The organism is Actinokineospora cianjurensis, from assembly GCF_003663795.1.
Lineage (GTDB): Bacteria > Actinomycetota > Actinomycetes > Mycobacteriales > Pseudonocardiaceae > Actinokineospora > Actinokineospora terrae.
Map to the genome: position 1 here is coordinate 230,687 of NZ_RCDD01000001.1, position 115,343 is coordinate 346,029.

Annotated in this window: 99 protein-coding genes, 1 tRNA gene and 1 riboswitch (1 of these 101 cut by a window edge); of the genes, 52 read left to right on the forward strand and 48 right to left on the reverse strand. The window is 71.4% G+C overall.

All coding sequences use genetic code 11. The features are described 5' to 3' along the window. On the forward strand, positions 1-3,855 hold the 3' portion of the coding sequence (locus CLV68_RS01065; RefSeq protein ID WP_121388773.1) for a Pls/PosA family non-ribosomal peptide synthetase. It extends 18 nt beyond the left edge of the window; the window shows 3,855 of its 3,873 coding nt (coding positions 19-3,873); its start codon lies off the left edge, out of view; it ends in the stop codon at positions 3,853-3,855. A 43-nt stretch (positions 3,856-3,898) separates the two neighbouring features. Beyond that, positions 3,899-5,257, forward strand: a complete 1,359-nt coding sequence (locus CLV68_RS01070; RefSeq protein ID WP_121388774.1) for a M1 family metallopeptidase — start codon at positions 3,899-3,901, stop codon at positions 5,255-5,257. Between the two features lie 282 nt (positions 5,258-5,539). On the opposite strand, the gene CLV68_RS01075 is transcribed toward CLV68_RS01070, so the two are convergent. Beyond that, positions 5,540-6,382, reverse strand: a complete 843-nt coding sequence (locus CLV68_RS01075; RefSeq protein WP_121390873.1) for an AAA family ATPase — start codon at positions 6,380-6,382, stop codon at positions 5,540-5,542. A gap of 95 nt (positions 6,383-6,477) precedes the next feature. Between CLV68_RS01075 and CLV68_RS01080 the strand changes: the two genes are divergently transcribed. The 6 genes from CLV68_RS01080 (at position 6,478) to CLV68_RS01100 (ending at position 8,893) form a co-directional block, all read left to right on the forward strand. Further along, the gene (locus tag CLV68_RS01080) at positions 6,478-6,699 is read left to right on the forward strand and encodes a PspC domain-containing protein (RefSeq protein ID WP_121388775.1); all 222 of its coding nucleotides are present in this window, start codon (positions 6,478-6,480) and stop codon (positions 6,697-6,699) included. A 17-nt stretch (positions 6,700-6,716) separates the two neighbouring features. Next, positions 6,717-7,016 carry a hypothetical protein gene (locus tag CLV68_RS01085; RefSeq protein ID WP_121388776.1) on the forward strand — a complete coding sequence of 100 codons (300 nt, stop codon included), beginning with the start codon at positions 6,717-6,719 and terminating at the stop codon, positions 7,014-7,016. A 109-nt stretch (positions 7,017-7,125) separates the two neighbouring features. Continuing rightward, the gene (locus CLV68_RS33610) at positions 7,126-7,263 is read left to right on the forward strand and encodes a hypothetical protein (RefSeq protein ID WP_170224020.1); all 138 of its coding nucleotides are present in this window, start codon (positions 7,126-7,128) and stop codon (positions 7,261-7,263) included. A gap of 90 nt (positions 7,264-7,353) precedes the next feature. Next, positions 7,354-7,671, forward strand: a complete 318-nt coding sequence (locus CLV68_RS01090; protein ID WP_092779460.1) for a protease inhibitor I42 family protein — start codon at positions 7,354-7,356, stop codon at positions 7,669-7,671. A 134-nt stretch (positions 7,672-7,805) separates the two neighbouring features. After that, positions 7,806-8,411, forward strand: coding sequence for an RNA polymerase sigma factor (locus tag CLV68_RS01095; RefSeq protein WP_177215620.1), 606 nt, complete (start codon positions 7,806-7,808; stop codon positions 8,409-8,411). A gap of 5 nt (positions 8,412-8,416) precedes the next feature. Next, positions 8,417-8,893 carry a carboxypeptidase regulatory-like domain-containing protein gene (locus CLV68_RS01100; RefSeq protein WP_121388777.1) on the forward strand — a complete coding sequence of 159 codons (477 nt, stop codon included), beginning with the start codon at positions 8,417-8,419 and terminating at the stop codon, positions 8,891-8,893. Here the strand turns inward: CLV68_RS01100 and CLV68_RS01105 are convergent. The 3 genes from CLV68_RS01105 to CLV68_RS01115 form a co-directional block, all read right to left on the reverse strand. Further along, the gene (locus CLV68_RS01105) at positions 8,871-11,084 is read right to left on the reverse strand and encodes a HelD family protein (protein WP_121390874.1); all 2,214 of its coding nucleotides are present in this window, start codon (positions 11,082-11,084) and stop codon (positions 8,871-8,873) included. The two genes, CLV68_RS01100 and CLV68_RS01105, sit on opposite strands and share 23 nt — an antisense overlap. A 221-nt stretch (positions 11,085-11,305) precedes the next feature. After that, positions 11,306-12,931 carry a chaperonin GroEL gene (gene groL / locus CLV68_RS01110; RefSeq protein ID WP_092779458.1) on the reverse strand — a complete coding sequence of 542 codons (1,626 nt, stop codon included), beginning with the start codon at positions 12,929-12,931 and terminating at the stop codon, positions 11,306-11,308. Between the two features lie 170 nt (positions 12,932-13,101). Then, a complete protein-coding gene (locus tag CLV68_RS01115) occupies positions 13,102-14,331 on the reverse strand; it encodes a serine/threonine-protein kinase (RefSeq protein ID WP_121388778.1) in 1,230 nt (409 codons plus the stop codon). Between the two features lie 62 nt (positions 14,332-14,393). Between CLV68_RS01115 and moeA the strand changes: the two genes are divergently transcribed. The 4 genes from moeA to CLV68_RS01135 all read left to right on the forward strand — a co-directional run bounded on the left by moeA (position 14,394) and on the right by CLV68_RS01135 (position 19,874). Next, positions 14,394-15,617: a molybdopterin molybdotransferase MoeA gene (moeA, locus tag CLV68_RS01120; protein WP_425454836.1), complete on the forward strand. Its 1,224-nt coding sequence runs from the start codon at positions 14,394-14,396 to the stop codon at positions 15,615-15,617. Positions 15,618-15,873: 256 nt separating this feature from the next. Beyond that, positions 15,874-16,587, forward strand: coding sequence for a phosphatidylserine decarboxylase (locus CLV68_RS01125; RefSeq protein WP_121388779.1), 714 nt, complete (start codon positions 15,874-15,876; stop codon positions 16,585-16,587). Positions 16,588-16,590: 3 nt separating this feature from the next. Then, the gene (gene pssA / locus CLV68_RS01130; RefSeq protein WP_121388780.1) at positions 16,591-17,580 is read left to right on the forward strand and encodes a CDP-diacylglycerol--serine O-phosphatidyltransferase; all 990 of its coding nucleotides are present in this window, start codon (positions 16,591-16,593) and stop codon (positions 17,578-17,580) included. Positions 17,581-17,636: 56 nt separating this feature from the next. Then, complete coding sequence (locus CLV68_RS01135; protein ID WP_121388781.1) at positions 17,637-19,874, forward strand: AAA family ATPase; 2,238 nt, start codon at positions 17,637-17,639, stop codon at positions 19,872-19,874. Between the two features lie 271 nt (positions 19,875-20,145). On the opposite strand, the gene CLV68_RS01140 is transcribed toward CLV68_RS01135, so the two are convergent. Together CLV68_RS01140 and CLV68_RS01145 are read right to left on the reverse strand one after the other, a co-directional pair. Then, entirely contained in the window at positions 20,146-20,784 is a 639-nt protein-coding gene (locus tag CLV68_RS01140) for a LytR C-terminal domain-containing protein (RefSeq protein ID WP_121388782.1), read from the reverse strand. Then, the gene (locus CLV68_RS01145) at positions 20,781-21,086 is read right to left on the reverse strand and encodes a DUF3263 domain-containing protein (protein WP_092779997.1); all 306 of its coding nucleotides are present in this window, start codon (positions 21,084-21,086) and stop codon (positions 20,781-20,783) included. The genes CLV68_RS01140 and CLV68_RS01145 overlap by 4 nt, the downstream gene beginning before the upstream one ends. A 192-nt stretch (positions 21,087-21,278) precedes the next feature. On the opposite strand from CLV68_RS01145, the gene CLV68_RS01150 reads away from it, so the two are divergent. Then, on the forward strand, positions 21,279-21,851 hold the full coding sequence (locus CLV68_RS01150) for a peptide deformylase (RefSeq protein ID WP_121388783.1): 573 nt from the start codon (positions 21,279-21,281) through the stop codon (positions 21,849-21,851). A gap of 39 nt (positions 21,852-21,890) precedes the next feature. Then, positions 21,891-22,493 (forward strand): LysE family translocator, encoded by a 603-nt coding sequence (locus CLV68_RS01155; protein WP_121388784.1) that lies wholly within the window; start codon positions 21,891-21,893, stop codon positions 22,491-22,493. Between the two features lie 43 nt (positions 22,494-22,536). Here CLV68_RS01155 and CLV68_RS01160 read toward each other — a convergent pair whose 3' ends face one another. Next, complete coding sequence (locus CLV68_RS01160; RefSeq protein ID WP_121388785.1) at positions 22,537-23,142, reverse strand: hypothetical protein; 606 nt, start codon at positions 23,140-23,142, stop codon at positions 22,537-22,539. 319 nt (positions 23,143-23,461) lie between these two features. Between CLV68_RS01160 and thiC the strand changes: the two genes are divergently transcribed. Together thiC and thiD are read left to right on the forward strand one after the other, a co-directional pair. Then, positions 23,462-25,114, forward strand: coding sequence for a phosphomethylpyrimidine synthase ThiC (gene thiC, locus CLV68_RS01165; protein ID WP_121388786.1), 1,653 nt, complete (start codon positions 23,462-23,464; stop codon positions 25,112-25,114). After that, complete coding sequence (gene thiD, locus CLV68_RS01170; protein WP_121388787.1) at positions 25,111-25,944, forward strand: bifunctional hydroxymethylpyrimidine kinase/phosphomethylpyrimidine kinase; 834 nt, start codon at positions 25,111-25,113, stop codon at positions 25,942-25,944. The genes thiC and thiD overlap by 4 nt, the downstream gene beginning before the upstream one ends. Positions 25,945-25,983: 39 nt before the next feature. Here the strand turns inward: thiD and CLV68_RS01175 are convergent, their stop codons facing one another. The 4 genes from CLV68_RS01175 to thiO all read right to left on the reverse strand — a co-directional run bounded on the left by CLV68_RS01175 (position 25,984) and on the right by thiO (position 28,978). Continuing rightward, positions 25,984-26,421, reverse strand: a complete 438-nt coding sequence (locus tag CLV68_RS01175; protein ID WP_121388788.1) for a MarR family winged helix-turn-helix transcriptional regulator — start codon at positions 26,419-26,421, stop codon at positions 25,984-25,986. A 406-nt stretch (positions 26,422-26,827) separates the two neighbouring features. After that, positions 26,828-27,583: a thiazole synthase gene (thiG, locus tag CLV68_RS01180; protein WP_121390876.1), complete on the reverse strand. Its 756-nt coding sequence runs from the start codon at positions 27,581-27,583 to the stop codon at positions 26,828-26,830. Positions 27,584-27,585: 2 nt separating this feature from the next. Continuing rightward, on the reverse strand, positions 27,586-27,786 hold the full coding sequence (thiS, locus tag CLV68_RS01185) for a sulfur carrier protein ThiS (RefSeq protein ID WP_121390877.1): 201 nt from the start codon (positions 27,784-27,786) through the stop codon (positions 27,586-27,588). Between the two features lie 76 nt (positions 27,787-27,862). Beyond that, positions 27,863-28,978: a glycine oxidase ThiO gene (gene thiO, locus CLV68_RS01190; RefSeq protein ID WP_121388789.1), complete on the reverse strand. Its 1,116-nt coding sequence runs from the start codon at positions 28,976-28,978 to the stop codon at positions 27,863-27,865. Next, a riboswitch (TPP riboswitch) is annotated at positions 28,972-29,079 on the reverse strand. Its footprint overlaps the gene before it by 7 nt. Before the next feature lie 32 nt (positions 29,080-29,111). Between thiO and thiE the strand changes: the two genes are divergently transcribed. Both thiE and CLV68_RS01200 read left to right on the forward strand, forming a co-directional pair. Continuing rightward, the gene (gene thiE / locus CLV68_RS01195) at positions 29,112-29,783 is read left to right on the forward strand and encodes a thiamine phosphate synthase (protein WP_121388790.1); all 672 of its coding nucleotides are present in this window, start codon (positions 29,112-29,114) and stop codon (positions 29,781-29,783) included. 75 nt (positions 29,784-29,858) lie between these two features. After that, positions 29,859-30,806 (forward strand): threonine ammonia-lyase, encoded by a 948-nt coding sequence (locus CLV68_RS01200; protein WP_121388791.1) that lies wholly within the window; start codon positions 29,859-29,861, stop codon positions 30,804-30,806. A 25-nt stretch (positions 30,807-30,831) separates the two neighbouring features. Here CLV68_RS01200 and CLV68_RS01205 read toward each other — a convergent pair whose 3' ends face one another. Together CLV68_RS01205 and CLV68_RS01210 are read right to left on the reverse strand one after the other, a co-directional pair. After that, positions 30,832-32,280, reverse strand: a complete 1,449-nt coding sequence (locus CLV68_RS01205; RefSeq protein ID WP_281274623.1) for an MFS transporter — start codon at positions 32,278-32,280, stop codon at positions 30,832-30,834. 1 nt (position 32,281) lies between these two features. Then, positions 32,282-33,037, reverse strand: a complete 756-nt coding sequence (locus CLV68_RS01210; RefSeq protein ID WP_092779426.1) for a GntR family transcriptional regulator — start codon at positions 33,035-33,037, stop codon at positions 32,282-32,284. 546 nt (positions 33,038-33,583) lie between these two features. Between CLV68_RS01210 and CLV68_RS01215 the strand changes: the two genes are divergently transcribed. Together CLV68_RS01215 and CLV68_RS01220 are read left to right on the forward strand one after the other, a co-directional pair. Further along, positions 33,584-34,114, forward strand: a complete 531-nt coding sequence (locus tag CLV68_RS01215; RefSeq protein ID WP_121388792.1) for a winged helix-turn-helix transcriptional regulator — start codon at positions 33,584-33,586, stop codon at positions 34,112-34,114. Beyond that, positions 34,111-35,007, forward strand: coding sequence for an N-acetylglucosamine kinase (locus CLV68_RS01220; RefSeq protein ID WP_121388793.1), 897 nt, complete (start codon positions 34,111-34,113; stop codon positions 35,005-35,007). Before CLV68_RS01215 ends, CLV68_RS01220 begins: the two co-directional genes overlap by 4 nt. Positions 35,008-35,624: 617 nt before the next feature. Here CLV68_RS01220 and CLV68_RS01225 read toward each other — a convergent pair. Further along, positions 35,625-36,275 carry a DUF3159 domain-containing protein gene (locus CLV68_RS01225; RefSeq protein ID WP_121388794.1) on the reverse strand — a complete coding sequence of 217 codons (651 nt, stop codon included), beginning with the start codon at positions 36,273-36,275 and terminating at the stop codon, positions 35,625-35,627. A gap of 176 nt (positions 36,276-36,451) precedes the next feature. Between CLV68_RS01225 and CLV68_RS01230 the strand changes: the two genes are divergently transcribed. Continuing rightward, positions 36,452-37,237 carry an SGNH/GDSL hydrolase family protein gene (locus CLV68_RS01230; protein WP_121388795.1) on the forward strand — a complete coding sequence of 262 codons (786 nt, stop codon included), beginning with the start codon at positions 36,452-36,454 and terminating at the stop codon, positions 37,235-37,237. Positions 37,238-37,424: 187 nt separating this feature from the next. Here the strand turns inward: CLV68_RS01230 and CLV68_RS01235 are convergent, their stop codons facing one another. The 21 genes from CLV68_RS01235 to CLV68_RS01335 form a co-directional block, all read right to left on the reverse strand. Next, positions 37,425-40,148 (reverse strand): AfsR/SARP family transcriptional regulator, encoded by a 2,724-nt coding sequence (locus CLV68_RS01235; RefSeq protein ID WP_170224022.1) that lies wholly within the window; start codon positions 40,146-40,148, stop codon positions 37,425-37,427. A gap of 471 nt (positions 40,149-40,619) precedes the next feature. Beyond that, on the reverse strand, positions 40,620-41,531 hold the full coding sequence (gene thpD / locus CLV68_RS01240; RefSeq protein ID WP_121388797.1) for an ectoine hydroxylase: 912 nt from the start codon (positions 41,529-41,531) through the stop codon (positions 40,620-40,622). Then, a complete protein-coding gene (locus CLV68_RS01245) occupies positions 41,531-41,929 on the reverse strand; it encodes an ectoine synthase (RefSeq protein WP_121388798.1) in 399 nt (132 codons plus the stop codon). The genes thpD and CLV68_RS01245 overlap by 1 nt, the downstream gene beginning before the upstream one ends. An 18-nt stretch (positions 41,930-41,947) precedes the next feature. Beyond that, positions 41,948-43,204, reverse strand: a complete 1,257-nt coding sequence (gene ectB, locus CLV68_RS01250; protein WP_121388799.1) for a diaminobutyrate--2-oxoglutarate transaminase — start codon at positions 43,202-43,204, stop codon at positions 41,948-41,950. A 46-nt stretch (positions 43,205-43,250) separates the two neighbouring features. After that, positions 43,251-43,769: a diaminobutyrate acetyltransferase gene (ectA, locus tag CLV68_RS01255; protein WP_121388800.1), complete on the reverse strand. Its 519-nt coding sequence runs from the start codon at positions 43,767-43,769 to the stop codon at positions 43,251-43,253. Between the two features lie 140 nt (positions 43,770-43,909). Next, positions 43,910-44,953 carry an L-glyceraldehyde 3-phosphate reductase gene (gene mgrA / locus CLV68_RS01260; protein ID WP_121388801.1) on the reverse strand — a complete coding sequence of 348 codons (1,044 nt, stop codon included), beginning with the start codon at positions 44,951-44,953 and terminating at the stop codon, positions 43,910-43,912. A gap of 85 nt (positions 44,954-45,038) precedes the next feature. Further along, positions 45,039-45,626: a hypothetical protein gene (locus CLV68_RS01265; protein WP_121388802.1), complete on the reverse strand. Its 588-nt coding sequence runs from the start codon at positions 45,624-45,626 to the stop codon at positions 45,039-45,041. 61 nt (positions 45,627-45,687) lie between these two features. Continuing rightward, entirely contained in the window at positions 45,688-46,479 is a 792-nt protein-coding gene (locus CLV68_RS01270; protein ID WP_121390879.1) for a PIG-L family deacetylase, read from the reverse strand. 58 nt (positions 46,480-46,537) lie between these two features. After that, positions 46,538-47,806 carry a lysine N(6)-hydroxylase/L-ornithine N(5)-oxygenase family protein gene (locus CLV68_RS01275; protein WP_211346498.1) on the reverse strand — a complete coding sequence of 423 codons (1,269 nt, stop codon included), beginning with the start codon at positions 47,804-47,806 and terminating at the stop codon, positions 46,538-46,540. A gap of 126 nt (positions 47,807-47,932) precedes the next feature. Beyond that, positions 47,933-48,790: a hypothetical protein gene (locus tag CLV68_RS01280; RefSeq protein WP_121388804.1), complete on the reverse strand. Its 858-nt coding sequence runs from the start codon at positions 48,788-48,790 to the stop codon at positions 47,933-47,935. 65 nt (positions 48,791-48,855) lie between these two features. Beyond that, entirely contained in the window at positions 48,856-49,803 is a 948-nt protein-coding gene (locus tag CLV68_RS01285) for a methionyl-tRNA formyltransferase (protein WP_121388805.1), read from the reverse strand. A 27-nt stretch (positions 49,804-49,830) separates the two neighbouring features. After that, a complete protein-coding gene (locus tag CLV68_RS01290) occupies positions 49,831-50,373 on the reverse strand; it encodes a hypothetical protein (RefSeq protein WP_121388806.1) in 543 nt (180 codons plus the stop codon). 183 nt (positions 50,374-50,556) lie between these two features. After that, positions 50,557-52,836 carry a transglutaminase-like domain-containing protein gene (locus CLV68_RS01295; protein WP_121388807.1) on the reverse strand — a complete coding sequence of 760 codons (2,280 nt, stop codon included), beginning with the start codon at positions 52,834-52,836 and terminating at the stop codon, positions 50,557-50,559. Further along, positions 52,833-54,017 (reverse strand): DUF58 domain-containing protein, encoded by a 1,185-nt coding sequence (locus tag CLV68_RS01300; protein WP_121388808.1) that lies wholly within the window; start codon positions 54,015-54,017, stop codon positions 52,833-52,835. The genes CLV68_RS01295 and CLV68_RS01300 overlap by 4 nt, the downstream gene beginning before the upstream one ends. A gap of 3 nt (positions 54,018-54,020) precedes the next feature. After that, positions 54,021-54,986 carry an AAA family ATPase gene (locus CLV68_RS01305; RefSeq protein ID WP_092779390.1) on the reverse strand — a complete coding sequence of 322 codons (966 nt, stop codon included), beginning with the start codon at positions 54,984-54,986 and terminating at the stop codon, positions 54,021-54,023. Positions 54,987-55,038: 52 nt separating this feature from the next. After that, on the reverse strand, positions 55,039-61,239 hold the full coding sequence (locus CLV68_RS01310; protein ID WP_246009618.1) for an Ig-like domain-containing protein: 6,201 nt from the start codon (positions 61,237-61,239) through the stop codon (positions 55,039-55,041). A 77-nt stretch (positions 61,240-61,316) separates the two neighbouring features. Then, positions 61,317-62,780: a serine/threonine-protein kinase gene (locus tag CLV68_RS01315; protein ID WP_170224023.1), complete on the reverse strand. Its 1,464-nt coding sequence runs from the start codon at positions 62,778-62,780 to the stop codon at positions 61,317-61,319. Next, the gene (locus tag CLV68_RS01320; RefSeq protein WP_121388810.1) at positions 62,777-64,219 is read right to left on the reverse strand and encodes an FHA domain-containing protein; all 1,443 of its coding nucleotides are present in this window, start codon (positions 64,217-64,219) and stop codon (positions 62,777-62,779) included. The genes CLV68_RS01315 and CLV68_RS01320 overlap by 4 nt, the downstream gene beginning before the upstream one ends. Continuing rightward, positions 64,220-64,948 (reverse strand): PP2C family protein-serine/threonine phosphatase, encoded by a 729-nt coding sequence (locus CLV68_RS01325; RefSeq protein ID WP_246009619.1) that lies wholly within the window; start codon positions 64,946-64,948, stop codon positions 64,220-64,222. A 142-nt stretch (positions 64,949-65,090) separates the two neighbouring features. Next, positions 65,091-65,564, reverse strand: a complete 474-nt coding sequence (locus CLV68_RS01330) for a DUF4265 domain-containing protein (RefSeq protein WP_170224024.1) — start codon at positions 65,562-65,564, stop codon at positions 65,091-65,093. Between the two features lie 841 nt (positions 65,565-66,405). Beyond that, positions 66,406-66,481, reverse strand: a tRNA-Thr gene (locus tag CLV68_RS01335). 106 nt (positions 66,482-66,587) lie between these two features. Here CLV68_RS01335 and CLV68_RS01340 point away from each other — a divergent pair. The 11 genes from CLV68_RS01340 (at position 66,588) to CLV68_RS01390 (ending at position 79,840) form a co-directional block, all read left to right on the forward strand. Beyond that, positions 66,588-68,030: a threonine/serine exporter family protein gene (locus CLV68_RS01340; protein WP_121388813.1), complete on the forward strand. Its 1,443-nt coding sequence runs from the start codon at positions 66,588-66,590 to the stop codon at positions 68,028-68,030. A gap of 118 nt (positions 68,031-68,148) precedes the next feature. Further along, positions 68,149-69,579 (forward strand): alpha,alpha-trehalose-phosphate synthase (UDP-forming), encoded by a 1,431-nt coding sequence (locus CLV68_RS01345; RefSeq protein WP_121388814.1) that lies wholly within the window; start codon positions 68,149-68,151, stop codon positions 69,577-69,579. Between the two features lie 35 nt (positions 69,580-69,614). Continuing rightward, positions 69,615-72,143 (forward strand): trehalose-phosphatase, encoded by a 2,529-nt coding sequence (otsB, locus tag CLV68_RS01350; RefSeq protein WP_121388815.1) that lies wholly within the window; start codon positions 69,615-69,617, stop codon positions 72,141-72,143. Positions 72,144-72,330: 187 nt separating this feature from the next. After that, positions 72,331-72,747 carry a PE domain-containing protein gene (locus CLV68_RS01355; RefSeq protein WP_170224025.1) on the forward strand — a complete coding sequence of 139 codons (417 nt, stop codon included), beginning with the start codon at positions 72,331-72,333 and terminating at the stop codon, positions 72,745-72,747. A 1-nt stretch (position 72,748) separates the two neighbouring features. Continuing rightward, positions 72,749-73,321, forward strand: a complete 573-nt coding sequence (locus CLV68_RS01360) for a DUF3558 domain-containing protein (RefSeq protein ID WP_281274624.1) — start codon at positions 72,749-72,751, stop codon at positions 73,319-73,321. A 4-nt stretch (positions 73,322-73,325) separates the two neighbouring features. Then, a complete protein-coding gene (locus CLV68_RS01365; protein WP_121388818.1) occupies positions 73,326-74,552 on the forward strand; it encodes a PPE domain-containing protein in 1,227 nt (408 codons plus the stop codon). 3 nt (positions 74,553-74,555) lie between these two features. Further along, positions 74,556-75,284 (forward strand): ESX secretion-associated protein EspG, encoded by a 729-nt coding sequence (locus CLV68_RS01370; protein WP_121388819.1) that lies wholly within the window; start codon positions 74,556-74,558, stop codon positions 75,282-75,284. A gap of 105 nt (positions 75,285-75,389) precedes the next feature. Beyond that, positions 75,390-76,481, forward strand: a complete 1,092-nt coding sequence (locus CLV68_RS01375) for a hypothetical protein (RefSeq protein WP_121388820.1) — start codon at positions 75,390-75,392, stop codon at positions 76,479-76,481. Next, positions 76,478-77,638, forward strand: a complete 1,161-nt coding sequence (locus tag CLV68_RS01380; protein ID WP_121388821.1) for a toxic anion resistance protein — start codon at positions 76,478-76,480, stop codon at positions 77,636-77,638. Before CLV68_RS01375 ends, CLV68_RS01380 begins: the two co-directional genes overlap by 4 nt. Beyond that, positions 77,635-79,248 (forward strand): VWA domain-containing protein, encoded by a 1,614-nt coding sequence (locus CLV68_RS01385; protein WP_121388822.1) that lies wholly within the window; start codon positions 77,635-77,637, stop codon positions 79,246-79,248. Before CLV68_RS01380 ends, CLV68_RS01385 begins: the two co-directional genes overlap by 4 nt. Continuing rightward, positions 79,235-79,840 (forward strand): hypothetical protein, encoded by a 606-nt coding sequence (locus CLV68_RS01390; protein WP_121388823.1) that lies wholly within the window; start codon positions 79,235-79,237, stop codon positions 79,838-79,840. The genes CLV68_RS01385 and CLV68_RS01390 overlap by 14 nt, the downstream gene beginning before the upstream one ends. 6 nt (positions 79,841-79,846) lie before the next feature. Here the strand turns inward: CLV68_RS01390 and radA are convergent, their stop codons facing one another. Both radA and CLV68_RS33615 read right to left on the reverse strand, forming a co-directional pair. Further along, a complete protein-coding gene (gene radA / locus CLV68_RS01395) occupies positions 79,847-81,205 on the reverse strand; it encodes a DNA repair protein RadA (RefSeq protein WP_121388824.1) in 1,359 nt (452 codons plus the stop codon). Between the two features lie 49 nt (positions 81,206-81,254). After that, positions 81,255-81,974, reverse strand: a complete 720-nt coding sequence (locus CLV68_RS33615; protein ID WP_170224027.1) for a copper chaperone PCu(A)C domain-containing protein — start codon at positions 81,972-81,974, stop codon at positions 81,255-81,257. Positions 81,975-82,304: 330 nt separating this feature from the next. Here CLV68_RS33615 and CLV68_RS01405 point away from each other — a divergent pair, with 330 nt between their 5' ends. The 9 genes from CLV68_RS01405 to CLV68_RS01445 all read left to right on the forward strand — a co-directional run bounded on the left by CLV68_RS01405 (position 82,305) and on the right by CLV68_RS01445 (position 90,422). Beyond that, positions 82,305-82,796, forward strand: coding sequence for a CarD family transcriptional regulator (locus CLV68_RS01405; protein WP_018682461.1), 492 nt, complete (start codon positions 82,305-82,307; stop codon positions 82,794-82,796). 71 nt (positions 82,797-82,867) lie between these two features. Beyond that, a complete protein-coding gene (gene ispD, locus CLV68_RS01410) occupies positions 82,868-83,602 on the forward strand; it encodes a 2-C-methyl-D-erythritol 4-phosphate cytidylyltransferase (RefSeq protein WP_121388825.1) in 735 nt (244 codons plus the stop codon). Then, positions 83,599-84,084, forward strand: coding sequence for a 2-C-methyl-D-erythritol 2,4-cyclodiphosphate synthase (gene ispF, locus CLV68_RS01415; protein ID WP_121388826.1), 486 nt, complete (start codon positions 83,599-83,601; stop codon positions 84,082-84,084). Before ispD ends, ispF begins: the two co-directional genes overlap by 4 nt. A 34-nt stretch (positions 84,085-84,118) precedes the next feature. Continuing rightward, a complete protein-coding gene (locus tag CLV68_RS01420) occupies positions 84,119-84,511 on the forward strand; it encodes a PPOX class F420-dependent oxidoreductase (RefSeq protein WP_121388827.1) in 393 nt (130 codons plus the stop codon). Between the two features lie 11 nt (positions 84,512-84,522). Beyond that, complete coding sequence (locus CLV68_RS01425) at positions 84,523-85,224, forward strand: HAD family hydrolase (protein ID WP_246009620.1); 702 nt, start codon at positions 84,523-84,525, stop codon at positions 85,222-85,224. 126 nt (positions 85,225-85,350) lie between these two features. Further along, the gene (cysS, locus tag CLV68_RS01430) at positions 85,351-86,742 is read left to right on the forward strand and encodes a cysteine--tRNA ligase (protein ID WP_121388829.1); all 1,392 of its coding nucleotides are present in this window, start codon (positions 85,351-85,353) and stop codon (positions 86,740-86,742) included. A gap of 1 nt (position 86,743) precedes the next feature. Next, a complete protein-coding gene (gene rlmB, locus CLV68_RS01435) occupies positions 86,744-87,697 on the forward strand; it encodes a 23S rRNA (guanosine(2251)-2'-O)-methyltransferase RlmB (RefSeq protein WP_121388830.1) in 954 nt (317 codons plus the stop codon). A gap of 207 nt (positions 87,698-87,904) precedes the next feature. After that, positions 87,905-89,134 carry a DUF445 domain-containing protein gene (locus CLV68_RS01440; protein ID WP_121388831.1) on the forward strand — a complete coding sequence of 410 codons (1,230 nt, stop codon included), beginning with the start codon at positions 87,905-87,907 and terminating at the stop codon, positions 89,132-89,134. Between the two features lie 52 nt (positions 89,135-89,186). After that, a complete protein-coding gene (locus CLV68_RS01445; RefSeq protein ID WP_121388832.1) occupies positions 89,187-90,422 on the forward strand; it encodes a DUF445 family protein in 1,236 nt (411 codons plus the stop codon). A 77-nt stretch (positions 90,423-90,499) separates the two neighbouring features. Here CLV68_RS01445 and CLV68_RS01450 read toward each other — a convergent pair whose 3' ends face one another. From CLV68_RS01450 to CLV68_RS01460, 3 genes are read right to left on the reverse strand one after another with little or no spacing between them, the layout of a single operon-like run. Beyond that, on the reverse strand, positions 90,500-91,345 hold the full coding sequence (locus tag CLV68_RS01450; protein ID WP_121388833.1) for a metal ABC transporter permease: 846 nt from the start codon (positions 91,343-91,345) through the stop codon (positions 90,500-90,502). Further along, complete coding sequence (locus CLV68_RS01455; protein ID WP_121388834.1) at positions 91,345-92,184, reverse strand: metal ABC transporter ATP-binding protein; 840 nt, start codon at positions 92,182-92,184, stop codon at positions 91,345-91,347. Before CLV68_RS01455 ends, CLV68_RS01450 begins: the two co-directional genes overlap by 1 nt. Beyond that, positions 92,181-93,164: a metal ABC transporter solute-binding protein, Zn/Mn family gene (locus tag CLV68_RS01460; protein ID WP_121388835.1), complete on the reverse strand. Its 984-nt coding sequence runs from the start codon at positions 93,162-93,164 to the stop codon at positions 92,181-92,183. The genes CLV68_RS01455 and CLV68_RS01460 overlap by 4 nt, the downstream gene beginning before the upstream one ends. Positions 93,165-93,357: 193 nt before the next feature. Between CLV68_RS01460 and CLV68_RS01465 the strand changes: the two genes are divergently transcribed. Further along, positions 93,358-94,458: a LacI family DNA-binding transcriptional regulator gene (locus CLV68_RS01465; protein WP_121388836.1), complete on the forward strand. Its 1,101-nt coding sequence runs from the start codon at positions 93,358-93,360 to the stop codon at positions 94,456-94,458. A 170-nt stretch (positions 94,459-94,628) separates the two neighbouring features. Here the strand turns inward: CLV68_RS01465 and CLV68_RS35565 are convergent, their stop codons facing one another. Beyond that, a complete protein-coding gene (locus CLV68_RS35565; protein ID WP_121388837.1) occupies positions 94,629-95,312 on the reverse strand; it encodes a hypothetical protein in 684 nt (227 codons plus the stop codon). 173 nt (positions 95,313-95,485) lie between these two features. Here CLV68_RS35565 and CLV68_RS01475 point away from each other — a divergent pair, with 173 nt between their 5' ends. Genes CLV68_RS01475 through CLV68_RS01485 form a run of 3 tightly spaced genes read left to right on the forward strand, consistent with a single transcriptional unit; the run spans position 95,486 to position 97,389 of the window. Beyond that, complete coding sequence (locus tag CLV68_RS01475; protein WP_121388838.1) at positions 95,486-95,977, forward strand: beta-class carbonic anhydrase; 492 nt, start codon at positions 95,486-95,488, stop codon at positions 95,975-95,977. A 14-nt stretch (positions 95,978-95,991) separates the two neighbouring features. Beyond that, positions 95,992-96,861: an HhH-GPD family protein gene (locus CLV68_RS01480; protein WP_170224028.1), complete on the forward strand. Its 870-nt coding sequence runs from the start codon at positions 95,992-95,994 to the stop codon at positions 96,859-96,861. A 21-nt stretch (positions 96,862-96,882) separates the two neighbouring features. Continuing rightward, entirely contained in the window at positions 96,883-97,389 is a 507-nt protein-coding gene (locus CLV68_RS01485) for a 2'-5' RNA ligase family protein (protein ID WP_121388839.1), read from the forward strand. Here the strand turns inward: CLV68_RS01485 and CLV68_RS01490 are convergent. Next, positions 97,303-98,136: an alpha/beta fold hydrolase gene (locus tag CLV68_RS01490; protein ID WP_121388840.1), complete on the reverse strand. Its 834-nt coding sequence runs from the start codon at positions 98,134-98,136 to the stop codon at positions 97,303-97,305. The genes CLV68_RS01485 and CLV68_RS01490 overlap by 87 nt on opposite strands. Before the next feature lie 83 nt (positions 98,137-98,219). On the opposite strand from CLV68_RS01490, the gene CLV68_RS01495 reads away from it, so the two are divergent. From CLV68_RS01495 to CLV68_RS35935, 4 genes are all read left to right on the forward strand, one after another. Beyond that, positions 98,220-99,653, forward strand: coding sequence for a M1 family metallopeptidase (locus CLV68_RS01495; protein ID WP_246009621.1), 1,434 nt, complete (start codon positions 98,220-98,222; stop codon positions 99,651-99,653). A 9-nt stretch (positions 99,654-99,662) separates the two neighbouring features. Continuing rightward, positions 99,663-99,980, forward strand: a complete 318-nt coding sequence (locus CLV68_RS01500; RefSeq protein ID WP_121388841.1) for an antibiotic biosynthesis monooxygenase family protein — start codon at positions 99,663-99,665, stop codon at positions 99,978-99,980. Positions 99,981-100,060: 80 nt separating this feature from the next. Beyond that, complete coding sequence (locus CLV68_RS01505; RefSeq protein WP_121390883.1) at positions 100,061-100,783, forward strand: SIR2 family NAD-dependent protein deacylase; 723 nt, start codon at positions 100,061-100,063, stop codon at positions 100,781-100,783. A 475-nt stretch (positions 100,784-101,258) separates the two neighbouring features. Next, positions 101,259-101,672: a transposase family protein gene (locus CLV68_RS35935; protein ID WP_170224029.1), complete on the forward strand. Its 414-nt coding sequence runs from the start codon at positions 101,259-101,261 to the stop codon at positions 101,670-101,672. Positions 101,673-101,771: 99 nt separating this feature from the next. On the opposite strand, the gene CLV68_RS01515 is transcribed toward CLV68_RS35935, so the two are convergent. Together CLV68_RS01515 and CLV68_RS01520 are read right to left on the reverse strand one after the other, a co-directional pair. Beyond that, positions 101,772-102,569: an ABC transporter permease gene (locus CLV68_RS01515; RefSeq protein WP_121388843.1), complete on the reverse strand. Its 798-nt coding sequence runs from the start codon at positions 102,567-102,569 to the stop codon at positions 101,772-101,774. Further along, positions 102,566-103,534 (reverse strand): ATP-binding cassette domain-containing protein, encoded by a 969-nt coding sequence (locus tag CLV68_RS01520; protein WP_121388844.1) that lies wholly within the window; start codon positions 103,532-103,534, stop codon positions 102,566-102,568. Before CLV68_RS01520 ends, CLV68_RS01515 begins: the two co-directional genes overlap by 4 nt. Before the next feature lie 115 nt (positions 103,535-103,649). Here CLV68_RS01520 and CLV68_RS01525 point away from each other — a divergent pair, with 115 nt between their 5' ends. Continuing rightward, a complete protein-coding gene (locus CLV68_RS01525; RefSeq protein ID WP_170224030.1) occupies positions 103,650-104,669 on the forward strand; it encodes an endonuclease/exonuclease/phosphatase family protein in 1,020 nt (339 codons plus the stop codon). Between the two features lie 51 nt (positions 104,670-104,720). Here the strand turns inward: CLV68_RS01525 and CLV68_RS01530 are convergent, their stop codons facing one another. After that, positions 104,721-107,903: an AfsR/SARP family transcriptional regulator gene (locus CLV68_RS01530; RefSeq protein WP_170224031.1), complete on the reverse strand. Its 3,183-nt coding sequence runs from the start codon at positions 107,901-107,903 to the stop codon at positions 104,721-104,723. A gap of 175 nt (positions 107,904-108,078) precedes the next feature. Beyond that, a complete protein-coding gene (locus CLV68_RS01535) occupies positions 108,079-110,628 on the reverse strand; it encodes an ATP-dependent Clp protease ATP-binding subunit (protein WP_121388847.1) in 2,550 nt (849 codons plus the stop codon). A gap of 375 nt (positions 110,629-111,003) precedes the next feature. Here CLV68_RS01535 and CLV68_RS01540 point away from each other — a divergent pair, with 375 nt between their 5' ends. Next, positions 111,004-111,837: a (2Fe-2S)-binding protein gene (locus CLV68_RS01540; protein WP_121388848.1), complete on the forward strand. Its 834-nt coding sequence runs from the start codon at positions 111,004-111,006 to the stop codon at positions 111,835-111,837. Positions 111,838-111,996: 159 nt separating this feature from the next. Here CLV68_RS01540 and CLV68_RS01545 read toward each other — a convergent pair whose 3' ends face one another. Beyond that, on the reverse strand, positions 111,997-112,338 hold the full coding sequence (locus tag CLV68_RS01545) for a histone-like nucleoid-structuring protein Lsr2 (protein ID WP_092779316.1): 342 nt from the start codon (positions 112,336-112,338) through the stop codon (positions 111,997-111,999). 181 nt (positions 112,339-112,519) lie between these two features. Further along, positions 112,520-113,974: a lysine--tRNA ligase gene (gene lysS, locus CLV68_RS01550; RefSeq protein WP_121390884.1), complete on the reverse strand. Its 1,455-nt coding sequence runs from the start codon at positions 113,972-113,974 to the stop codon at positions 112,520-112,522. Between the two features lie 127 nt (positions 113,975-114,101). Between lysS and CLV68_RS01555 the strand changes: the two genes are divergently transcribed. Next, a complete protein-coding gene (locus CLV68_RS01555; protein WP_121388849.1) occupies positions 114,102-114,842 on the forward strand; it encodes a class I SAM-dependent methyltransferase in 741 nt (246 codons plus the stop codon). The last annotated feature ends 501 nt before the right edge of the window (positions 114,843-115,343 follow it).

A 115,343-nucleotide genomic window follows, 5' to 3' on the forward strand; every position in this document is an offset into this window, starting at 1 on the left:
CCGGCTTCCCTGTTCACCGCCCTCGACCCACTCGCCGACGCCGCGGCGCTGGGGCTCGCCGTGTTCCGCGCGGGTCCCGAGAGCGCCCCCCGCACCCTCGTCGACGTCCTCCACGCTTCCGCCGCGCGTCACCCCGACGCGGACGCCATCGACGATGGCACCACCGTGCTCTCTTACCGCGCTCTGCTCGGTGAGATCGATGCCCTGGTAGTGGCCCTTAACTCGGCCGGTGTCGGCCGAGGTGACCGCGTCGGCATCCGGGTCCCGTCCGGCACCGCCGACCTCTACGTTTCGATCCTGGCCGTGTTGACGGCAGGCGCCGCCTACGTCCCGGTCGACTTCGACGACCCGACCGAGCGCGCCGACCTGGTGTTCGGCGAGGCAACCGCTTGCGCGGTGATCGGCGAGCACCGCGCCATCACCACGCTGGCCACCTCGCACGGCGTTCCCGGCATGCCCACGCCCGAGGACGACGCGTGGATCATCTTCACCTCGGGGTCCACCGGTAAGCCCAAGGGCGTCGCGGTGAGCCACCGCAGCGCCGCCGCGTTCGTGGACGCCGAGGCCGACCTGTTCCTGGCCGAGGAGCCCATCAACGCCGACGACCGGGTGCTGGCGGGCCTGTCGGTCGCCTTCGACGCCTCCTGCGAGGAGATGTGGCTGGCCTGGCGCAACGGCGCCTGCCTGGTCACCGCGCCGCGCGCGCTGGTGCGCACCGGTGTCGACCTGGGTCCGTGGCTGGTGGAGCGGGCCATCACCGTCGTGTCGACCGTGCCGACGCTGGCCGCGCTGTGGCCTGCCGACGCCCTCGACGACGTGCGGCTGCTGATCTTCGGCGGCGAGGCGTGCCCGCCTGAGCTGGCCGAGCGGCTCGCTGTCGAGGGCCGCGAGGTGTGGAACACCTACGGCCCGACCGAGGCCACCGTGGTGGCCTGCGGCGCCAGGATGACCGGCGAGGGGCCGGTGCGCATCGGCCTGCCGCTCGACGGCTGGGAACTGGCCGTCGTCGACGAGGCGGGCGAGCTGGTGCCGATGGGCACCACCGGCCAGCTGGTGATCGGTGGCGCGGGCCTCGCCCGCTACCTGGACCCGGTCAAGGACGCCGAGAAGTTCGCGCCGCTGCCCGCGCTGTCGTGGGACCGCGCCTACCGCAGTGGCGACATGGTCAAGGCCGAGCCCGAGGGTTTGCTGTTCCTCGGCCGTGCGGACGAGCAGATCAAGCTCGGCGGTAGGCGTATCGAGCTCGGTGAGGTCGACGCCGCTCTACAAGCCCTGCCGTACGTCGCGGGTGCCGCGGCCGCCGTTCGCACTACCGCGGCCGGTAACCAGCTCCTGGTGGGCTACGTAGTGGCCAGCGAGGGCTTCGACGCCGACGCGGCGGTCGAGCGACTCCGGGCCGAGCTGCCCGCCGCGCTGGTCCCGCTGATCGCCGAGGTCGACACGCTGCCGACCCGCACGTCCGGCAAGGTCGACCGCAACGCGCTGCCGTGGCCGCTGGACCTCGACACCTCCGACGTGGACACAGCCGCGCTGACCGACACCCAGCGGTGGCTGGTCGGCCTGTGGCGCGACCTGCTCGGGGTGGCGGTGAGCAGCCCGAAGGCCGACTTCTTCGCCAACGGCGGCGGCAGCCTCTCCGCAGCCCAGCTGGTCTCGAAGATCCGCGAGGTGCACCCGAGCATCGCCGTCGCCGACCTGTACCAGCACCCGACGCTGGGCAAGCTCGCCGACCACATCGACGCGGCCGTCGCCAGCACCCAGATCGACCGGGTAGTGCTGCCGACGCCGGTTCGCGCCCAGGTCATCCAGGTCCTGTTGACCCTGCCGATGCTGACGGTCGTCGGCGCCAGGTGGGTCGTCGCCCTCGCTGCCGTGAACAACATCTTGGGCTTCTCGTGGAGCCCTCACGTGTCGTGGTGGTTGGTGCTCGCGGGCTGGCTCGTGTTCCTGAGCCCCTGGGGCCGCATGGCGCTGGCCGCCGGGACCGCTCGTCTGCTGCTGCGAGGTGTGCAGCCGGGCTCTTACCCGCGCGGTGGCAGTGTCCACCTGCGCCTCTGGGCTGCTGAGCGGTTCGTGGACCTCACGGGTGCCGCGGGCCTGCAAGGCGCCCCCTGGATGACCCACTACGCGCGGGCTCTTGGCGCGCGGATCGGCGATGAGGTCGACCTGCACTCGCTGCCCCCGGTGACGGGCATGCTCCGGCTCGGCCGGGGCGCGGCTGTGGAGCCTGAGGTGGACCTGTCCGGCCACTGGCTCGACGGCGACGTCCTGCACATCGGCTCGGTCCGGGTCGACGCGCACGCCACGGTCGGCGCGCGCAGCACCCTGTTCCCCGGTGCTCGGGTCGGCAAGCGGGCCGAGGTCGCGCCGGGCTCTGGCGTCAAGGGCGCCGTCCCGGCCGGTCAGCGCTGGTCCGGCTCCCCCGCGACGCGCACCGGCAAGGCCAGCGTGAAGGGGTCTCGTCCCGCGCGCCGTAGGCGCTGGGTCGGCATCTACGCGGCCACCTCGTTCGTGCTGAGCGTGCTGCCCATCGCGGCAGCGCTACCCGCGCTGTTCATCCTCATCGCTTTCCTCGACGGCACGACCACTCTCGGCGAGGCCACGGTCCAGGCACTGGTTGCCGTACCCGCGGCGACGCTGGCGTGGATGGGCTCGTACGCACTGCTGATCCTGGTTTTCGTCCGGCTGCTGTCCATCGGCATGCGGGCCGGGCGGCACGCCGTGCACAGCCGCGTCGCGTGGCAGGCGTGGGCGACCGAGCGGCTGATGGAGCTGGCCAGGTCGGCGCTGTTCCCGATGTACGCGAGCCTGCTCACCCCGGTGTGGCTGCGGGCGCTCGGCATGAAGGTCGGCAAGGGGGTCGAGGCGTCCACGGTGCTGGCGCTGCCGAGCATGACGACCGTCGGCGACGGCGCGTTCCTCGCCGACGACACCATGATCGGCTCGTACGAGCTCGGTGGCGGCTGGCTGCGCATCGGCGAGGCGAGCGTCGGCAAGCGCGCGTTCCTCGGCAACTCCGGCATGACCGCTCCCGGCCGCGCCGTCCCCAAGCGGGGCTTGGTCGGCGTGCTGTCCTCAACGCCGAAGAAGGCCAAGGCCGGTTCCTCTTACCTCGGTATGCCGCCGATCAAGCTGCCGCGCACGGTTGAGGATGCCGACGAGAGCAAGACGTTCAACCCGCCGCGCCGTCTTGTGGTGGCTCGCGCATTGGTCGAGGTGTGTCGCGTTGTACCGGTGATGGCCTCGGCGGCGTTGCTGGTCCTGGTGGCGGCAACCCTTACCTACGCCGGTTTCTGGCTAGGACTGGCTCTTAGCGGTGTCGTGCTCTTCGGCGCCGGTATCGCCGCGTGCCTCGTCGCCGTGATGGCGAAGTGGGCACTGGTGGGCAAGTTCCGCACTGTGGACCACCCACTGTGGAGCTCGTTCGTGTGGCGCAACGAGTTGGCCGACACCTTCGTCGAGATGCTGGGCGTGCCCTGGTTCGCGACCTGGGCGCACGGCTCGCCGCTGCTGTCGGTCTGGTTGCGCGGCCTCGGCGCGCGGATCGGCAAGGGCGCGTGGGTCGAGACCTACTGGCTGCCCGAGGCCGACCTCGTCAGCGTCGGCGACGGCGCCACGGTCAACCGCGGCTGCGTGCTGCAGACGCACCTGTTCCACGACCGCGTCATGCGGATGGCCCCGGTGACCGTGGGCGAGGGCGGCACGCTCGGCCCGCACGGCATCGTGCTGCCCGGCGCGTCGATCGGCGTCCGCACCACCGTCGGCCCGGCGTCGCTGGTCATGCGGGGTGAGTCGGTCCCGGACGGCAGCCGCTGGCTGGGCAACCCGATCGCCGCGTGGCCGGGCAAGCGCTGACCGGCCCCTGACCGAGGCCCGGGACGTCATGTTGAATGTGGGTATGAGCGCCAAGGCTGACCCGGCTCGCGCCGGGCAGCCCGGCGCGAGCACGTCGCTGGACGCCTACCTGCCCAACCACGGCAACGGCGGCTACCAGGTGACGCACTACGACCTCGACCTGGTCTACCGGGTCGGACCGGGCAGGCTGGAAGGCCGCGCGCGGATCACCGCGGTGGCGACGCAGGCGCTGTCGAGGTTCAGCCTCGACTTCTCCGGTCTGCGGAGCACCAAGGTGACCATCAACGGCAAGCCGGTGCGGCACGCCCAACGCGGCAGGAAGCTGTACATCACGCCGAACCGCTCCTTACCGGACGGCGGCAGGTTCACCGTCGAGGTCCGGTACATGGGTTCACCGGCGCCGATCCCCAGTCACTGGGGCGAGATCGGGTGGGACTACCTGGACGACGGCGTGATCGTCGCCAGCCAGCCGATAGGCGCACCGTCGTGGTTCCCGTGCAACGACCACCCCAGCAGCAAGGCGACGTACCGGATCGCCGTCTCGGTAGCATCGCCGTACCTGGTTGTCGCTACCGGTGTCCTGGAGTCCAAGCAGTCCGCGGCGAGCACGACGACGTGGGAGTTCCGCCTGTCCCAGCCGACACCGACCTACCTGGTCAGTGTCCAAATCGGACGCTACGCGGAGTCCTCCTTCGCCACCGTGCCGATGATGCACGCCGCCGTCCCGGCCCGCCTCGCCGTGCCGTTCGAGCACGACTTCGGGCGCCAGCCGCGGATGCTGGTCGAGTTCGAGCGGATGTTCGGGCCCTACCCGTTCGAGCAGTACGGGGTGGTGGTGGTCGACGCCGAGTTGGACGCGCCGATCGAGGCGCAGTCGCTGTCGATCTTCGGCAGCAACCACGTCGACGGGGTGCGCGGCAGCGAGCGGTTGGTGGCGCACGAGTTGGCGCACCAGTGGTTCGGCAACAGCCTGACCGTGGCCGAGTGGCGCTACATCTGGCTCAACGAGGGCTTCGCGAACTACGCCGAGTGGCTGTGGTCGGAGGTGTCCGGCGGCGCCGCAGCGGACGTCCACGCGATGCGGGCGTGGCGGCAACTGTCCGAGCTACCGCAAGACCTGCGCATCGGCGACCCCGGCACGCGGCACCTCTTCGACGACCGCGTGTACCTGCGCGGCGCGGTCACGCTGCACGCGCTGCGCTTGCGCCTGGGTGACGACGCGTTCTTCGCGCTGCTGCGGGTGTGGACCTCGGCGCACCGGCACGGCAACGTGACCACCGCCGAGTTCACCGCGCTCGCCCAGCGGCACACGCCGTGGCCGTTGACCGAGCTTTTCGCGAACTGGCTGAACTCGCCGATCCTGCCCGCTTTCCCACGCCGAACGCCTGGCGCGGACCGGTAAGTGTGACCGGCCCGCGCCAGGTGTGCCTACCGCTGCCGCGCGGCTAGTGAGGCCGGGCGCGGAAAGGCACCGAATCGGCGTTCGGGAAAACCGGAGGGGCCCGTCAGGGCCGCGACTCGGGACACGCGTCAGCGCCACCACACGCCGACTCGCGCCTCGGGGCGCTCACCGCGAACGGTGACCTCCGGCAGGTTTCCCAAGACCATGATGCACCCGCGACACGCCTGCTGACGAGCGATTTTCCCGTGTCGCACGCCCGGCGGCAGCGATCACGCGCAGTGATCAGCCCGCCAGCAGCGCGTCCAGCCCGGCGGCGACCACGCGGTCGACGTCCTCCCGGTACTTCAAGACAGCACCGAGGGTCAGGGCGGCGGTAGCGACGTCGACTGATTCGCGTCGCAATGCGGTAAGAGCCGCTGCCCAGTCAATCGTCTCCGCCACTCCTGGCGGCTTCAACAACTCCATCTCCCGCAGTCGCCGGACAGCGTTGACGACCTGGATCGCCAACCGTTCGCCGACTTCCGGCAGTCGCTTTCGCAGAATTGCGAGTTCGCGATCCAGCGACGGGTGATCCAGCCAGTGGTAGAGGCAACGCCGCTTAAGAGCGTCGTGCACTTCCCGCGTCCGGTTGGACGTCAGCACCACCAGCGGCGGTACTGCGGCACGGATCTCGCCCAGTTCGGGCACTGTCACGGCGTTCTCGCTCAGGATCTCCAGCAGGAACGCCTCGAACTCGTCGTCAGCGCGGTCGATCTCGTCGATCAGCAGCACACACGGGGACTCCAGCGCCCGTAGCAACGGCCGGGCCAAGAGGAATCGCCTGCTGTAGAGGGATTCCACCGACGAACCTGCTCTTAGCTCAAGCAGCTGTCGCGGGAAGTCCCACTCATAGAGGGCTTGCGTGGCGTCGATGCCTTCGTAGCACTGGAGCCGCACCAGTTCGACATCCAGCGCTGAGGCCAACGCCGACGCTAGGGCTGTCTTGCCGGTACCCGGCTCACCCTCGCAGAAGAGGGGCCTGCCCATCCGCACGGCGAGGTAAGCCGCCGTGGAGAGGCCCTCATCGGCCAGGTACCCGACCCGGTCAAGAGCGCTGGCCATGTCCTCCGGCGTAAGGACCCGCATGCGGGTCACCCTAGCCCGACCCGGAAGCGACCCCTAGTCCGGAACCCGGGTCCTTCCCCGATGGCAGGACGCCGTTGACCAGCCACTCTTGAGCCATGACGAACGAGACGCACACCAAGGTCCAGGGCCACGTCCGCAAGTTCCGCCGCAGCCGGTCCGACCGGATGGTGGCAGGCGTGTGCGGCGGCATCGCCAGGGCGATGGGGGTGGACGCCCCGATCGTGCGGATCGGGCTGGTCGCGGCCACCCTGCTCGGCTTCGGCACCGGCGCGGTCATCTACCTGGCCTGCTGGATCCTGCTCCCCGAGGACGACTGACCGGCTAGTGTCACCCGGTGGCTGACCAGCGGATCGGGACCGCGCGCGTCCTCGTGCTGATCGCCTCGGCCGCGGTGTTCGCCGCAGGCGGGGTGGTCTGCTTCCTGGTCCTGCTGTTCGGGCCCACGATCAAGGACGGCGACCCGGTCGCGGGCACCGTCGCGTACACGGCGCTCAGCCTGGCCACCGCGGGGGGCGCGGTGGCCATCGCGGTGCGGGCCGCGACCACCAAGAGGGTGGTGTTGGGCGGCTGCGGCACGCTGCTGGTGGGAACGCTGGTGGCCGCGGGGGCGATGGTGCTGTTGGTGACCGGGTGAGTGACAAAAACGTGTCACGGCACAAACTGGCCAACAAGCGTTTGTATCCGCGGGCGCCGCGGGGGCTCTTGTAGGTGTCTGAGTAGAACTACTCGCCACCGGAGCCACCATGAGCCAGCACCTCACCACGCGGGGCACCCCGTGGCGGCTGGCGGCCCTGGCGGCCCGGCAACCGGCTACCGCGTTCTCCCGGCGAGGACATGGCCACCCCAGCGCGCCGGGTCGCACCGACCTGGCGCAGGCGTGACCACGGCGACGACCGGCGGTCGGATGGGTGCAGGGGACCCGTCCGGCCGCCGGGCCGCGCTCGCGGACGGGAGCGGAGGGGGAGCACGTCGTGGCGCTGGTGCAGCTGTCCGCTCAGGACGCCGAGCGGCCGACCGAGTTGCACCGGGGGGATACCGTCGAGTTGCGACTCCCGGAGTCCGCGACCACCGGCTACCGGTGGCGCTGGTGGCTTCCCGAGGCACTGCGCATGATCGCCGACGAGCACGTCCCGGCGACGGTCGGCGCTGGTGCGCCGGGTGCCGCGGGCGAGCGGCGGTTGGCCTTCGACGTCACGACGACCGGTCAGCACGAACTCCGGGCCGAACTGGCCAGACCGTGGGAAGGGCAGGCGCGGCAGGCGTTGACATTCGTCCTGCACGCGCAGTAGTGACACTGATGGAGTACAGCTTCACCCGAACGAGTGAGTCAGGATGGGCCGGGACGCACCGACCTGACATCGGACGATGTAGCCAGTGCCACCAGGATGCACAACCCCGGCAGACGGAGAATGGGGTGGGAGCGGTGACCGAGCTCCACGCGACGAGGACGAACCCGCCGTGGGAGGGCCTAGAGGGGACCGAGCGGCACGCGGCGTGTGTGATCGCCGCGCGCGAGGGCCACAGAGGGGCGCTCGACGTCCTCGTGGCCGAGCTGACCCCGCTGGTGTGGCACATCGCCAGGGGCGCCGGGCTGGACCGCTCAGCGGCCGAGGACGTCGCGCAGACCGTGTGGCTGGCGCTGCTGCGCCACGTCGACTCGATCGCCGAACCGAGGGCCGTGGTCGGCTGGCTGATCACCACGACCCGCCGCGAGGCCAAGCGCACCCGCCAGCGCTCGGCCACCCAGGTCGAGCTGCTGCCCGAGGTCGCCGAGCACGTGCCGAGCACGGAGCCGATGCCGGAGGCCGAGGCGCTGCGGACCGAGCGCGACCGGCAGCTGTGGTCGGCGTTCCACCGGCTCGACCAGCGCTGCCAGGAACTGCTCCGGCTCACCGTGCTGGCGGGCCGGGCCGAGTACAAGGTGGTCGCCGAGGTGCTGCGGATGCCGCACGGGAGCATCGGCCCGACCAGGGGGCGTTGCCTCACCGCACTGCGTTCGCTGTACGACAATGGGGATGGTGGCAGATGAGGACCATGGACGACTACGAGATGGACCCTGCCGAGCAGGAGTTCTGGCTGGCCCAGGTGGCCAGGATCGTCGACGAGCTCGACCCGGTCCCCGCGGGGCTGGTCGAGCGCGCGCAGTTCGCCATCGACCTCGAGGACATCGACGCCGAGGTGGAGCTGGAGGCGGCGCGCTGGGCCGACCAGCGCCCGTTGGCCGGTGTCCGCGGCGGCGCCCCCGGCACGATCACCTTCTTCGTCGGCGACCTGACCGTCATGGTCAACGTGACCAGGACCGGCGAGAAGCAGCGCATCGACGGCTGGTTGGTGCCCGCGGGTGAGCACGGGGTCGAGGTCAGGGTCGCCGACCACGGCTCCAAGACAACGACCGCCGACGAGGGCGGCCGGTTCGTGCTCACCGAGATCCCGCGGGGCACCACGCAGATCCTGGTCCGCATGAACGGCGGCAAGCCCAGGACCGTGGTCACGCCGACTGTCGAGCTCTGAGCCCGCCGAGCGCGGCGGGCAGTTCGACCGCGCTGACCACGCCGACCCACTGGGTCGCCCTGGTCAGGGCCACGTAGAGGTCGTTGAGCCCGCGCTCGGACTCGGCGACGACGGTGGCGGGCTCGACCACGAGCACGCCGTCGAACTCCAGGCCCTTGGACTGCCGGACGGTCAGGACGACGACCCGGCTCTCCAGCTCCGGCCGCTCCCCCACCGCCGCGTCGGGCACCCGCGCTAGTACTGCCTGGCCGATGTCTTCCACCAGGCAAGCGGGCACGAGTACGGCCACCGTGCCGAGGTGGTCCTGTGCGGCCAAGTCCGCGACCGTCTCCGGTAGCTCCGCCTCCGTCACCTGCCGCGCCCACGGCTCGACGCCCGTCTCACGGACCGAGCTCGGTGGGGTCAACCCCGTCCCCAGCTCCGCGAGCACGTTCGCCGCTACCGCCATGATCTCGGCGGGTGTGCGGTAGTTGACCGTCAGCTCTGTCAGGCGCCAGCGGTCCTCGACGTACGGGGCGAGGATGCCCGCCCAGGTGTCGGTACCGGCTAGATCACCGGTCTGGGCCACATCGCCGACGAGGGTCATCGAGCGCGTGGGGCAGCGGCGCATGAGGACCCGCCAGGCCATGGCGGACAGCTCCTGCGCCTCGTCCACGATCACGTGCCCGAAGGTCCAGGACCGGTCGGCGGCGGCGCGCTCGGCGGCCGTGCGGTGGTCCTCGTCGTCGTGGCGCTCAGCGAGCCGTCCGGCGTCGATGAGGTCGTAGGCGGTCAGGATGTCCGGGTCGGCGTCGTCTTCCATCTGGAGGATGTCCAGGACGCCCTGCGCGTAGTCCTGCTCGTCGCGCTGGCGGCGCCGCGCGGCTGCCTGCTCGGCGCGGTCGTCGACGCCGAGCAGTTCGGCGGCCTCGTCGAGCAGCGGGGCGTCTGCGGCGGTCCAGCCGAGCCGGGGCGACCGCAGCAACAGGGCGCGGTCAGCCTCGTCGAGGTCCGGTAGGGCCGTCTCAAGGCGTTCTGCGGACGCGTAGAGGTCGGCCAGGAACTCCTGGGGGGTCAACTGCGGCCACAGGCTCTCGATGGCGTCCTGCACGGCGTCGTCCGCCGCCAGCTCGCGGCGGATGTCGGCCATGTCGGCCTCGTCGAGGAACTCCGCGCCGAGGCGGTTCGCCTCCTGCCGGGCGAGGGCGGCCACGATCGCCTCGGCGAAGACGGGCCTGCCTTCGTTGTGCGTGCGGCGGTTTCCCCTAGCCCTACCGCGCGCGGCAGTGATGGTGGCGATGTCGAGCACCATCTCCTCGCGCTCGACAACGAGCACCATCGGGTCCAACGGCACCTCTTGCCGGTCTGCCACCGCGCGGCGCAGTGCGGCGACCATGTCGATGCCGCCCTTGATCTCGGCGGCACGGGCAGGCTCGGGGCGGTGGCCGCGCTCACCGGGGTAGAGATCGCCAACGGTCTGCAGCAGCACACCTGTCTCCCCCAGGGACGGGAGGACCTGCCCGATGTACTTGAGGAATGTCGCGTTAGGACCAACGATCAGCACGCCGCGCCGGGACAACTGCTGGCGGTATGTGTAAAGCAGGTACGCAGCCCGGTGCAGCGCCACCGCCGTCTTACCCGTGCCGGGACCGCCTTGGACTACCAGGACGCCGTTCAGACCGGACCGGATGATCTCGTCTTGCTCTGCCTGGATGGTCTCGACGATGTCGGACATGCGACCGGTCCTGGTCGCGTTGAGCGCGGAGAGCAGAGCGGCCTCGCCGACCAAGCCGCCGGTGGCGGCGTCCTGGCCGTCGGCCAGGTCGAGCACCTCGTCGTCGATGCCGGTGACCCGGCGCCGGGAGGTGCGGATGTGGCGGCGCCTGCGCACCCCGTCCGGGGAGGCCGCGGTGGCCAGGTAGAACGGCCTGCTCGCGGGCGCGCGCCAATCCATCAGCAGCGGTTCGTAGTCGCCTTCGGAGTCGAACAGGCCAATGCGGCCGATGTAGCTGCGGGTGCCGTCGGCGAAATCGAGCCTGCCGAAGCACAGCCCGTTCTCCGCGGCGCCGTAGTGCGCCAACTGCTCGCTGTAATGCGAGGTCGCGGCGTCCCGCTGGGTCATCGCCTGCGGGTTGCTGCTGCTCTCCCGCAGGGTCCTGGCCAGCCGGGAGTCGGTGTCGGCCCGGAGTCCGTCGAGGTGCGCGTAGAGCATGCTGACGTATTCCTGCTCCACGTCGATCTCGGTTGACAATCGTCCTCCAATTGCCCTATAATGCCACTAGCCGCAATTCTGTCGGCATTCTCCGGCGCCAATTCCGCTAATGTAGCGCATTCTTTCGCGTCCTGTCGCGGCCAGTCGGCGGTAAACGCACGAAGGCCCGGCCCCACGAGGGGGCCGGGCCTTTGTTCAGCGTGCGCCGAGCGGGGGCTGGATCAGAAGTCCATGCCACCGGTCGGGTCGCCGCCACCGGCCGGGGCACCGGCCTTCTCCGGCTTGTCGGCGACGACAGCCTCGGTGGTGAGGAACAGCGCGGCGATCGACGCGGCGTTCTGCAGCGCCGAGCGGGTCACCTTGGTCGGGTCCGGCACGCCAGCGGCGAGCAGGTCCTCGTAGACACCGGTCGCGGCGTTGAGGCCGTGGCCCTGCGGCAGGCCCTTGACCTTCTCCACCACGACGCCACCCTCGAGACCGGCGTTGATCGCGATCTGCTTGAGCGGCGCCTCGACGGCGACCTTGACGATGTTGGCACCAGTGGCCTCGTCGCCCTCGAGCTTCAGACCGGCGAACGCGGCCTCGGCGGCCTGCAGCAGGGCCACGCCGCCACCGGCGACGATGCCCTCCTCCACGGCGGCCTTGGCGTTGCGCACCGCGTCCTCGATGCGGTGCTTGCGCTCCTTGAGCTCGACCTCGGTGGCGGCACCGGCCTTGATGACGGCCACGCCGCCCGCGAGCTTCGCCAGGCGCTCCTGGAGCTTCTCGCGGTCGTAGTCGGAGTCCGACTTCTCGATCTCGGCGCGGATCTGGTTCACCCGGCCCTGAATCTGCTCGGCGTCACCAGCGCCCTCGACCACGGTGGTCTCGTCCTTGGTGACGACGACCTTGCGGGCCTTGCCGAGCAGCTCGATGCCCGCGTTCTCCAGCTTGAGGCCGACGTCCTCGCTGATGACCTGGCCACCGGTGAGGATGGCGATGTCCTGCAGGATCGCCTTGCGGCGGTCGCCGAAGCCGGGGGCCTTGACCGCGACCGACTTGAAGGTGCCGCGGATCTTGTTGACGACCAGGGTCGCCAGCGCCTCGCCCTCGACGTCCTCGGAGATGATCAGCAGCGGCTTGCCGGACTGCATGACCTTCTCCAGCAGCGGGAGCAGGTCCTTGACCGAGGAGATCTTGGAGCCGAACAGCAGGATGTACGGGTCCTCGAGGACCGCTTCCTGGCGCTCGGGGTCGGTCACGAAGTAACCGGAGATGTAGCCCTTGTCGAAGCGCATTCCCTCGGTGAGCTCGAGCTCCATGCCGAGGGCGTTGCTCTCCTCGACGGTGATGACGCCTTCCTTGCCCACCTTGTCGAGCGCCTCGGCGATCAGCTCGCCGATGGTGGTGTCGCCAGCGGAGATGGACGCGGTTGCCGCGATCTGCTCCTTGGTCTCGACCTCCTTGGCGGACTTGTGCAGCTGCTCGATGACCGCCTCGACGGCCTGCTCGATGCCGCGCTTGAGCGACAGCGGGTCGGCGCCTGCGGCGACGTTGCGCAGCCCCTCGCGCACGAGCGCCTGGGCGAGCACGGTTGCGGTGGTGGTGCCGTCACCGGCGACGTCGTCGGTCTTCTTCGCGACCTCCTTGACCAGCTCGGCCCCGATCTTCTCCCACGGGTCCTCGAGCTCGATCTCCTTCGCGATCGACACGCCGTCGTTGGTGATCGTCGGCGCGCCCCACTTCTTCTCGAGCACGACGTTGCGGCCCCTCGGGCCGAGCGTCACCTTGACGGCGTCGGCGAGGGTGTTCAGTCCGCGCTCGAGACCGCGACGCGCTTCCTCGTCAAACGCGATCAACTTGGCCATTGCGGTGTGGTCCTCCATCGGATGGATACACGTAGCGCGGCCAGGCTCGGTGCCCGCGACGGACGACCGGCGTGAACGCCAGCCTCACCGTCCCGACCTTCTGGCACTCGGCGACCCCGAGTGCTAGTTCGTGTTTAGCACTCGGGGCACGCGAGTGCAAGAAATGCAGCTCACGGGGGTGGCACGATCGTGATCGTCGGCAGCGGTCGGCGCGAGGTCGTCGTCGGCGGTGAACTGGGCCTGCCGGTGCCCCCCGGGCCGACCTGGATCGGCGGCGAGGTCGGGCCGGGGCCGGTACCGGGCTCGTCGCCGGGACCGCCGGTGAGCAGCAGGATCGCGGTGATGATGGCCCCGATCGCGACGACGCCGACGATCACCGGGGCGAGCCAGCGGGTGCCGCTCTTCTTCTCGTCGAACGCGGTGGTCCGCACTGGCGCGGGGGGCCGCAAGCGGACCGGTTCCGGCTGGATGGGGGGCGGCGACTGGTACTGCGGACGCAACTGCTCGATGGGAGCTACCAGCGTCTGGTTGGGCACACGGGGTGGTGGTGGCCCCAACGGGCGCTGCGGGGGGTTAGAGAGCGCTTGGCGTGCCGCGGCGATCAGTTCGCGGCAGCTGGCGTAGCGGTGCGTGGGGCTCTTGGCCATACCGCGGCGGATCACGTCGTTGATCGCGGGCGGCAGCGCGATGTAGTCGGTCAGCGTCGGGACGTCACGGTTGAGGTGGCCCTGGATGACTTCCGACACTTGACCGTGGAAGGGCGGCCTACCGGCCAGGCACGCGAACAGCACGCAGGCGAGCGAGTAGGCGTCGGTCCGGCCGTCCACGGGCTCCCCGCGCAGGTGCTCGGGCGCGGCGTAGGTGGGGGAACCGAGGAAGTCGCCGCCCCTGGTGCGGTGGCCGGTGGCACCGCGGCGGGTCAGGCCGAAGTCGGCGACGTAGATGTGCTCGGTCGCGGATTCGCGGGCGGTGACCAGCACGTTCGCCGGTTTGACGTCGAGGTGGACCAGACCGCGCTCGTGCAGGTTGTCCAGCGCCTCGGCCACCTGGGCCAGCAGGCTCAGCGCGCGCTGCGGCGCGATCGGGCCGTCCTTGACCAGGGTGGCCATGTCGAAGCCGTCGACCAGCCGCATCGCGATGTAGAGCAGCCCGTCGACCTCGCCGAAGTCGTAGAGCGGGACGACGTTGGCGTGGTCGATCGCGGAGGTGTTGCGGGCCTCGTCGACGAAGCGCTCGCGGAACTCGGGGTCCTCGGTGAGGTGCTCGGCGATGACTTTGAGGGCCACCTTGCGGCCGAGCCGGATGTCGGTCGCGCGGTACATCACGCTCATGCCGCCCTTACCGAGCACACCGTCGATGCGGTAATGCCCTAGGCGACGCCCGGTGAGGTCATCCGACACGCACGCGAGCGTAACGTCCGCGTTGTGACGGCCGCGTCCGGTTCGGTCAACGGGCGGGCAAGATTGGCGGGGTGAACGCGGCCAAGCGCGGGTTGACCCCGCAGGAGTACCGGCTCGAAGTCCAGGCGTTGCTGCCACCGCTGCCCGTGGTGCGGCTTCCTTTGGCGATGTGCAGAGGACTGGTGCTCGCCGAGGATGTGGCGACGGCGGTGTCGCTACCGCCGTTCGACAACTCCGCCATGGACGGGTACGCGGTACGTGCGTCCGATGTGGTCAGTGCTACCGCCGAGAACCCCGTGCGGCTCCCGGTCGCCGATGACATCCCGGCGGGGCGGACCGATGTGGTCCCACTCGTCCCTGGCACCGCGCAACGGATCATGACCGGTGCGCCGCTGCCGGACGGTGCCGACGCGATCATCCAGGTGGAGCTAACCGACGGCGGTACCGAGAACGTCCGTATTGACGCATCGGTGACGGCGCGCACGCACGTGCGATTCGTCGGTGAGGACGTCACCGAGGGCGATGTGATCCTGCGGGCGGGAACGGTCTTGCACCCACCGCAGCTCGGTTTGGCTGCCGCCGTCGGCTTGGCCGGTCTGCCAGTGCGGCGGCCGCCACGGGTTCTCGTGCTGTCCACGGGCTCTGAGCTGATCCCACCAGGTGAACCTCTGCCGCCGGGGCACATCTATGAGTCGAACAGCGTGCTGTTGGCCGCGGCTGTCGAGGAGATCGGCGCCAAGGCCGTGGTGCTGCGGTCGGTCCCAGACGACGTCGCGGCGTTCCGTGCGGTCGTCGCGCAGCACGTCGGTGAGGCTGACCTGCTGATCACCTCCGGTGGGGTGAGCGCGGGCGCGTATGAAGTGGTCAAGGACGCCTTGTCCGGCCAAGGCGTGGAGTTCGTCCGGGTCGCGATGCAGCCGGGCGGGCCTCAGGGGCGTGGCGCTTTCGAAGGGCTGCCAGTCGTGACGCTGCCGGGTAATCCGGTTAGCGCTGCCTTGTCGTTCGAGCTGTTCCTCAGACCTGCCTTGCTGGCGGCTATGGGGCACACCAACACGGATCGCCCGCGAGCGCGGGCGCGCGCGACTGCGGCGATGTCGTCACCGCCGAACCGGGTGCAGTACCGCAGGGGCCGCCACGACGCGGGCCACGTCGAGGTCGTCCCGGTGGGCGGACCCGGTTCCCACCTGCTGGCCTCGTTCGCGGCGTCGAACTGCCTGATCGAGATCCCGGTCGGGGTCGCGGAGGTGGCGGCGGGCGACGAGGTCGACCTGGTCCTGCTCGACTGAAGGCGCCAAGTAACCATATACTGACCCGAGGAAGTCAATTCCTCACAATCGGTCATTGATCCACCGGATGGCCGCCGGCTACACTGGACGGGTTCCACGAGGGCGCCCGATGGCCGGGTATGTGCCGTCGGGGGGTGCATACCCGGACCACCGGGTGCCCCTGTCCGCCCAGGTGGCGGCTACCTCCCCGAGCTGATCCCCGGCTGGCGTAGCGTGTGCGGAAATCCGGCCTAGACACGAGGAAACCGCGACCACGATGACCGCTCACCAGCCCAAGAAGGCAGGCGCGCTCCAGCACGCCGTCGAGTTGACCAAGAGCATCATCCCCCCGGTGCACCCGGGCGGTCGGCCGTTCGTCCTCGGCGCGCTCGGGGCGACCCTCGCGGTGCGGCTGCTGTCCAAGCGGGCTGGCGTGGGCACCGCGATCTTCACCGCGTGGCTCGCGTGGTTCTTCCGCGAGCCCAAGCGCGTCACCCCGCGCCGCCCCGGGATCGCCGTGGCCCCCGCCGACGGCACCGTGTCGCACGTGGTCGAGGCGGTCCCCCCGGCGGAGCTCGACCTCGGCGACGAGCCCATGCTGCGCGTCAGCGTGTTCCTGTCGGTGTTCGACGTGCACGTCCAGCGCGCGCCCGCGACCGGTCAGGTCGTCCGCGCGGTGCACAAGTCGGGCCAGTTCCTCTCCGCGGACCTCGACGAGGCCAGTGAGGTCAACGAGCGCAACAGCCTGCACGTGCGCACCGACGAGGGTCAGGACCTCGCCGTGGTGCAGATCGCGGGCCTGGTCGCGCGGCGCATCATCTGCCACGTGTCCGACGGCGACAAGGTCCTGGCGGGCAGCACCTACGGGCTGATCCGCTTCGGTTCGCGCGTGGACCTCTACGTCCCCGTTGGCAGCCGCGTCCTGGTCGAGCCAGGTCAGCGGACCATCGGCGGGGAGACAGTGCTGGCCGAGCTGCCCTCGGCGGGCTGACCGATGGCCCCGACCGCGCCCGGTGTCCGGCTGCTGCCCAACGCGCTGACCGTCCTGGCCATGTGCGCGGGCCTGTCCGCCGTCCAGTTCGTCCTCAACGGCCAGCCGACCGCCGCGATCGCCGCGATCGCCATCGCCGCGGTGCTCGACAGCCTCGACGGGCGCATCGCCCGGCTGCTCGACGCCACCAGCAAGATGGGCGCCGAACTCGACTCGCTCGCCGACGCCATCTCGTTCGGTGTCGCGCCCGCGCTGATGCTCTACGTCTGGCGCTTCGGTGGCGACCGGGTCGGCTGGGTGGTCGCGCTCATCTTCGCCGTGTGCATGATCCTGCGCCTGGCGCGGTTCAACACGCTGCTCGAGGACACCGAGCAACCGGTCTACACGAAGGAGTTCTTCGTCGGGGTGCCCGCGCCCGCCGGTGGCCTCCTGGTGCTGCTGCCGCTGATCCTGACCATCGAGTACGGCGACAACGGGCACTGGTGGCAGTCCAAGGCGGCCGTGATGGTGTGGATCGTCGCGGTCGCCGCGCTCGCGATCAGCCGCATCCCCACGCTGTCGGTCAAGACCGCGCGCGTGTCCCCGCGCGCGGTGGCGCCGCTGCTGGTCCTCGTAGGACTGGTCGCGGCGGCGGTGATCACCTACCCGCTCGTGACGCTGGCCGTGGTGCTGGTCCTCTACCTGCTGCACATCCCCTACGCGGTCCGGCGCAAGCACTGGCTGGCCAACAACCCCGAGGCGTGGGACGTGCCGCCGCGTGAGCGCAGGGCGATCCGCCGGGCGCACGGGTCGCGGCGCAGGCTCGGCCTCCGCCCGCCGCTGCGCCGGGTCGCCGGTGCCGCCCGCCGGGCCGTGCTGCGGCCGATGCGCAACGGCGACGCGCCCGGCGTCGCACTGCCGACCGAACCGAGGCCGCCCGGCGCGCGCGGCAAGGCGTGGCGGCGCACCGGCCTGCGGAAGAACGAGCGGCCCGGGGAGAGCAAGCCCCGCTGACGGCGCCTGTGGACAACTCCGGCGGCGATCCGCCGGGACGCTCTACTCTCGTCGACGTGGGAACTCAGATCACGTTGACCGCGCGGCTCACCCCGTCCGCGCTGGACACCCGGCGCGGTGTCGTCCGGCTGCACCCCGAGGTGTTCGACGCGCTCGGGCTGCGCCAGTGGGACGCCGTCCGGCTCACCGGCGCCAGGGTCAGCGCCGCGCTCGCCGCCGAGGGCGACCGGGGCGCGGCCACCGGTGTCGTGCTGCTCGACGACGTGACCATGTCGAACCTCGGGGTCACCGAGGGCGCCGAGGTCGTGGTGGCGCCGGTGGAGGTGGCCCTGGCGCGGGCGATCACCGTGGCCGGGTCGCGGCTGGCGTCGACCTCGCTGCCGCCGGAGACGGTGCGGCTCGCGCTGGTGGGCAAGGTGCTGACCGTCGGCGACGCGGTGTCGCTGCTGCCGCAGGACCTGGCGCCGCCGCCGGAGGCCGACGTGTCCGCCGTGCGCGGCAAGCTGTCCAGGGCGATCGGGATGACCTGGACCAACGAACTGCTGACGGTGACCTCGGTCGAGCCGGCTGGCGCGGTGACCGTGCATCCGTCCACTGTGGTCGGTTGGCGGGACGGCGCGCGCACGGGTGAGCGGGCGGCGGTGGCGGTCGGCGGCGAGGCGGTGGTGCGGGCGGTCGCCGAGCCCGTCGGGGTGGCGGCGGTCGTCGAGGTGAGCGCGCCGGAGCCGATCGAGCCAGCGGACCTGGTGGGCGCGCAGGAGGCGGTGCGCACGCTCGGGGAGTGGTTCGAGTTGGCGTTCCTGCGGCCGGAACTGCTGGAGCGGCTCGGCGCGGCGCCCCGGCTGGGGGTGCTGGTCAGCGGGCCGGAGGGGGTGGGCAAGGCCAGCGTGGTGCGCGCGGTCGCCCGCTCGGTCGACGCCGCGGTGGTCGAACTCGCAGGCCCGACGATCGCGGTGCTGGAGGCGAACGCGGCGGCCGCCCGGCTCGGGGCCGCGGTCGAGGAGGCGCGGGCGGTGTCGTCGGCGGGCAAGGCCGCGGTGCTGATGATCAACGACGTGGACGCGCTGCTGCCCGCGACCGCTCCCCCGCCGCTGGCGACGGTGGTGCTGGACACCTTGCGCGCGGCGATCGGGATCGCGCGGGTGGCGCTGGTGGTGACGACGGCGCACCCGGAGGCCGTCGACCCGCGGTTGCGCACCGTGGAACTGGTGGACCGGGAGCTGCGGGTGCCGTCCCCGGACGCCAAGACCCGCGCCGAACTGCTGCGGGTGCTCTACCGCGACCTGCCGGTCGAGTCCGGAGTGGACTTCGCTGCGGTCGGCGAGCGGACGCCGGGGTTCGTGGCCGCGGACCTGATCGCGCTGCGCCGGGAGTCCGCGATCCGGGCGGCGTTGCGCGAGGCCACCAGCATCGGCGCGGACGACGTGTTCGGCGCGCTGCAGACGGTGCGGCCGACCTCGGTCAGCACGACATCGGTGCGCACCGGCGACATCCAGCTCGACGACGTCGGCGACATGGTCGAGACCAAGCAGGCGCTGACCGAGGCGGTGCTGTGGCCGCTGCGGTACCCGGACTCGTTCGCCCGGCTCGGGGTCGCGCCGCCGCGCGGGGTGCTGCTGTACGGGCCGCCGGGTGGTGGCAAGACGTTCCTGGTTCGGGCGCTGGCGGGGACCGGGCAGCTGAACGTGCTGTCGGTCAAGGGCGCCGAGCTGATGGACAAGTGGGTCGGCGAGTCGGAGCGCGCGGTGCGGGAGCTGTTCCGCAAGGCGGGTGAGGCCGCGCCCGCCCTGGTGTTCCTCGACGAGATCGACGCGCTCGCGCCGCGCCGCGGCCAGTCGTCGGATTCGGGCGTTGCCGACCGCGTGGTCGCCGCGCTGCTCACCGAACTCGACGGCGTGGAACCGCTGCGCGACGTGGTGGTCGTCGGCGCCACCAACCGCCCCGACCTGGTCGACCCGGCCCTGTTGCGCCCCGGCCGCCTGGAGCGCCTGATCTACGTCCCGCCGCCCGACGCCGAGGCCCGAGCCGCGATCCTGCGCGCCACCAGCAAGAACACCCCGCTGTCCGCCGACGTCGACCTCGCCGCCTACGCCACCACCCTCGACGGCTACTCCGCCGCCGACTGCGCCGCCCTCATCCGCGAGGCCGCCCTCACCGCCATGCGCGAATCCCTCGACGCCACCGTCGTCACCGCCCACCACCTCGACGCCGCCCGCACGAACGTCCGCCCCTCCCTGGACCCCGCCCAACTGGCCGACCTGGAGGCATACGCCACCAACCGCCAAACCCGCTGACCCCACCCCACCGCCACGGTGTGATCACCAGTCGGGACGCTGTTCGGCGGAGACGATGGTGCGCTCTCCGGTCACCGTCTCCGCCGGAACCCCTGCCGCACGCCGGTCCAAGAGGACCACAAGACGACGGAGCCGGTGGTCGTGATCACCACCACCGGCTCCGGGGCTGTCGAGTGGGCACTGCTTCCCCGGCCGGGAAAGTGCTGGCGGGAGGGTGTTGGTCGGAGATCGCGTCCCCGGCCGGGAGACCTGGAAAGCGGGGGACGGAGCCCTACTTCTCTTTGGCGACCTTGTAGTCGTTGGTGACGATGAGGATCAGGCCGGGGCGGGAGTCCTTGATGCCGTCGAAGCGGGGTTCGACGCGGAAGTCGAACTGGTCGGCCAGTTGGCGGGCGGCCGCTTCCTGGCCGGTGCCGGGTTCGAAGTAGACGGTGGTGGTGGGGATCTTGCCGCCGGAGTAGTTGCCGACCTGGGCGATCTGCCAGCCGGTCGAGCCGATGTCGTCGGCGGCTCGGGCGGCGAGGCCCGCGATGGTGCTGTTGTTGTAGATGCGCAGCGGTTCGCTGGGGGCATCGGCGGTGTTGCCCGGCTGGGAGGTCGCCGGGGGGCGCGTGGTGGCGGCGGGCGGGACCGTCGTCGTCACCGTCGGCTGCGGCGGGCTGGGCGGTTCGGTGGTGGTCGCGCCGGGGGAGGTGGGGCGGGGCGGGAGGCTGGTGAGGTCGCCGCTGGGAGGTGCGCCCGTGGTGGTGGTGATGACCGCGCTCGGCGGGGCCTGGGCGGCGGGTGGGCTGTCCTCGGTGCTGTCGAAGAGGGTGATCACACCGACCACGGCCGCTGCGGCGGCGACGGCGAGGAGGGTGAGGCCCACCACGCGGGCGGTGCGGGCCTGCCCGCTTGGCTCGGTGCTCATCGCGGGTCCATCCCCAGGCGTCGGGCTGCGCGGGCGCGGTGCCGGGTGGCTCGCATCCGGCGCAGGCGCTTGACCAGCATCGGGTCGGCCTCGAGGGCCTCGGTCTTCTCGATCAACTCGTTGAGCACCTGGTAGTAGCGGGTGCTGGACAACTCGAACAACTCGCGGATCGCCTGGTCCTTGGCGCCCGCGTACTTCCACCACTGCCGCTCGAACGCCAGGATCGCCCGGTCGCGCTCGCTGAGGCCCTCCGGCCGCGCGTGCGCGTGCTCAGGCTGAGGGGGCGACTCAGCAGCGTCCATCTGGCTCCTCGCCTCGCGGTTCGGCTCCGGCGGGCGACCCACCGGCCGCTCGCCGGTGGCCATTACACCACGTCACCGCCGGAGCTGATCGTCACCTCCACGGCGCGTCCACCACGCGTCGCTTACCCGCGCGCCCGCCCGACCAACCCCGTGGGCGGACACCGCCTTTCCCGGCCCGGTTAGGCTTCCGCCATGACAGTCCACCCGATCCGCATCGTCGGTGATCCGGTCTTGCACACCCCGACCAAGCCGATCGAGCGGTTCGACGACGAACTCAAGGCACTGGTCGACGACATGTACGACACCATGGCCGCGGCCAACGGGGTCGGGCTGGCGGCCAACCAGATCGGGGTCGGGCTGCGGGTGTTCGTGTACGACTGCCCCGACGACGAGGGCGTTCGGCACCGCGGCGCCGTGGTGAACCCGGTGCTGACCACCTCCGAGGTCCCCGAGGGCATGCCGGACCCGGACGACGACTACGAGGGCTGCCTGTCGGTGCCCGGCGAGACGTTCCCGACCGGGCGGGCCAGTTGGGCCAAGGTCGCCGGGCAGGACGTGGAGGGTGCGCCGATCGAGGTCGAGGGGACCGGGTTCTTCGCGCGCTGCCTGCAGCACGAGACCGACCACCTGGACGGGTTGCTCTACCTGAACCGCCTGGTCGGCCGGAACCAGCGCGAGGCGAAGCGGATGGTCAAGGCCAACAAGTGGGGCGTGCCCGGCCTGTCGTGGGACCCGGCCAACTCCGAGGACCCGTTCGCCGATTAACCAGTCGCACCGGGGTCGCCCACGGCGCATCATCCCGGCATGACCTGGTCCGGTTTCCTCGCCTTCCTGCTGGCTTCCCTGATCCTCGCCATGGTTCCCGGCGTGGGCACGGCGATGCTGCTGCGGCAGTCGATCCGGGGCGGACGTCGTGGCGCGTTGGCCACGGTCGCGGGTATGGAGCTCGGCGTCGCGGTGTGGGCGGTGGCGGCGGCGTTCGGGCTGTCGGTGCTGCTGGTCGCCTCCGAGGTCGCCTACCAGGCGCTGCGGATCGGCGGGGTCGCGATCCTGCTGTGGTTCGGGGTGCGGGCGCTGTTCGGCAGGCACGTCGACGCCGAGCCGGATGCGCCGAGCAGCGGGTCCGGGTTCCGGGCCGGGCTGGTGGTCAACGTGGCCAACCCGAAGCTGGCGGTGTTCGCGATCTCGTTCCTGCCGCAGTTCGTCGAGCCGGGCGCGGCGCGGTGGGTGCTGGTGGCGCTCGCCGGGCTGTGGGTCGTGGTCGACACCCTGTGGTACCTGCTGGTCATCGCGCTGCTGAGCCGGATCATGGGCTGGCTGCGGCGCAGCGCGGTGCGGCGCAGGCTGGAGCGGGTGTCCGGCGCGGTGCTGATCGGGCTCGGCATCCGGCTCGCCGTGCAGTCCTGACCGGCAGTCCCGACCACCAGTCCCGTCCGGCAGACCGGACCGGTCAGGCCGAGCGCCAGGGCAGGTCGGCGAGCGCGGCCATCTCCGCGAAACCGGGGGCCTCGTCGAGTTCCTCGTGCCTGCCCGCGATGAGGTGCACCCGGATGCGGCCGACCTGCGCCTGGGTCGGGACGGCGCCGACCAGCAGGTGCGGCAGCGCCAGCCGCCAGAACGCGATCACGGTGTCGCGGCGCTCGCCCGCCCCGCGCAGCGCGGCCACGGCCATCCGGATGGCGTGCTCGTTCGCGGTCATCGCGCCTGCCGGGGCGGTGTGGTCCCACGCCCAGCGGGCCTGGTCGGACTTCGCGCAGTGCAGGCAGGCCGGGCCGGTGCCCAACTCGGTGCGGCAGACCGGGCACGACAGCAGCCGCATGGCCCAGTCGACGCAGGTCCACGCGTGGGTGCCGACCGGGGCGGCCAGCACGGTGGCGGGCAACTCGTCGTCGGCGGGCAGCGCGTCCCAGTCCGCCTTCCACAGCGCGTCAACCGGATCGGCGCAGGTCGGGCAGGTCCGGTAGCCGCGGCCGAGCGGGTCCGCGCAGGTGGGGCACGGCTCGACCGCCTCGGGTCTGGCCAGAAGCCGGGCTCCGGGCGGGTACGGCAGCGGCATGCACGGAACCTTAGTGGGCAGCCCCCGTGTCGGTGCTCACTCGGCGCACCCCGGCACCCAGCTCACCCGGCAGCCCCGGTGCCCGCCACTCGGCAACCTCGCACTCGCCACTCGGCAACCCCCGCGCTCACCACTCGACGCCCCCCGCACCCGCCACTTGGCAGCCCCCGTGCCGCCGGCTAGGGTCGGGCGGACAACTGAACACAGCGCGGGAGCTCGCGCCATGGCGGGCTGAGAGGGCGGCTGGTGTCCCATCCGAGGACCCGGTGCCGCCGACCGATGAACCTGACCGGGTAATGCCGGCGTAGGGAGGATCTTCGTGACCGCTCTTGACGACCCCTCGGTTCGACCAGCCGTCACCACCGGACCGATCTCCGGTTCGCACAAGGCGTACCGGGAGACCGCCGACGGGGTGCGGGTGCCCGTCCGCAGGGTGGAACTCACCAACGGCGAGCACCTCGACCTGTACGACACCTCCGGCCCGTACACCGACCCCGACGCCGCCATCGACGTCCACAGTGGACTCGCCAAGCTGCGCGCCGGGTGGGTGGCCGGTCGCGAACCGGTCGGCGGCGCGGTGACCCAGCTGGCCTACGCCAAGGCCGGGATCATCACCGAGGAGATGCGGTTCTGCGCCGAGCGGGAGGGCGTGCCTGCCGAGTTCGTCCGCGACGAGGTGGCCATCGGGCGGGCGGTGATCCCGGTCAACCGGTGCCACCCCGAGGTGGAGCCCGCGATCATCGGCAAGAAGTTCCACGTCAAGATCAACGCCAACATCGGCAACTCGGCGGTCTCGTCGTCCATCGAGGACGAGGTGGACAAGATGGTGTGGGCGACCAGGTGGGGCGCCGACACGGTGATGGACCTGTCCACCGGCAAGCGCATCCACGAGACCCGCGAGTGGATCCTGCGCAACTCCCCCGTGCCGATCGGGACGGTGCCGATCTACCAGGCGCTGGAGAAGGTCAACGGCGACCCGGCCGCGCTGTCCTGGGAGGTCTACCGGGACACCGTGCTGGAGCAGTGCGAGCAGGGCGTGGACTACATGACCGTGCACGCCGGTGTGCTGCTGCGGTACGTCCCGCTGACGGCGCGGCGGGTCACCGGGATCGTCTCGCGCGGCGGGTCGATCATGGCGGCCTGGTGCCTGGCGCACCACGAGGAGAGCTTCCTCTACACGCACTTCGAGGAGCTCTGCGAGATCCTGCGCACCTACGACGTCACCTTCTCCCTCGGTGACGGGCTGCGGCCGGGGTCGATCGCCGACGCCAACGACGCGGCCCAGTTCGCCGAGCTGCGGACGCTGGGCGAGCTGACCCACATCGCCCGCGCGCACGACGTGCAGGTGATGATCGAGGGGCCGGGGCACGTGCCGATGCACAAGATCGCCGAGAACGTGCGGCTGGAGGAGGAGCTGTGCGGTGAGGCGCCGTTCTACACCCTCGGCCCGCTGGCGACCGACATCGCGCCCGGCTACGACCACATCACCTCGGCCATCGGCGCCGCCCAGATCGGTTGGCTCGGCACCGCGATGCTCTGCTACGTCACGCCCAAGGAGCACCTCGGACTGCCCAACCGCGACGACGTGAAGACCGGCGTGATCACCTACAAGATCGCCGCGCACGCCGCCGACCTGGCCAAGGGGCACCCGAGGGCGCAGGAGCGCGACGACGCGCTGTCGCGGGCCCGGTTCGAGTTCCGCTGGACCGACCAGTTCAACCTGGCGCTCGACCCGGACACCGCCCGCTCGTTCCACGACGAGACCCTGCCTGCCGAACCGGCCAAGACCGCGCACTTCTGCTCGATGTGCGGGCCCAAGTTCTGCTCCATGAAGATCACCCAGGACGTGCGCCGCTACGCCGACGAACACGGTCTGTCCTCTGTGGAGGCGATCGAGGCGGGCATGGCGGCCAAGTCGGAGGAGTTCGCCGAGCAGGGCAACAAGGTCTACCTGCCGGTGGTCGGGCAGTGACCACGCCGCCCCGCACGCTGACCATCGCCGGGTCCGACTCCGGCGGCGGCGCGGGCATCCAGGCCGACCTGCGGACGTTCTTCGCCTGCGGCGTGCACGGGATGACCGCGATCACGGCGGTGACGGTGCAGAACTCGCTCGGGGTGAGCGGGGTGCACACCATCCCGCCCGAGGTGGTCGCCGCGCAGATCGAGGTGGTGGCGACCGACATCGGCGTGCAGGCGGCCAAGACCGGCATGCTGGCCACCGCGGAGATCATTACCGCGGTGGCGGGGGCGTGCGACCGGGTCGGCATCGGACGGTCCGGGGTGACCCCGTTCGTGGTCGACCCGGTGTCGGCGTCCATGCACGGCGACCCGCTGCTCACCGACCAGGCCATCGACGCGCTGCGGTCGGAGCTGTTCCCGCGGGCCTCGCTGGTCACGCCGAACCTCGACGAGGTGCGGCTGCTGACCGGGATCGAGGTGCGGTCCCAAGCCCAGCAACGGGACGCGGCCAAGGCGCTCGCGGAGTTCGGCTCGGAGTGGGTGCTGGTCAAGGGCGGGCACCTGTGGGACGACGCGGAGTGCCTCGACCTGCTCTACGACGGGTCCGAGTTCACCGAGTTCGTCGGCCCCCGCTACGACGTCAAGCACACCCACGGCAGCGGCGACACCCTCGCCTCCACCGTGACCTCCGGACTGGCCAAGGGCCTGGACATGGTGTCGGCGGTCCGCGCGGCCAAGGCGTTCATCCAGCGGTCGGTGCAGGACGCGTACCCGCTCGGCGGCGGCGTCGGCCCGGTGTCACCGCGCTGGCGGCTGCCGGACGCGGACACGTTCCTGCTGTGACCCCGCACCGGTGCCCCGGCTCACGTCGGGGCACCGGTGTCAGTCCACGAGCAGCGCCTCCAACACGGCAATGGCGGCGACCAGTCGCTCCCGCTCCTGCGGCGACAACCGGTCCAGCCGCCTGCCCAACTCCAACACCCTGGTCGAGCGCACCCCGGACACGATCCGCTCCCCGGACTCCGTCGCCCGCACCAACCACGCCCGCCGATCAGCCGGGTCCGGCTCGCGCACGACATAACCCGACTCCACCAGGCTCGCCACGATCCGCGACATGGTCGGCGCGGCGACGCCCTCCTTGCCCGCCAGGTCACCGAGCCGCAGCTCACCGCAGTTGACCAGAGTGGACAGAGCGGAGATGGACCCGTGCCCCAGCCCGGGAGACCCGGACCGGCGCAACGCCCGGGACAGGCGCCCGATCGCGAGGTACAACCGCGCGGGCACATCCCCTCCGCCAGACTCAGCGGCCGATGTCGTCATACCTCATTGTGCCGGAACCCCCACCAGTTCCACGACCAGACCCCTGCGGCCCCCACTGGAGATCCGGACACCTGATGTAGACCAACACCGGGCCGACACGTGCGGATTCGCGCATAGGCCGCGGGCGGCAATTCCCAGCCACACCCGGACAAGCCCGCACCGCACGAACCCGCACGCCAACCAAGATCCACTCCAGCCCAGGGGCACTCCCTCCCGGGGGCCGGGGGCCCATCTCTGAAGCTACCGCGTTGAGCGACCTGTCAATAGGGGCACCGCCGAGGGTGTGGACAGGTCGAGGGGTTGTGGACAGCCGACTCCCAGCAGGGCGAGAAAGCGTTCACCCAGGGGATGAATCGGGAGGTCGGGTCGAGGGCTGTGGGTACGCGGGCTGAAGGAGCGGGGTGGGTCAGCGGGGTGGGCTGGAGGCTTGGGCCCAGAAGCGTTGGGGGATGCGGCCCGCGGCGCGGGCCAGTCGGCCTGCTTGGACGGCGGCGCGCATGGCGGTGGCCATTTTCTCGGGGTCGGTGGCTCGGGTGACGGCGGTGGCCAGGAGGACGGCGGCGCAGCCGAGTTCCATGGCCAGGGCGGCGTCCGAGGCGGTGCCGATGCCTGCGTCGAGGATGACCGGGACGGCGGCGCGGGCGACGATGAGTTCGATGTTGTGCGGGTTGCGGATGCCGAGGCCGGTGCCGATGGGTGAGCCGAGGGGCATGACGGCGGCGCAGCCCGATTCCTCCAGGCGCAGGGCCAGCACCGGGTCGTCGTTGGTGTAGGGCAGGACCACGAAACCGTCGTCGACGAGGGTCTTGGCGGCGTCCAACAACTCGACCGGGTCCGGGAGCAGGGTGCGGTCGTCGGCGATCACCTCCAGTTTGATCCAGTTCGTGCCCAGTGCCTCGCGGGCCAACCTGGCCGTGAGCACGGCTTCCGCGGCGGTGCGGCACCCGGCGGTGTTGGGCAGCGGATCGATGCCCAGCCTGCGCAGCACTTCCAGGATGCCGGTGCCCCCCGCGACGTCGACCCGGCGCAGCGACACCGTGGTCAACTCGGTGCCGGACGCCACCAACGCGCGCTCCAGCACCGACAGGTTCGACGCGCCACCGGTACCGGTGATCAGCCGCGACGCGTACTCCCGGTCGGCGATGACCAGCGGGTCGTCCACCTTCACCCTCCCTGCACGGCGGTCAGCACTTCCACCACGGCCCCGGCCCGCACGACCGTCGACGCGTGCACCGCCCTGGGCACGACCTCCCCGTCCACCGCGACCGCGGTCCCGGCCCCCGAAACCCCCAGCACCACCAACAACTCCCCCACCGTCACCCCGTCGGCCAGTTCCCGCTCGGCACCGTTCACCACCACGATCACGCGCGCCTCCCCGACGACCACGCGAGACCAGCAGCGCCCACCCCCGCCGCCCGCGACCGCCGGACACCGTTACCGATCATGCGTCCCTCCCCGAGAACCGCGCGGGATCAGCGGCACGCACCGCGTCCGGCATCTCTTCCCCCCGCAACAACGAGACCACCGCGCCCGCCGTGACCGGGGCCAACAACAGGCCATTGCGGTGATGGCCGGTCGCCACCAGCAGGCCGGGTTCCAGTTGGCCTATCAGGGGCAGGTTGTCCGGACTCCCCGAGCGCAACCCGGCGGCGGTCTCGACCAAGGCGTATTCGGCGATGCCCGGCAGTACCTGTTCGGCGTCTCGCAGCAGGTCGCGGACGGCGCCCGCGGTGACCGACTCGTCGAAGCCGACTTCGAGTTGGGTGGCGCCGAGGACCAGTTCGCCGTCGGGGCGGGGGACGAGGTACACCGGGCGGGACTCGACGTGGGCGCGGATGGTGCGGGTCGGTGCCGGCAGGGTGCCGGGGCGGGCGTGCAGGCGGAGGATCTCGCCCTTCACCGGGCGGACCAACGGGGCCAGCGCCGGGTGCAGGTGGCCGCTCCACGCGCCCGCGGCGACGACAACCGCCGCACAATCCACAGTGGACTCGTCGGCGAGGACTACCGCGTTCGGGTGGACTTCGCGCGCGGTGGCCGTGATGAACTCCACACCCGATCGGCGGCACGCGGTGTGCAACGCGGTGAGCAGGGCGCGGTTGTCCACAGCGAGGTCGCCGGGCACGTGCAGTCCACTTCGGACTCCCTGACCGATGCCCGGCTCCAGCGCGCGCAGCTCGCGCCCCGAGTAGCGCACCGCTTCCCGCCCGAGACCGCGCAGGAACTCGGCGAGGACGTCGAGTGTGCCCACGTCGGCGGAGTCCACAGCGACCGCGAGCGTCCCTTCCAGCCGCAACCCCGGGTCGCCGCCCGCGGCGGTCAGCCTGGCGGCGAAGTCCGGCCAGCGCGCCAGCGACGAGCTGCCGAGTTCGAGGACGTGCTCCTCCCCCGGCCACGACTCGGTGACCGGCGCCAACATGCCGCCCGCCAGCCACGACGCGCCCCTGGCCGGTGTCGGGTCGACCAGGCGCACCGGGTACCCGGCCTCGGCCACCGCCCAGGCGACCGACAGCCCGATGACGCCGCCGCCGACCACGGCGACAGCCCGCTCACTTCCCATGTCCTCACGCTCCCTGCGCCGGCATGACCCGGATCAGGTTCGACGGTCGGAGCGACCCAGCTCCCTCTCAGCCCGTTCCCCGGACTCCCGTGCGACCGACCTCCACCGTAGCGCAGGCGATAGCGTCACCTCCATGCCAGGACTCGACGGGGACCAGATCAGGCGCAGGCTGACCGACGCGCGGCTCTACCTGTGCACCGACGCGCGGACCGAGCAGGGCGACCTCGCCGACTTCGTGGACGCCGCGCTGGCAGGCGGGGTCGACGTCGTGCAGTTGCGCGACAAGCGCGGCGGGGCGCCGCTCGAGGCGGGGCCGGAGCTGCGCGCGCTGTCGGTGATCGCCGAGGTCTGCGCCGCGCACGGGGCGCTGCTGGCGGTCAACGACCGGGCCGACGTCGCGCTGGCCGCCGGGGCGGACGTGCTGCACCTGGGCCAGGACGACCTGCCGGTCGCGGTGGCGCGCCGCGTGGTCGGCGACGACGTGGTGATCGGCAAGTCGACGCACGACTTCGCCCAGGCCGTCAGCGCGGCGGCCGAGCCGGGTGTGGACTACTTCTGCACCGGCCCGTGCTGGACGACGCCGACCAAGCCGGGCCGGGCGGCCACCGGCCTCGACCTGGTGCGGGCCACGGCGGCGACCGCTCCGGAACGGCCCTGGTTCGCCATCGGCGGCATCGACGCGCAGCGGCTGCCCGAGGTCGTCGCCGCGGGCGCGCGCCGGATCGTCGTCGTCCGGGCGATCACGGAGGCCGTGGACCCCAAGTCGGCGGCGGAGGCGCTCGTCGCCGGGCTGCGCACGGCGTAACGGCGCTGGTCCGGTCGGCGCAGGGGTGAGCAGCGCGACACGCTGGTCCACTGTGGACTGGTGCACACTGGAGGGGTGAACCTCGTCACCCTCGATGACATCACCGCCGCCGCCGACCGCGTCGCCGGGCACGCCGTGCGCACCCCGCTGGTGGCGGCCCCGTGGGCGGACCGGCCACTGTGGATCAAGCCGGAGAGCCTGCAACCGGTCGGCTCGTTCAAGATCCGTGGCGCGTTCAACGCCGTGGCCTGCATCGATCCGCAGCGGCGGGCCCGTGGCGTCGTCGCCTACTCCAGCGGTAACCACGCCCAGGCCGTCGCCTACGCGGCGCGCGCGTTCGGGGTGCCCGCGTGGATCGTGGTGCCCGAGGACACGCCCAGGGTCAAGGTCGAGGCGACCCGCGCGCACGGCGCCGAGGTCGTGCTGGTCAAGACCGGTGAGCGGGAGTCGGCGGCGTACGCGATCGTCGAGCGGGAGGACGCCACGCTGGTGCCGCCGTTCGACGACCGGGGAGTGATCGCGGGCCAGGGCACCATCGGCCTGGAGATCGTCGCGGACCTGCCCGACGTCGACCTGGTGCTGGCCCCGGTCAGCGGCGGCGGGCTGATCTCCGGCATCGCGGTCGCGATCAAGGCGCTGCGCCCGCAGGCCCAGGTCTGGGCGGTCGAGCCGGAACTGGCCGGGGACACCGCGGCCGGCCTGGCCAAGGGCGAGCTGGTGTCGTGGTCGGTCGCCGACCGCAACCGGACCATCGCCGACGGCCTGCGCAGCCAGCCGTCCGAGCTGACCTTCGGGCACCAGCGGGCGCTGGTCGACGGCATCGTGACCGTCTCAGAGGATGAGATCCGCTCGGCGGTGGCCACCCTCGCGCACCGCGCCCACCTGGTCGCCGAACCGAGCGGCGCGGTCACCACGGCCGCGGTCCTGCACCACGGCGACAAGCTCCCGCCCGGCCGCACCGTGGCCGTCCTCAGCGGCGGCAACGTCGACCCGGACGCCCTGGTCGCGCTGCTCCAGACCTGATCGTGCCTGATCAGACCGGGTCTGGTCAGCCCCGAGGTGCCGGGGCCGGTGACTCGACGTCGCAGTGGGGACCGGGTGGCGGGGCGGCCAGGACGTTGTCCCGGATGCTCAGCGCCATGAGGCCCCCTGCGGCGGCGAGGGAAGCGCAGATCAGCAGGGCTGTGCGCCAGCCGGAGGTCAGGGCAGCCGGGTCGGTGTAAGCGGCGCCGGTAAGCCCAGCGGCGGCAGGTAGGACAGCCACAGCGAGCAGGCCGCCGGTCCTCGCCACCGCGTTGTTCACTCCGGACGCCAAGCCCGCGTACCGGTCCGGTGCCGCGGCCAGGACGGTCGCGGTCACCGGGGCGACCACCACCGACAGCCCGAAGCCGAACAGGGCGACCGACGGCAGCACCGCGCCCAGGTACGACGCCCCCGGCGCGATCCTGGTCATCAGCAGCATCGCGGCCGCGATCAGCAGCGGACCGGCCACCAGGAACCACCGCGGCCCGACCCTGGCGGCGAGTTGGCCGAAGCGGGCGGAGAGCAGCAGCATGACCGCGGTGATCGGCAGCCCTGCCAGCCCCGCGGCGGTCGGCGAGTAGCCGAGCGAGGTCTGCAGTTGCAGCCCCATCAGCACCATCACGCCGGTCAGCGCCGCGTAGACGACCAGGGTCAGCGCGTTGGACACGACGAACGTGTGGCTGGCGAACAGCGCGGGCGGCACCAGCGGGTTCGCCTGGCGCCGTTGCAGCAGCACGAACGCCGTGAGGGCGCCGAGCCCGACCACCGCGGCCCCGACCACCAGCCAGTCCGCCCCGCGCACCGGCGCCTCGACCAGCGCCGCCGTGATCCCGGCGAGCCCGACGGCGCCGAGCACCGAGTCGAGGATGTTCGGGTGCCCGGTGACCTCCTCGTCGCGGGTCTCCGGCACGCACCGCACGGCCAACCACACGCACACCACGACCAGCGGGATGTTCACCAGGAACGCCAGCCGCCACGACCACGCCTGCACCAGCAGCCCGCCGACCAGCGGACCCACCGCGGCCGCGATGCCGCCGAGGCCGGACCAGGCGCCGATCGCGCGGGACCGGTCGTCGCGGTGGAACACGGCCTGCAGGATCGACAGCGAGCCGGGGGTCAGCAGCGCGCCGCCGACGCCCTGCAGGATCCGGGACGCCACCAGCATCGGCGTGGACAGCGCGACCCCGCACAGGGCCGACGCGATGCCGAACCAGATGACGCCCACCACGAACACCCGGCGGCGGCCGTAGCGGTCACCGAGCGACCCGGCGACCAGGACCAGCGCCGCCAGGGCGAGCAGGTACCCGTTGAGCACCCACTGCAGCCCGGCGACCGAGGCGTCGAGCTCCTTGCCCAGCCTGGGCAGGGCGATGTTGACCACGCTGCTGTCCAGCATCGCCATGCCGGACCCGAGGATCGTGGTGGCCAGGACCCCGCGCGCGCTGGGCGTGCCCCAGCGGACCTGGCCGGTCACGTCAGGACGGTCGGTTCAGCGTGGCGACGAACTTGTACCTGTCACCCCGGTAGACCGACCGGACCCACTCGACCGGTCGCTCGTCGGTGTCGAACGAGTGCCGCGACAGCAGCAGCATCGGCATCCCCACGTCGGCACCGAGCAACTCGGCCTCGTGCGGACCGGCCAACGCGGTCTCGATCGTCTCCTCGGCGTGGCCCATCTCGACGTCGAACCGCTCACGCAGCACCTGGTAGAGCGAGCCGCCGCCGCTGACGTAGCGGCGCAGACCGCGGAAGCGGCCCAGCGGCAGGTGCGTCGTCTCCATGGCCATCGGCTCGCCGTCGGCCAACCGCAGCCGGTGCAACCGCAGCACCTTGGCGCCTGCCCGGATGCCCAGCAGCCTGGCCAGGTCGGCCTCGGCCGGGATCTCGGAGACCTCCAGCAGCTTGCTGGAGGGCTCACGGCCCTGGGCGCGCATGTCCTCGGTGTAGGACGACAGCTGCAGCCGCTGGGCGACCTTGGGCTCGGCGGCGAAGGTGCCCTTGCCCTGCACCCGCAGCAGCCTGCCCTCGACGGTCAGCTCGGCCAGCGCCTGGCGGACGGTCGTGCGGGAGACGTCGAACTCGGTGGCCAGTGAACGTTCGGTCGGGATGGGCGAGCCGGGAGGCAGCGACCCGAGCAGGTCGAGCAAGTGGCGCTTGAGACCCCAGTACTTGGGTTCCCGTTGCACGCGCGCCACCGTGTCCGACCCGTCGGCCGTGGACATCTCCAGCATGGCGTCCCTCCTGAGTATTGCGCCCGACCCGTACAGAATGCCTTGTCGGGGGTGCCGCACGCGATCACACCCCGCCTGTTTGGCCCTACCGTGACCGGCACGGGCACCAGCGCGCCCCGCCGCGCCGTCCCACCTACGGTATGATTGGTCTAGACCTTACCGCCCGGGGTGTCCCGGATGGCGGACGTGCGGCGATCCGGGGAACACCCACCGGTGGCGTTGGCGCGCGGGGACATCCGGCCTTTCCGACGGCCTCGGCCCCGGCCTTGCGGCGCCCGATTTGTCCGATCTCCTCGGCGTCGGGTCAGCCGGACGGGTGGTTCCCCGGAGCTCGCCAGGGCCGGTCGTCCCCGACGCCCCGAATAGTGCGGTGAGCGCCGCCACAGGTGTGTCGGCCGTCACTACGACCGGACTGTACGTCACCCTGCCGGGTGGTCGCGCCGTCCGGCCCGGTGCCGGGTTGCCGCTGGCCCAGGGGTCCGCGCCGGGTCACCCGGGTGCGGTGATCACGTTTCGCCGGGCGGCCCGGCTTCCTAGACTGGGGCGATGCGAAGGACATCGTTCGCGCAGTGGCCCTGTTCCATCGCGCGTGCGATGGACCTGCTCGGCGACCAGTGGACCCTGCTCGTGCTGCGGGAGACCTACCTGGGCGTCCGGCGGTTCGACCGGATCCAGGCCGAGTTGGGCATCGCGAGAAACACCCTCACCGAGCGGCTGGACCGCCTCGTCGGCGCCGGGCTGCTGCACCGCGAGCGCTATCAGGAGCGGCCCGTGCGCTACGAGTACGTGCTCACCGACATGGGCCGCGACTTCTGGCCCGCCCTCGCCGCGATCATGCACTGGGGCGAGCGCTGGCTGGTCGAGGACCGCCCGGTGCGGCTGCGGCACCGGACCTGCGGCCACGAGACGCACGCCGTGGTGACCTGCGCGTCCTGCGGCGACCCGCTGCTGGTGCGCGAGGTGGAGGCGGAGCAGTTCGGCGCACGCTCGGCGATGGTGGGAGGAGCCCGCTCCGCCGAGGGGGTGGAGCGGAGCGGGCAAGGTCATGTTACGCCGAACGGAGTAGCGGTCCGATGACCGGGGTCGCGTTGGGCGTCGACATCGGCGGCAGCACCACCCGCGCCCTGGCCGTGGACGCCACCGGAGCCGTGGTCGGCCGCGGCGTCGCAGGCGGCGGCAACCCGAACACCAACGGCCCGGCAGCCGCGGCGGGCCAACTCCTGACCGCGGTGAACGCGGCACTGGGCGGCTCCGAGGTCGCGGCCTGCGTGATCGGCATGGCCGGGTCGTCCGCCCTGCTCGACCCAGCGGTCGCCGCCGAGTTCGACGTGGTGTTCGACCTGCTGCACCCGAGGGTCGTGACCGACGCGGAGGTCGCCTTCGCCTCCGGCACCTCCTCTGCGGTCGGCACCGTCCTGATCTCGGGGACCGGATCGATCGCGGGCCGCATCACCGGGCGCGAACTGGTCGCCACCTACGGCGGCTTCGGCTGGCTACTCGGCGACGAGGGCTCGGCGTTCTGGATCGGGCGGGAAGCGGTCCGGTTCACGCTGTACGCGCTGCAGAGCGGCAAACCACTGAGCCCCCTGGCGGAGGCAGTGCTCGCAGCGGCAGGACTACCGCTGACCGGCGACCCGCGAATCCCGTTCGGACGACTGATCCGACAGGTGAACCGGGAAGAACCGATCCGGTTGGCCCGATTCGCACCACTTGTGCCGTCTGTTGACGACCCGGCTGCGCAGGACATCGTGTCACGGGCTGCGGGGGCGCTTGCCAGTCAGGCGTTGGCTGTGCACGACAGTGGGCCTGTGGTGTTGGCGGGGGCTGTGTTGCAGACGGTGGTGGGGGCGCGGGTGCGGGAGTTGCTGTTGGGGCACGAGGTGGTGGACGCGAAGGACGGGACAGTGGGAGCGGCTTGGTTGGCCTCGCTGGACGCGTTCGGGAACAACGCGGTGCGGCCGCAGGTCTAGTGCTGGTGCAGGTCTAAGTCTTGCCGCAGGCGCGGGTCTGGCTCGGGTGCAGGTCTGGCTCGGCCCCGACTTGGGCGAGTTGGGCCTTGCGACCGGCAGCTTTGACCGGGTGATTGTCCGCCGCCCCGTTTGTCCACTGTGGACGATTCAGTCACTCGCCCGCCCCTAGTCGATCTCCCGCTGCGCGACTTCGGCCCCGAGTCCGCTTTCGCGACGCCCCTCAAGCCTCTGAGCTGCGGTTCTTCATCTCCACCCGCTCCGACTTTCACCCGTTCCAGTGACAGAAGTTATCCACAAGTCGATCACCGGCACCCTGTTTCAAGATCGTCTGTCGGGGGGTGCCGATAGACTGGCACTGGGACGCCCCCCGGTGTGGGTGGGGGCTGGGCGGGGGTCCTCGCGGGCGCGAAGCGGGCTGGGGCTGGCCTGCGGGCTGGGGCGGGGCTACAGGCTCGGGTGGGGTTAGAGCGCTCGGGCGGGGCTAGAGCGCTTGCGGGACGCGAGAGCGCTTGCGGGACGCGAGACGGCTTGCGGGACGCGAGACGGCTTGCGTGGGACGCGGGAAGGCTTGCGTGGGGTGGGGGCGCTCGGTGGGGAGAGCGGGCGAGGGCCGGTGGTCAGGAGGTCTTGGGCTGGGGTTCGGCGGGGGCTGGGAGTTGGGGGTGGCGTAGGCCGGGGTGGTTGGTGGGGAGGGATTTGCGGAGTACGGCCGCGCTCACCGCGATGACCAGGGCCACCAGGGGCCAGGAGAGGGCTACCCGGGCGATGGCCAGGGCCGTGACGTTGCCCAGCCACCAGAGGGTGGCGAAGACGGCTGTGCGGAGGGTGTACTGGAGGACCCAGATCCAGCTCGCGCGGCTGTAGGCGCGGAGCAGGGCGGGGTCGCGGCGCCAGCGGGAGCGTTGGCCGAGGAGGAGGCCGACGACCACGCCGAGCAGCGGCCAGCGGAGGGCGATGCTGGCGGCCCAGACGAGGGCGCTCGCGGTGTTGGACAGCAGTTGGACCAGGAAGAAGTCCTCCGCGCGGCCGGTGTGCAATGCCACCACGGCGCCCACCGCGACCACGGTCATGCCGCCGAGGACCGCGGTGACCTTCTCGCCCCTGACCAGCCTGATCACCGCGACGGCGGCGGCGACGGCCAGGGCTGCCGCGGTCGACCAGCCGATGGCGGAGGTGAGCAGCCAGGCGGCGGCGAAGGCCAGCGGGGGCGCGGTCGCGTCCAGCGCGCCCCGGCGGCCGCCGAGCAGGTCGGACAGGGAGTCACTCACCCCTCCAGCCTGCCTGACCGGGGCCGACGACTCCACAGCGGTCGATAGTGTGTGCGGTCCGGGGTCATACTCTGCGCTGACGCGGGGCCGGGGAATGCGGGGGCATACTTGCCGCGTTTGGTTGTCTGGGGCAACGGGGTCGAGGCAAGCCGGGGTCGGGAAAGGGAGGTCGGGCTGTGCATGGGTGGAACAGCTGGATCGCCATCGGGGACAGCTTCACCGAGGGCATGAGCGACGTGGACGCCGACGGCGCCTACGTGGGGTGGGCCGACCGGCTCGCCGAGATGATGGCGGCGCAGCGGCCGGGGTTGCGGTACGCGAACCTGGCGCTGCGCGGGAGGATGCTCCAGCAGATCATCGACGAGCAGGTGCCGGTGGCGCTCACCGCGCGCCCCGACCTGGTCACGCTGTGCGGCGGCGGCAACGACATCATCACGCCGGGCACCGACGTCGACGACGTGGCCGCGCTGTTCGAGACCGCGGTGGTCGCGCTGCGCGAGGCGGGCAGCGAGGTCGTGGTGTTCACCGGACCGGACCCGAAGGTGCAGCCGCTGATCCGCCGGTTCCGCGGCAAGGTCGCCATCTACAACGGACACCTGCACGCGATCGCCGAGCGGCACGGCGCCAGGCTGGTCGACCTGTGGTCGATGGGCGTGCTGCACGACCGCAGGTCCTGGTGCGACGACCGGCTGCACTTCTCCAGCGAGGGCCACCACCGGATCGCGTTGCGCACCGCCGAGGTGCTCGACATGGACGTGGCGCAGGACTGGCGCGAGCCGCTGCCCGTCGAGGACCGGAAACCGTGGCTGCGGCTGCGGCAGGACGACCTCGCGTGGACGACGACGCACCTGATCCCGTGGGTGCGCAGACAGATCACCGGGGAGTCCCTCGGCGACGGCCTGCACCCCAAGCGCCCGGAACTGGCGCCGGTCCGCAAGGACGACCGCACCGCCGGGGTGTGAGTGGACGTCCGAAATGGCCGTCCACGGCGACGAAGGGCGACAACGACGACCGGCCGGCTCTCCCTCCCCCGAGAGCGCCGGCCGGTACGTCGGGCCGCACCCCCGTCTCCCGCCGCGGCCCTGGATGACCGTGGTCACCCTGCGCGCAGAGGGTGCCGGCCTGCTTCGCGCACCGGCTAAGCGTTCGCTAAACGTCCGTCGGCAGCGCCGCGAGTCCGGCTTGGACGGCCTGCGCGGCCGGTGACTGGACGAGCCGGTAGAGCTCCAGGGCCAGCATCAGCTCCACCCTGGCCGCCGCGATCTCGCCGCGGTCGCGCAGCACCCTGGCGAACACCTCGCGGGCGAACGCCTCGGTGAGGTCGAGCCCGTTGGCCTCCGCGAGCGAGATCGCCTCCTTGGCGTGGACCTCGGCCGCCTCCGGCAGGTTCAGCTCGTGCTCCAATTCGGCCAGGTTGGCCAGCGCCAGCCCGACGAAGCCGAGATCGCCCACCTCGCGGAAGATCGCGACCGCCTGCGCCTGCGGGGTGACGGCCTCGGCCGGGGCACCGAGGTTGCGGTGCACCTGCGCGATGTTGTTGAGCAGGTTGGCTTCCCCGAGCCGGTAACCGGCGCGACCGGACAGCTCCAACGCCTTGCGGTAACCGGCCAGTGCCTCGTTGTAGCGGCGCTGGCCGTAGAGAGCGCTCGCCACCGTGTTGAAGCCCATCGCCATCAGCTTGGAGTCGCGCAGTTCGGTCGCGATGGCCACGGCGCGCTCGGCGTCGGCCACCGTCTCGTGCTCCTGGTCGAACCGGGTGAGCAGCACGCACCGGCTCAGCCGCATCAGGACCTCGCCCCTGCGGTCGCCTGCCGCTTTCGCCGCGTCGAGCCCCAGGCGCAGCACGTGTTCCCAGTCGTCGCGGCGGGAGCGGACCCGGCGGAACTCGCTCGCCATCCTGGCCAACTGCCAGACCTGGGTGTGCAGGCCCGCTTTCGCGCCCGCCTCGGCGGCGGCGACCAGGTTCGGCCACTCGCGCTCGAACCAGGCGAGCGCGTCCTCCCTGCCGCGCACCGGTGGGCGGGGCACCTCCGGTTCCGCCTCGGAGTAGTCGATGTCGTCCGCCGCGGCGCGCAAGTGCCTGCGGCACAGGTCGGACGCGACCAGGTAGTAGCGCAGCACCGGTGGCAGCAGGTCGTCGGCGCCCAGTTCCCTGGCGTAGAGCCGCACCAGGTCGTGCATGCCGTAGACGTCCGGTTCGGACTCGGTGACCAGGAACAGCGCGGCCAGCCCGCGCAGCCGCTCCCTGGCGGCCTCCGGCGAGCTCCCGGCCATGGTGGCCAACAGGTGCGGGCCGAACGTCGGCCCCGGCACCGCGCCGAGTTGCCGCAGCGTGGCGGCGAGCACCGGGTCGAGCCCGCCGACGGTCAGGTCGAGCGCGGCCCGCACACCGGTGTCGACGTCCTGCACGCGCAGCGCGCCCAGCCTGGTTCGCTCGTCGGCCAACTCGCCGACCAGTTCCCGCAGTGACCACTGTGGACTGGCGACCAGCCGGGCGCCCGCGATCCGCAGCGCGAGCGGGAGGTGGTCGCAGAGCCGGGCGAGCCTGGTGCGCAGCGCGCGTTCGTGGTCGGCGGGTGGACCGGCGGCGTGCTCGATGACCGCCTCGGCCTCCTCCGGCGGAAGGGTTCCCAGCACCCGCAGCGCGGCGCCGTGGGTCACCAGGCCGTCGAGGGTGCGCCTGCTGGTGACCAGCACCATGGAGCCGGGCCCGCCGGGCAGCAGCGGTCGCACCTGGTCGGAGTCGCGGGCGTCGTCGAGCAGCACGAGCAGCCTGCGCTCGGCCAGCAGCGAGCGGTAGAACGCGGCCCGCTCGGCGAGGTCGTCGGGGATGTGCTCGGCGGCGACACCCAGGGCGAGCAGGAACCTCGCCAGCACCTCGGCGGGCTCGATCGGCTCGTGCCTCGGGTCGAACCCGCGCAGGGACGCGTAGAGCCTGCCGTCCGGGAAGTCCGCGGCGGCGCGGGTTCCCCACACCACGGCGAGCGCGCTCTTGCCGACGCCAGCCGAGCCGACCAGCACGGCGATCGCGGGCGCGGTGCCGTCCGCGGTGTCGCGGATGCCGTCCAGCCAGCCGAGTTCGGTGTCGCGGCCGGTGAACCCCGGTGGCGCGGCGGGCAGTTGCGCCGGGGTGAGCACGCCGACCCGCGGGGTGATCACCGGTGTCGGGCGCTGTTCGAGCAACGTGGTGTCGTCGCGCAGTATCCGGCTGTGCAGCTCCCGCAGGCCGGGACCGGGGTCGAGACCGAGTTCGCGGGCGGCGCGGTGCGCGAAGCGCTGGTAGATCTCCAGTGCCGCCGCGCGCCTGCCGCAGCGGTAGAGCGCGAGGACGAACTGCCCCACCAGGTGCTCGCGGAACGGGTGGGTGTCGACCAGCGCGGCCAACTCGCCGATGACGTCGTCGTGGCGGCCGAGTTCGAGGTCGGCGTCGACCCGCGCCTCGATCACGGTCAGCCGCAGCTCGGCCAGTTCCGGCGCGCGGACCCGGCCGCCGATGCCGGAGAGCTCCGGCCCGCGCCACAGCCCCTGGGCCATGGCCAGCAGTTCGGCGCGTTCACCCGCTGGGCGGTCGCGCGACTCGGCGAGCAGGTCGCGGGCCAGCGCGACATCGATGCGCGCCTCGTCGACGACCAGCCGGTAGCCGGGTCCGGTCGTCTGGATCCTGGTCTCCCGCGTCGGATCCACTGTGGACAGCCAGCGGCGCAGCCTGGACACGTAGCCCTGCACGATGGTGCGGGCGGTGGCAGGCGGCTCGTGGTCCCACAGCACGTCCATCACGTGCTCGACGGACACGACCTGGTTCGGCTCCAACAACAGCATCGCCAGCAGTCCACGCAAACCGGGCCCACCCGGCACCAGCGTGTTCTCCCCCACCAGCGCGCACACAGGCCCCAATACGCAAAAACGCGGTCCGCCTTGTTCCGGACGCGTGAGCGCGACGTGCGCCACTCGGTACCACCCCCCGATCGGACCGACTCCCCTAAGCCGGTTCAAGCGCTCCCGAGGACAAACCTAGGGCGAAACAGAACGCGCGGGCGCGGTTGTGGTGGTAGTCAACCGGATGGCCTAACCGTTATGGGTCAGCGTTATGAACTGATACCCCCGCTCAACGGCAGGGGAATGGGCCACTCGCCGAGTGCGGACACCGCACGCGGGGGGCGGGAACAGGTTCGGCCCCGCTGCCACACCGATCCCGACTTCGGTGGGCGCGGGGCCGTACTCCGCCGCAGTTGGTCCACAGCACGTCGGGTTCACCCCGAGTGGGAACCACGACCAGCTCTTGATCAACCGGTGGCAGAGCGTGCCCTGATGGTAACAGATGGATTACGCGTGATCACGAGCGGGTCACCGGGCCAGCGGCTCCGCGCTGCGCGCGGCGATGAAACCGGGCCGCGGCGCGGCCGCGGCGTACGGCTCGACCAGTGCGTTCTCCACCGAGTTGAAAACGACGAAGATGTTCGAGCGGGGGAACGGCGTGATGTTGTTGCCCGACCCGTGCATCAGGTTCGAGTCGAACAGCAGCGCCGATCCCGCGGTTCCGGTGAACTGGTCGACACCGTGTTCCGCGGCGAGCCGGGAGAGCGCCGCGCGGCTCGGGACGCCGATCTCCTGTTCGGTGAGCGAGGCTTTGTAGTGCTCCGCAGGCGTCTCGCCGACGCACGGCACGAAGGTGCGCTGGGAACCGGGCAGCACCATCAACCCGCCGTTGAACGGGTAGTTGTCGGTGAGCGCGATGGACATGCTCACCGCGCGCGGCGAGGGCATCCCGTCCTCGGCGTGCCAGGTCTCGAAGTCGGAGTGCCAGTAGAAGCCCTTGCCGTGGAAGCCGGGCATGTAGTTGACCCGGCTCTGGTGCACCGACACCTCGGAGCCCAGCACCTGCCGCGCCCGGTCGAGCACCCTGGGGTCGCGCACCAGTTCGGCGATCAGCTCGCTGGTGCGGTGCACCTCGAAGATCGACCGCACCTCGGCGGACGAGCGCTCCACGACCGTGCGCTCGTCGGCGCGCACCGCGTCGTCGGTGGCCAGGCGGTCGAGTTCGGCGCGGAAGGTGGCGACTTCGGCCGGGCTGAGCAGGCTGTCGTAACGGGAGTAGCCGTGGGTGTCGTGCGCGGCCAGGGTCGCCGGGTCGATCGGGCCGGTGCGCCCACCCCACACGGTGGGTTCCGTGCGGGCAAAGGGGGCAAGGGGTTCGGCGGTCCTGGTCGGGTACCGGTCAACGGGGCGGGTGTGCCGGGTGTCGGTGGTCAGGGTCATCAGCCCTCCTGCGCTTCGGTGATGAGCGGGTAGACGCCGTTCTCGTCGTGCACCTCCCGGCCGGTGACCGGGGGGTTGAACACGCACAGGGTGCGCATCCGGGTGCGGGGGCGCAGTTGGTGGCGCTCGTTGCCGTCGAGCACGTAGATGGAGCCGGGCGCCAACTGGTGGGTCGCGCCGGTTTCCTTGTCCAGCAGTTCACCCTCGCCCTCGACGATGAACACGGCCTCGATGTGGTTGGCGTACCAGAAGTCGTTGACCGCTCCCGGTTCCAGCACCGTCTCGTGCACCGAGAACCCGACGCCGTCACCGGCCAGGACGATGCGCTTGCTGCGCCAGTGCTCGGTCTCGACGTCGCGGTCGGTGCCGGTGATCCCGGCCAGCGTGCGGACGATCATGGGTTCCTCCTCGCGGGGTCAGCTCCGACCCAGGGTGGCGGCGACGGACTCGGTGAGGACGCCGAGGCCCTGGTCGAGTTCGTCGTCGGTGATGGTCAGCGGCGGCATGACCTTGGCGACCTCGCCGTCCGGGCCGGAGGTCTCCATCACCAGGCCGCGCTCGAAAGCCGCGTGGCACACCGCGCCCGCGGTGGCACCGTCGGCGAAGCGCAGCCCCCTGGCCAGACCGCGGCCCTTGACCTTGAGCCCGGCGGTCGGGTGCGCGTCGGCGATGCCGTGCATGACCCGCTCCACCTGTTCCCCCTTGGCCAGCGTGCCCTTCTCCAGGGTGTCGTCGGTCCAGTAGGTGCGCAGCGCCTCGGTGGCGGCGACGAACGCCGGGCTCACGCCGCGGAAGGTGCCGTTGTGCTCGCCCGGCTCCCAGATGTCGAGCTCCGGGCGCATCAGGGTGAGCGCCATCGGGAAGCCGAACGCGCCGATGGACTTGGACAGGCAGACGATGTCCGGGGTGATGCCCGCGACCTCGAAGCTGAAGAACGGTCCGGTGCGGCCGCAGCCCATCTGCACGTCGTCGACGATCAGCAGGATCCCGTGCCGCTTGCACAGATCGGCCAGCGCTCGCAACCACTGCACGCGCGCGGCGTTGATGCCGCCCTCGCCCTGCACGGTCTCCACGATCACCGCGGCGGGCTCGTTGAGGCCGCTGCCGCTGTCGGCGAGCAGGCGCTCGAACCACAGGAAGTCGGGGACCTGGCCGTCGAGGTAGTTGTCGAACGGCATCGGGGTGGCGTGCACCAGCGGGATGCCCGCGCCGCCGCGCTTCATCGAGTTGCCGGTGACCGACAGCGCGCCGAGCGTCATGCCGTGGAAGGCGTTGGTGAAGTTGACGATCGACTCGCGGCCGGTGACCTTGCGGGCCAGCTTCAACGCGGCCTCGACCGCGTTGGCGCCCGCGGGGCCGGGGAACATCACCTTGTAGTCCAGTTCCCGCGGCGCGAGCACGACATCGCGGAAGGTCTCCAGGAAGTCGCGCTTGGCGGCGGTGTTCATGTCGAGGGCGTGGGTGACGCCGTCGCGCATGATGTAGTCCACGACCGCCTGTTTGAGCACCGGGTTGTTGTGCCCGTAGTTCAGGGCGCCCGCACCCGCGAAGAAGTCCACATAGGACTTCCCGGACTCGTCGTAGAGGTGGCTGCCGACCGCGCGGTCGAACACGACCGGCCAGCCGCGGCTGTAGCTGCGGACCTCGGACTCGAGGGTCTCGAACACACTCATCGGGAAATCTCCCTCCCCAGCGGGAAAGTAGGGCAAGTGGTGGGCGCTAGACCGCGACCGGCCGCGCCGCGGGCTCGAACGGACCGATGCGGTAGAGGTCCTCGGCGGCGTGGTCGTCGGGGAAGTGGTCGGCGGCGAACAGATCGGCCTGGCGCATCAGCGCCCCCCTGCGCCTGGCCAGTGCGCCGAACAGCGCGATGGACGTGGCGTTGTCGGCGGTGATGGTGGTCTCCAGGTGCCGCACGCCGCGCGGGGCCAGGCGGTCGAGCAGGTGGTCGAGCAGCCTGCCCGCGAGGCCCTTGCCGCGCTGGTCGCCGTCGACGGCGATCTGCCACACCACCACGGTGTCCGGCTCGCTCGGCCGGACGAAACCGATCACGAAGCCGACCGGGCGGCCCGCGACCACCGCGACCGCGGAGGTGTCGGCGAAGTCGCGGCACCAGAGCAGGTAGGCGTAAGAGGAGTTCAGGTCGAGGGTGTGCGAATCTCGGGCGATCCGCCACAGCTCGGAGCCGTCCTCTGTGGACGGCTCGGCGATCAGGACGTCGTGCGTTTCCCCGGACATACCCAGGGAACGTAACAGCGATGTTTCGCCGGGTGTGGACGGGGGAAACCGCTGCCCCGCCCGCCACCTGGGGTTTCAGCGGATCACCGGTGAGGAGGACAACACCGTTGTTGTCCTGCGCACCGGGATCGTGTTAGTGCTCAGCCCGCCTCGCGCGACTGCGCCCACAGGTCGATGCCGGAATCCACCGCGTACCGGTCGATCTCGGCCAACTCGTCCGCGGTGAACGGCGCGGCGTCGACCGCGGCGAGGTTGGCCTCCAGCTGGCCGACCGAGCTGGCGCCGACGAGTGCCGAGGTGACCCTCGGGTCGCGCAGCACCCAGGCGATGGCCAGCTGCGCCAACGACTGCCCGCGCCGCTTGGCGATGCCGTCGAGACCGCGCACCCTGGCCAGGTTCTGCTCGGAGAGGAAGTCGGGCGACAGCGACGACTCGCGGCTGGCGCGGGACCCCTCGGGGATGCCGTCGAGGTACCGGTCGGTGAGCAGGCCCTGGCCGAGCGGGGAGAACGCGATGCAGCCCGCGCCGAGGTCGTCGAGGGTGTCGAGCAGCTCGGGCTCGATCCACCGGTTGAGCAGCGAGTACGAGGGCTGGTGGATGAGCAGCGGGATGTTGGCGCCGCCGAGGATCTCCGCCGCGCGCTTGGTCGCTTCAGGCGAGTACGACGACACGCCGACGTAGAGCGCCTTGCCCTGCTCCACCGCGGTGATCAGCGCGCCGACCGTCTCCTCCAGCGGGGTGTCGGGGTCGAAGCGGTGCGAGTAGAAGATGTCGACGTAGTCGAGGCCGAGCCTGGTCAGCGACTGGTCCAAAGAGGACAGTACGTACTTGCGGGAACCCCACTCCCCGTACGGCCCCGGCCACATGTCGTAGCCCGCCTTGGTGGAGACCACGATCTCGTCGCGGTAGGGCTTGAAGTCGCCCGCCAGCACCCGGCCGAAGTTGGCCTCGGCGCTGCCGTAGGGCGGGCCGTAGTTGTTGGCCAGGTCGAAGTGGGTGACGCCGAGGTCGAACGCGCGGCGCAGGATGGCCCGGCCGGTGTCGAACGGGCGGTCGTCGCCGAAGTTGTGCCACAGGCCGAGCGAGACCGGCGGCAACCGCAGACCGCTGCGCCCGGTCCTGCGGTAGGCGGTGGCGTCGTAGCGGCTCTCCTCGGCGCGGTACGGCGCGGCTGGGAACGGCATGGGTCTCCTCGGGTCGCGGGGCGCTACCGGGTGATTCTCGCCCAGCACGCCGCACGGGCGCCGATCGTGCCTCGTGTGCCGCGGCTCAACCGGCTTTGCGGGTGTAGAGCACCGCCTCGTTGAGCTCCAGCCCGTTGACCACCCGCAGCGCGGCCACCACGGCGTCGCCGACCAGGTCGGCGGCGACCTCCGGGTACTCGACCAGCAGGGCCGTCTCGCCGCCGCCGACCGGGGTCCTGGTGATGGTGCCGCGCAGGAAGCCGAACACGGCGACCTTGGCGTCGGGGACGGTCAGGGTGAGCCGGGCGCGGCGGATCGGGGTCAGCCCGCTGTCCCCCGCCAGCAGCGCGTGCAGCAGGTCTTTCGCCTCGTCGAGCAACTCCTCGCCGTGCACGGTGCGGCACTCGCGGTCGACCAGCCGACCGGCGGGCGGCGGCGGCCCGACCAGGCACGCGGTGGTGTCCCACGAGCCGAACCGGGCGGTGTGCTCGACCAGGCGCCGCTCGTCGAGCTCGACCGGGCGCGGCCGGTAGCCGCTCGACGGGGCGACGGTGGCCAGCAGCTGGTCGACCAGCCAGGCCCGCGGCTGGGTCATCAGCTCGGCGCGCAGCACCGCGAGCGCGCCGGGCTGCCCCGCCGCGGCCCGGCGGACCATGTCGTCGAAGGCGGCCACGACCGGGAACGTAAGCCGCCCCGGCGCGCCGGGACCAGCCTCGTCACCCGATGGTGGGGCCTCAGAGACCGGCCATGATGTCGGTCTCGGTGATGCCGGGGCCCTCGCCGTCGCGGATGAACCACTCGGTGCCGAACGCCTGGGCGAAGACCGGGTCCGGCATCGAGAGGAAGAAGCTCTCCTCGGAGATCTGGCTGGCGTGCGCGCGCATCGCGGCCCGCTTGGCCACCACGTACGCCGAGACGTCGACCCGGGCGGTCAGCTCGTCCAGCGGCTTGCCGATCTCCCACTCCTCCTGCGGGCCGAAGTCCGCACCATCGGCCCCGGCGTCCGCGGCGGCGGCGCTCATGTGCTCGCGGACGTCGTCGCGGTTGGCGGTGGCCTGGTACACCCTGCTCGTCCCGGCCAGCTCGGCGGCGCGCTTGCCGACCCGGTGCACCTGGATGTGGTCGGGGTGGCCGTAGCCGCCGTTGTCGTCGTAGGTGGTGAGCACGTCGGCCGACTCCTCGACGAGGATCTTGGCCAGCCGCTCGGCCGCCTCCTCGACCGAGGCGGTCCAGAAGGTGCCGGGGGTGTCGTTGGTCGGCTCGCCCATCATCCCGGAGTCGGTGTAGCCGAGGAACTCCACACGGGACACACCGAGGATCTCGGCGGCCGCGTGCGTCTCGGCGACCCTGCGGGAGGTGAGGTCCTCGCCCGGCGCGAGGAAGCCGTCGTCCACCTCGCCGAGCTCGCCGCGGGTCGCGACCACCAGGACGACGCGGTGGCCCTCGTCGGCGGCTTTGCGCATGACGCCACCGCAGTTGATGCACTCGTCGTCGGGGTGGGCGTGGAAGGTCACCAGTGTTGCCATGAGCACCAAGGTACCCATGGCGACCGACACACCGGCGGGTCAGCCGATGGCGACGCGCTCAGCTGATGGCGACGCGCTGCGGCAGGGCTACCTGCTCGACCGGCGCCTCGTCCGGGCTGCCGTGCAGGATCGAGTCGAGGATCTCGCCGACCCGGACGGCCGTGGCGGACAGGAGTGTCGCGGTGAGACCGTGGCTGTGCTCCGCGCCCTGCAAGTAGATGCCCGCGGTCACGTTGGCGGCGGTGCGCACCCGGTAATCCCGGCCGACGACCGGTAACCCTGCCGCGTCACGCTCACACACGGCGGCAGCGCGGCCGAGGAGGTCGAACGGGTCGGCCGGACGGAAACCGGTGGCGTAGACGACCGCGTCGCACTCCAAGACCTCGGTCTCGCCGGTCGGCAGGAACTCGACGGTGGCGTAGACGGCCTCGTCGGTCTCGCGGGTGTAGGTGACGCGGGAGGCGATGCGGATGTCGAGGCGTTTGCGACCGGTGACCTTCTCCCGGTACTCGCGGCGGTAGAGCTCCTCGATGAGGTCCATGTCCACCACGGAGTAGTTCGTGTTCCGGTGGTAGTCCAGCAGCATCTGCTTGACCTCGGCGGAGGCGCCGTGGAAGTGGTCGACCGCGCGCGGGTCGAAGATGCGGTTGGCGAACGGGCTGTCGTCGGCGGGGGCGTAGCCGTAGCGGGCGAACACCGCGCACACCTGGGTCCCGGGCAGCGCCGAGTGCAGCTCGGCGACGGCCTCCGCGCCGCTCTGCCCGGACCCGACCACCAGCACCCGGTGCGGCTCGGACCTCGCCAGGTCGCCGACGCGGTGCATCAGCTCGATGTTGTGCCAGACCCGGTCCGACGGCACGGCGTCGGCGGGCAGCCTCGGCCGCAGGCCGGTGCCGATGAGCACGTTGCGGGCGCGCACGGTGCTGATCAGGCCGTCGGCGTCCTTGGCGATCACGTCGAAGTGCGCGACCTCGCCGTCGACCTCGACCGGGCGGACCGAGACGACCTCGGCGCCGTAGCGCACCTGGTCGGTGACCCTGGCCGCCGCCCACTCGAAGTAGTCGTGGAACTCGGTGCGCAGCGGGAACATCGTCTTGTGGTTGATGAACTCGACCAGCCGGTCCCGGTCGCGCAGGTAGCACAGGAAGCTGAAGTCGCTCGACGGGTCGCGCATGGTGACCAGGTCCTTGAGGAAGGACACCTGCATGGTCGCGTCGTCGATCAGCATCCCGCGGTGCCAGCCGAAGGACGGCTGCCGCTCCAGGAACAGCGCGTCGACCGGCTGCTCGGGGTGGCGCCGGTTGTGCTCGTGCACGGCGATGGCCATGGCGAGGTTGGAGGGGCCGAAGCCGATCCCGACCACATCGCGCACCTCGTGCGGCTGAGCGTCGCTGGTCACCGCGGTCCCTTCGTCGACGATCTCGTTCCACCCCCGGCCAGAGGTAAGGCTAACCTAATTACCGGGCGGCGTGGAGTCCATGGTCGACGGCCAGACGTGGTCTGGATCTCCCGCCAGCTCGGTGCGCAACTCCCCGGCCAGACCGGGCAGGTCGCCGACGAGCAGCGGGTTCGCGGTGATGGTGAGCGTGCTGCGGGCGGCGCCGACGCGGGTGAGGTCGAACTGGACCATCGGCGTCCAGTCGGCGTTGAACCGACCGTCCCGCTGGAACTCGTCGTGGCTGGCGCAGCGCAGCGACGTGCCCGCGCCCTGCACGGCGAACACGACGCCGTTGACCACGCGTCGCCCAGTCGCCAGGTACGGGTACCGGCACGTGACAGCGTCGATCGCACGGCGGAGCGCGTCAGGACTGACGGATCCCGGTAAGTCCACCGAGATGCTCGGCGATTCCAGGTCCAAGACCTCAGGGATAGGACTGACTTTGCGAGCCTGCGCCACCAGGGCGGCCAACGCGTCGGACCACGCGCGAGCGAGGTGGACCACGGCCCGTTCCGTGCGGGCTTCCGCGCGCCACGACCACGTCGACATGATCTGCCCGTCCACCAACTCGACGACGACATCGACCACAGCGGACAGTTCGGGATCGCCTGCCAGGTAGTGGAAACCGATGACGGCGGCGTCGGTGGCCGCCGTGAGCCTGCTGACCGTGCCTGCCAACCCGCCCCGCGCGGCGACCGTGCCCCGATCGCCGACGGCGACCACGAGGGCCGCGCGAAGGACGTCAGCGGTGTCGGTCGCGTAGAAGTCGGGGACGTCGGCGAGCAGGGCCGCGGTGAGATCGGCGGGGAGCAGTCGGCGCAACTGCGGCCGGGTGACCGCCGCCGGTCTCGCGAGCGTTTCCAGGGTGTTCATGGTGTGGGCCAACTCCCTCGGCAGTGGAGCGGCCACCGGCGGGGTGCCGGTGGCCGCCGGTGGGCTCAGGGTCGCGAGGTGAGGTATCCACCCATGTGCTTGAAGTAGTCGTGCGCGGCCAGTTCGGTGCCGTCCTCGGTGCGCACGCGGGTGACCAGCAGCGCGTGGTTGCGGCCGCGGCGCGCCTCGGGGCCCGCCACGATCGCCACGCCGTCGCCCTCGCGGTAGAAGACGCGACCGGGGGTGCCGCCGTACTTGGCCGTCGACACCTGGGCGGCGACGATCTCCAGCCGCTTGCCGCGGTGGAAGCAGAACGCGCTCGGGTACGGCGCGGACTGGGCGCGCACCAGCCGGTCGAGCTCCTCGGCCGACCAGGTCCAGTCGACCCGCAGGTCCTCCTCGGCGCGCTTGTGGAAGAAGCTCGCCTTGGACCGGTCCTGCACGACGAAGTCGGTGCGCCCGGCCTCGATCTCGGCCAGGCCGTCGACGGTGATCGGGCCGAACAGCGCCAGGGTCTTGGCGAACAGGTCGGCCGAGGTGTCGCGCGGGCCGACCGGCACCGCGCGCTGCAGCACGATCGGCCCGGCGTCGAGGGTGTCGTCCATCATGTGCGCGGTGACGCCGACCTCGGGCTCGTCGTTGATCATCGCCCAGATCAGCGGCGAGAAGCCCGCGTAGGCGGGCAGCAGCGAGTCGTGCACGTTGAGCGTGCCGCGCTTGGGCAGGCCGAAGATCCGCGGCGGGATCCAGGTGCGCCAGTTGGTCGCCACGATCACGTCCGGGCCCAGCTCGGTGAGCCGCTCCACCAGCTCCTCGTCGTCCGGCCGCTCGCGGACGATGACCTCGACCCCGTTGGCCTCGGCCAACTCGGCGACCGAGTCGCTCCAGACCTTCTCGTAGACGCCCTCACCCGGTGGGTGCGTGACCACCGCGACCACCTCGTGGCTGGAGGCGAGCAGCGCCTCGAGGGTGCGGTGACCCCAGGTCTGGAAACCGAACATCACGACCCGCATGGGTCATCCACCTCCGCTGAACTTTGCTTAGCCTATCCTTATCACGTCGGCCAGCTCGGTTCGAGAGTCGAGGGTGAGAACGGCGGCGGACCGCTCGCCGACGAGGCCGGGGAAGCTGGGGAACCCGGTCGACACGTGGTGACCGTCGGGCACGACCCACTCGGTGGCGCCCATGCGGAAGGCGGCAACCGGGCTCGCGGCCGCGACGGAACGTGACGGTGTGATGTCGGCCATGTCGGCCGGGATGACCAGGTGCAACAGCGGGTGGTCGCCGCCGACGAGGTCGGGCCGACCGGCCAGTGCGTGCCACAGCTCCGGTTCCGCCCAGCCGAAGGCGCGCCAACCGGACCCGGCGACCGCGTGCAGCAGGTCGAGCACCTGCCGCAGCGGGTCGACCCACGGTTCGACGTCCTCGCCCGCCGCGCTCCACAGGTGGATGGCGTCGCGGTCGACGGTGACCTGGGCGACCCGCCCGGTGGTGAACCACCAGTGCTGCGGGGTCGCCAGGAAGAAGTAGTCCGCCCGGGCAGCGGAGATCAACTCCGCGGGCGTGGTCTGACAGGTGCGCACGATCTCCCCCGATAGGTAAGGCTTACCTAAGTGTAAGCCCTACCTATCGGGAGGGGTTTATTGCCGGTGGGGACGGCGCTGTCAAGCCGCCATCCGAAGTCGATCTGTACACAGAGTCATCCCCAGCTGGGGATGACTGGCCGCTCGCCCTGTGGAAAGCCGCCCCCGGCTGTGGATGGATCGCTAGGAGCCGCGCACCCGCAGGGTGCTCAGGTTCAGCGCCGCCTTGAGCCTGCGGAGCCTGCCGACGCCCGCGCCGAGCTGCTTGCGCGCCTCGTCCACCGACGCCCAGAACCGGGTCGCCGCCGCGTCGTTCGGGTCGATCGGGCCGAACACCGTCGCGTCCGCCGCGCGCGCCAGCCGCAGCACGGAGGCGTCCCCGAGGACCGTCGCCTGCTCCGGGCGGGTCAACCCGACCGGGACGGCGGTGCCCAGGTCGCGGGCCCGGTCCATGACCTCCTGCCAGCCGGAGGCCACCCTGGTCGCCGGTTCGCCCAACCGGCGGCGCCTGCGCCTGCGCAGCGCCTTGCCACCGATGATCACCGTGCAGACCAGCGCGACCAGCGCGATCGGCGGACCGGCCCAGGTGAGGATGGTCAGCAGGTAACCGGGGATCTCCCAGCCGTCGCCGTCCTTGGCCGACGCGGAGCGCCCGACGTTCGGGTCGACCCGGCTGGCGTCGGTGAGCGAGCTCGGCGGGTGCACCGTGTTCGGCGGCGGCACGATCGACGCCTCGGTGTTCTCGAACTGCTGCGGCGGCACCTTGTCCGGCTTCTTCGACCGGTCCGGCATGAACTCGGTGTTCATCACCCGCGCCCACCTGCCGTCGGTGAGGTGCAGCTCCACCCAGACCTGCACGTGCTCGCCGCGCACGACGCCACCGGCACCCGGCTTCGCCCCGAGCACGACCCTGGCTGGCATACCGAGCTGGTTGGCCACGAGGGCGAAGACGGCCGCGTACTGCTCGTCGTCGCCGACCGGGCGCTGGGCGTTGAGGAAGCTGGTGAGCCTGCCGACGCTGTGGCCGGGCAGGTACTCGGTCTCCCCCGGGCCGCCGTCGCTGTAGGCGCCGTTGGCGCGCAGGTACCCCGCGACCGCCTTGAGCTTGCCGCCGAGGTCGGTGGCCCCGCCCGCCCAGGTGCCGGTCTTGGCCGAGACGAACTGGTACGCCGACTGCTCGAGCGCCGGGCGGCCGAACGGCTGCGGGTCGGTGGGCACCTCGACGGTGTCGACGATGGTGTCCACCGTGTACTTGTCACCGGTGCGCAGCCGGTCGGCGACGATGCCCGACGTGGTGGCCAGGTTGTAGCGGAAGCTGTCGGCGTGGCCTGCCGCGGTGTCCCCGGCGAAGCGGATCGCGGTCGGCTCGCCGGGGGTGGGCAGCCAGGCGTTCACGTCGTCGGCGGTCGCGTAGGCGGCGCCGATCTCGACCTCGACGGTGCTCTTGGCGCCGGACGCGGCCGACGGGATGCGGGAGCCGACCCGCTGGAACCCGTACTTCGGTTGGCCGGGCACGGTTTCCGCGCTGCCGCCACCGGCGCCCCACACCGTGCCGGTGTAGTCGTCGAGGGTGGCGATGCGCACCAGGCCGCCCTCGGGCAGGCCGGTGACGGTGAACAGCGTCTGGTCGTGGAGCTGGTTGGCGTCCTTGGTGTACTTGCGGAACCCGACCAGCGGGCTGGCGTAGGCGTTGAGGTCGAACGGCGGGGTGATGTACTCCCGCAGCACCGTCCGGTCGCCCCCGGCGCCGGGCAGGACCGGCCCGGCCAGCACGGTGATCGCCGCGATGGCGCCGACCAGCGCGGCAGCCGACATGACCCTGGTCGCCCGCCGCGCGCCGTCGCGCAACTGGCGGCGCCTGCGCCTGGCGCGCACCGAGATCCAGCCGAGGGTGATCGCGGCGAACAGCCCGCCGAGCACGGTCGGCAGCACCGGTGTCGTCGTGCCGAGCAGGATGACCGCGATCATCACCAGCGCGGGCGCCACGACCGGGGCCGCGCTGACGCGCACCCGCCTGGCCAGGGTGAACCCGCCTGCGCCGCAGAGCAGGCCGAGGATGTACGGGATGATCAGCAGCGCGCCGCTGTCGACCGGCGGCAGGGTGGTCAGCAGCTGCTTCCAACTGTCCACACTGGAGCGGGCGAGGCCGCCGAGCGCGTCGGGACCGGGCAGGAACCCGGCGACCGCGCGCTCGCGCATCACCACGGCCCCGCCGAGCAGGAAGAACACCGCGACGGTCAGCGCGATCACGGTGATCAGCGGCTGCCTGAGCACGTTGGCCACGTGCCCGACCAGCAGGCCGAGGCCGAGACCGGCCAGGCCGGTCCACAGGAACGACCAGCCGGTGTAGCTGGTGCTGAACCCGACCAGCGCCACGCTGAACAGCAGCACCAGGTACCCGGCGTCGGCGAGGTCGGCCCTGGTCGGCACCAGGGACGGCCGGGAAGCAGTCGGACTGGTCATGCCAGCGGCCCTCCAGCGAGCACGGCCCGCAGATCGTCCAGGTCGCGCACGGTGGCGACGGTGAGTCCCACGTTCTCGGTGATGCCCGCGGTCCCGTCGGCGGACACCGTGATCGCGGCGCGGCGGATGTCCGAGGGGAACTGGCCGCAGGCGCGCAGCAGTTCGGGGAAGGTGCGCGCGCCACCGGCGACCACCACGACCACCGTGGCGTCGGGGGCGAGCCGGGCGGCGCGCGTGGTCAGGTCGTCCAGACCCATGGAGACCGGCTTGACCCTGGCCAGGTTGTCCAGCGCGGACTGCGCGGTGGCGTCGTGCACCACGTGGCCCGCGGCCAACAGGGTCAGGTCGATCTCGTCCTCGATCGCGCGCAGCGCCAGCGAGCCCGCCGCGGAGATCGCGGTCTCGAAGTCGTCGTCGGAGGCGTAGGCGGAGCGGTCGCCGTCGACCGCGATCACCAGGCGCGCCCGGCGGGTGTCGAGGTACTGCCGGACCAGGAACTTGCCGTCGGACCCCGACGAGGCGAGCTTGGCCGAGGAGCGCCAGTGGATGTGCCTGCGGTCGTCGCCTGGGGCGAACTCGCGCAGGGTGTGGAACGCCAGGTCGCTGGTCGACAGGTCGGTGGTGGTGTAGCCCTCCAGGTCGCGCAGCATGCCGGCGCCGAGCGGGCCGAGCGCGACGGTCACCGGGTGCACGAACAGCTCGCGGGTACCGCCCCACTCGACCGCGCGGCGCAGCACGCCGAGCGGGTCGCCGCGCACGGTCACCGCGGGGCCGACCGCGACGACGCCGCGCCGCTCGGTCGGGATCGGGAAGAACTCGCTGTGCACCTGCCCGGACACCAGCCCGGGGACCTCGACCACGTGCACCTCGTCGTCCACCGACAGCTCGAGCTCCATCGCCAGCAGGCGACCACCCGCGCGCTTGCCCGCCACCTCGACCACGCAGGTCGCGGGCTTGCCCCGGACCACGCGCTCCTTGTCCAGGGTGAACCGCACGGCGAGCAGGTTGCGGCCGACCGCCCAGCTCAGGCAGGCCAGGAAGACCAGCACCCCGGCCACCCCGGCGACGACCAACTCGGTCCAGCCGAGCACACCGCCCGCGATCCAGGACAGGACCGAGCAGACAGCGACCACCACGCCCATGGGCGTCACCGCGCGGAGCGCCTCCGCCAGGCCGTCCACGGCCTAACCCCTGGCGACGGGCGGTGCGACGTCGGCGAGCAGCTTCTCGACCACGTCGGTCACCGAGACGCCGTCGAACTGGGCCTGGGCGTTGAGCAGCACGCGGTGCCCGAGCACCGGCAGCGCCAACTCCTTGACGTCCTCGGGGGTGACGAAGTTGCGGCCCTTGGTCATCGCCCACGTCTTGGCGCACCGCACGTAGGCGAGGCAACCGCGGACGGAGACACCAAGGCGCACGTGCTCGTGTTCGCGGGACGCCTCGGCGATGCGGGTGACGTAAGACAGCACGGCAGCGTCAACGTGCACGCGGTCCGCGGTCGCGGCCAACTGGGACACGACCTGCGACGAGATGACCGGCTGCACGTTGACCGACCGGTCGCGGACCGAGGCAGCCGACAGCAGCGCGACGGTGGCGGTGTGGTCGGGGTAGCCGATGCTGGTCTTCATCAGGAACCGGTCGAGCTGCGCCTCGGGCAGCCGGTAGGTGCCCGCCTGCTCGATCGGGTTCTGGGTGGCGATCACCATGAACGGCTTGCCCACCTCGTGGCCGACGCCGTCGACGGTGACCCTGCCCTCCTCCATGACCTCCAGCAGCGCCGACTGGGTCTTCGGCGAGGCGCGGTTGATCTCGTCGGCCAGCACGATCGAGTGGAACACCGGGCCGCGGTGGAACTCGAACTCCTGCTTGCGCTGGTCGTAGATCGTCACGCCGGTGACGTCGGAGGGCAGCAGGTCGGGGGTGAACTGGATGCGCGAGTTGGTGCCCTGCACCGACCGCGACAGCGCCTTGGCCAGCATCGTCTTGCCGGTCCCCGGGTAGTCCTCCAGCAGGAGGTGCCCCTCGGAGAGCAGGCAGGTGAGCGCGAGGCGCACGGTGTGCTCCTTGCCGACGATCGCCACGCTCACGTTGGCGACCAACCGGTCGAAGGTCTGCGCGAACAGTTGCGCCTGCTCCGGTGTGGCTGTCATTGCCCGTTCCTGTCCTCTGTGTACTGCCTGAGCGAGTGCTGGCCCGGCGCGGTCACCACGTGATCGTCCCGGAGGTGGTCGGCGACCCGGTCGACCGGCAGGTGACGGTCACCTTGGTCCCCGGCGAGCCGTAGAAGTTGCGGGTCTGGCGTTCCTCGCCCGGGGTGAAGGTCTCGTTGACGAAGGTGTAGCCCGCGGTCTCCGCGGTGAACGAGCAGGTGACGGTGGTGCCGCGGAAGTTCTCCACCTTCACCTTGATGAAGGCGCAGCTGGCGTCGGTGCACGCGTCCGGCTTGGTGCTGCTGCACGGGTACGCCCCGCCGCAGGTCGCGCCCTTGGACACGGTGACCACCGGTGCGGGCGGCTCCGGTCCGGTCGCCTGCGTCGCCTCCTCGGTGAGCGTCGGCCTGCCCTGGCTGGTGACGGTCACGGTGATCTTGACGGTGGTGGCGTAGCCGACGGTCAGGGTGGCGTCGTGGTTCCACGGTCCGACCTGGGTCGTCAGGTTCTCGTTGCCGCCGCCCTTGTCGGTCTGGATCCGCACCTGGGCGGGCTTGCCGTTGGGGTTGACGGTGACCCGGTAGGTGACCTTGTCCTCGCTGGCGGTCGTCGAGATCACCAGGTCCTTCATCGGACCGTAGGTGGTGACCTGCTCGGTGGCGGGCGCGTTGCAGGGGTCGTTCCCGGCGCCGCTGCCGTTGCAGGTGCGCAGCGTGATGCCGACCTGCTGGCCGTTGGGCAGACCGTTGATCGTGTACTCGACGTTGTCCTTGCCCTCGACCGGGTACTCCCAGGTGCCGCAGCTGTTGCCGCTGCCCCAGGTGCAGGTCACCGTGTTCGACCGGCCGTGCGAGGCGGGCGCGTCGAAGCTGATCTTCGCCTGGCCGTCGACCCCGGTGGCCTCCGCCTTGTACGAGGGGCCGAACGCGTCGGGCTTGGCGCTGGCCTCCATCTCGGCGCCGGGGCTCGGCGGCGAGGTGTGGCCGTCGCCGGGTCCGGAGTTGGTCGCGGTGAGGAAGTAGGTGTAGACGGTGCCGTCGTTGGTGATGCCGTCGTCGGCGCAACTGTTGCCGCGGACGTTCTCGCAGACGACCTTGTCGCCACCGCCGCCGGTGCGGGTGACCGTGTAGGTCACCGGACCCGGGCCGTTGGCGCTCACCGGCGGCCACGACACCCGCACCGCGCTGCGCTTGGCGTCGGTGGACTGGACCACGGTGAGCGTCGGCGCGGGCGGCCGGTTCGGCGAGCCAGCCGACTGCGCGGTGGTGGTCGCCGCCGGGCCGGGCCCGTGCGCGTTCACCGCGATGACGGTGAAGGTGTAGACGGTGTCGTTGTCCAGGTTGGCAGGCGTGGCCGTGGTCGCCCCGCCGGGCACCGTCATCCGACCGCCACCGGTCCAGCTGATCTCGTGCCGGGTGATCTCGCTGCCCTCGTTGCGGGCGGGCGTCCAGGTCAGCGTGATGCCGCCGTCGCGCGGCTGCGCCGCGGTGAGGCCGCCGACCGCGCCGGGCACCTCGTCCGGTGTGGACGATGACGACGACGGGCTCGGCTTGCTCCAGCCGACCAGGTTGCGGGCCCGGACGGTGAACGAGTACGCGCGGCCGTTGGTGAGCCCGGAGATCGAGCACGGCGACGCGGCGCAGTTCTGCGACCCGCCGTCCCAGGCGACCTCGTAGCCCTCGATCGGGGCGCCGTTGTTGGCCGGGGTGCCCCAGGCGAGCTCGACGACCTTGCTCAGCGTGGTGCGGCCGGGGATCGGGATGCTCGGCGAGTCCGGCACGCCCAGCACCCGCAGGGTGATCCGGCCGGGGACCTTGCGGTCGTTGCGGCTGGTGTCGGCCACGTCGGAGACGGTGACCTCGAAGGACATCGAGCCGTGCGACTCGCTGCCCGGGGTGATCCGCACCGACGCGCCGGACGAGCTCGAACTGGCCGACATGCCGTCGACCTGGCGCACCGACACCACCGAGATCACCGGGTCGCGCAGCCGCGACCGCACGTACTGGGCGAGGTTGACCTCGGCGGTCTCCCCCGCCTTGATGCCGTCCACGGCCACCGGTGACACCGACGGCGCAGGCGCGGCGATCACCCGGACGGCGAAGGGCGTCGGCGGGGCGGGCGAGCCGTCCACCCCGACCTCCAGCACGCCGTTGGCACCCGGCCGCGCCGCGCCGGACGCGGTGAGGCGGATGGTGCGCGAACCGGAGCCCTCGACGTCGACGCCCCCGGCCTCGGCCTTCCACTTCGCGGTGTACCTCAGGTCGACCGAGGCACCCGGCTTGGCGGTCCACACGTGGCAGACCGAGGTGATGTCCATGCCGATCGTGGTGCCGCCCGCGATGAGCGTGATCGTGCCGCTCGGGCAGCGCAGGATCGGCACGTCCGGCCCGATCTGCACCGGGACGGTGATGTAGGCGGTCTGGCCCTCGGTGACGCTGGGGCCGTTGGTGACCTCGAAGGTGATCGCGGCCGGGCCGTTGTAGCCGGGGACCGCGGTGAGCACGAGGGACTGCTCGCCCTCGTTGCGCACCTGCAGGCCGATCGACGGCGAGGCGAAGATCCGGTCGGCCAGGGTCAGCTTCACCGGCTTGGCGGCCGGGTCGACCACGAAGTCGGTGATCGAGATGGTCTTGGTGCCGTCGATGGGCACCTCGATGCTCTGCCCCGGCTTGCCGTACGGGGCGCCCTTGCCGCTGGCGGGCACGTGGATGAGCCCGAGCGCGGTGGCGCCGCCGCCGTCCTTGAGCTCGTAGGCGACGGTGCGCGGCTGGTCGAGCACCGGCATGGTGATCTTGCCGCCGGACTCGCTCGCCTTGCCATCGAAGACCTTGGTGATGGTCAGGTCCTCGGCGGAACCGTCGACGTCACCGGCTGCGGCGAGCACGTCCACCTCGACGGTGTCGGCGCCCGGCCGCGGCTCGGCGTAGGTGTCGCCCGCGATCGGCGGCATGTTGTAGTCGCGCTGCCCGCGCACGGTGAGCGTCGCGATCGACGGCTCGCCGAAGCCGCCGGTGATGCTGTAGACGATCACCAGCGGCTTGCCGGTCAGGTCGGGCGCGGTCAGCTCGATCAGCCCGGACTCCCGGTTGAGGGAGACCTCCTTGGGCAGGTTCGGGTTGCGCTCGGCCAGCGGCTCGACCTGGATGGTGTCGCCGGGGGCGTGCAGGTCGTTGCCCATCACGTCGATGGCCAGCCGGATCCCGGGCGCGGCGGTGACCACGTCGTCGACCGCGATCGCGGGCTGCGGGTCGCCCGGCGGCACGATGGCCACCCGGATGTCGGACTCGCTGGTCTTGCCGTACGGGTCGGTGACCAGGTACTTGAAGGTGTCGGTGCCCGCGCTCGACGGGTACGCCTGGTAGGTGATCGAGGTGGCACCGATGGCGATGATCCGGCCGAGGCCCGCCGCGGAGCCGATGCCGGTCACGCTGACCGAGTCGCCGTCCGGGTCGAGGCCGCTGGTCGGGATGACGATCTTGATGGTGTCGCCCGCGATGGCGCGCGCCTCGACGACCTGCGGGGCGGGCGGCTGGTTGGGCACCTGCGGGGTGGGCGCCGGGGTGATCGTCACGTGCGCCTGCCCGACGGCCTGGTCGCCGTTGGGGTTGACCGCCACGTAGGACACGACGACCTTGACCGGGGTGTCCACAGTGGCCGGTGGGACGTAGCGGACCAGGTTGCCGGTCACGTACGCCTTGCCGACCTGGGTGTCCGGGTCGGTGATGCCGGTGACCGAGAGCTGGCCCCGGGTGGGCGCGCCCTCCACGTTGGCCTGCAACGAGATCGGCGAGCCGCCGGGGGTGGTGTCGTTGTCCAGCACCGGGATGGCGACCGAGTCGCCCGCGCGGACCACCGCGTAGTCGTCCTTGGGCACCGGGGTGTCGTCCGGCGGCGGGCCGAGCTGGGTCACCGTCACCTCGCCGGTGACCGCGCCGGACAGGCCGTTGGTCACGGTGTAGCGCACGACCTGCGGGTTCGGGCTCAGCGTCGGGGTCAGCGCGGTGATCCGCAGCCAGCGGCCCTTGACGATGGCGACCTTGACCTGGTCCTCGACCACCGGCTCCGCGGTCTGCACGACCAGCAGCGAGCCGGAGGGGTCCACGTCGTTGGCCAGCACGTCGACCAGGGTGGGCAACTGCGCGCGGACGACGGCGCTGTCGGGCACGGCGACCGGCGGCAGCGGGGCCGACGGCGCGGGGGTGGCGTCGACGCGGATGCCGCCCTTGGCGAACGGGGCGTTGCCGAAGGCGGCCGAGTACTCCAGGAACACCGTGCCGGGACGGGCGACGGTGACGGTGACCAGGCCGGTCTTGATGTCGGTGACCACCGCGGCACCCGGCGGGGCGGCGAGGTCACCGGCCAGCCGCAGCCGCGCGGTCGGGTCGGTCGGGTCGGACCCGGGGCGGTCGTTCTCCAGCGGGCGCACCGTGATCGGCTGGCCGACCTGCCCGCGCACCACGTCCGGCTGGGCGATCGCGGCGATCGCGGTGGTGGCGGCCGGGTCCTGCACGGTGACGGTCTCCTTGCCGACCACCTGCTCCCCGCGGCCGTCGGTCACCTGGTACTCGACCACCTGCGGGCCCGGCTTGCGCGGCGCGGTGAAGTCGACGAACCCGGCCGGGGTCGTGGTCACCGAGCCCTCGGCGACCTTCGCGCCCGCGAGCACGATCGGGTCGCCGTCGAAGTCGCGCCAGTCGGCGATGGCCGGGATCGACACCAGCCCGCCGGAGGGGACACCCCACTCGCTGGCCTTGAACCCCGCGCGCAACTCCGGCGGCTTGTTCTCGTCGACGGTGCGCGCCTCGACGTTGACCGACGCGGTCGCCGACAGGCCCTGGCCGTCGTCGATGGTGTATTTGAACCGGGTGTCCACAGCGGACTCGGGCATGGTGACCTGCACGGTCTGCCCGTCCGGCGACACGGCCAGCCGCACGGCCGGGTTGTCCGGGGCGGTGACCGCCGAGATGGACAGGATGTTGCCTGCCGGGTCGGAGTCGTTGTCCAGCACGTGCAGCACGGTCGTGCGGCCGGGGCGGGCACCGAGGTTGTCGTCGACGGCCTTGGGCGGCTTGTCCTTGACCGCGTCGGTGTTCTTGTCGTTCTTGGTCTTGTCGCTGGGGTTCTGCACCGGCGGCGGCTTGACCGCGGACCAGTTGTCGACCTTCTTCTGCGTGCTCAGGTCCCACACCGCGCCGGTCGCGATGTCGTTGAGCACGATCGAGCCGCGGTTGACCCGGAACACCGGCTTGGCCAGCACCGACTCGTCGCGCAGGTTGCCGGGGGTCGCCTTGTCGCCGCCGCAGGCCCGGACGTAACCGGACGGGGTGCCCGCCCACGCGGCGTGGATGCAGCCACCCAGGCGCACCGGCGCGGCAGGCGCGCCCCGACCGGCGTCGGAGAGCAGGGTGGTCCTGCCGTCGGCGATGGAGACGGCGATCAGGGCCTTCTGGGTGGCGATGACGACGGCGTCCGAACCGGGACCGGGTTGCTGCAACCGGGTGGTCTCGTCGGCGTCGATGGTGACGTCCTTGCCGTCCGGCAGAACCAGCGTGCCGGTGTTGGTGTCCAGGACGAGCATGTCCCCGCCGACCGAGGTGACCTGCACGCTGGACAGCGCGTGCGGCAGGGTCGAGTAGTCGGCTTCCTCGAAGGTGTTCTGGCTGGCCCGGATCGTGGCGACCTTGCCGCTCTTGGACACCGCCCGCACCGTGCCGTCCGGCGCCACGGCGAGCGCGGCGTCCTGGTCGACGGTGGCGATCGGGGCGTTGGCCGGGTCGAGCGTCCCCAGGTTGGTCATCCCGGCGCGGGTGTCGACCCGCGTCGCCCACACGCGGCCGGTCCTGGGCTCGAGCGCGGCGAGCGTCCCGCCAGCCATGGCCAGCTCGGTGTCACCACCGATGGATAAGCCCTGCTCGGGTAAGGCCACCGCGCGGGAGACGTCGACGGGGAAGAGCCTGCCGGTCGCCGAGTCGCGCGCGGCGACCGCAGAGCCGTCCTGGTGGACGTCCAACTGATAGGTCTGCTGCGCACCACCCGGGGGGTAGAAAGCGGCGTCCAGGGCGCCAGCGGGCTTGTTGAGCCTGCCGAACAGGCCGTCCCGGTCGCTGGTGACCCAGATCCCGCCGTCATCCAGGTCGACTTGGCGGACCGGGTAACCGGTCGATGACAACGCGTACGTGACCAGAGCCGTCGCGCCGATCGCGAGCACGACCGAGGACGCGATGGCGGTCCGGTGTCGCCTGAGAAAACCCACGTGTCCCCTGCCAGAGTCCCCGAGCCGTCATCGGGCCGTATCGTGTCGGGCGGCGACAATGTTGCAGGTTTGTCCGGTCAGCTTCCACACCCGGGTGGCGAGAACGACGCGGATGCGCTACTGCCATCGGCCCTGACGACCTTCACCTCCAGGCAAACCAGACTGCCCGCGGGGGCGGGAATGTCGACAGTGGGCGCGATCGCGGTTCCGGAGCGTGACAGGTCCGAGGTGCGCCAGGCGAAGCTGTCGGTGGCGAACTGCGCCGAGTAGGTCCACGTGAAGCGCAAGATCCCCGGGTCGACCCTGGCGGCGGTCACCGTCGGCTTCCCCGGTGGGGCCACGGGTCCACCCGCGTTCTGCTCCCGCACACCGGGGTCTACCGGACCGGGGTCCGCGGGCCGTCCGGCTTCCCCTTCGGACAGCAGGACCACACCCGTGACGACGGCCGCGGCGAGCGCGAGGCCACCGAGCGTGATCGCCGCCCAGGGCCGGGTTCGCGGCCGGTTCACTGTGTCGGAGGCCACAATGGGAATTTCCGCCACAGCCGGTGGTGTGGACCACGGCGGCGGTGCCCCGTCGAGCGCCGATCGGTTGATCTCGGGCGGCGGCGGGTCGACGTAAGTCGGCGGCGCGATGACCCACGTTAGGCCATTTGGCTTAACCGGGCGGAGTCTGGTCTCCTCCGCCGCCTCGACCCGGGCAGGCTGGGGCGGGAGCACCGTCGTCTGCTCGGGGAAGCCGCCGCGCTGCTCGATGGCGCGCAGGGCACGGGCGAACTCCCGGGCGGAGGTGTAGCGGACACCCGGCTCGGGCGCCATCGCGCGCAGCAGGACCTCCTCCAGCTCCCCCGGCACGTCGGCGCGGCCGGTGCGGGTAGCGGCGGTCTGCTGGATCCGGTCCGCGAGCGCGTCGACCCCGTTGTCGCCGTCGGGGACCTCGAACGGCGACCGGCCCGCCAGCAGGTGCCAGACGGTCGCGCCCAACGAGTACACATCGGACTGGAAACTGGAAGCCCCACCCCGCAACACTTCTGGTGGCGACCACGGCACCGACATCAGCACACCACCATCGACCGACGGCGGCGTGCGGCCCGCGATGCCGAAGTCGGCCAACCGCGGCTCACCGAGCCGGTCGACCAGGACGTTGGCCGGCTTGATGTCCCGGTGCAGGATCCCCACCTCGTGCGCCGCCTGCACCGCGCCCGCGATCCGCACACCGACCCGCAGCACCTCGGTCACCGGGATCCGCTCGGTGCGGGCGCGCTCGGCGAAGTTCGCCCTCGGGTAGTAGGGCATGACCAGGTACGACCGACCGTCCGCGCTGACACCGGTGAAGAAGACCTGCGCGATGTTCGGGTGGTCCCCGAGCTCGGCCATCGCGTCCGCCTCCTCGGCGAACCGGGCGGCCAGCGCGGCGTCCTTGAGCACCTTCACCGCGACGTCCCGCTTCGGCTCGGCCTGGCGGTACAGGTACACCTCGGCGAAACCACCGGAGCCGAGGAACCGCACGAGGGTCAGGCCGGGCAGCTCCGGCGGGCTCACCCGGTCACCTCGAACACGAACTCCACGCCCTCGGCCAACCCGACAACGGTTCCCGGGGCGATCTCGACCGGCTGGTGCGGCACGAGCGCGAACGGGAGATCGGCGGGCGGGCGCACCTCGGTGCCGTTGCGTGAGCCCAGGTCCAGGACGAGGACCTGCCAACCGTGCAGGCGGACCTCGACGTGGTTGCGCGAGACGTCACCGTCCGGACTGCGCAGCCGAACCATGTGCGGACGGACAGGCTGATTGACGGCGGCGGCGTCGGGGGCGCGTCCGAGCAGTACACCCCGGTCCAGCTGGACCAGATCACCCGAGGACAGGCGCAGGGCACCCAACGGCGGCCTGGGGACCTCAACGGGCTGTTGGAGCGGCAACCCCGCACCACAAACCCGACAGGCAACGGCGTGCGGCGGGTTCCAGTGCCCCGAGTCGCAGCGGATCGCGGGGACCAGAAGCGGGGCGGTCGTTGTCAGGGCCGGGCGCGCACGGGTGACCCCGGGGTCGTCGGCGATCACCCAGGGCAGGTGGGTGATGACGGCGGTGGTACCACCGATGACCTCGGTGTCCTCCGGCTTCACCGGCAGGCCCGTGACCAGGGTGGTCGTCCCCTCGACCTGGGCGGCTGCGGGCTCCGCAGGCGCTAGGGGTTCTGCGGACGGCCTGGGTGCTGCCTGCGGCGGCTGCTCGGCGAGTGCCGGGGGCACAGTGGGCTCAGCGGGCGCCGCAAGGACCAGGGGCACTGCTGGCTCAGCGAGCTCGGCGTGTCCTGGGGGCGTCGAGGATGTCGGGGGCTCGGCAGGGGCCGGGGGCACTGCGAGCTCAGTGGGTGCCGCGGGTTCGAAGGTGAGCGGCAGGCTGGTGATCACCTCGGGAACGGGTGCCTGCTCGACGGAAGCTGTCTGCTCGGGGACGGGTGCCCGCTCGGGAGCGGGTTCCTGCTCGGCGACCTCGGCAGGCTCGGGAGCGGCCGTCGGGGGCGTGTTCTCGGCGGGTGGGGCAAGCGTTTGCGGGGTGAGTTCGACGGCCAGGTCACCGGCCAGGGCCACGCCCACGTCCAGCGGGAGGGCGGGCCCGTCCGCCGCGGGGCCGGAGAGGGTGATGGTCGCCAGGGAGGTGTCCAGGCGGGTCTCGACCCAGGTGGTGACGTGGTTGGCGGTGAGGGTGCGGGTGGTGCCGTCGGTGCCGGTCAGGGTGACCGTCGCCGGGCCGTGGACGATGACCTGGCCGGTGCCGTCCGTGTAGCCCGCTGCCGCGAAACCGCCGACCGTGCGCAGGCCCGCCGCGGCGATGGCGCCGACCAGTTCCAGCTCGTCCGCGCCCGCCCGGGCCAACGCCCAGCAGCGCGCCACCAGCGGCGCGTCCGGGTCGGCGTCGACCAGCAGCCACGTGCGCGGCCCGGTGACCGCGACCCAACGACCTGGGCGGTACCGGACGCGCATTCAGGAGACCTTTCTCGGCGCCGTCTCGTCGTCGGCGGGGGCGGTCGGCGCGGGCACGTGGTCGACCACGACGGCGGTCACGTTGTCCCGGCCGCCCGCGGCGACCGCGTCGCGCACCAGGGCGGCCGCGGCGTCCCTCGGGTCGTCCGCCAGGCCGAGGACGGCGGCGATGGTCTCGTCGTCCAGTTCGCCGGTGAGGCCGTCGGAGCAGACCAGGAACCGGTCGCCCTCGGTCGGCGGGAACACCAGCAGGTCGGGCTCGGGGGCGGTCGGCGAGCCGAGCGCCCTGGTCACCACGTTGCGCCTGGGGTCGGTCGCCGCCTCGGCCGGGCTCAGCTTGCCCGCCGCGACCAGCTCGGTCACCTCGGAGTGGTCGACGGTCAGCTGCACCAGTTCGCGCTCGGCGTACCGGTAGACCCGCGAGTCGCCCACGTTGAACACCACCCAGTGCGGCGACCCGGCGAAGTCGACCAGGCACAGCCCGGTGACGGTGGTGCCCATCCCCAGCTGCTCCGGGTTGCGCGCGGCCGCGGCCAGGATGTCGCCGTTGAGCCGCACGATGTGCCTGCGCACGTCATCGGGCCGCAGGGTGCCCTCGGTGCCCAGCTGCGCGAGCCCGGCCACCGCCAACCCGCTGGCCACGTCCCCGGCCGCGTGCCCGCCCATCCCGTCCGCCACGGCGAACACGGACGCGGTCACCACGTAGTTGTCCTCGTTGGCGGCTCGCACCAGGCCCACATCGGTTGCGGCCCCAGCCCGAATCGTCGGTTCCCCGGTCACCGGGCACCCCCCACAGCTTCGACACCTCGACGACGACATCGTCGCAGCCCAGGTCGGTGTTGCACACCTGGTTCCCGGCGAGCAGGGGTGCTCAGCCGACGTCGGACCTGCGGTGCCCGCCGCCGAGGACGCCTTCCTCCAGGTCGATCCCGGCCTCGACCCGCAGCCTCAGCAGCTCCTGGCGCAACGCCGCGTAGTCGACCTCCGGCGGCACCCCCACCGCCCACAGCAGCCCGGTGTTGTCGATCTCCCACCAGCAGTCCGCCGCGTCCAGCACCGCCTCGACCACGCCGGCAGCGGCATCGTCCACGATCAACCGCACCGTCGAGTACCCGGACTCCGCGACCCGCTCGACGTACACGAGCTTCTCCCGCTCCAGGTCGACCCGCACCCGCACGGTGTCCCGGAACGCCACCCCCCGCGCGTAGAACGGCACGTTGCGCAACCGCACCGTGTCCACCCCGACCCGCTCCGCCCACAACCCCTCAGTCGCGTACGGCGGCCACGTCGGCGACCGCTTGGGCAGGTCGAAGATGACCTTGAACAACTGCTCCGACTCACCCACGCCAACCCACCCATCACCCCGGACCACCAGGCGCGACCGCCGACAGAACCCCGCCGACAGCCCCATCGTCGCAGCCCAGACCCGGTGAGCGCACCTATCTGAACCGCACAAGCGGACAAAAGGTGTGACGGCAACCGCACGCACAGCAACACCTACCAGGTCAACGCGCGCTTATCGCCACAGCCGGTTCCCCGCGCCGACACCCGGATTTCGCTGAATGGAGCAGGGCGAGACGTGAACCCGCACTCCGCCGTCGAACAACTCGGACGTCACGACGCGACCGTGACAGGGCAGAGGCATGGATGATCACCGCGCGCGCCCGGCGAGGCGGATCGCGCCACTGGCCGCAGCGCATCGGCGCGGCACCGGCGGCATCCTCGCCTCGTTGCCGGCCGCACGCCTCCAGTGGCACGAGGAACTCGCCACCCACACCACCGACCACGACGCCACTTAACGCCGCCGCACCGACCTCTACACCAAAGCCGTCGAACAGCTCGACTCCGACAAGGCCCCCGTCCGCCGGTTCTGCGGGGCGAAGTACTTCGAGGAAGCCGTTTCAGCACCGCCGAGTTCACAGGCGGAGCCTGCCTGCCGAGAACGACGACCCGACGAGTAGCCCCGGCGAGGGCTTCTTCCTTCACCCACTGCCGAGCGGCCGTGCAGGGCACCCGACCACATGACCTTCGGCACACCGCCGCCGCGATCCAAGCACGTGTCGAGCGACCGGGCGTCCGAGGTGCCCACGCAGGTCAGAGGTCACCTGGAGGGGACGAATGAGCCCCCGGATGAAACCCGGGCCCTGCCTGGCGCGCCCCCCGGCGGGCATCGCTGCTGGTCGGGGTGGAGCCGGCAGCGGGACTTGAACCCGCAACCTTTCGCTTACAAGGCGAGTGCTCTGCCAATTGAGCTATGCCGGCGTGGCGCCGGGGTGGGCGCCGGGTGCAATGGTACGGCGGTGGGCGGGCGCGGTTGCGGGGCGGCTCATGATCCGAGACGGTCGAGTGGACGGGTGAGGGGGTTGGTGTGGCGGGGTTCGCGCAGCGGGCTGGGTGGTTGCCGTGGCGGCGCGGTGGGCTGCCGGGGAACGGGGAGGCGACCGGGAACGGGAGCGACCGCGGCCTGGAGCGGCCGGTGCAGGGGCCGCGGTTGCCGGAGGAGCGGACCGTCCACCTGGTGCTCGACCTGGCGTTGCGCATCGGTGAGGTGCAGATGGCCTCGGGGGCCGGTGCCTCCGACGCGACGGCGACGATCATCGCGGTGTCGGCGGCCTACGGGTTGCCGCACTGCGAGGTGGACGTCATCTTCACCTCGATCACCGTGGCCTGCCAGCGCGGGACCGACGAGCCGCCGATCACCTCGCTGCGGGTGGTGCGCTCGCGCGGTCTGGACTACACCCGGCTGGCCGATGTCGAGACCCTGGTCGGGAAGATCGCCGCGCACGGGATCGACGTGCAGGAGGCGCGGGCGGAGTTGGAGCGGATCACCACCGCGCCGCACCCGTACCCGCGCTGGGTGGCGACGCTGGCGTACGCCGGGATGGCCGCGGCGGTGACCGTCCTCATCGGTGGTGCCGCCGACATGGCCGCGTTCGCCGCGATCACCACCGCGGTGGTGGACCGGGTCGGGCGGGTGCTCAACCGCAGGGCGCTGCCGTTCTTCTTCCAGCAGGTGGTCGGCGGCGCGCTGGCGACGGGTGCGGCGCTGGCGCTGCTGGCCAGCCACGTCATCGAGGGCAGGCCGACGGTCCTGGTCGCGGCCGCGATCACCGTGTTGCTGTCCGGGTTGTCCGTGGTGTCCACGGTGCAGGACGCGATCACGGGCTACAACGTGACCGCCGCGGGCCGCACGATGGAGATCTCGCTGATGACCGCGGGCCTGATCGCGGGTGTCGTGCTGGCCCTCAACATCGCCACGGCGCTCGGCATGGCGTACACGCCGCTGGCGGATCCGTTGCCGCCCAATGCTTTCCGCCTGCCCGTGCAAGCGGTCGCCGGTGCCGCGGGTGCCGCGCTGTTCGCACTCGCCAGCTACGCGAAGCCGCGCGCCCTCCTCGTCGCCTCCGCAGCGGGTGGCGCGGGCACGGCCGTGTACGGCGCGCTGACCCTGACCGGCACCAGCCCCATCTCCGCCTCCGGCATCGCGGCCGTGGTGATCGGCTTCGCTGGCGGCGTGGTGTCGCGGCGACTCCGGATGCCGCCGCTTGTCGTCGCCGTCTCCGGCTTGGTGCCGCTGCTGCCCGGCCTGACCACCTACCGCGGCCTCTACGAGCTGGCGGCCGAGCGCAGCACGAGCGGCCTGCCGACCCTGATGCTGGCGGCGGCGATCGCACTGGCACTCGCCGCGGGCGTCGTCCTGGGCGAATACCTCGCGCAGCCGGTCAGAACCGGTCTGAGCAGGCTGGAACGGCGGCTGTCCGGACCGAGGATGTCCGGGCCGTTGCGACCCACCGAACGCAGGCTGGAGTAAACCCCCCGGTGGCGTGAGAGTCGCCACGCGCGCTCACACCGGTCGCAGGACGCGGGGACTGCTGGCAGTGGCTAGCCTCAGACCGGGGGATCCCCTGGTCTGAGGAGGCGCGTCCGGCGTGAGCAGCGAAGACGGTGCGGATTTCATCGTGGCCGCCAACCGGCTGCCGGTCGACCTCGAGCGCCTGCCGGACGGCTCCCAGCGGTGGAAGCACAGCCCCGGTGGTCTGGTCAGCGCGCTGGAGCCGTTCCTGCGCAGCCACAGCGGCGCGTGGGTCGGCTGGCCGGGCGTGCCCGACGTGGACGTCGAGGAGTTCACCGAGGACGGTCTGCGGCTGCACCCGGTGTCGCTGACCGCCGACGAGGTGCGCGACTACTACGAGGGCTTCTCCAACGCGACGCTCTGGCCGCTCTACCACGACGTGGTGGCGTCACCGGTGTTCGACCGCGGCTGGTGGGACAGCTACGTGAAGGTGAACCACAGGTTCGCCGAGGCGTGCGCGAAGGTCGCCGCGCAGGGCGCCACCGTGTGGATCCAGGACTACCAGCTGCAGCTGGCACCGGCGATCCTGCGCGAGCTGCGGCCCGACCTGCGGATCGGCTTCTTCCTGCACATCCCGTTCCCGCCCACCGAGCTGTTCATGCAACTGCCCTGGCGCGCGGAGATCGTGCGTGGTCTGCTCGGAGCCGACCTGATCGGGTTCCACCGGCCTGGCGGCGCGCAGAACTTCCTGTGGCTGGCCCGGCGGTTGCTCGGGCTCGAGCCGACGAGGGGAGCGGTCGGAGTGCGCACCCGCCCCGGCGTCATCCAGCTCGGCGACCGGGCGGTCCGGGTGGGCGCGTTCCCGATCTCCATCGACTCCGCCGGGCTGGACGCGTTGTCGCGCAAGCGGGAAACCGTCGCGCGCACCCAGCAGATCCGCGCGGACCTGGGCAACCCCAAGAAGGTGATCCTCGGCGTCGACCGGCTCGACTACACCAAGGGCATCGACGTCCGGCTCTACGCGCTGCAGGAGTTGCTCGCCGAGGGCCGGGTCGACCCGACCGAGGTCGCGATGGTGCAGCTGGCGACGCCGAGCCGGGAGCGGGTCGAGCACTACCAGCGGATGCGCGGCGACATCGAGCAGGTGGTGAGCCGGATCAACGGCGAGTTCGGCCGGGTCGGCAGACCGATCGTGCACTACCTGCACCAGTCGATCGGGCGGGCCGAGCTCTCGGCGTTCTTCTCCGCCGCGGACGTCATGCTGGTGACGCCGCTGCGCGACGGGATGAACCTGGTGTGCAAGGAGTACGTCGCGTGCCGCCACGACCTCGGCGGCGCGCTGGTGCTCTCGGAGTTCGCCGGTGCCGCCGCCGAGCTGACGAGCGCCTTCCTGGTGAACCCGCATGATCTTGACGGTGTCAAGAACGCCATGCACGCGGCCCTCACGATCGATCCAGCAGAAGGCCGCCGTAGGATGCGCGCGCTGCGGCGACAAGTGTTGACCCACGACGTCGACCGGTGGGCGCGCTCGTTCCTCGACGCGCTGGACCCCGAGCACGCCCACTGAGCAGACCCGCCCCGAACCAAGCCAAGGAGAAGGCGTTGACCGCCGAGGCCCTCCCTGCCGAGCTGCGCCGCGCCATCGTGCAGGTAGCCCGCACCCCCCGACTGCTGGTGGCCTGCGACTACGACGGGACACTCGCCCCGATCGTCGAGAACCCCGAGAACGCCCGCCCGCACACCGAGTCGGTCGGCGCGCTGCGCTCGCTGGCCGGGCTGCACGAGACGACGGCGGCGGTGATCTCCGGTCGGGCGCTGCGCGACCTGGCGACGCTGTCGCGGCTGCCCGCGGAGGTGCACCTGGTCGGCAGCCACGGTTCCGAGTTCGACGTGGGCTTCGTGCACGCGCTCGACGCCGAGGCCCGCGACCTGCACCGCAGGATCGAGGCGGAGCTGGAGAAGCTGACCGAGGGCGCCGAGGGCGTGCACCTGGAGGTCAAGCCCGCCAGCATCGCGGTGCACGTGCGCCGCGCGCCGGAGGACGTCGCCGACGACGTGCTGGCGAAGGTCCGCTCCGGACCGTGCACGTGGACCGGGGTCCAGGTGACCGAGGGCAAGGCGGTGATCGAGCTCGCGGTGGTCCAGACCGACAAGGGCCACGCGCTCGACGTGCTGCGCCACCAGGCGGGCGCGACCGCGGCGATCTTCGTCGGCGACGACGTGACCGACGAGAAGGCGTTCACCCGGCTCGCTGGCCCGGACGTCGGGGTGAAGGTCGGTGACGGCGAGACCCTCGCCGGGTACCGCATCGACGACCCGGTGTCGGTGGCCACGATGCTGGCGCTGCTGCTGGAGGAGCGCCGCAACTGGCTCTACGGCGGGCAGGCGCCGCCCATCGAGCGGCTGTCCATGCTGGCCAACGAGCGCTCGGTGGCGCTGGTGACCCCGGACGCGCGGCTGACCTGGCTGTGCCACCCGGAACCGGACTCGGCCGCGGTCTTCGCCGACCTGCTCGGCGGCCCGACCGCCGGGCACTTCTCGGTGTCGCCGGAACGCGGCGGACTGCCGCTGGGACAGCGGTACCTGCCGGGCACGACGACGGTGGAGACGCGCTGGTCCGGGCTGCTGGTGACCGACTACCTCGACCACGACGCGCCAGCGCACCGCACGGACCTGACCAGGGTGCTGTCCGGTTCGTCCGCCGCGGTGGTGGAGTTCGCGCCGCGCCCGGAGTTCGGCCAGGTGCAGGTGCGGCTGGAGGCCACCGTCGACGGGCTGCTGGTGCTCGGCACGTCCGACCCGATCGCGCTGCGGGCGCCCGGGGTGGTCTGGGAGATCACCAGCGACGGGCAGGTCGACTCGGCGCGCGCGGTCGTGCAGCCGACGCCGCAGGCCCCGGTGGTGTTCGAACTGCGCTGCGGCACCAGGGACCTGTCCGCGCACCCGGTCGCCGAGCCCGACCGCAAGGCGCGCGCGGCGTCCTACTGGACCACCTGGCTGGACACGCTCGTGCTGCCGCCGGTGGAGAAGGACTTGGTGGCCCGCTCCGCGCTGACGCTGCGCGGCCTGTGCCACAGCGAGACCGGCGCCATCATGGCCGCCGCGACCACCTCGCTGCCGGAGGAGATCGGCGGCATCCGCAACTGGGACTACCGCTACTGCTGGCTGCGCGACGCGTCGATGACGGCGAAGGCGCTGGTGTCGTTGGGGTCCACTGTGGAGGCCGAGGCGTTCCTGCGCTGGGTGCACGGCGTGCTGGCCACCATCCCCGGCCCGGAGCGGCTGCACCCGCTGTACACGATCGCGGGCACCACGCTGGGCCCGGAAGCCGTGATCGACACGCTGCCCGGGTACGCCGGGTCGCGCCCGGTGCGGGTCGGGAACCTGGCCAACCAGCAGGTCCAACTGGACGTGTTCGGCCCGGTGGTCGACCTGGTCGCGGCCCTGGCCGAGGCCAAGGGGTCGCTCTCGGACAGCGACTGGGCGATGGTGGAGGCGATGGCCGAGGCGGTCACCCGCCGCTGGCACGAGCCGGACCACGGCATCTGGGAGGAACGGCACCGGCCGCGCCACCACGTGTACTCCAAGGTCATGTGCTGGCTGACCATCGACCGCGCGCTCACCCTGGCCGACAAGCACGGCAGGACCGCGCACCCCGACTGGCCCGCCCTGCGCGCCAAGATCGCCGACGACGTGCTGACCAACGGCTGGAACGACGAGGTCCGCTCCTTCACCACCGCCTACGACGGCACCGACCTCGACGCCGCCACCCTGATGATCGGCATGGTCGGCCTCATCGACCCCACCGACGACCGCTTCCAGGCCACGGTCACCGCCACCGAGGCCGAACTCCGCTCCGGCTCCACCGTCTACCGCTACCACCGCGACGACGGCCTCCCCGGCGACGAGGGCGGCTTCCACATCTGCGCGGCCTGGATGATCGAGGCATACCTGCTCACCGGCCGCCGCCCGGAAGCAGAGGACTTGTTCGCCCAGATCGTGAACGCCGCCGGACCCACCGGACTGCTCCCGGAGGAGTACGACCCGGTCGCCGAGCGCTCGTTGGGCAACCACCCCCAGGCATACTCCCACCTCGGCCTGATCCGCTGCGCCCAACTCCTTTCCGCGTAAACGCCCGAATGCAGTGGGGGCCCGCCATTTCCTGGCGGGCCCCCACCTTTGTACTCACCCTGTGTCACAGTTCCGCCAGACCCTGATGCCCCGAACGGGGCATACCTGCCGAAAAGTCGCCAAACCGGGACAACCACCACATCGGCGTTGCTACCCTCGCTCCGCATCGCAGCGTGGAGGGATTCCCGTGCCGGACGGCAATGGACGAGCACTGGCTGGGAGCGGGATCAGCGACCAGTTCATGGTGGGCGACCGACTGGTCAGCCCGCCCGGTACTGGTGCGCCCTCGGCCGGGTACTTCCGGTTCGAGAGCCTGATCGTGCTCGACTCCCTGATCGCCCAGTGGAAGACCATCACCGACAGGATCAGCGCGTGTCAGCGCCAACTCACCACGGCGTACGACATCGTCCAGCCGCCCGCGCAGGACCCAGCGAGTGACTCCGAGGCCGAAGCAACCAGGCAGACCCTGGTCAAGGCCATCGAGCACAACAAGACGATGCGCGAGTACGCCCGCGACTACGTCCACATGCTCACCGCCGCCAGGCAGGCTTATGCGGCCACAGAGGCGGTCAACTCGGCCACATTGCGATCAGAGGAAGGGTGATATGAGCGCAAGGCTGCTCACCTGCCTGGTGGGGCTCACAGCGCTCGCGAGCGGTTGTACCGAAGCCGGGTCCCCGATGCCAAGCACCTCCACCACAGCACCGGCAACGACACGCGAGTACGGTGCGCCGGGAGTGCACGAGCCCATTGCCCCGGGAAGGTTCCGCAAGGACCCATGCGCCGTACTCACCCCGGAGCAGTCCGGTGGACTCGGCTGGGAGCCTGAGGGAACTGCTCACAAACTCGAGTCGAACGATCCCTATTGCGACTGGGACAACGAAAAGACCCTCGAGACCTTCGTCTTCGGCTGGTTGGCCTCCAACTCGGGCGGACTCGACGACACGTACCGCGTGTTCAAGAACGACACGGGCTACTTCGAACCGGTCGTGATCGAGGGCTATCCCGGCGTGTTCCACTTCAGCGAGGACCTGCGCCCCCGCGGCCACTGCAACCTGGTCGTCGGGATCCGCGACGAGTTGACCTTCCACGTCGATGGGGATGGCGATGGACCCGAGGTGTGCGACACGGTCCGCGAGATGGCGGTCTTGGCGATCACGACCATGAAGGCGGGGTAGGCCGGTGACCGCCATCTCCGGCGAGGGGATCTACGACAACTTCCACGCAGGCGTGGGTACCGAGTCATTGATCAGCGCTGCGGAACTGTTGGCCAAGGTGGCAGTGGAGTACGAAACCCTCGCGGTGGAGATCCTGGCGATCAACGCGTCGATGGCGCAGGCGTGGCAAGGGGAGGCCAGTGAGTCCGCGCAACGCGGAGCGGTGCCGCTGGCCCGGTGGCACGCCGCGGCCCAGCCCGCGCTGACGCAGGCCAAGGAGGTGACCATGAACCAGGTCTCGTTGTTCCACTCCGCCCGCGACGCGGTTCAGCCGGTCCCGCCCGCGCCTGCCAGACCGAACATGTGGGACAACCTGACCACCCTCGGCGCGGCATCGGAGTCCTATGAGGACTCAGTGCGGCAGCGCAACCTCGCGGCCGAGGCGAACATCCACGTGATGCGGGTGTACGAGACGCAGTCCGCTGCCCACATCGCCTCCTTGCCGCAGACGTACGGCGAGTTCACGATCGACCCGGTCGAGCAGGCGCCGCAGGCGGAGAAGCCGGTGGTGCCCCCGGTGCGGCAGCCGATCCCGGCGCGGCGGCCCGCGGTCGAACCACCCGACAACGGACGAGCGCGCAGTGCTGTCGAGCAGACCGGTCGACCGCAGGTCACAGCCACGAGTTGGGCGACGCCGCCGCAGCAGGTCGTTGGCAGCCAGCCGGTGCCGCAGCCCGGACCGCGGCCCGCGCCGACTCCGGGACCAGCACCTGGACCACCGGTGCCGCCACTGCGTCCGCCGGGGACCCGATGGACGCCGGGCCGGACACCAGTCGGCCAGTGGGGTCAGCCGGGCGGACAGGGATCCACCGGCGAACGAGCACCGCAGGCGACCGGACGACCCGGCGGTGGGCAGCCCGGGCAAGCAGGCGGCCGTCCAGGCGGGGAGTCGGGGCCGCGGGTGCCGCACGGGGGTGAGCAGGGTCGGGTTCGGGCTGAGGTTGGGCGGGGGTTCGGGCCGGAAGGGGCCAGGACTGGAGTTGGCCCGACCGAGGGCGCCAGGGGGTTCGGGGCCGGGGGAAGCCGGACGGGTCGGTCGATGGGGGGTGGGCTTCCGGTTGGGGCGGGTGGTGGTGCCGCCAAGGGGGAGGATGACCTGGAGCGGTCGGCGCCCAGTTATCTCGTGGTGGCGGATCCTGAGGAGTTGTTCGGGACCGATGCCATCACCGCTCCCCCGGTCATCGGTGAGTAGGCATTGCTGGATCGACCGCTGGTCCTGCCCGCGGAGGTGCTCGCGCGGGTTGTCCGCAGGGAAGCACTCGGCGAGTTGCACGTCACGCTTGCGCCGGTACCGAGTTGGATCCCCGTCGCGGAGGAACGCGCCAGGGATGCCGAGGCGCTGGTGGAGTTGGGGAAGCTGGGACTGGTGGATCGGCGCGAGCGGGTGGACGCGGATCTTGTGGCGACGGTGGCGTTGTTGTGCCGGGCTCGGGTGGAGTTCTCCGGGTGGGTCACCAGCGGCGAGAAGACGGTTGGGGTGTTGGCGGCGGCGAGCGGGCGGGACGCCGTGCTCGCGGTGCGGCAGCACAATACCGTCCATTTGCGACAAATCAGTCCCGACCGGTTGCCGGACAGCGTGGTCGAGCAGCTGCCGGACCTCCCGCCGGGGCGGGGTCGAGCGGTCACTGTCGGGCCGCCGGAGCCCAGTGAGCGGCACTACACCACGAAAGCCCGAAAGGACCCGGAACTCGCGCTGGCGCAACGGATCGCCGAGCTCCCCACGACCGGTGGCGGTCAACTCTCCGTAGCGGCCCGTGACCACGCCAACCGGCGCACCGCAGCCCCACACCCCTTGCGGTACGCCGATTCCACGCGCGGCAGGTGGCTCAACCTCGTCCTCCCCGGTGACCGGCTGATCATCGCCCCCGCCGCCAAGGCCGACCTGGCCACGCGGTTGCGGGACATGCGCAAGGCCCTTGCCTGAACCAAGACGTCGCCTGGCGTTCATGCCGACTTCATGTCCAGTGCGGGCGAAACGGCGTCGTAGGGGGTGTGGGGCCGGGATCATCGGACCGGTGGGGAGGGGTGCATGAAACGTCGGATCAGCATCGGTCTTGCCGTGGTGTTGCTCGCGGCCGTGGTGGTGGCGATCATCTTCGGGTCGGGGGACGACGACCAGGTGCCCGGTCAGGGCGCGCAGGTGGTGCGGGGGGTCGGCGGGTCGGAGAAGGCGGCGTTCTTCGCTGACGCCAGGGTGGTCGAGGTGTTCGGCAGGCACGGGCTGAGGGTGGAGTTCGACTCCGCCGGGTCGCGGCAGATCGCGACCACGGTGGACCTGGGGCCGTACGACTTCGCGTTCCCGTCGTCGCGGCCCGCGGCGCAGCGGATCAAGCAGGACAAGAAGGTCAACAAGGTCTACACGCCGTTCCGGTCGCCGATGGCGGTGGCGACGTTCGCGCCGATCGTGGACCTGTTGACCGCGCAGGGCGTCGTGCACAAGGGCCTCGGCGAGTACCAGGTGCTCGACATCGCGAAGTACCTGGAGCTGACCGGCAAGGGCACCCGCTGGGACCAACTGCCCGGCAACACCGCCTACCCCGTGCGCAAGAACGTCCTGATCACCACCACCGACCCGCGCAACTCCAACTCCGCGGCCATGTACCTGGCGCTGGTTTCCCACGTGCTCAACGACAACCAGGTCGTCGCGACCCCCGAGGCCGAGGCGAAGGTGCTGCCGCCCGCGGTGAAGTTGTTCATCGACCAGGGCTACACGCAGAGCAGCAGCGAGGGCCCGTTCGAGGACTACCTGGCCGCGGGCATGGGCAAGGCGCCGCTGGTGTTCATCTACGAGTCGCAGTTCCTCGACCGGCAACTGCGCGGCGACGGCTCGATCCGCCCCGACATGAAGCTGCTGTACCCGCAGCCGACCCTGCTGTCCGAGCACACCCTGGTGCCGCTCAAGGGCGAGGGCGGCCGGGTCGGCGAGCTGCTGAGCACCGACCCCGACCTCAAGCGGCTGGCCGCCGAGTTCGGGTTCCGCACCGACGACCCCAAGGCGTTCCTCGACCTGCTGGCCGACCGCAAGCTGAACGCGCCTGCCGACCTGCTCTCGCAGGCCGAGGTGCCCAGCTACGAGACGCTGGAGCGGCTGCTCAACGAGATCGCGAAGTACTACCGGTGAGCGACATCGCTTTAACGCCACCGGATCCGGTCGACCCGGTCCCGCTCGACCGCGCGGCGGGCCTGGTCCCGGTCGACGATCCGACCCGCGCCGCCGCCGAGGCCAAGGCGGGCCGCTTCACCGCGGAGCTGACCGCGCTCGACCCCCGCTCCCCCGACTTCTCCGACAAGGTCGACGAGATCATGGCCGTCGGCGAGGCGGACATGCGGGTGGCGGCCGGGATCGCGACCGCCCTGCTGGACCGGTCGGTCGACGCGCTGGCCACCGCGCAGGGCAGGCGGTCCGGCCCGGAGCAGCGGATCACCACCAGCCTGGTCGAGCTGCGCCGCACGGTCGCCGAACTCGATCCCGGCGCCGCACCCACCGCCCCGCGCAAGCTGTTCGGGCTGATCCCGATCGGCGGTGGCAAGCGGCTGCTGGAGCGGTACCAGGCGGCGAACACCCCGATCAACCTGCTCATCGTCGACCTGCGCACCCGGCAGGACCAACTGCGCCGGGACAACGCGGCGATCAAGGGCGAGCGGTCGCGGCTGTGGGAGAACATGGGCCACCTGGCGGAAGCGGCGGTGTTCGCCGAGGCGCTGGACGGCGCCATCGACCGCCAAGCCGGGGTGCTCGACTACGCCGACCCAGCGGCGGCGACCTCACTGCGCGCCGACGTGCTTTTGCCGGTGCGACAACGCCATCAGGACATCCTCACCCAGCTCGCGGTCTGCGCCCAGGGTTACCTCGCGCTGGACCTGTTGCGGCGCAACAACGACGAGCTGATCCGAGGCGTGGAACGGGCTTGCACCACCACAGTGGCGGCGCTGCGGATCGCGCTCGTCGTCAGCGGCGGCCTGGCCAACCAACGCGCGGTGCTCGAGGAGATCGAGGCGCTGCGCGGGACGACCGACGAACTGATGCGCGCCAACGGGAGCCTGCTCGAGCAGCACACCGCCCAGATCCAGCAGGGCGCGGCCGACCCGGCGGTCGGTGTGGCCACCATCCGCGCGTCGTTCGACCAGATCCTGCGCGCCATCGACGCGGTGGACGAGTTCCGGGCGGGTGCCACGAAGAACATGGCCACCACCGTCGCCGCGCTGACCGGTGAGCTGCACCGCACGCGCGACCACCTGCGCCGCTCGCACGACACCGAGACCGGGGGAGAAGCATGAAACGGGTCATCGCCACCGTCCTTGCCGTCGCGGCGGTCCTGTCCGGCTGCTCCTCGGACGCGGGCGACGAGAAGCCGGTCAGCCAGGCGGAAGCGGGCAAGCTGCGGGTGCTGGCGGGCAGCGAGCTCGCCGACCTGAAGCCGGTGCTCGACCAGGCCGCGCAGGCCACCGGGGTGCGGGTGGAGTTCACCTTCAGCGGCACCATCGAGGGCTCGGAGGTCCTGGCCAGCGGCAAGGCCGACGGCCGGTACGACGCGGTGTGGTTCTCCGCGAACCGCTACCCGCAGGCGATCCCGGACGCCGCGCGCAGGCTCGGCGCCCAGGCGAAGATCATGACCTCGCCGGTGGTGCTGGGGCTGGCCCGCTCGAAGGCGACCGAGCTCGGCTGGGTGGACAAGCCGGTGTCCTGGTCGGACATCGCGAAAGCGGCGGCGGACAAGCGGTTCAGCTACGGCATGACCGACCCGTCGGCGTCGAACTCCGGGTTCTCCGCACTGGTCGGCGTGGCGTCCGCGCTGGCAGGCACCGGGTCGGCGATCAGCGCGACCGAGGTGGGCGCGGTCAAGCCGCAGCTGAAGGGGTTCTTCTCGGCGCAGGCGATGAGCGCGGGGTCGTCGGGCTGGCTCTCGGAGGCGTACCAGCGGCGGGCCACCGGCGAGGACCCGGGCGCGAAGATCGACGGGCTGATCAACTACGAGTCGGTGCTGCTCTCCCTCAACGCGGGCGGGAAGCTCCCCGAGCCGCTGGCGCTGATCTACCCCAGCGACGGCGTCGTCACCGCCGACTACCCGCTGACCGCGCTCAAGGACGCCCCCGAGCACGCGCGCGCCGACCACAAGAAGCTCACCGAGTACCTGCGCACCCCGGCCGTGCAGCGCGACATCATGTCCCGCACGCACCGCAGGCCCGCCGTGCCCGGTGTCGACCTGGACAAGGACTTCGGCACGCGAACGCTGGTCGAGCTGCCCTTCCCGGCTACCGAGCAGGCGTTCGACGCGCTGCTGATGGCGTACTTCGACGAGATCCGCCGCCCGTCGCGGACGGTCTACGTGCTCGACGTGTCCGGCTCGATGGCGGGCGAGCGGATCGAGAAGCTGCGCGCGGCGCTGGTGGGGCTCACCGGCGCGAGCAACGACCTGGTCGGCCGCTACCGGCGCTTCCACGGCCGGGAGGAGGTCACCTTCCTGCCGTTCAGCGGCGAACCGGGGCAGCCGATCACCTTCTCCGTGCCGGAGGTCGACCAGCGCGCCGAACTCGACCGGATCAAGCAGACCGCCGAGGACCTGGACTCCGGCGGCGGCACCGCGATCTACGCCAGCCTGGAGCGGGCCTACCAGCACCTGGGCGCCCAGCCGGACGACGGGCGGTTCACCTCGATCGTGCTGATGACCGACGGCGAGAACAACAGCGGCACCGACCTCGCCGGGTTCCAGCAGGCGCGGGACAGGCTGCCGGAGCGCCTCAAGGGCGTGCCGGTGTTCACGGTCCTGTTCGGCGAGGGCAACAAGGACGAGATGGCGGACGTGGCCAAGCGCACCGGCGGCAAGGTCTTCGACGCGCGCGACACCGACCTGCAGCACGTGTTCCGGGAGATCCGTGGCTACCAGTGACCGGGTCGTCCGCTACCTCGGCTCGACCAAGAACCTCGTCGGCTGCGTCGCCGGGCTCGGCGGGGTCGGGCTGCACCTGGTCGGTCTCGCAGGCCCGTACTGGCTCCCGGTGATCGGCGCGCTCTACCTGGTCGGCGCGCTGGCCGCACCGCCCGAACGCGTCCAACTCTCGGTCGACCCGGCCATCGAGGCGTCCCGCCTGCGCGCCGACCTGGCCGCCCTGCTGGCGAAGGTCCGCGCCGAGACCAAGCGCATGCCCGAGGGCGCCCTGGACCGCCTGGAGCACATCGGCGAGGTCCTCGGCGCCGTCCTCGCCCGCCCCGACGACCTGGCCGCCGACCCGGAAACCTCCCACAGCGTGACCCGCCTGGTCCGCGTCGACGTGCCGCTCGCGGTGGAGACGTACCTGAACCTGCCCTGGTGGATCGGCGTCGCCAAACGCTCCAACGCCCGCTCCGCCGCCGGTGAACTCCTGGCCCAACTGGACCTGCTCGACCTGGACGCCGAAAAGGTCGCCACCCACTTCTTCGCCGACGACCTCCGCCGACAATCCGACCACACCCGCTACCTCGAAGACCGCGCCGAGGACTAGCCCCGGTTATTCCCGCAGCACCTGCAAGTTGTTCATCGCCGAAGCCAGGTCCCCCACCACGCGGGCCTCGATCCCGTCCGGGAGATCGCCGGAGTCCGGGGGGATCAAGGCTTTGGTGAACCCCAGCCGCAGGGCCTCGGTGAGGCGGGCTCGGACGCCGGAGACTCGGCGGACTTCGCCTGCGAGCCCTACTTCGCCGAGGACGACCAGGTCCGGGGGGAGGGCGACGTCGCGGGCGGCGGTGGCCACGGAGAGGGCTATGGCGAGGTCGGCGGCGGGTTCGGGGATCTTCATGCCGCCGACGGTGGCGGCGAAGACGTCGGCGTCGCCGAGGCGGATGCCGCCGCGGCGTTCCAGGACGGCCAGCACCATGGCGACGCGGGCCGAGTCCAGGCCGGAGACGGCGCGGCGCGGGGTGCCCAGGTGGGACTTGGCGACCAGGGACTGGACCTCGCCGAGCAGGGGGCGCTTGCCCTCGACCGCCACCGTCACCGCCGTGCCCGCGACCCCGGTGTCGCGCCGGTTCAGGAACAGGCCGGACGGGTCGGGGACGCCGACGATGCCGCTTTCCACCAACTCGAAGCAGCCGACCTCGTCAGCGGGCCCGAACCGGTTCTTCACCCCGCGCAGCAGCCGCAGCATGGAGTGCCGGTCGCCCTCGAAGTGCAGGACGACGTCCACCAGGTGCTCCAGCACCCGCGGACCGGCGATCGAGCCCTCCTTGGTCACGTGCCCGACCAGCAGCACCGGCAGCCCGCGTTCCTTCGCCAGGGCCACCAGAGCGGCGGTCACCGCCCGCACCTGGGTCACACCACCGGGAGCGCTGTCCACCGCGGGCGAGGACATCGTCTGCACCGAGTCGACCACGAGCAGCCCCGGCCGGACCGCGTCCACGTGCCCCAGCACCGCCGCGATGTCGCTCTCCGCGGCCAGGAACATCGACTGGTGCACGTTGCCCGTGCGCTCGGCCCGCAACCGGACCTGCCCCGCCGACTCCTCGCCGGTCACGTACAACGTCGGCCCGTACTCGCCGTCGCGCGCGGCCCAGCGGTAGGCGACCTCGAGCAGCAGCGTCGATTTGCCGACACCGGGTTCACCGGCGAGCAGCACCACCGCGCCGGGCACCAATCCGCCACCGAGCACCCGGTCCAACTCGGGCACCCCGGTCTGGCGGGCCCGCGCGGCCTCGATGTCGACCTCGGCGATCGGCCGGGCAGGCGAGCTCGGCGCCCCCGCGGCGATCTTGACCTTGGGCGCGCCGACTTCCTCCAGGCTGCCCCAGGTCTGGCACTCCGGGCAGCGGCCGAACCACTTGGCGACCGTGTGCCCGCAGTCGGCGCACCGGTAGCTGGACTTGCTCACCACTGGACCATCACCACGGCCAGCACGGTACGGCCGGGGACCGACAGTCCGCTCAGTGCTCGCTCTTGTGCTCCTCGCGCGGCCCGTTCGGGGCGGCGATCGGGAGGTTGACGGTGACCGGGCCCGCCTTCTCGAACACGAAGGTGACCGGGACGTTCTTGCCCGGGTACAGCTTCTCGGAGAAGCCCTTGAGGACGATCTCCAGCGTGCCGAGCTTCAGCTTGGCGGTGGTCGTGGTCGGCGTCACCGAGGTGGCCGCCACCGAACCGGTCGTGGTCGTGGTGCTCGGGGCGCCCGAGGTGGGCTTGCCTGCCGAGGCCGATGTCGGGGCGACCGCGCTGGTGGTGGTCGGGGTCGGGGTGGTGGGGGCGCTGGACTTCTTGCCGTCCGCCTCCGCACCCGCCTTGCCGACGACGAGCGCGAACCCGCCGGGCAGGTTGGCGTCGCCGGAGACCTCGACCTCGGTCGCCAGCGGGCTGGTGACCTCGACCAGCTTGTCCGGGGTGCCGCCCACGTTGACGATCGTCAGCGACAGCGGCGCGTCGGCGCCCTTGGCGTAGTAGCCGTTCTCCGGGTAGGCGAGCACGGCGTCGCGCACCGCGATCTGGCCCGCCTGCGCGAGCGCGCCGTTGACGGCGGGCAGCTGCGAGTCGGTCTGGGTGATCTGACCGGAGCTGCAGCCCGCGGTCACCAGTGCTGCGGCGATGCCGAGGCCCAACACGGCCGGGGCGAGGCGCAGCCTGCCGGTCGAGTTCTGCTGTGCACGGCTCACGGGTGCTCCTGCGTCGCTAGCGGACAATCACCTACCGGCTCAGGAGCCTAGCCGGGGCGCGGTGGCGGGTTGCGGCGTGGGCGGACAATCACCCGTCGGATGTCGCGCCCGTCACGTCCGCGCCCGGGTCCACAGTGGAACGGGCGGCGCCGCGAGATCGACATGTGCCGCCACCGCGCCCCCGCACCCTGCTGAGTACGCGCCCCCGGCACTTGTCAACCCCCGGCCATTCCCTGATGTGGCCCTTGACCTGCACAGACGTTCAACGCCTCATCTCCTGGTCAGTGCGACTCGTGTTAAGCTGGGACCAGCGAAAGGGGCAGAGGACACATGGTTTTCAAGGTCGGAGAGACCGTCGTCTACCCGCACCACGGTGCCGCACTCATCGAAGCGATCGAGACCCGGGTGATCAAGGGCGAGGAGAAGAAGTACCTCGTCCTCAAGGTCGCGCAGGGTGACCTCACCGTCCGCGTCCCCGCAGACAACGCCGAGATCGTCGGCGTGCGGGACGTCGTCGGTCAAGAGGGCCTCAACCGCGTGTTCGACGTGCTGCGCGCTCCGCACACCGAGGAGCCGACCAACTGGTCGCGCCGGTACAAGGCCAACCTGGAGAAGCTCGCCTCCGGCGATGTGAACAAGGTGGCCGAAGTGGTGCGGGACCTCTGGCGGCGGGAGAAGGACCGCGGCCTGTCCGCAGGTGAGAAGCGGATGCTGGCCAAGGCTCGGCAGATACTGGTCAGCGAGTTGGCGCTGGCCGAGGGCACCGACGAGGACAAGGCCGAGGTCCTGCTGGACGAGGTCCTGGCCACCGCGACCGTCTAGCTCCCTCACCTGGAGAACACCACCGCACGTCCCGACCGGGCTTTCCGGCGGATCGCCCGACTGAGACATGCATGACACCCCCATCGGACAGCAGCGACCGCAGCACCCCCGAGCAGGCTCGCGCCGTGGCCATCGTGCCCGCCGCGGGTCGAGGCGAACGCCTCGGCTTCGGGGTGCCCAAGGCGCTGGTCCCGGTGCGCGGGACGGCTCTGCTCACTCATGCCGTGCGCGGCCTGCTCGACGCGGGCTGCGTGCGGCATGTCGTGGTCGCGGCCCCGCCCACCGAGGTCGAGTCGACCGCCGCACTGCTGCGTGACGAGGGCCTCGCGGCCGACGTCGTGGCTGGTGGGGCCGACCGCACCGAGTCGGTCCGGCTCGCCCTGCGGCACGCTATCAAGGTCGTCCCGGACGCCCGCGTGGTGCTCGTGCACGACGCCGCGCGCTGCTTCACCCCCGCCCACGTGATCCGGGCCGTGGTGGCCGCCGTCGCGGCGGGGGCACCGGCGGTGATCCCGGTGTTGCCGATGGCCGACACCGTCAAACAGGTCGATTTCGGCGGTACCGTGCTCGCCACGCCCGACCGGGCCGCGCTGCGCGTCGTGCAGACCCCGCAGGGCTTCGACCTGGCCACGCTGACCAGGGCGTATGCCGAGGCGGGCGATTCGGCCACCGATGACGCGGGCCTGGTGGAGAAGATCGGCGTGCCGGTCGCCACGGTGCCGGGACACGCCTATGCGATGAAAATCACAACCCCCTTTGACCTGGCGATTGCCGAGTTCGTGCTGTCGGCGGGAGTAGCCCCATGAGGGTCGGGATCGGCACTGATGTTCACCCGATCGACGTAGGCCGGGAGTGCTGGATCGCGGGCCTGCACTGGCCCGGGGTGCCCGGCTGCCTCGGTGACTCCGACGGCGACGTCGCCGCGCACGCCCTGTGCGACGCCCTGCTGTCGGCCGCGGGGCTCGGCGACCTCGGCGCGGTGTTCGGCACCGGCGACCCGCGCTGGGCGGGCGCGCACGGCAGCACGCTGCTGGCCGAGGTGCGGTCGCGGGTCGAGGCGGCGGGCTGGCGGGTGGGCAACGCCGCGGTCCAGGTCATCGGCACCGAACCCAAGATCGGCAAGCGCCGCGCGGAGGCCCAGGAGGTGCTCTCGGCGGCCGTGGGCGGCCCGGTGTCGGTCTCCGGCACGACGACGGACGGACTGGGCCTGACCGGCCGCGGCGAGGGCGTCGCGGCGGTGGCCACGGTGCTGCTCGTGCCAGCCGAGCAGGGCGTTCCCGCAGGTTGAGCGGTACCCCGGTGCCGCACGTAAGTTTCCCGGCATGGGATCACTTCTGTCCGAGGGCGCCAAGGCCCTCATCGACGGCGCCAACTTCGCCACCCTCGCCACGCTGAACCCCGACGGCGGCCCGCAGACCTCGGTGCTGTGGGTGCGCCGCGACGGCGAGGACCTGCTGCTGTCCACCGTGGCGGGCAGGCAGAAGGAGAAGAACCTGCGCCGGGACCCGCGGGTCAGCGTCACGGTCGTCAACAAGGACAACCCGTACAGCTACATCGAGGTCAGGGGCGCGGCGCGGCTCACCACCGAGGGCGGCGACGACCTGATCAACGAGCTGTCCGAGAAGTACCTCGGCAAGCCCTATAGCGGGGACACCCCGGACACGGTGCGCGTCGTGGTGCGCATCACACCGGAGCGGGTGACCGGCCACGCGTAGCGACCTCTAGCGTGGACGCCGTGGTCATCCGCGGCGTCCTGCTGGACTTCTCCGGGACCCTGTTCCGCCTGGAACCGGGGCCCGGCGCTGTCGACGGCCTGCACAACGCCGACGGGACCGCGCTGACCGCCGAGCGCTACGCCGACGTCCTCGCGCTGATGACGGTGCCGACCGGCGTCCCGGCGCACCTGCCAGCGGACCTGCACGACTCCTGGCACCGCCGCGACCTCGACCCCGAGGTGCACCGCGCGGGCTACGAGGCGTCCCTCGTGCACCCCGACCTCGGCCTCGGCGGCGACACCCCCGGCAAGCTCTACGACCTGATGCTGGCGCCGTCTTCGTGGCGCCCCTACCCGGACACCGAGGCCGCGCTGCGCCTGCTGCGCGCGAAGGGCATCCCGGTGGCCGTGGTCAGCAACATCGCCTGGGACCTGCGGGACACGTTCGCGCACTGGGGCCTGGACGAACTGGTGACCGAGTTCGTGCTGTCCTACGTCGTCGGCGTGGTCAAGCCGGACGCCAAGATCTTCGAGATCGCCTGCGAGCGGCTCTCGGTCGAGCCGGGCGCGGCGCTCATGATCGGCGACAGCGCGAAGGCCGACGGCGGCGCCGCGGCGGCCGGTTGTCGATTCGAGCGGGTGGAGCCGCAGGCGACCGCGAACCGCCAGGACGCGCTGCTCGGCGCGTTGCGCAGGCACGGGATCGCGGACTAAGCGCCAAGCCGAGCGGACCCGGTCACCGCCGGTCACGGGTGGTCAACCCAAACCGGGGACGGGTGACCCGCGCGTTACCCGTACCATTTCCCCCAGTCAACGCTGTGCTCCCACCAGGAGATAGTCGTGTCCCTGCACATCTACGACAGCGCGAGTCGCACCTCGCGCCCGTTCGCGCCGCTGGTACCCGGGATCGCCTCGATCTACGTCTGCGGTGCGACGGTGCAGGGCGTCCCGCACATCGGGCACGTGCGCAGCGGGCTCAACTTCGACGTGGTGCGCCGCTGGCTGGCGCACGGCGGCCTGGACGTGCGGTTGGTGCGCAACGTCACCGACATCGACGACAAGATCCTGGTCAAGGCCGCGGAGGCGGGCAGGCCGTGGTGGGAGTGGGCGGCCACGCACGAGCGGTCATTCGACTCCGCCTACGACGCGCTCGGCTGCTTGCCGCCGTCAGTGTCACCGCGCGCGACAGGGCACGTGACGCAGATGGTCGAGCTGATGCAGAGGCTCATCGACGGCGGTCACGCGTACGCCTCCGGTGGGGACGTGTACTTCTCCGTCGCCTCTTACCCTGCCTACGGCGAGTTGTCGGGCATCAAGGTCGACGAGGCGCAGCAGGGCGAGTCGGCGGCGCAGGGCAAGGCGGACGCGCGGGACTTCACGCTGTGGAAGTCGGCGAAGCCGGGCGAGCCGTCGTGGCCGACACCGTGGGGTTCCGGGCGGCCCGGCTGGCACCTGGAGTGCTCGGCGATGGCCCGCGCGTACCTGGGCGCCGAGTTCGACATCCACGGCGGCGGCATCGACCTGGTGTTCCCGCACCACGAGAACGAGCAGGCCCAGTCGCGGGCAGCGGGTGACGGGTTCTCCTCGTACTGGATGCACAACGCGTGGGTCACCATGAGCGGCGAGAAGATGTCGAAGTCGCTGGGCAACGTGGTGTCGATCCCGGAGATGCTGAACCGGGTGCGCGCGCAAGAACTGCGGTACTACCTGGTCGGCCCGCACTACCGGTCGACGATCGAGTACTCGGAGGCCGCCCTCGACGAGTCGGTGCGCGCCTACCAGCGGGTCGAGACGTTCCTGCGCAAGGTGGCGCAGCGCACGGGCGTCGTCGCTCCCGGCGGGGTGAGCGCGGAGTTCGCGGCCGCGCTGGACGACGATCTCGCAACCCCCGCGGCGCTGGCCGCGGTGCACAACCTGGTGCGGCAGGGCAACACCGCCCTGGACGCGGCCGACGACACCGGTGCCCGCGAGATCGCGGCGTCGGTGCGGGCGATGACCGGGGTGCTCGGGCTGGACCCGCTGTCGCAGCGGTGGGTCGACGACGCGGGCGCGGACACGGGTCTGCGCCAGGCGTTGGACGCATTGGTGTCCGACCTGCTCGAGGAGCGGGCCAGGGCGCGCAGCGAACGGAACTTCGCGCTCAGCGACGCGATCCGGGACCGCCTGCTGATCGCGGGCGTCGCCGTCGAGGACACCCCCGGCGGTCCACAGTGGACATTGAAGGACGGCTGAGGTGGCAGGCAATTCCCAGCGCAAGGGTGCGATGCGCAAACCGGGCAGCAAGAAGGGCGCTGTCGTCGGTTCCGGCGGGCAGCGGCGCAGGGGACTGGAGGGCAAGGGCCCGACCCCCAAGGCGGAGAGCAGGCCGGGCCACGTCGCCAACCGCCGCGCAGGCGCCATCGCCAAGCGCGCGGCCAAGACCCAGGACAAGGGCGCGAACGAGCTGGTGGCCGGGCGCAACCCGGTCGTCGAACTGCTGCGCGCCCACGCCCCGGCGATCGGCCTGTACGTGGCGATCGGCATCGAGCCGGACGACCGGGTGGCCGAGTCGGTCCGCCTCGCCGCCGACCGCGGCATCTCGGTGCTGGAGGTCTCCCGCCCCGAGCTCGACCGGCTGACCGCTGGCGCCATGCACCAGGGCCTGGCCCTGCAGGTCCCGCCGTTCGAGTACGCCCACCCGGACGACCTGCTCGACGCGGCGCAGGCCAGCGGCGAGCCCGCCCTGATCGTGGCGCTCGACGGGGTGACCGACCCGCGCAACCTGGGCGCGGTCGTCCGCTCCGCCGCCGCTTTCGGCGCCAACGGCGTCCTGCTCCCCCAGCGCCGCAGCGCGGGCATGACCGCGGTCGCGTGGCGCACCTCCGCCGGTACCGCCGCCAAGCTCCCGGTCGCGGTCGCCACCAACCTCACCCGCCAACTGCGCGCCTACGCCGAAGCGGGCCTGATGATCGTCGGCCTCGACGCCGACGGCAGCATGGACATCGACAACCTCGTCCTGGCGACCTCCCCGCTGGTCGTCGTCGCAGGCTCGGAAGGCCGCGGCCTGACCCGCTTGGTCCGCGAGGCGTGCGACGCCACCGTGTCCATCCCGATGGCCGCGGGCGTGGAGTCCCTCAACGCCTCCGTGGCCGCGGGGGTCGTCCTGGCCGAGGTAGCCCGCCAGCGCCGAGCCGCTGGTCGGATCTAGCCCTCATCGACAAGGGACCCAGCCCCACCCGGGCTGGGTCCTTTCTCATTCAGCACCGCGCCCCGTGCGGCGGATGGGTGCCACCAGGTTCGCATCCCCTGGAGATGTCGGGGAGATGTCGCGCGTGGGCCGGGGGTGGGGCCGGGGGCGTGCGAGACTCGGTGCGTCCTGTATGGAGGTTCACCCTCCGGTGGGGGAGGTGGGCGGGTGGACTGGGCCGCGATCGGGGCGGACCTGCGGGAGCACTGGGTGGTGTACCTGTCGATGCCGCTGGTGGCGGCGGTGATCGGGTACGTGACGAAGCGGGCCGCGATCGAGATGATGTTCCGGCCGGTGGAGTTCGTGGGGGTGTGGCGGCTGGGGTGGCAGGGGGTGATCCCGCGCAACGCCGAGCGGATGGCCACGGTCGCGATGGAGTTGATGACCACCAACCTGATCGCGCCGCGGGAGGTGTTCGGGCGGCTGGACCCCAAGCGGGTGGCCGAGGAGCTGCGGGGGCCGATCGAGCGGGCGGTCGACGAGATCGCCAGGGAGGTGCTCGCGCAGTACCAGCCGAACCTGTGGGAGCTTCTGCCCAGGCAGGCGCAGGACCGGGTGCTGGGGCGGATCCGCCGGGAGGCGCCCGCGGTGGTCGAGCGGCTGATGCGGGAGGTCGCCGAGGACATCGAGTCGCTGCTCGACGTCAAGGACATGGCGGTGCGGGCGCTGGTGCGGGACAAGGCAGTGCTCAACCGGTTGATCCGGGGCACCGCGGCGCCGGAGATGCGGTTCATCGCGCGGTCGGGGATCTGGTTCGGGGCGGTCATCGGCGTCGTGCAGCTGGGGACGTGGGCGTTGACCAAGAACCCGTGGGTGCTGCCGGTCTTCGGCGGCATCACCGGCTGGCTGACCGACTGGCTGGCGCTGAAGATGATCTTCTTCCCCCGGCAGCCGCGGCGCTTCCTCGGGCTGGTGACCTGGCAGGGCATGTTCCAGCGCAGGCGGATGGCGGTCGCCCGCGACTACGGCGAGCTGATCGCGGGCGAGATCCTGACCGTGGCGAACGTGCTGGAGGCGGTGCTCACCGGGCCGGGCGCCGACCGGCTGCACCGGATGGTCGAGCGCGAGGTGCGCCGGTCGATCGACGAGCAGGCCAGCCTGGCCAAGCCGCTGGTCGTGGCCGCCGTGGGGTCGCGCCGCTACCAGGAGATGAAGGCGGCCGCGGCGCGCAGGGCGATCGAGCACGTGCCCGACACCGTCCGCCACCTGGAGGGCTACGCGACCGGCGCGCTCGACATCCGGGCCACCATCGTCCGGCAGATCCAGGGCCTGACGCCGGTGCAGTACGAGGGGCTGCTGCGGCCCGCGTTCCGCCAGGACGAGTGGAAGCTGATCACCGTCGGCGCGGTGATCGGGTTCCTCGTTGGTGAGCTCCAGCTCGTCCTGCTCCTGCACTGAGCAGGCAGGCGGCGTTAATCTACTCGCGAGTCAACAACCGAGGAGGCCGGGTTTGCGCGTCGACGCCATCATCGACGACTTCACCCGGCACTGGCCGGTCTACCTCTCGATGCCCTTCGTGGCCGCGGTGATCGGCTACGTGACCAAGCGGGTCGCCATCGAGATGATGTTCCGCCCGCTGCGCTTCGTCGGCGTCGCCGAGCCGTGGCTGGGCTGGCAGGGCGTCGTGCCGCGCAACTCCGCGCGGATGATCCGGACCTCCGCCGAGCTGATCACCAGCAGGCTGGTCGACCCGCGCGAGGTGGTCGAGCGGCTCGACCCCGACGAGGTGGCCCGCCAGATCCAGGGCCCGCTGCTGCTGACCGTGGACCGCATCGCCCGCGAGGTGCTGGAGAAGCACCACCCGCAGCTGTGGGAACTGCTGCCGGTGCTGGCCCAGGACCTGATCGTCAAGCAGGTGCAGGCGGGCACCCCGGCGCTGGTCCGCAAGGTCATGGCCGAGGTCAGGGCCAACATCGGCGACGTGCTCGACGTCGGCCAGGTCGCGGTGACCGCGCTGGAGCGCGACAAGGAACTACTGGTCCGGCTGGTGCGCGACATCTCCCGCCCCGAGATGGCCTTCATCGCCCGCTGCGGCATCTACTTCGGCTTCACCCTCGGCGTCGTGCAGACGATCGTCTGGGCGCTGACCCGCGAACCCCTGGTGCTGCCGGTCTTCGGCGCCGCCATCGGCTGGTTCACCGACTGGCTGGCCATCAAGCTGGTCTTCTTCCCCCGCGAACGCACCAGGTTCCTCGGGGTGTTCTGGGTGCAGGGTGTCTTCCAGCGCCGCCGGGCCGAGGTCGCCAGGCAGTACGGCGAGCTGATCGCCCGCGAGGTGATGACCGTCCCCAACATCGTCGAGGGCGTCCTGCGCGGCCCCCGCTCCGACCGCCTCCTGGAGATGATCCGACAACTGGTCCGCAAGTCCGTCGACGACCAGGCCAGCATCGCCAAACCCCTCGTCGCCGTCGCCGTCGGCACCCGCCGCTTCCAGGAGATGAAGCACGCCGCCGCCGACAAGGCCATGACCTACCTCGACAGCACCGCCCTGCAAGCCGAGCCGTACGCCACCAAAGCCCTCGACATCGGCAACACCATCGCCGCCAAGATGAACCAACTCACCCGCGTCGAGTACGAGGGCCTGCTGCGGCCCGCGTTCCGGCAGGACGAGTGGAAGCTGATCGCAGTGGGCGCGGTCATCGGTGCCTTGGTCGGCCACCTGCAGGCCCTGTTGATGCTGGGGTGACGCCAAACGGGTGCGCGGACACCCGCAGTCATCGTTCCCGCCGGGTGGGGCGCGATCTGCGAAGGGGGTGTGCGGGTTCAGGCTCGGGTGGTGCTGGTGCGGCGGGTTCGGCTGATGGCCCAGCACACCAGGTAGATCAGGAAGGAGATGGCGGTGACGAAGGCGCTGACCGGGGTGCCGGGGGCCAGGGACAGGATGATGCCGCCGACCGCGGAGACCTCGGCGAACAGGACGGCGAGCAGGGTGGCTTTGAGGGGGCTGGCGGTGATGCGGCAGGCGGCGGCTGCTGGGGTGACCATGAGGGCCAGTACCAGCAGGGAGCCGACGGTGCGGACGCCGAGGGCGGTGGCGGCGCCGACCATGACGGCGAAGACGACGGCGAGGCCGGTGACCGGGATGCCGCGGGCCTTGGCGACCTCCGGGTCGACGCTGGCGAACAGCAGCGGGCGGTAGAGAGCGGCGAGCAAGCCGAGCACCACGATCGCGCAGCCGCTGAGCAGGGCGACGCTGGCGAAGTCCTGGCCGACGATCTGGCCGGTGAGCAGGCCGAACTTGTTCGACGACCGGCCTTTGTACAGCCACAGCATGAGCACGCCGAGACCCAGCCCGAACGCCAGCACGACGCCGATCACCGAGTCGTAGTCGGAGCTGCGCCGCGACAGCAGGCCGAGCACCAGGGCGGCCACGATCGCGCCTGCGAGGGCGCCGTTGCCGATGTCCCAGCCCAGCAGCAGGGCGGCCGCTCCCCCGGTGAGCGCCAGTTCGGCGGTGCCGTGCACGGAGAACGCCATGTTCCTGCTGACGATCAGCGGCCCGAGCACCCCGGCGAGCAGGCCGAGCACCGCGGCGACGACCAGCGCGGTCACCACGAACGGCAGTTCGAGCAGCCGGGCGGTCAGCTCGAGGTCGAACAGCTTGTCCATCAGCGCTCCAGCAGCTGCTCGGTGTGGTGCGCGCCGTCCTCGCACAGGTCGCTGTGCGCGCCGACGATGTGGATCTGGCCGCGCACCCGGACCACGGCGATCTCGGTGCCGTACAGCTCCGAGAGCGTCTCCGAGGTCATCACCTGCTCCGGCGGACCGATCCGGAACCGGCCGTCGACCAGGTACAGCACCCGGTCGACCAGCGGCAGCACCGGGTTGATCTCGTGGGTGACGAACAGGACCGCGCTGCCCGCGTCACGGCGGCGGGCGTCGATCAGGGTGCTGACGGCGCGCTGGTGGGCCAGGTCCAGCGACAGCAGCGGCTCGTCGCAGAGCAGCACCTCGGGTTCGCCGACAAGAGCCTGGGCGACCCGCAAGCGTTGCTGCTCGCCGCCAGAGAGCAGGCCGACGGGGCGGTCGGCGTAGGCGGTAGCACCAACGGCGTCGAGCGCGGCGTCGACCCGGCGGCGGCGTTCCCGCATACCGCCGATGCCTAGGCCCCAGCGGTGACCGTCGTAGCCGAGGCCGACCAGGTCGCGGCCACGGACAGCGACCGTTGGGTCAAGAGCGCGCTGCTGCGGGATGTAGCCGATGTTGCGGTTACCCCTACCGGGCGCCGCACCCGCGACGCGCACCGTTCCCGCGCTCAGCTTCTGCTGCCCGAGCAGGACCCGCATCAGGCTGGTCTTACCGGACCCGTTCGGCCCGAGGACCGCCACGAACTCGCCCGGCTGGACGTCCAGGTCGAGGCCGTCCCAGAGGGTTCGGTCGCCATAGGACAGTCGGGCACCCGAGAGCGACACCGCCGCGGTGGCGGTGCGGCCGCGTGCTTCGGTCATGCCGCCGCCACAGCACCGGCGAGCGCGTCGACCTGCTTGGTCATCCAGTCAAGGTATCCGGTCACGCCCTGTGGCAGCGTCTCGGTCACACCCACGACCGGGACGCCCGCCGCGCCGGCCTGCTCCTTGAGCCGCTTGGTCACCGGGATCTCGGTCTGGCTGTTGTAGACGACGGCGACGACCTGCTTGCCGGTCACCAGGCCCTCGGCCTCGGCGACGGCGGCCGCGGACGGGTCGGACTCCTCTTCGACGGCCTCGGAGAACTCGGCCGGGGTGACGTCCTCAAGCCCGGCGGTGTGCAGCAGGTAGGCGGCGACCGGTTCGGTCGAGAGGACCTTCGCGCCCGGTTTGCGCTGCCCGATCTCGGCAGTCTTCACGATCAGCTCTTGCACTGCCTTATCGAAGTTCGCCGCGTTGGCGCGGAACACCTCGGCCTTGTCGGGCGCGACGGCGGCGAGTTCGTCGGCGACCTTGGTGGCGACCTTGCGCACGGTCTCCAGGTCGTACCAGACGTGCTCGTTCTCGCTGTGGTCGTGGTGGGCGTCGGCCGGGGCGGGCTCGGGCTTCTGCTCGTCGGCGTCCGGGTCGGCCAGGTCGACGGCGACGATGCGGCGGACGTCCACGCCGGAGGAGTCGACGAGGGTGGTGAAGAAGTCGTCGTAGCCGCCGCCGTTGGACAGCACGACGTCGGCGCCGGCGAATGCGGTGGCGTCGGAGGGCTTGGCCTCGTAGCCGTGCGGGTCGGCGCCGGGGTCGCTGAGGATCGCGGTGACCGTGACGGCGTCGCCGCCGACCGCGGTGGCCACGCTGGCCCACACGTTGGTCGACGCCACGACGGTGATGCGACCGTCCGACGGCGACTGGCCCTGTGAGTCCCCACACGCGGTCGCGGTGAGCGCGACCAGCCCGGCGATGGCGGCGGCGGTGCGCAGCGGTCGGCGTCCGGACCCCGTGGCGGTGGGGGTCAGGCGGTGGGTCATGGAGCACTCCTGGCCTGTCGGGTGTGCCTTCATCCGACCCCGGGGCGGCGACGACACGAGAATGGAAACCGTTGTCGGTTTGAGCGTACGCCACCGCGGGGCTCGGACGTAACCCGACCGGGTGAGACCCGATCGGTGACCTCGCCGAGAGGTCGGGCTTCTGCAATTGGTTCTGAACCGTTACGGTCAATCCATGGCGCGGTCAACACATGTGCGACGCCCGGCGACCCTCGCGTCGCTGGCGGCGGAACTGGGGGTATCCCGGACCACCGTGTCCAACGCGTACAACCGGCCTGACCAGCTCTCACCCGAGCTGCGCAGGCGGGTCCTGGAGACCGCGCGGCGGCTGGGTTACCCCGGTCCCGACCCGGTCGCCCGGTCGCTGCGCACCCGCAAGGCCGGGGCGGTCGGACTGCTGCTCACAGAGAACCTCTCCTACGCGTTCCGCGACCCCGCGGCCCTCGGTTTCCTGGAGGGTCTGGCGCTGGCGTGCGAGGGCGCGGGGCAGGGTCTGCACCTGGTCCCGGTGAACCCGGAGCGCGAGGACGTGGCCGCGGTGCACCGGGCGGGCGTGGACGGTTTCGTCGTCTACTCGGTCCCCGACGACGACCCGCACCTGGCGGCGGTCCTGTCGCGACCGGTGCCGACCGTGGTCGCCGACCAGCCGCACGTCGAGGGCGTCGACCGGGTCGGCATCGACGACCGGGCCGCGATCACCGCGCTGGCCAAGCGCCTCATCTCACTGGGCCACCGCCGCGTCGGCGTGCTGTGCATGCGCCTGACCCGCGACCGCAACGACGGCTTCGTCACCACCGAACGCGCCGAGACGGCGACGTTCCACGTCCAGCGCGCCCGCCTCGCCGGGCTCACCGACGCCTTCGGCGCGGTCGGCGTCGACTGGGGCCGGGTGCCCGTGGTGGAGCGCTTCGACCACAGCGTCGCCAGCGGCGCGTCGGCCGCGGCGCAACTGCTGGACGCGGACCCGCACGTCACCGCGCTGATCTGCACCTCGGACATCCTCGCCCTCGGCGCACTGGCCGAGGCCCGCCGCCGCGGCCTGCGCGTCCCCCAGGACCTGACCGTCACCGGCTTCGACGGCATCGCCGACGCCGACCGCGTCGGCCTCACCACCGTCCGCCAGCCCGTCCTGGAAAAGGGCCGAGCCGCGGGCAAACTCTTACTGGCCTCCGTCGACCCGACCCGCCCCCGCGAGATCACCCTCAACACGGAGCTGGTCCCCGGCTCAACCGCCGCCCCACCCCGCACCGCGGAAGAACGCTGGTTCGGCCCTTAACCGTCCCAGCTCCACCGCAATCCCACCTGCCCGGGGACAGTTGTCCACAGCCACCCTCCCCCACAGGTGCGGCTTCCGCTCGCCCTTTCCCACGTCCCACACCACCCACAACGCGCATCGACCTGTCCACAAGCGACCCGCAGGCCCTCACCCGTGTCGGAGCGGCGGGGTCAGGGGTTGATGGTGAAGGGCAGTGGTGGGCTCAGGAGGGTGCCGAGGCGGGCGGTGAGGGTGTAGGGGCCGGGTTGGACCGTGGTGCGTCGGGTGGGGCAGCCGGGGGCTGAGGTTCGGCCTGCCCATTTGACCTCGAAGGTGGTGCGGGCCCCTGGGGCGAGGATGGTGGGCTCGGCGCCGTCGGAGGGGGTGCAGTCGTTGCTGGACCAGAGGCGGGTGGGGCCGGTGGTGATGAGCAGTTCGCGCTGGGCTCGGCCGATGTCGCGGGTGCAGGGGGCCGGGCCGGTGTTGGTGATGACCACGCGGAGTTCGGGGCGGGAGCCGGGGCGGAACGCGGGTGGGTCCATCTCGGCGGCGACGGCGATGACGGTGTCCGCGCACGGGAGGTTGGGGTCTGGCGGCGGGGCGACCGGCGGGGCGGGGGCAGCGGGGGGTGACACAGACACCGAGGCAGACGCGGTAGCCGAGGCGGAGGCGGACACCGAGGCAGCGACGGAGGTCGTGGGCGGGGCGCTCGACGGGGCGGTGGCGAGGCCGAGTGGGCCGAGGCCGTCGTCGTCGCCGAGGAAGCCGGTGATGATCCAGGTCAGCAGCAGCACCGCCACGACCGCCGCGCCGACCGCGATGACCCGGCGGCGCAGGTAGACCGAGCGCGGGAGCGGTTCGTCGGTTTCGATCATCCCGGGGACGGTAACGCCGGTCAGGTGTCATCCCGTTCGGACACTCCTGCCCTATCGGGCGATGTCGCGCACGCTGGAAGACACGATCAGTGAGGTTTCTCAAAGTCCCTTGTCTGGCAACTGGGAAACGAGTTCCAATGGGTGGCCTGGAATGTCCGGATCCGGAGGTTGCCGTGACCGCCATCGACGACCTGCTGCAACGCCACATCGACGGGCCCGACCACGGGGCCCCCGAGGTGCCAACGCCCGTGCCCGGGCTGCACCTGGCGATCGTGACCTGCATGGACGCCCGCATCAAGGTGTTCGACGTGTTCGGCCTGCGCCACGGCGAGGCGCACATCATGCGCAACGCGGGCGGGATCGTCACCGACGACGTGGTGCGGTCGCTGTCGATCAGCCAGCGCAAGCTGCAGACCCGCGAGGTCATCGTCATGCAGCACACCTCGTGCGGCCTGTCGACCTTCACCGACGACGAGTTCCGCGAGGAGCTCGAGGCCGACACCGGCCTGCGCCCGACCTGGGCGGTCGAGGCGTTCCGCGAGGTCAAGGACTCGGTGCGGCAGTCCGTGGAGCGGGTGCGGCGCAGCCCGTTCATCCCGCACACCGGCACCGTGCGCGGCTTCGTCTACGACGTGAAGACCGCCGCGCTCACCGAGGTGCTGTAACTACACTGCTGCGCGTGATCGACACCCTGCTGGACTGGTTCGACGAGAACGCCCGCGACCTGCCGTGGCGGCACGGCGGCACCACCGGCTGGGGCGTGCTGGTCAGCGAGATCATGTTGCAGCAGACGCCGGTGGCGCGGGTCGAGCCGATCTGGCTGTCGTGGATGGCGCGGTGGCCGGTGCCCTCGGCGCTGGCCGCGGAGACCCAGGGCGAGGTCGTGCGGGCCTGGGGCAAGCTGGGCTACCCGAGGCGCGCGCTGCGGTTGCACGCCGCGGCCGGGGTGATCGCCGACGAGCACGGCGACGTCGTCCCGTCCGATGTGGACACCTTGCTCGCCCTGCCCGGCATCGGCGCGTACACCGCCCGCGCGGTCGCCGCTTTCGCCTACGGCCAGCGCTGCCCGGTCGTCGACACGAACGTCCGCCGGGTCGTCGCGCGCGCGGTCAACGGCGCGGGTGACGCGGGGCCGCCCTCGACCACCAGGGACCTGGCCGAGACCGAGGTGCTGCTCCCGAAGCAGCCTGCGCGCGCGGCGAAGGCGTCAGCCGCGTTGATGGAGTTGGGCGCTGTCGTGTGCACCGCCAGGTCGCCGAAGTGCGTGGACTGCCCCGTCATCGCCGACTGCGCGTGGGTGCTGGCCGGTCGACCGGCCTACGACGGCCCGGCGAAGGCGGTGCAGCGGTTCGCCGGTACCGACCGCCAGGTCCGCGGCCTGCTGCTCGACGTCCTGCGCGGCAGTGCCGAGCCCGCTGCGAAGACCAAGCTGGACGTGGTGTGGAGCGACGCGGGCCAGCGCGACCGGTGCCTGGACTCGCTGCTGGTCGACGGCCTGGTCGAGCAGACCTCGGACGGCCGGTTCGCCCTGCCCGGCGAGCACCGCTGACCCGGGTGGGAGGCTGAGCGCATGGCACAGGGAGTCGTGGTCCTGTTCGACGAGCGCGCCAACGCGGCCCTCGCCCGGCTGCTCGACCGGCTCGACACGGCCGGGGTCCCCGGTGCGCGCCGGTTCCCGCCGCACGTCACCTTCGCCATGGCCTCGGACATCCCCGCCAGGACGCGCGCCGCGCTGAAGGCGGACCTGCGGGTGCTGTCGATCCCGAACCTGTGGCTCTACACGCTGTCCGCGTTCTCCCACACCGAGAACGTGCTCATGCTCGGCGCGGTCGTGGACACCGAGTTGCTTGCCGTGCACTCCGCCGTGCACGACGTGTTGGCGGGCAAGGTGAAGAACCCCAACAGCTACTACCTGCCCGGCTCGTGGGTGCCGCATTGCACGCTCGCGCACGGCATGGCCGACGAGCAGACCGCGGTCGCGTTCCGCGCTCTATTCCCCGTCGAGCCGGTGGAGGCCAGGGTCGCGCGGGTCGCGATCCTGGACACGGCCACCGGTGACCTGGACGTCCTCGTCTAGGACCCAGGACAGGAACGCCTCCACCGCGCCCTGGAACGCCCTCGGCGCGGACTCGTGCACCAGGTGCCCGGCCCCCTCGACCACGAGGTGCGTCCCACCCACCCGCCGCGCGATCTCCGCCTGCTGCCCGGCGGGCATGACCGTGTGCTCGGCCTCGACCACCAGCACCGGGCAGCGGACGCGGTCGACGAGGTCCCAGTACGCCCGCTCGCCCCACTCGGCGGCGATGTCGAACAGCTCGTGCGGCGCCGCGACCAGGTGGTACCCGTCGGCGCGCTCCTCGACGCACTCGCTGAAGTAGTCGGCGGCCGGGCCGAAGAACTCGCGCACGTGCCGCAGCGACGGGAACGGCACCGGCCAGGCGTCGAACAGGGCGCGCCAGTCGTCCACGGTGCGCCCGCGCAGGTCGACGCCGACGTCCTCGACCACGAGCGCCCGCACCAGGTCGGGGTGCTCGGCGGCCAGCGCGATGCCGTGCAGCCCGCCCATCGAGTGTCCGATCACGACAGCGGGCTCCCCCAGGCCCGCCACCAGTTCGGCCGCGTCGGCGACGAAGTCCGGCGTGCGCCACCGCCCACCCCGGTGCGGGTTGCGGCCGTGCCCGCGGGCGTCGGCGCCGACGACCCGGCCGTGCCGGGTGAGCCACGGCGCGACCGACCACCAGGTGGACGCGCGGCCCATGAGGGCGTGCAGCAGCAGGACCGGCGGGCCGTCGCCGCCGAAGGTGACCACGTGGGGCCCGCTCATGGGTGTGAGTCTGCCCGAGCGGTCCCCGCGGGCCCCGGGGACGGGCCATGATGGGGGTATCCCCCTGGAGCTTTGGAGTCGCAGTGGTCCGTGCCCGAGTTGTCTGCGTGGTGCTCGTCGCGAGCGCGTTCGCGGCGTGCAGCACCCCCGCTCGGCAACCGGAGCCTGCGCGCCCGGAGCCGTCGGAGCAGGCCAAGGTGCCCGGCGCGGCGGGCATCGGCGACCCGTACTACCCGGACGACGGCAACGGCGGCTACGACGTCACCGGCTACGACGTGGCGATCAGCTACGAGCCGATCACCAAGAGGCTCGAGGGCGACACCACGGTCGTCGCGGTGGCGGATGCCGTGCTGACCAGGTTCAACCTCGACCTCACCGGCTACGACGTGTCCGCCGTGGAGATCGACGGCGCGGCGGCGAGGTTCACCAGGGAGGGTGAGCACGAGCTGGTGATCACGCCTGCCACGGCGGTCGCGGCGGGGGCGGTGTTCCGCACGAGGGTCACCTACGCGGGCATGCCCAAGATCGAGAAGGACACCGCGCTGGGGGTCAGCGGCTGGCAGATCGCGAAGTCCGGCGGCGCGTTCGTCGCCGGTGAGCCGCACTCGGCGTCGAGCTGGTACCCGGTGAACGACCACCCGCTGGACAAGGCCACCTTCCGGCTGACAGCGCGGGTGCCGCAGGGCTGGTCGGTGATCTCCAACGGCCGGGAGGAGTCCACCAGGACCGAGGGCGGCTGGACCACGTCCACCTGGGTCGAGCCGAACCGGATCGCCCCGTACCTGACCACCGTCGGCATCGACAAGTGGACCTTCGACCGGTCGGCGCTGCCCGACGGCACCCCGGTCGTCGACGCGTACGCGCCGGGCGTGGTGGACAAGCGGTTCGTCGAGACGCGGCTGCCCGAGGTGCTGGCGTTCCTGGCGGGCAAGTTCGGGCCGTACCCGCAGAGCGCGGCAGGCGGGATCTTCCTCAACGAGAGCATCTCGTTCTCGCTGGAGACCCAGACCCGGCCGATCTACGCGAAGTGGGCCGGGGTCGACGTCGTCGTGCACGAGCAGGCCCACCAGTGGTTCGGCGACAGCGTGTCCCTGGAGCGCTGGTCGGACGTGTGCCTCAACGAGTGCTTCGCCTCGTACGCGCAGTGGCTGTGGGACGAGGAGAAGAACCGCATCGACCTCGACCAACTCTACCGCACCACGGTGGCCCGCAAGACCGACTCGTACTGGGACCGCAAGCTCGTCGACATGGGTCCCGGCAACGAGTTCACCGCGGTCTACGACAAGGGGCAGCTCGCGGTGCACGCGCTGCGCAGGAAGCTGGGCGAGGAGAAGTTCGACACCCTGCTCAAGCGCTGGACCAGCACGCACCGCGACGGCAACGCCTCGTGGGCCGACTTCGAGGCGATGGTCGACGAGGTCGCTGGCGCCGACCTGGGCGGGTTCCTGGACGCCTGGTTCCGCCAGGCGGGCAAACCGGGCGACGACGACCTCTACCCGGGGAGCCTGCGCAAGTAGGCTGTCGGCATGGCAGTCGTGAAGATCAACGCGATCGAGGTCCCCGAGGGCGCGGGCCCCGAACTGGAGAAGCGCTTCGCCGCCCGGCTCGGTGCCGTCGACGGCGAGCCCGGCTTCCTCGGCTTCGAGCTCCTGCGCCCCACCGGCGACGGCGAGACCAGGTACTTCGTCTACACCCGCTGGGAGTCCGAGGAGCACTTCCAGGCGTGGATGGGCGGTTCGGCCAAGGAGGCGCACGCTGGCGAGCGGGCCAAGCCGGTCGGCAGCGGGTCGAGCCTGCTGGAGTTCGAGGTCGTGCAGTCGGCAGGCCCGAAGGGTGACGCCTGAGCCCGACGGCGCCTGATCTCGACCGCGCCGCCGAGGCCATCGGCACGGCGGGCGCGGTGCTGGTGTGCGCGGGCGCGGGCATGGGGGTCGACTCCGGCCTCCCCGACTTCCGCGGCACCGAGGGCTTCTGGCGCGCGTACCCGCCGTACCACCGGCTCGGCCTGCGCTTCGAGGAACTGGCCGACCCGGTCCACTTCACCGAGGACCCCGAGCTGGCCTGGGGCTTCTACGGCCACCGGCTCGACCTGTACCGGACGACGGTGCCGCACGCGGGTTTCCAGGTGCTCCTCGACTGGGGCGCCCGGGTGTTCACGTCCAATGTGGACGGCCAGTTCCAGCTCGCGGGCTGCACCGATGTCGCCGAGGTGCACGGGTCGATCCACCACCTCCAGTGCACCCTGCCCTGCCGCAGCGAGGTGTGGGCGGCGGAGGTGGACGTGGAGATCGACCCGGAGTCCATGCGCGCGGTGGGACCCCTGCCGTCGTGCCCGACGTGCGGGGCGCTGGCCCGGCCCAACATCCTGATGTTCGGCGACTCCTGGTGGGTACCGCACCGCAGCCAGTCCGCTGTGGACTCGCTGGCCCGCTGGCGGCGGTCGGTTCGGGACCTGGCGGTGGTGGAAATCGGCGCCGGACAAGCAGTCCCGACCGTCCGCCGGTACGCGGAACTGGCCAGCGCGGCGTCCGGGCGGTTGATCCGAATCAACCCCCGCGAGCCGGAAATCCGCCACGGCAGGGGGATCTCACTCCCGATGCCCGCGGCGGAGGCCCTCGCCGAGATCCGTTCCCGGCTTACCACGTGACCAGACAGGGCGAACTCGCGCCTTGAGCGCAGCGGCGCAGGAACTGGCGAGCACTGTGCAGCCGGTACCTGTGCCGTTGCGTCGTCCGGGCGGGATTCGCTTGGACACCAGGCCGCGGCGCCGAACTGGGCGGGGCGCCTCGGTGGTGACGCGGCCGATGAACCCGGCACCAGCCGGCGCCCTACGGTTCGACCGGGCCTTATCGACGTTGCGCCGGACGCAGTCGATGTCTCGGACCTCTGCCGATACCGAGGGTAGGCGCCCCTTCGCCCGCCCGTGGAGTCTCAGAGGGTTGTTCAGGGAATTGCCTATCCGAGTCTTGTGTGACCCTTGATTGTGTGGGTGGCGGCTTGTTTGAGAGAACTCGGCTACCACGCCAACACTAATAGGTAAACGGACCGCTGACCTGTGTCATGCCACCGGCCTGCGTTGGGATCAGGTAACCGATCTCTGTGCGATCATTCACCGGGGGACAGTGGACCCCGCACTCGGGCAACACCGCACGACCGGGCTCGACGTCCAGGTCGCCCGCACACTTGATGGCCGGTTGGCGTGGGTATCGGATCCCTTACCCGGCAACTGGCACGACACTCGTTGTCTGGCCGAGTCGGGTGTCCTCGACAGGGATGTGTCTCAGTGGATCGGAGACAATGCCCATGTCGGGATGGGGATCCTCACCCCGATCCGCACACCCGCGCGCCGCGAGTTGGTGCGATGGGAGAGGAACCTCAAATATGAACACAACTCGATCGCTTCCGTGTCGAACACGCCATCGCCAACCTCACGACCTGGCGCATACTCCACACCGACTACCGGAGACCATTCACCACCTTCGCCACAACCATCATCGCCGTCCTCGGCCCACAGTTCTACCGCCATGCCTGAATAACCCTCTCACTCCCCATGTTCGCCGAGATCCGTTCCCGGCTTACTACGTGAAACGGCGCGGCAGGGTTGTCCCTGCCGCGCCGTTCTCGGTTGGTGGTGCTCAGCCGACGCGCCTGCGGTAGGCACGCAGGGCCAGGGGGAAGAAGACCGCGGCGATGCCGATTGCCCAGAGGAAGGCCCAGCCCGCGTTGGCGACCCAGTCGCCGCCGAGGAGTAGGCCGCGGGCGGCGTTGGCGAGGTGGGTGACCGGGTTGATGTCGACCCACACCTGGAGCCAGCCGGGCAGCGAGTCCGACGGGACGAAGACGTTGCTGCCGAAGGTCAGCGGGAAGATGAAGGCGACCAGGGTGCCCGGGACGGCCTGCGGGCTCTTGACCAGCATGCCGACGAACACCGACACCCAGCACAGGCACAGCCCGAACGCGATCAGCAGCGCGATCGCGATGAGGAAGCGGCCCGGGTCGGTCTGCACCCGGAAGCCCATGATGACCGCGACCACGAGCAGCACGGTCAGCGTGACCACGAACCGCACGATGTCGCCGAGCACCGCGCCGATCAGGGGTGCCGATCGGGCGATCGGCATGCTGCGGAACCGGTCGAACACGCCCTTGGTGATGTCGGCGTTGAGCGCCATGCCGGTGCCGAGGCTGGCGAAGGCGATGTTCTGCACCATCAGGCCGGGCAGCAGGACCTGCAGGTACGCGTCGGTGCTGCCCTGGATGGCGCCGCCGAACAGGTAGACGAACAGCAGCAGGAAGATGATCGGCTGGAGCGTCACGTCCAGCAGCGACTCGGGGTTCTTGCGGACCTTGGTGACGGCGCGGCCCGCGAGGGTGAACCCGTGGCGCAGCGCGCTGCCGGGGCTGACGTGGGTGATGGGGGCGGTCGCGGTGGTCATGCCAGGCTCCCTTCGGGGACCGGAGTGGTGGGGGTGGTGCGGCCGGTGAGGGTCAGGAAGACGTCGTCGAGGCTGGGCAGGCGCAGCCCGATCTCGTCGGCGGTGATGCCCGCCTCGTCGAGCCTGCGCACGACGCTGGAGAGCAGCAGCGGGTTGTCGACCGGGGTGGACAGCAGGCCGGCGTCGGCGTTGACCAGCGGCTCGATGCCGGTCAGCTCGCGCAGGATCGTCGCGATCGCCTGCGTGTCGGCGGCCACTGTCGGGCGGACCTGCAGGCTCTGGCCACCGGTGCGGCGCTTGAGCTCGTACGGGGTGCCCGCGGCGATGACCTTGCCGTGGTCGATGACGGTGATGAGGTCGGCGAGCTGGTCGGCCTCCTCCAGGTACTGCGTGGTGAGCAGCACGGTCACCCCGTCGTCGACCAGGCCGCGCACGGTCGCCCACACCTCGTTGCGGCTGTGCGGGTCCAGGCCGGTGGTGGGTTCGTCCAAGTACAGGACCTGCGGGCGACCGACCAGGCTCGCGGCCAGGTCGGCGCGCCTGCGCATGCCACCGGAGTAGGTCTTGACCGACCGGCTCGCGGCGTCGGACAGCTCGAACTTGGCCAGCAGCTCGGCCGACCTGGCCTTGGCGTCGGCCTTGGACAGGCCGAGCAGCTTGCCGATCAGCACCAGGTTCTCGGTGCCGGACAGGTCCTCGTCGACCGAGGCGTACTGCCCGGTCAGGCCGATGATCCCCCGCACCGCGGTGGCCTGGGTGGCCACGTCGTACCCGGCGACGCGCGCCCACCCCTCGTCAGCGCGCAACAACGTTGCCAGCACCCGGACCGCGGTGGTCTTACCGGCGCCGTTAGGACCAAGGACCCCCAGGACCTTGCCTGGCGGTACCGCGAGGTTGACCCCGTCCAGGGCCACGGTGTCGCCGAAGCGCTTGACCAGCCCCTCGGCCTCGATCGCGTAGGACATGTTCGCCCCCTCCTTCTCGTTCGAACCTAGAGTCGCCCCCCGCGCTGTCAAACCGAGCACAGGACACTGTCAGCGGTTGACAACGCTGTCCGGACTTCTCAGGCATCCTGGGTGCATGACGGCGCACCAGACCGAGGACTTGGCGGTCCCCACCGACGAGGACCCGACCGCGCCACCCCGCCGCCGACGCCGCCGCGGGGTCACGTTCTTCCTGTCCCTGCTGGTCGCGCCGCTGATCGCGGTGTCGGTGATGCGCCTGGGCGGCATCGACGGCAACAACCTGACCGCCATCACCCTGGCGCTGACCCCGTACATCGCCGGGTACGGCCTGCTGGTCACGCTGCTCGCCCTGGCCCTGCGCCGGAAGGTCCTCACCGCGGTGGCGCTGGTGCTGACGCTGTCACTCGGCGTGCTGCTCATCCCCCGACTGCTGGCTGACGGCGACCCGATCCCGCAGGGCCAGCGGGTGCGGCTGATGAGCGCGAACCTGATGATCGGCCGCGGCGACCCGAACGTCCTGGTGTCACTGGTCCGTGACGCGAAGGTGGACGTCCTGACGCTGCAAGAGCTGACTCCTGCCGCACTCAGCAAGCTCGACGCGGCCGGGCTCGGCGACCTCTTGCCCTACCGGGCGGTGCAGCCGGTACCGGGCGGAGAGGGCGGAGGGATCCTGTCCCGCATTCCGTTGCGGCAGATCTCCCTGGTCGAGAACACCCAATTCGAGAACGTCGCCGCCGTCGTCGACCTGTCCGGCCCAGTCGACATCGAGGTCGTCACCATCCACATCGTGCCGCCAACGACCAACGACACGGCCCGCAAGACCTGGCAACGCGAACTCGCCAGCCTGCCCGGACCCGACTCTTACGGCCGACCGCGGGTGCTGGCAGGTGACTTCAACGCCACTCTTGACCACCACGCCTTCACCGGCCTCCTGGACCGCGGCTACAACGACGCCGCCGAACTCGCAGGCGAGGGCATGCGACCCACCTGGTCCTCCAAGTCACCCCCCAGCCCCCCGGTGACCATCGACCACATCGTCCTGGACCGCCGCATCGGCGCCCCCTCGGTCGCCGTCTACGACCTGCCTGGCAGCGACCACAACGCGGTATTCGCCGAACTGGCCCTCCCCCGGTAGATCCGCCCTGTCCGCGCCGTCTTTGTCCACTATGGACACGATGCGGGGGTGCTATGGCGTGGGTGGCTTGGTGCCGAGGGCTTGGTGCAGTTCGACCAGGGCAGCCGAGCGGTCCAGGGCCAAGCCCGCGGCGTAGGTGGTCGTGAAGGGGTCTGGGCCGAGGGCTTCCGCGAGGCGGGCGCGGAGGTCCACCAGTTCCGGGTTGCCCAGGTCGGGGGCGCCGCGGATCACCTCGGCCAGGGCGAGCATGCGGGTGGCCAAGTCGGGGGTGCCTTGGGCCAGCAGGGTTTGGGCGGCGAGTTCGGCGATGGTGCCGATGATGGGCATGTCGCCGATGTCGGAGATGGCGGTGAGGGCGGTGGTGAGGTGGGTCAGTGCCGTGTCCGGGTCGTGTTCGGCCAGGGCGATCTGGGCGGCCAGGCCGCTGTAGAGGGCGTGCCAGTGGTGGTTGTGGTTGCCGTCGGCGTCGCGGAGGGCTTGGCCTCGGGCCATCAGGGACTTGGCCTCGGGGAGGTCGCCGCGCAGGCGGACGACGGCGGCGAGCCAGGCGTACAGCAGGGCCTGGTTCTCGTGGGTGCTCGACGACGCGGCCAGGTCGAGGGCGCGGCGCAGGTCGGCCTCGGCACCGACCAGGTCACCGGCGCGGCCGCGTTGCAGGCCGAGCCTGCCCAGCGCCCCCGGCATCTCGTCGATCGCCCCCAGCTCCGTCACCAGCCGCACCGACTCCTCGTTGGCCAGCACCGCGCCCGCGTGGTCACCGCGCATCGACCGCCGGTCCGACACCTGCCCGATCGCGATCGCCTGCCCCCAGCGGTCACCCAGGGCGCGGAACGCCGCCAACGCGCGCTCACCGCTGTCCTCCGCCTCGGCCAGCGCGCCCCGGTTGTCGTGCAGGAAAGCCGCCGCGAGCAGCGACAGGGCCCGCGCCCACGGGTCGGGGTGCTTGTCGCCGCGTTCGAGCCCGGCGATCGCGTCGTCGACATCGCCCGCGAACGCGGCCAGCATCGGCTCCATCATCACCATGATCGGGTAGTGCGCCATCGCGTCGGTGGCGACCAGCTCGGCCCGCAGCTCCCGGATCACGTCCTTGTCGGGAACACCGGCGGCCTCGACGAACGTGGCCATCGAGCGCAGCGTGGCCCTGGCGTGCGGCGGCGCGTCACCCGGCATCGCGGCCACCTCGGTGACCAGCGTCAGCGCCTCCCGGTGGTGGCCGCTGATCATCCAGAACCAGCCCGCGGTGACCGCCAGCCGGTGCGCCAGGTCCGCGTCCCCCATGGCGATCGCGTACCGCAGCGCGGCGAGCAGGTTCTCGTGGTCGGCGGTGACCCTGGCCAGCCACCGAACCTGGTCAGAACCGCGCAGCCGCGGTTCGGCCTCCACGAGGTAGGACAAGAAGTAGCGGCACAACATCTCCCGCGCGCGGTCGGTCTCCCCCAACTCGGTGAGCCGCTCGGCCGCGTACGCGCGCACGGTCTCCAGCATCCGGTACCGCACCTGGCCGTCACGGCCGGCGTCGGCGACCACAATGGACTTCTCGACCAGCGCGGCCAGCACGTAGACCACGTCGTCGGCGGGCAGCAGGTCGTCATCGGCGGCGACGGCGGCGACGGACTCGGCGAGCGCGGCGACCGGGAACACCGACAGCCGGGCCGCGAGCACCCGCTCCGGTTTCTCCAGCAGGTCCCAGCTCCACTCGACGACCGCGCGCAGCGTCCGGTGCCTGGGCAGCGAGGTGCGACTACCGCCGGTGAGCAGCCGGAACCGGTCGTGCAGGCGTTCGGCGATCTGGCCGACCGTCATCGACCGCAGCCGCGCCGCCGCGAGCTCCAACGCCAGCGGTAGCCCGTCGAGGCCGCGGCAGATCTCGGCCACCACACGAGCGTTGTCCTCTTCCAGCCGGAACCCCGGTGACGCGGAGGTGGCGCGGTCAGCGAACAACCGGACAGCGTCGGCCTTGGTCACCTCGTCCGGCAGCGCTGTCTCCCCCGGTAGACCCAACGGGCCGAGTGGGTAGGCGGCCTCACCGGTGATCGCCAGCGGTTCACGGCTAGTGGCCAACACCCGCAGCCGCGGGCACCTGGCCAACAACGCGTCTGCCAGCGCCGCGGCCGCCTCGATGAGGTGCTCGCAGTTGTCGAGGACCAGCAGGCTGCGCTGGCTGCCGAGCACCTCGACCAACCGGTCCAGCGCGGTACCGGTCCTCGGCGCCGGGTGGGTCTCGATGAGCCGTGACTCCCGGATCCCCAGGGCGGCCAACGCCGCCGCGGTCACGTCGTCGGCCGCCCGGACCCCGGCCAGCTCGACGAACCACGACACGCCGTCCTGCTCGGCAACGACCTCCCTGGACAGCCGGGTCTTGCCAGCACCGCCGGGGCCCAGCAGGGTGACCAGCCTGGTGGAGTCCAGCAGCCTGGTCACCTCGGCGAGCTCGACCTGCCGCCCCACGAAGCTGGTCAACGACGCCGTGACCACCTTGGCCGGGGCGGGCGCGATCTCGCCGCGCAGCACCGAGACGTGCAGCTCCCGCAGCTCGGGCGACGGCTCGACCCCCAGCTCATCGGCCAGCACCCGGCGCGCCTGCTCGTAGACCGCCAGCGCCTCGGCCTGCCGACCGGCCAGGAACAACGCCTTCACCAGCAACGCCGCGGGCCGCTCCCGCAACGGGTGCTCGGCCACCAGCGTCGTCAACTCGGCGATGACCTCGCCGTGCCCGCCATCGCGGATCGCCGCATCGATGCGGTCCTCACGGGCGCCGACCCGCAACTCCTCCAGCCGCGCCACAACGGCACCGGCGAACGGTGCGTCCGCCAAGCCCGCCAGCGCGGGTCCCGCCCACAGCTCCTCAGCCGACGCGAGCACCCTGGCCGCCTCGGCGTACCTCTCCTCGCGCAGCGCGGCCCGCCCGGTGGCCACCAGCCGCTCGAACCGGTGCACGTCGACCTGGTCGGCGGCGATCGCCAACCGGTACCCAGCCGGGTGCGACTCGACCAGTCCGTCCGCCCCTGCCTTGAGCCCCCGCCGCAGCCGCGACACCAGGGACTGCAACGCGTTGGTCGCGTCTGCGGGAGGGTCGTCGCCCCACAGGCCCGAGACCAGCTCGGACACCGACACCACCCGACCGGCGTCCAACGCCAACCGGGCCACCAGCACCCGCAACCGGGTCCCGCCCACCGCGACCGCCGCCCCGTCCTCCCCGACGAGGCGCAGCGGGCCGAGCAACGACACCTGCACGACTACAGCTTCCCAGATCAGCGGTACCGGTTTTCGCAAGGCACGGCCGATCCCGTTGCCCGGCCGCCGATCGGGGCGGTTTGTCGCTATCCGCCCCGCGACCCGACAGCGGCGGAGACGCCAGTGGGCGGCTCCCCGAGGGGAACCGCCCACTGTGGTGGCGCTGGCTAGGAGATCACTCGCCTGCCGCGGCGTCGGAGTCCCCGGAAGCGGAGAGCTCGACGGGCAGCGAGTCCGGCACCCGGGTGGGCTTGGGCTCGCCGCGGAAGACGAAGTGGGCCTTGTCGGCGCTGCCCTCTTCGCCGTCCCAGCCCTCGACGTCGGTCAGGATGATGTGACCGGGCGCGATCTCGCCGAAGAGGATCTTCTCGGAGAGCTGGTCCTCGATCTCGCGCTGGATGGTGCGGCGCAGCGGGCGGGCACCGAGCACCGGGTCGAACCCGCGCTTGGCGAGCAGCTTCTTCGCCTTGTCGGTGAGCTCGAGGGCCATGTCCTTGTTCCGCAGCTGCGCCTCGACGCGGGCGATCATGAGGTCGACCATGGTGATGATCTGCGCCTCGTTGAGCTGGTGGAACACGATGATGTCGTCGATGCGGTTGAGGAACTCCGGGCGGAAGTGCTTCTTCAGCTCGTCGTTGACCTTGTTCTTCATCCGCTCGTAGTTCGAGCCGGTGTCGGTGCCGGAGGTGAAGCCGAGGCCGACCGCCTTCGAGATGTCCTGGGTGCCCAGGTTGGAGGTGAAGATGATCACGGTGTTCTTGAAGTCCACCGTGCGGCCCTGGCCATCGGTCAGGCGGCCGTCCTCCAGCACCTGCAGGAGGGTGTTGTAGACCTCCTGGTGCGCCTTCTCGATCTCGTCGAACAGCACCACCGAGAACGGCTTGCGGCGCACCTTCTCGGTGAGCTGGCCGCCCTCCTCGTAGCCGACGTACCCGGGGGGCGCGCCGAAGAGCCGCGAGGCGGTGTAGCGGTCGTGGAACTCGCCCATGTCGATCTGGATGAGCGCGTCGTCCTCGCCGAACAGGAAGTTCGCCAGCGCCTTCGACAGCTCGGTCTTACCGACACCGGACGGACCGGCGAAGATGAACGAGCCCGACGGGCGCTTCGGGTCCTTCAGGCCAGCGCGGGTGCGGCGGATCGCCTGCGAGACCGCCTTGACGGCGTCCTCCTGGCCGATGATGCGCTTGTGGAGCTCGTCCTCCATGCGCAGCAGCCGGGAGGTCTCCTCCTCGGTCAGCTTGAACACCGGGATGCCGGTCCAGTTGGCCAGCACCTCCGCGATCTGCTCGTCGTCGACCTCGGCGACGACGTCGAGGTCGCCGTCCTTCCACTGCTTCTCCCGCTCGGCCTTCTGCGAGAGCAGCTGCTTCTCGTTGTCGCGCAGCTTCGCGGCCCGCTCGAAGTCCTGCGCGTCGATCGCCGATTCCTTCTCCCGACGGACGTCGGCGATCTTCTCGTCGAACTCGCGCAGGTCCGGCGGCGCGGTCATCCGGCGGATGCGCATCCGCGCGCCTGCCTCGTCGATCAGGTCGATCGCCTTGTCCGGCAGGAACCGGTCGTTGATGTAGCGGTCGGCCAGCGTGGCGGCGGCGACCAGGGCGGCGTCGGTGATGGTCACCCGGTGGTGCGCCTCGTAGCGGTCGCGCAGGCCCTTGAGGATCTCGATGGTGTGCTCGAGGGAGGGCTCGCCGACCTGGATCGGCTGGAAGCGCCGCTCGAGCGCCGGGTCCTTCTCGACGTACTTGCGGTACTCGTCGAGGGTGGTGGCGCCGATGGTCTGCAGCTCACCGCGGGCCAGCATGGGCTTGAGGATGGAGGCGGCGTCGATCGCGCCCTCGGCAGCACCCGCGCCGACGAGGGTGTGGATCTCGTCGATGAACAGGATGATGTCGCCGCGGGTCTTGATCTCCTTGAGCACCTTCTTCAGGCGCTCCTCGAAGTCACCGCGGTAGCGCGAGCCCGCGACCAGGGACCCCAGGTCCAGGGTGTAGAGCTGCTTGTCCTTGAGCGTCTCGGGCACCTCGCCCTTGACCACCATCTGGGCGAGGCCCTCGACGACGGCGGTCTTGCCGACGCCGGGCTCGCCGATCAGCACGGGGTTGTTCTTGGTGCGCCGCGACAGCACCTGCATCACCCGTTCGATCTCCTTGGTGCGCCCGATGACCGGGTCCAGCTTGCCCTCGCGCGCCGAGGCGGTGAGGTTGCGGCCGAACTGGTCGAGCACCAGGGACGACGAGGGGGTGCCCTCGCTGCGGCCGCCGGTCTCGGTGGACTCCTTGCCGCCCTGCGAGTACCCGGACAGCAGCTGCAGGACCTGCTGGCGGACGCGGTTGAGGTCCGCGCCGAGCTTCACCAGTACCTGCGCCGCGACACCCTCGCCCTCGCGGATCAGACCGAGCAGGATGTGCTCGGTGCCGATGTAGTTGTGGCCGAGCTGCAGGGCCTCACGCAGGGACAGCTCCAGGACCTTCTTGGCCCGCGGCGTGAACGGGATGTGACCGGACGGCGCGTGCTGCCCCTGCCCGATGATCTCCTCGACCTGCTGCCGCACGCCCTCCAGGGCGATGCCAAGCGACTCAAGAGCCTTGGCTGCGACGCCCTCGCCCTCGTGGATCAACCCGAGCAGGATGTGCTCGGTGCCGATGTAGTTGTGGTTGAGCATCCTGGCCTCTTCTTGAGCCAGGACGACCACCCGCCTCGCGCGGTCGGTGAACCTCTCGAACATTCGCCACTCCCTGACAGCTGCGCCGGCGGCCCTTGTCCACGTCCTGCACGTGGAGTCAGCACCGTGAGACCACTGTAGTAGGCCCGACCCCGGCCTTCAGTGCCACTCGCGGCCGGTGCCCAGCTCTGCCGATCCCCTTCTCGTCTACCCAACGTGCGGGTGCCCGGGTGGATTCCGCAAGACGTGGCGTGTCCGCTGAGCGCGAACAAGACCACCCGCCCAGGTGGGGCAGCTTCCTGCCAGGCGCCGGACGGACACCGGGACCACCAGGTAAGGTAAGGCATGCCTCACTAGCGGAAGGCCCAGGAAGGGGACGACCGTGCGGAGTAACCTGAGCCTCCGTTGGGCGGATGCCCGCCCGGGACGTGGCACGCGATGACCGCGGGCTACCGGACCACCGTAGCCGCGCGCGGTCGGCACGGCTTCCTGGCGGATTCACTCGCTCGGGTCAACCCGCGCCAGTCCCGCGCGGAGCTGCGGTTCGGCCTCCCCGAGTCCACCGACCGCTGGGTGGGCTGCGACGAGTTCCTGCGCACCCCCGGCGCCTTCGACCAGTGGCGCGACGGCCTGGGCGGCTGGCTGCGCGACAAGTACGCGGATTCGCCCGATCGGACCACCGCGGGCTACGTGATGACCTGGTACCTGTGGGTCCCCGGCTACCTGGCCGGGCTGCTGTTCCACCACGAGCGCCGCATCCCGTCGCTGCGCCCGGCCGACCTGGCGTTCCGGATGGCCGAGCCGCGTCCGCACCCGGACTCGATCGCCGTGCTCTCGCCGCGCTTCGTCTGCCTGCCCGACGACCCGGCCGCAGGCGTGCCGGAGGCCACCGTGGTGCCCGACGAGCAGGCGCTGGCGGCGCTGCTGCGGGGCCGGTTCGCCGCGCACGCCGCGCGCTTCGTCGAGGTGTACGGGCCGCAGGTGCGGTTGGGCAAGCGGATGCTGTGGGCCGCGGCGACCGACGTGCTGGACAGCTCCCTGTGGCTGGCGGGCCGCTACGGCGGCGCGGAGGACAACGGCGTGCTCGACGCGGCGCTGGTGCTCGGCGACGGCCCCGCGCCGTTCACCTCGGGCTCGACCCTGCGCCCCGCGCCCGACAGCAGCGGCTGGACCAGGCGGCGCGAGAGCTGCTGTTTCCACTACCTGCTCGCCGAGGGCCAGGGGACCTGTGAGTCCTGCCCGCGGCTGCGGCGCAAAGCGGAACCGGCGTAGCGCAAAGGCGAAAGGTCCCCGGTCGAGACGATTCCCGGTGATTCAGCACTGGGAATCACCGGGAACGCACTGAATTCCGGCCCGCGCTAACAAACGATCACCAGAAGCGCAAGAGGCTGCCGTCCCCTTCGGGCGGCAGCCTCTTATGCGCGGGTGGCCTCAAGCCTGCTCGTTGTAAGCGTCGAGAACCTCGGTCGGGATTCGGCCGCGGTCGGACACCTTCATGCCCTGCTTGCGCGCCCACTCCCGAATGGCTTGGTTCTGCTCCCGATCCGCGGTCGCTGTGCGCGGTCGACCGGTCACCTTGCCGGGTACGCGCTTGCGACCACCGGAACGGCGGGCGTGCTCGACGAAGTCGGCGAGTATGTCGCGCAACTTCTCCGCGTTGTCGGAGGAGAGGTCGATCTGGTAGGCCGCGCCGTCGAGACCGAACTCGACGGTCTCCTCGCCCGTCGACCCGTCGAGATCGTCGACCAGCGAAACCGTGACCTTCTGCACCATCGCGCCTCCTCCGGCGTGGAACTGCCTGCTCCCGCCGGGTGTCACGCCCGGCGAACGCGGCGGAGCACCCGGTGGCGGTGCACCGACTCGACGGTGAGCAACAGCGACTGGGAGAAATACTTGCCGGGGGCAGGCTAGCGCAAATCCAGCGGATTGCGTTAGTGCCTGATACCCGAACGGGTCATTCCGGGCGGACCAGCGGGAACAGGATCGTCTCCCGGATGCCGAGACCGGTGAGCGCCATCAACAGGCGATCAACACCCATTCCCACCCCACCCGAGGGTGGCATTCCGTACTCCAGCGCGCGCAGAAAGTCCTCATCGACGCGCATCGCCTCGTCATCACCGGCAGCACCGAGTCGGGACTGATCCTCCAGCCGTTCCCGTTCCACCACCGGGTCCACCAGTTCGGAGTAACCGGTGGCGAGCTCGAAACCGCGCACGTACAGATCCCACTTTTCCGCGACACCCGGCTCGGTGCGGTGCTGGCGGGTCAGCGGCGAGGTCTCCACCGGGAAATCCCGCACGAACGTCGGTGCGTACAGGTGGTTGCCGACGAGGTGTTCCCACAGTTCCTCGACGAGCTTGCCGTGCCCGTACTTCGGGTCGACCTCGAGCTCGCGGTCCGCGGCGTGCTTGCGCAGCAGCTCGACCGGGGTCTGCGGGGTGATCTCGGTGCCGAGCGCCTCCGACAGCGAGCCGTACATGGTCAGCGTGGTCCACTCGCCGGACAGGTCGTACTCGGAGCCGTCGGCGAGGGTGACGACCTGCGTGCCGAACGCGGCGTCGGCGGCCTCCTGCACCAGCTGGCGGGTCATCACCGCGTTGGTGTCGTAGGTGGCGTACGCCTCGTAGTACTCCAGCATCGCGAACTCGGGCGAGTGCGACGAGTCGCTGCCCTCGTTGCGGAAGTTGCGGTTGATCTCGAAGACCTTCTCCAGGCCGCCGACCACGCACCGCTTGAGGTACAGCTCGGGGGCGATGCGCAGGAACAGGTCCATGTCCATCGCGTTGGAGCGGGTGACGAACGGGCGGGCGGTGGCGCCACCGTGCATGGTCTGCAACATCGGGGTCTCGACCTCGACGAACCCGCGGCCGTGGAAGCTCTCGCGCAGCGACCGGACCACCGCGGCGCGGCTGCGCACGGTGTCGCGGGCGCGCGGGCGCAGGATCAGGTCGACGTAGCGCTGCCGGATCCGGGTCTCCTCGGCCAGGTCCTTGTGCGCGACCGGCAGCGGGCGCAGCGCCTTCGCCGCGAGCTGCCACCCGTCGGCCAGCACGGACAGCTCGCCGCGGCGGGAGGTGATGACCTCACCGGCGATGAACACGTGGTCGCCGAGGTCGACATCGCCCTTCCACGCCGCCAGCGCGTCCTCGCCGACGTTGTTGAGGCTCAGCATGGCCTGCAACTCGGTGCCGTCGCCCTCGCGCAGCGTCGCGAAGCACAGCTTGCCGGTGTTGCGGATGAACATCACCCGGCCGGTGACACCCACCTTGTCCCCGGTCGCGGTGTCCGACGGGAGGTCCGGGTAGGCGGCCCGCACCTCGGCCAGCGAGTGCGTGCGGGGCAGCTCGACGGGGTACGGGTCGACGCCACCGGCGAGCAGCCGCGCGCGCTTGTCGCGGCGGACGCGCATCTGTTCGGGCAGGTCTTCGCCGGTAGCGGGGTCCGTTGGCAGCTCGTCGGTCACGCAGGGAAGGGTACGGAGAGCGCCGATGGCGACCCAAACGGGTATCCACACCCGCTGTGGCTACGGTTGCCCCATGCACGATCCCGAGTTGTTCGCCAAGCGCGCCGCGTCGTTCGGGAGCAACGCGGTCGCCTACGCCCGGCACCGACCGCGTTACCCGGACGCGGCCGTCGAGTGGGTCGTCGGCGACCGCACCCGCGTCCTGGACCTGGCGGCGGGCACCGGCAAGCTCACCGAGACGCTGCTGGAGTTCGCCCTCGAGGTCACCGCCGTCGAGCCGGACGACCAGATGCGCGCCGAACTCACCCGCCTGCTGCCCGACGTCCCCGCGCTCAAGGGCACCGCCGAACACATCCCCGCCCCCGACGCCTCGTTCGACGTGGTCATCACCGGCCAGGCGTTCCACTGGTTCAACAACCCCGAAGCCCTCACCGAGATCACCCGAGTCCTCCGCCCCGGCGGCGTCTTCGGCGCCCTGTGGAACTACGACGACACCTCAGTGCCGTGGCTCGCCGAACTCAACGAACTGACCCGCTCCAGCGTCGGCGACCTCCAGGGGCTCGACGAGCACACGCCTCGGCACGCGCTGCTGGGAGAGGCCGAGGAGCAGACCTGGCACCACGCGCAGCGGCGGACGGTGGAGTCGATGCTGGCCAGCTTGGGGACGCACTCGCACCTGCTGGTGATCGACGCGGCGGAGCGGGCGAGGATCTTCGACAAGATCCGGACTTATCTGTGGTCGCGGCCGGAGACCTCACAGGGGGAGTTCGATCGGCCGATCATCACCACGGGGGTGCGGGCCGTTCGGGTTTGACGGACGGTCTTAGTCCCTATCCGGCCCTCACAGGCGTTGGCCAACCACGCGCCCCCGAACAACGTTGGCCAAACACGCGCTCCTCACGGTCGTTGGCCCAACCGCGCCCCTAAACATCGTTGGCCACCACGCGCTCCTCGGAGTCGCTGGTGCCAAGCCGGCTCGATGGGGCGGACTTGTTTTGTGTGGGGGAGCAGTACCCGTAGCGTCGTCCACGCGGCAGGGCCTGCTTTTGGGCCCCTGCTTTGCGGTTCTGCCACGGGTGCTGTCGGGGCCCCGCGCAAAACAAGTTCGCCGCATCGAGCAAAGCTCGAAACTCGCGCCCCTACGCAATGCCGAAGGCGAGCCGTCGATCGTCGACGCCGCAGGCGAGACCGAGAGCCACAGAACCCCAGCTCAAGATCCAACGGCCGTGGGGGCTGCCTGGCGAGTTGTCCACAGGGGCTGGGTCGGTTGGGGTGTTCTGTCGGCGGCTCTCGGTAGGCTGTATATCGGGGGCTG

Coding starts and splice junctions, on each gene's coding strand:
- CLV68_RS01505 (WP_121390883.1), top strand. CDS start 100,061: ATGGGGGTCGACTCCGGCCTCCCCGACTTCCGCGGCACCGAGGGCTTC.
- CLV68_RS01285 (WP_121388805.1), bottom strand. CDS start 49,803: ATGCGGGTCGTGATGTTCGGTTTCCAGACCTGGGGTCACCGCACCCTC.
- CLV68_RS01175 (WP_121388788.1), bottom strand. CDS start 26,421: ATGACGACATCGGCCGCTGAGTCTGGCGGAGGGGATGTGCCCGCGCGG.
- thpD (WP_121388797.1), bottom strand. CDS start 41,531: ATGACCCTGACCACCGACACCCGGCACACCCGCCCCGTTGACCGGTAC.
- CLV68_RS01540 (WP_121388848.1), top strand. CDS start 111,004: ATGACCGCGGGCTACCGGACCACCGTAGCCGCGCGCGGTCGGCACGGC.
- CLV68_RS01160 (WP_121388785.1), bottom strand. CDS start 23,142: ATGCCGCTGCCGTACCCGCCCGGAGCCCGGCTTCTGGCCAGACCCGAG.
- CLV68_RS01385 (WP_121388822.1), top strand. CDS start 77,635: ATGAAACGGGTCATCGCCACCGTCCTTGCCGTCGCGGCGGTCCTGTCC.
- CLV68_RS01515 (WP_121388843.1), bottom strand. CDS start 102,569: ATGACCACCGCGACCGCCCCCATCACCCACGTCAGCCCCGGCAGCGCG.
- ectB (WP_121388799.1), bottom strand. CDS start 43,204: ATGAGTGTGTTCGAGACCCTCGAGTCCGAGGTCCGCAGCTACAGCCGC.
- mgrA (WP_121388801.1), bottom strand. CDS start 44,953: ATGCCGTTCCCAGCCGCGCCGTACCGCGCCGAGGAGAGCCGCTACGAC.
- CLV68_RS01460 (WP_121388835.1), bottom strand. CDS start 93,164: ATGACCCACCGCCTGACCCCCACCGCCACGGGGTCCGGACGCCGACCG.
- ispD (WP_121388825.1), top strand. CDS start 82,868: ATGACACCCCCATCGGACAGCAGCGACCGCAGCACCCCCGAGCAGGCT.
- CLV68_RS01490 (WP_121388840.1), bottom strand. CDS start 98,136: ATGAGCGGGCCCCACGTGGTCACCTTCGGCGGCGACGGCCCGCCGGTC.
- pssA (WP_121388780.1), top strand. CDS start 16,591: ATGGCCCCGACCGCGCCCGGTGTCCGGCTGCTGCCCAACGCGCTGACC.
- CLV68_RS01245 (WP_121388798.1), bottom strand. CDS start 41,929: ATGATCGTCCGCACGCTGGCCGGGATCACCGGCACCGACCGCGACGTC.
- CLV68_RS01155 (WP_121388784.1), top strand. CDS start 21,891: ATGACCTGGTCCGGTTTCCTCGCCTTCCTGCTGGCTTCCCTGATCCTC.
- CLV68_RS01545 (WP_092779316.1), bottom strand. CDS start 112,338: ATGGTGCAGAAGGTCACGGTTTCGCTGGTCGACGATCTCGACGGGTCG.
- lysS (WP_121390884.1), bottom strand. CDS start 113,974: ATGCGCGTCCGCCGCGACAAGCGCGCGCGGCTGCTCGCCGGTGGCGTC.
- CLV68_RS01140 (WP_121388782.1), bottom strand. CDS start 20,784: ATGAGCACCGAGCCAAGCGGGCAGGCCCGCACCGCCCGCGTGGTGGGC.
- CLV68_RS01215 (WP_121388792.1), top strand. CDS start 33,584: ATGCGAAGGACATCGTTCGCGCAGTGGCCCTGTTCCATCGCGCGTGCG.
- CLV68_RS01100 (WP_121388777.1), top strand. CDS start 8,417: ATGGACGACTACGAGATGGACCCTGCCGAGCAGGAGTTCTGGCTGGCC.
- CLV68_RS01535 (WP_121388847.1), bottom strand. CDS start 110,628: ATGTTCGAGAGGTTCACCGACCGCGCGAGGCGGGTGGTCGTCCTGGCT.
- CLV68_RS01305 (WP_092779390.1), bottom strand. CDS start 54,986: ATGACAGCCACACCGGAGCAGGCGCAACTGTTCGCGCAGACCTTCGAC.
- CLV68_RS35565 (WP_121388837.1), bottom strand. CDS start 95,312: ATGATCGAAACCGACGAACCGCTCCCGCGCTCGGTCTACCTGCGCCGC.
- CLV68_RS01500 (WP_121388841.1), top strand. CDS start 99,663: ATGGCAGTCGTGAAGATCAACGCGATCGAGGTCCCCGAGGGCGCGGGC.
- CLV68_RS01075 (WP_121390873.1), bottom strand. CDS start 6,382: ATGCGGGTCCTTACGCCGGAGGACATGGCCAGCGCTCTTGACCGGGTC.
- CLV68_RS01360 (WP_281274624.1), top strand. CDS start 72,749: ATGAGCGCAAGGCTGCTCACCTGCCTGGTGGGGCTCACAGCGCTCGCG.
- CLV68_RS01405 (WP_018682461.1), top strand. CDS start 82,305: ATGGTTTTCAAGGTCGGAGAGACCGTCGTCTACCCGCACCACGGTGCC.
- CLV68_RS01270 (WP_121390879.1), bottom strand. CDS start 46,479: ATGGCAACACTGGTGACCTTCCACGCCCACCCCGACGACGAGTGCATC.
- ispF (WP_121388826.1), top strand. CDS start 83,599: ATGAGGGTCGGGATCGGCACTGATGTTCACCCGATCGACGTAGGCCGG.
- CLV68_RS01145 (WP_092779997.1), bottom strand. CDS start 21,086: ATGGACGCTGCTGAGTCGCCCCCTCAGCCTGAGCACGCGCACGCGCGG.
- CLV68_RS01375 (WP_121388820.1), top strand. CDS start 75,390: ATGAAACGTCGGATCAGCATCGGTCTTGCCGTGGTGTTGCTCGCGGCC.
- CLV68_RS01125 (WP_121388779.1), top strand. CDS start 15,874: ATGACCGCTCACCAGCCCAAGAAGGCAGGCGCGCTCCAGCACGCCGTC.
- thiO (WP_121388789.1), bottom strand. CDS start 28,978: ATGGGAAGTGAGCGGGCTGTCGCCGTGGTCGGCGGCGGCGTCATCGGG.
- CLV68_RS01320 (WP_121388810.1), bottom strand. CDS start 64,219: ATGCGCGTCCGGTACCGCCCAGGTCGTTGGGTCGCGGTCACCGGGCCG.
- CLV68_RS01525 (WP_170224030.1), top strand. CDS start 103,650: ATGACGGCGCACCAGACCGAGGACTTGGCGGTCCCCACCGACGAGGAC.
- CLV68_RS33610 (WP_170224020.1), top strand. CDS start 7,126: ATGAGCCAGCACCTCACCACGCGGGGCACCCCGTGGCGGCTGGCGGCC.
- CLV68_RS01220 (WP_121388793.1), top strand. CDS start 34,111: ATGACCGGGGTCGCGTTGGGCGTCGACATCGGCGGCAGCACCACCCGC.
- CLV68_RS01485 (WP_121388839.1), top strand. CDS start 96,883: ATGGCACAGGGAGTCGTGGTCCTGTTCGACGAGCGCGCCAACGCGGCC.
- CLV68_RS01280 (WP_121388804.1), bottom strand. CDS start 48,790: ATGAACACCCTGGAAACGCTCGCGAGACCGGCGGCGGTCACCCGGCCG.
- CLV68_RS01295 (WP_121388807.1), bottom strand. CDS start 52,836: ATGACCAGTCCGACTGCTTCCCGGCCGTCCCTGGTGCCGACCAGGGCC.
- CLV68_RS01275 (WP_211346498.1), bottom strand. CDS start 47,806: ATGGCCATCGCCGTGCACGAGCACAACCGGCGCCACCCCGAGCAGCCG.
- CLV68_RS01555 (WP_121388849.1), top strand. CDS start 114,102: ATGCACGATCCCGAGTTGTTCGCCAAGCGCGCCGCGTCGTTCGGGAGC.
- CLV68_RS01080 (WP_121388775.1), top strand. CDS start 6,478: ATGACGAACGAGACGCACACCAAGGTCCAGGGCCACGTCCGCAAGTTC.
- CLV68_RS01520 (WP_121388844.1), bottom strand. CDS start 103,534: ATGTCCTACGCGATCGAGGCCGAGGGGCTGGTCAAGCGCTTCGGCGAC.
- CLV68_RS01105 (WP_121390874.1), bottom strand. CDS start 11,084: ATGCTCTACGCGCACCTCGACGGACTCCGGGCCGACACCGACTCCCGG.
- CLV68_RS01210 (WP_092779426.1), bottom strand. CDS start 33,037: ATGCTGGAGATGTCCACGGCCGACGGGTCGGACACGGTGGCGCGCGTG.
- thiE (WP_121388790.1), top strand. CDS start 29,112: ATGCCAGGACTCGACGGGGACCAGATCAGGCGCAGGCTGACCGACGCG.
- CLV68_RS01420 (WP_121388827.1), top strand. CDS start 84,119: ATGGGATCACTTCTGTCCGAGGGCGCCAAGGCCCTCATCGACGGCGCC.
- CLV68_RS01150 (WP_121388783.1), top strand. CDS start 21,279: ATGACAGTCCACCCGATCCGCATCGTCGGTGATCCGGTCTTGCACACC.
- CLV68_RS01450 (WP_121388833.1), bottom strand. CDS start 91,345: ATGGACAAGCTGTTCGACCTCGAGCTGACCGCCCGGCTGCTCGAACTG.
- CLV68_RS01070 (WP_121388774.1), top strand. CDS start 3,899: ATGAGCGCCAAGGCTGACCCGGCTCGCGCCGGGCAGCCCGGCGCGAGC.
- CLV68_RS01455 (WP_121388834.1), bottom strand. CDS start 92,184: ATGACCGAAGCACGCGGCCGCACCGCCACCGCGGCGGTGTCGCTCTCG.
- ectA (WP_121388800.1), bottom strand. CDS start 43,769: ATGTCCGGGGAAACGCACGACGTCCTGATCGCCGAGCCGTCCACAGAG.
- groL (WP_092779458.1), bottom strand. CDS start 12,931: ATGGCCAAGTTGATCGCGTTTGACGAGGAAGCGCGTCGCGGTCTCGAG.
- CLV68_RS01465 (WP_121388836.1), top strand. CDS start 93,358: ATGGCGCGGTCAACACATGTGCGACGCCCGGCGACCCTCGCGTCGCTG.